100 protein-coding genes, 2 pseudogenes and 1 riboswitch (2 of these 103 only partly in view) are annotated in these 115343 nt (G+C 49.6%); of the genes and pseudogenes, 24 read left to right on the forward strand and 78 right to left on the reverse strand.

The window, feature by feature from the left end; all coding sequences use genetic code 11:
* From EDM52_RS05470 to EDM52_RS05505, 8 genes are all read right to left on the reverse strand, one after another.
* Positions 1-53, reverse strand: the beginning of a protein-coding gene (locus EDM52_RS05470) for a EutN/CcmL family microcompartment protein (RefSeq protein ID WP_122908019.1). It extends 235 nt beyond the left edge of the window; only the first 53 of its 288 coding nucleotides appear in the window; the start codon lies at positions 51-53; its stop codon lies beyond the left edge, outside the window.
* Positions 54-57: 4 nt separating this feature from the next.
* A complete protein-coding gene (locus EDM52_RS05475; RefSeq protein ID WP_122908131.1) occupies positions 58-876 on the reverse strand; it encodes a hypothetical protein in 819 nt (272 codons plus the stop codon).
* A gap of 14 nt (positions 877-890) precedes the next feature.
* Entirely contained in the window at positions 891-1670 is a 780-nt protein-coding gene (gene pduL / locus EDM52_RS05480) for a phosphate propanoyltransferase (protein ID WP_122908020.1), read from the reverse strand.
* Between the two features lie 6 nt (positions 1671-1676).
* Positions 1677-1964 (reverse strand): ethanolamine utilization microcompartment protein EutM, encoded by a 288-nt coding sequence (eutM, locus tag EDM52_RS05485; protein WP_005827515.1) that lies wholly within the window; start codon positions 1962-1964, stop codon positions 1677-1679.
* 54 nt (positions 1965-2018) lie between these two features.
* Complete coding sequence (locus EDM52_RS05490; RefSeq protein WP_122908021.1) at positions 2019-3506, reverse strand: acetaldehyde dehydrogenase (acetylating); 1488 nt, start codon at positions 3504-3506, stop codon at positions 2019-2021.
* The gene (locus EDM52_RS05495; RefSeq protein ID WP_122908022.1) at positions 3503-3904 is read right to left on the reverse strand and encodes a BMC domain-containing protein; all 402 of its coding nucleotides are present in this window, start codon (positions 3902-3904) and stop codon (positions 3503-3505) included. Before EDM52_RS05495 ends, EDM52_RS05490 begins: the two co-directional genes overlap by 4 nt.
* Before the next feature lie 27 nt (positions 3905-3931).
* Positions 3932-4582, reverse strand: coding sequence for an ethanolamine utilization microcompartment protein EutL (gene eutL, locus EDM52_RS05500; RefSeq protein WP_122908023.1), 651 nt, complete (start codon positions 4580-4582; stop codon positions 3932-3934).
* Between the two features lie 217 nt (positions 4583-4799).
* Positions 4800-5696: a LysR family transcriptional regulator gene (locus EDM52_RS05505; RefSeq protein ID WP_122908024.1), complete on the reverse strand. Its 897-nt coding sequence runs from the start codon at positions 5694-5696 to the stop codon at positions 4800-4802.
* A gap of 236 nt (positions 5697-5932) precedes the next feature.
* Here EDM52_RS05505 and EDM52_RS05510 point away from each other — a divergent pair, with 236 nt between their 5' ends.
* On the forward strand, positions 5933-6901 hold the full coding sequence (locus tag EDM52_RS05510) for a YeiH family protein (protein WP_245996556.1): 969 nt from the start codon (positions 5933-5935) through the stop codon (positions 6899-6901).
* Positions 6902-6972: 71 nt separating this feature from the next.
* Here the strand turns inward: EDM52_RS05510 and EDM52_RS05515 are convergent, their stop codons facing one another.
* The 17 genes from EDM52_RS05515 to EDM52_RS05595 form a co-directional block, all read right to left on the reverse strand.
* Entirely contained in the window at positions 6973-7230 is a 258-nt protein-coding gene (locus EDM52_RS05515; protein ID WP_122908026.1) for an HPr family phosphocarrier protein, read from the reverse strand.
* Between the two features lie 12 nt (positions 7231-7242).
* The gene (gene ptsP / locus EDM52_RS05520; RefSeq protein WP_122908027.1) at positions 7243-8970 is read right to left on the reverse strand and encodes a phosphoenolpyruvate--protein phosphotransferase; all 1728 of its coding nucleotides are present in this window, start codon (positions 8968-8970) and stop codon (positions 7243-7245) included.
* 37 nt (positions 8971-9007) lie between these two features.
* Complete coding sequence (locus EDM52_RS05525; protein WP_122908028.1) at positions 9008-10150, reverse strand: mannitol-1-phosphate 5-dehydrogenase; 1143 nt, start codon at positions 10148-10150, stop codon at positions 9008-9010.
* Positions 10151-10153: 3 nt separating this feature from the next.
* Complete coding sequence (locus EDM52_RS05530; RefSeq protein WP_122908029.1) at positions 10154-10588, reverse strand: PTS mannitol transporter subunit IIA; 435 nt, start codon at positions 10586-10588, stop codon at positions 10154-10156.
* Positions 10585-12690, reverse strand: coding sequence for a BglG family transcription antiterminator (locus tag EDM52_RS05535; protein WP_122908030.1), 2106 nt, complete (start codon positions 12688-12690; stop codon positions 10585-10587). The genes EDM52_RS05530 and EDM52_RS05535 overlap by 4 nt, the downstream gene beginning before the upstream one ends.
* A 58-nt stretch (positions 12691-12748) precedes the next feature.
* Positions 12749-14170 carry a PTS mannitol transporter subunit IIBC gene (locus EDM52_RS05540; protein ID WP_122908031.1) on the reverse strand — a complete coding sequence of 474 codons (1422 nt, stop codon included), beginning with the start codon at positions 14168-14170 and terminating at the stop codon, positions 12749-12751.
* Between the two features lie 203 nt (positions 14171-14373).
* Positions 14374-15903 carry a degradosome RNA helicase CshA gene (gene cshA, locus EDM52_RS05545; protein ID WP_122908032.1) on the reverse strand — a complete coding sequence of 510 codons (1530 nt, stop codon included), beginning with the start codon at positions 15901-15903 and terminating at the stop codon, positions 14374-14376.
* Positions 15904-16125: 222 nt separating this feature from the next.
* The gene (locus EDM52_RS05550) at positions 16126-17754 is read right to left on the reverse strand and encodes a formate--tetrahydrofolate ligase (RefSeq protein WP_122908033.1); all 1629 of its coding nucleotides are present in this window, start codon (positions 17752-17754) and stop codon (positions 16126-16128) included.
* A gap of 153 nt (positions 17755-17907) precedes the next feature.
* Complete coding sequence (locus EDM52_RS05555; protein ID WP_122908034.1) at positions 17908-19269, reverse strand: FAD-binding oxidoreductase; 1362 nt, start codon at positions 19267-19269, stop codon at positions 17908-17910.
* An 18-nt stretch (positions 19270-19287) separates the two neighbouring features.
* On the reverse strand, positions 19288-20562 hold the full coding sequence (locus tag EDM52_RS05560) for a TRAP transporter large permease (RefSeq protein WP_122908035.1): 1275 nt from the start codon (positions 20560-20562) through the stop codon (positions 19288-19290).
* A 7-nt stretch (positions 20563-20569) separates the two neighbouring features.
* Positions 20570-21037, reverse strand: coding sequence for a TRAP transporter small permease (locus EDM52_RS05565; RefSeq protein ID WP_183184843.1), 468 nt, complete (start codon positions 21035-21037; stop codon positions 20570-20572).
* Positions 21038-21099: 62 nt separating this feature from the next.
* The gene (locus EDM52_RS05570; protein WP_122908036.1) at positions 21100-22158 is read right to left on the reverse strand and encodes a TRAP transporter substrate-binding protein; all 1059 of its coding nucleotides are present in this window, start codon (positions 22156-22158) and stop codon (positions 21100-21102) included.
* A 68-nt stretch (positions 22159-22226) separates the two neighbouring features.
* The gene (locus EDM52_RS05575; RefSeq protein ID WP_122908037.1) at positions 22227-22997 is read right to left on the reverse strand and encodes an SDR family oxidoreductase; all 771 of its coding nucleotides are present in this window, start codon (positions 22995-22997) and stop codon (positions 22227-22229) included.
* Positions 22994-24418 (reverse strand): aldehyde dehydrogenase family protein, encoded by a 1425-nt coding sequence (locus EDM52_RS05580; protein WP_122908038.1) that lies wholly within the window; start codon positions 24416-24418, stop codon positions 22994-22996. Before EDM52_RS05580 ends, EDM52_RS05575 begins: the two co-directional genes overlap by 4 nt.
* Positions 24419-24526: 108 nt before the next feature.
* Positions 24527-25603, reverse strand: coding sequence for a tartrate dehydrogenase (locus EDM52_RS05585; RefSeq protein WP_122908039.1), 1077 nt, complete (start codon positions 25601-25603; stop codon positions 24527-24529).
* A 272-nt stretch (positions 25604-25875) separates the two neighbouring features.
* Positions 25876-27753, reverse strand: coding sequence for a sigma-54 interaction domain-containing protein (locus tag EDM52_RS05590; protein WP_122908040.1), 1878 nt, complete (start codon positions 27751-27753; stop codon positions 25876-25878).
* Positions 27750-29480: a sigma-54-dependent Fis family transcriptional regulator gene (locus EDM52_RS05595; protein ID WP_122908041.1), complete on the reverse strand. Its 1731-nt coding sequence runs from the start codon at positions 29478-29480 to the stop codon at positions 27750-27752. Before EDM52_RS05595 ends, EDM52_RS05590 begins: the two co-directional genes overlap by 4 nt.
* A gap of 259 nt (positions 29481-29739) precedes the next feature.
* On the opposite strand from EDM52_RS05595, the gene adh reads away from it, so the two are divergent.
* The gene (gene adh / locus EDM52_RS05600) at positions 29740-31260 is read left to right on the forward strand and encodes an aldehyde dehydrogenase (RefSeq protein ID WP_122908042.1); all 1521 of its coding nucleotides are present in this window, start codon (positions 29740-29742) and stop codon (positions 31258-31260) included.
* Between the two features lie 3 nt (positions 31261-31263).
* Positions 31264-31605, forward strand: a complete 342-nt coding sequence (locus tag EDM52_RS05605) for a DUF779 domain-containing protein (RefSeq protein WP_122908043.1) — start codon at positions 31264-31266, stop codon at positions 31603-31605.
* Positions 31606-31682: 77 nt separating this feature from the next.
* On the opposite strand, the gene EDM52_RS05610 is transcribed toward EDM52_RS05605, so the two are convergent.
* Entirely contained in the window at positions 31683-33023 is a 1341-nt protein-coding gene (locus EDM52_RS05610) for a DEAD/DEAH box helicase (protein ID WP_420866955.1), read from the reverse strand.
* 54 nt (positions 33024-33077) lie between these two features.
* Entirely contained in the window at positions 33078-33701 is a 624-nt protein-coding gene (locus EDM52_RS05615; protein ID WP_122908133.1) for a class I SAM-dependent methyltransferase, read from the reverse strand.
* A 164-nt stretch (positions 33702-33865) separates the two neighbouring features.
* Between EDM52_RS05615 and EDM52_RS05620 the strand changes: the two genes are divergently transcribed.
* Together EDM52_RS05620 and EDM52_RS05625 are read left to right on the forward strand one after the other, a co-directional pair.
* Entirely contained in the window at positions 33866-34558 is a 693-nt protein-coding gene (locus EDM52_RS05620) for a response regulator transcription factor (protein WP_122908045.1), read from the forward strand.
* Positions 34559-34595: 37 nt separating this feature from the next.
* On the forward strand, positions 34596-36782 hold the full coding sequence (locus EDM52_RS05625; RefSeq protein WP_245996544.1) for a sensor histidine kinase: 2187 nt from the start codon (positions 34596-34598) through the stop codon (positions 36780-36782).
* Between the two features lie 82 nt (positions 36783-36864).
* Here the strand turns inward: EDM52_RS05625 and EDM52_RS05630 are convergent, their stop codons facing one another.
* The 4 genes and pseudogenes from EDM52_RS05630 to EDM52_RS25090 all read right to left on the reverse strand — a co-directional run bounded on the left by EDM52_RS05630 (position 36865) and on the right by EDM52_RS25090 (position 38499).
* The gene (locus EDM52_RS05630) at positions 36865-37128 is read right to left on the reverse strand and encodes an HPr family phosphocarrier protein (RefSeq protein WP_122908047.1); all 264 of its coding nucleotides are present in this window, start codon (positions 37126-37128) and stop codon (positions 36865-36867) included.
* A gap of 41 nt (positions 37129-37169) precedes the next feature.
* Positions 37170-37550: pseudogene (locus tag EDM52_RS05635) on the reverse strand (family 4 glycosyl hydrolase); the annotation flags it as partial.
* Positions 37551-37713: 163 nt separating this feature from the next.
* Positions 37714-38247, reverse strand: a pseudogene (locus EDM52_RS25085) (sigma 54-interacting transcriptional regulator); the annotation flags it as partial.
* 57 nt (positions 38248-38304) lie between these two features.
* The gene (locus EDM52_RS25090) at positions 38305-38499 is read right to left on the reverse strand and encodes a helix-turn-helix domain-containing protein (RefSeq protein ID WP_245996545.1); all 195 of its coding nucleotides are present in this window, start codon (positions 38497-38499) and stop codon (positions 38305-38307) included.
* A gap of 133 nt (positions 38500-38632) precedes the next feature.
* On the opposite strand from EDM52_RS25090, the gene EDM52_RS05645 reads away from it, so the two are divergent.
* The 4 genes from EDM52_RS05645 to lplT all read left to right on the forward strand — a co-directional run bounded on the left by EDM52_RS05645 (position 38633) and on the right by lplT (position 44156).
* On the forward strand, positions 38633-40003 hold the full coding sequence (locus EDM52_RS05645; protein ID WP_122908048.1) for a sensor histidine kinase: 1371 nt from the start codon (positions 38633-38635) through the stop codon (positions 40001-40003).
* Between the two features lie 30 nt (positions 40004-40033).
* The gene (locus EDM52_RS05650; RefSeq protein ID WP_122908049.1) at positions 40034-40672 is read left to right on the forward strand and encodes a response regulator; all 639 of its coding nucleotides are present in this window, start codon (positions 40034-40036) and stop codon (positions 40670-40672) included.
* 161 nt (positions 40673-40833) lie between these two features.
* Positions 40834-42948, forward strand: coding sequence for an AMP-binding protein (locus EDM52_RS05655; protein ID WP_122908050.1), 2115 nt, complete (start codon positions 40834-40836; stop codon positions 42946-42948).
* The gene (gene lplT / locus EDM52_RS05660; RefSeq protein ID WP_122908051.1) at positions 42945-44156 is read left to right on the forward strand and encodes a lysophospholipid transporter LplT; all 1212 of its coding nucleotides are present in this window, start codon (positions 42945-42947) and stop codon (positions 44154-44156) included. The genes EDM52_RS05655 and lplT overlap by 4 nt, the downstream gene beginning before the upstream one ends.
* A gap of 461 nt (positions 44157-44617) precedes the next feature.
* Here lplT and recQ read toward each other — a convergent pair whose 3' ends face one another.
* The 11 genes from recQ to EDM52_RS05725 form a co-directional block, all read right to left on the reverse strand.
* On the reverse strand, positions 44618-46408 hold the full coding sequence (recQ, locus tag EDM52_RS05670) for a DNA helicase RecQ (protein ID WP_122908134.1): 1791 nt from the start codon (positions 46406-46408) through the stop codon (positions 44618-44620).
* A gap of 140 nt (positions 46409-46548) precedes the next feature.
* Entirely contained in the window at positions 46549-47937 is a 1389-nt protein-coding gene (gene fumC / locus EDM52_RS05675) for a class II fumarate hydratase (protein WP_122908052.1), read from the reverse strand.
* 129 nt (positions 47938-48066) lie between these two features.
* Positions 48067-48744, reverse strand: a complete 678-nt coding sequence (locus EDM52_RS05680) for an MgtC/SapB family protein (protein WP_122908053.1) — start codon at positions 48742-48744, stop codon at positions 48067-48069.
* Positions 48745-48944: 200 nt separating this feature from the next.
* Positions 48945-50303: an MATE family efflux transporter gene (locus EDM52_RS05685; protein ID WP_122908054.1), complete on the reverse strand. Its 1359-nt coding sequence runs from the start codon at positions 50301-50303 to the stop codon at positions 48945-48947.
* A gap of 160 nt (positions 50304-50463) precedes the next feature.
* Positions 50464-52173 carry an adenine deaminase C-terminal domain-containing protein gene (locus EDM52_RS05690; protein WP_122908055.1) on the reverse strand — a complete coding sequence of 570 codons (1710 nt, stop codon included), beginning with the start codon at positions 52171-52173 and terminating at the stop codon, positions 50464-50466.
* Positions 52174-52191: 18 nt separating this feature from the next.
* Complete coding sequence (locus EDM52_RS05695) at positions 52192-53253, reverse strand: ABC transporter ATP-binding protein (RefSeq protein ID WP_122908056.1); 1062 nt, start codon at positions 53251-53253, stop codon at positions 52192-52194.
* A gap of 36 nt (positions 53254-53289) precedes the next feature.
* Positions 53290-54078 (reverse strand): ABC transporter permease, encoded by a 789-nt coding sequence (locus tag EDM52_RS05700; RefSeq protein ID WP_122908057.1) that lies wholly within the window; start codon positions 54076-54078, stop codon positions 53290-53292.
* A 6-nt stretch (positions 54079-54084) separates the two neighbouring features.
* Entirely contained in the window at positions 54085-54906 is an 822-nt protein-coding gene (locus tag EDM52_RS05705; protein ID WP_122908058.1) for an ABC transporter permease, read from the reverse strand.
* A gap of 26 nt (positions 54907-54932) precedes the next feature.
* Entirely contained in the window at positions 54933-55862 is a 930-nt protein-coding gene (locus EDM52_RS05710) for a nucleoside hydrolase (RefSeq protein WP_122908059.1), read from the reverse strand.
* 81 nt (positions 55863-55943) lie between these two features.
* A complete protein-coding gene (locus EDM52_RS05715; protein WP_122908060.1) occupies positions 55944-57026 on the reverse strand; it encodes an ABC transporter substrate-binding protein in 1083 nt (360 codons plus the stop codon).
* Between the two features lie 278 nt (positions 57027-57304).
* A complete protein-coding gene (locus tag EDM52_RS05725) occupies positions 57305-57658 on the reverse strand; it encodes a DUF2294 domain-containing protein (RefSeq protein WP_122908062.1) in 354 nt (117 codons plus the stop codon).
* Positions 57659-57887: 229 nt separating this feature from the next.
* Positions 57888-57991, forward strand: a riboswitch (SAM riboswitch).
* A 142-nt stretch (positions 57992-58133) separates the two neighbouring features.
* Between EDM52_RS05725 and EDM52_RS05730 the strand changes: the two genes are divergently transcribed.
* The 6 genes from EDM52_RS05730 to EDM52_RS05755 all read left to right on the forward strand — a co-directional run bounded on the left by EDM52_RS05730 (position 58134) and on the right by EDM52_RS05755 (position 62424).
* Positions 58134-58952: a MetQ/NlpA family ABC transporter substrate-binding protein gene (locus EDM52_RS05730; RefSeq protein ID WP_122908063.1), complete on the forward strand. Its 819-nt coding sequence runs from the start codon at positions 58134-58136 to the stop codon at positions 58950-58952.
* Positions 58953-58986: 34 nt separating this feature from the next.
* On the forward strand, positions 58987-60024 hold the full coding sequence (locus EDM52_RS05735; RefSeq protein ID WP_122908064.1) for a methionine ABC transporter ATP-binding protein: 1038 nt from the start codon (positions 58987-58989) through the stop codon (positions 60022-60024).
* Positions 60024-60686: a methionine ABC transporter permease gene (locus tag EDM52_RS05740; RefSeq protein WP_122908065.1), complete on the forward strand. Its 663-nt coding sequence runs from the start codon at positions 60024-60026 to the stop codon at positions 60684-60686. The genes EDM52_RS05735 and EDM52_RS05740 overlap by 1 nt, the downstream gene beginning before the upstream one ends.
* Before the next feature lie 73 nt (positions 60687-60759).
* On the forward strand, positions 60760-61557 hold the full coding sequence (locus EDM52_RS05745) for an FAD-binding oxidoreductase (protein ID WP_122908066.1): 798 nt from the start codon (positions 60760-60762) through the stop codon (positions 61555-61557).
* 118 nt (positions 61558-61675) lie between these two features.
* A complete protein-coding gene (locus EDM52_RS05750) occupies positions 61676-62134 on the forward strand; it encodes a hypothetical protein (protein ID WP_122908067.1) in 459 nt (152 codons plus the stop codon).
* On the forward strand, positions 62122-62424 hold the full coding sequence (locus EDM52_RS05755) for a YxcD family protein (protein ID WP_122908068.1): 303 nt from the start codon (positions 62122-62124) through the stop codon (positions 62422-62424). Before EDM52_RS05750 ends, EDM52_RS05755 begins: the two co-directional genes overlap by 13 nt.
* A 102-nt stretch (positions 62425-62526) precedes the next feature.
* On the opposite strand, the gene EDM52_RS05760 is transcribed toward EDM52_RS05755, so the two are convergent.
* The 8 genes from EDM52_RS05760 to EDM52_RS05795 all read right to left on the reverse strand — a co-directional run bounded on the left by EDM52_RS05760 (position 62527) and on the right by EDM52_RS05795 (position 70757).
* Positions 62527-63162: an ABC transporter ATP-binding protein gene (locus tag EDM52_RS05760; protein WP_122908069.1), complete on the reverse strand. Its 636-nt coding sequence runs from the start codon at positions 63160-63162 to the stop codon at positions 62527-62529.
* The gene (locus EDM52_RS05765) at positions 63159-64811 is read right to left on the reverse strand and encodes an ABC transporter permease (protein ID WP_122908070.1); all 1653 of its coding nucleotides are present in this window, start codon (positions 64809-64811) and stop codon (positions 63159-63161) included. Before EDM52_RS05765 ends, EDM52_RS05760 begins: the two co-directional genes overlap by 4 nt.
* On the reverse strand, positions 64812-65903 hold the full coding sequence (locus tag EDM52_RS05770; protein WP_122908071.1) for a Fe(3+) ABC transporter substrate-binding protein: 1092 nt from the start codon (positions 65901-65903) through the stop codon (positions 64812-64814). It abuts the gene before it with no gap.
* A 139-nt stretch (positions 65904-66042) separates the two neighbouring features.
* Positions 66043-67038: a siderophore ABC transporter substrate-binding protein gene (locus EDM52_RS05775; protein WP_122908072.1), complete on the reverse strand. Its 996-nt coding sequence runs from the start codon at positions 67036-67038 to the stop codon at positions 66043-66045.
* 111 nt (positions 67039-67149) lie between these two features.
* Positions 67150-67908, reverse strand: coding sequence for an iron ABC transporter ATP-binding protein (locus EDM52_RS05780; RefSeq protein ID WP_122908073.1), 759 nt, complete (start codon positions 67906-67908; stop codon positions 67150-67152).
* Positions 67905-68846: an iron chelate uptake ABC transporter family permease subunit gene (locus EDM52_RS05785; RefSeq protein ID WP_122908074.1), complete on the reverse strand. Its 942-nt coding sequence runs from the start codon at positions 68844-68846 to the stop codon at positions 67905-67907. The genes EDM52_RS05780 and EDM52_RS05785 overlap by 4 nt, the downstream gene beginning before the upstream one ends.
* Positions 68843-69796: an ABC transporter permease gene (locus tag EDM52_RS05790; protein WP_122908075.1), complete on the reverse strand. Its 954-nt coding sequence runs from the start codon at positions 69794-69796 to the stop codon at positions 68843-68845. The genes EDM52_RS05785 and EDM52_RS05790 overlap by 4 nt, the downstream gene beginning before the upstream one ends.
* 214 nt (positions 69797-70010) lie before the next feature.
* Complete coding sequence (locus EDM52_RS05795; RefSeq protein ID WP_122908076.1) at positions 70011-70757, reverse strand: DUF4097 family beta strand repeat-containing protein; 747 nt, start codon at positions 70755-70757, stop codon at positions 70011-70013.
* Positions 70758-70759: 2 nt separating this feature from the next.
* Between EDM52_RS05795 and EDM52_RS24330 the strand changes: the two genes are divergently transcribed.
* Positions 70760-70966, forward strand: a complete 207-nt coding sequence (locus tag EDM52_RS24330; RefSeq protein ID WP_148038727.1) for a hypothetical protein — start codon at positions 70760-70762, stop codon at positions 70964-70966.
* Here EDM52_RS24330 and EDM52_RS05800 read toward each other — a convergent pair.
* The 7 genes from EDM52_RS05800 to EDM52_RS05830 are packed head-to-tail and all read right to left on the reverse strand — an operon-like array spanning position 70963 to position 84168.
* Positions 70963-73407, reverse strand: coding sequence for a GAP1-N2 domain-containing protein (locus EDM52_RS05800; RefSeq protein WP_122908077.1), 2445 nt, complete (start codon positions 73405-73407; stop codon positions 70963-70965). The genes EDM52_RS24330 and EDM52_RS05800 overlap by 4 nt on opposite strands.
* Positions 73407-74672, reverse strand: a complete 1266-nt coding sequence (locus EDM52_RS05805) for a TRAFAC clade GTPase domain-containing protein (RefSeq protein WP_122908078.1) — start codon at positions 74670-74672, stop codon at positions 73407-73409. Before EDM52_RS05805 ends, EDM52_RS05800 begins: the two co-directional genes overlap by 1 nt.
* 10 nt (positions 74673-74682) lie before the next feature.
* On the reverse strand, positions 74683-75318 hold the full coding sequence (locus tag EDM52_RS05810) for a beta-mannanase (RefSeq protein WP_122908079.1): 636 nt from the start codon (positions 75316-75318) through the stop codon (positions 74683-74685).
* A gap of 19 nt (positions 75319-75337) precedes the next feature.
* A complete protein-coding gene (locus tag EDM52_RS05815) occupies positions 75338-76624 on the reverse strand; it encodes a vWA domain-containing protein (RefSeq protein WP_122908080.1) in 1287 nt (428 codons plus the stop codon).
* Positions 76605-78956, reverse strand: a complete 2352-nt coding sequence (locus EDM52_RS05820) for a hypothetical protein (protein WP_122908081.1) — start codon at positions 78954-78956, stop codon at positions 76605-76607. Before EDM52_RS05820 ends, EDM52_RS05815 begins: the two co-directional genes overlap by 20 nt.
* 42 nt (positions 78957-78998) lie before the next feature.
* Positions 78999-82364 carry a tubulin-like doman-containing protein gene (locus tag EDM52_RS05825; RefSeq protein WP_122908082.1) on the reverse strand — a complete coding sequence of 1122 codons (3366 nt, stop codon included), beginning with the start codon at positions 82362-82364 and terminating at the stop codon, positions 78999-79001.
* Positions 82365-82377: 13 nt separating this feature from the next.
* Positions 82378-84168 carry a vWA domain-containing protein gene (locus EDM52_RS05830; RefSeq protein ID WP_122908083.1) on the reverse strand — a complete coding sequence of 597 codons (1791 nt, stop codon included), beginning with the start codon at positions 84166-84168 and terminating at the stop codon, positions 82378-82380.
* A 203-nt stretch (positions 84169-84371) separates the two neighbouring features.
* Between EDM52_RS05830 and EDM52_RS24510 the strand changes: the two genes are divergently transcribed.
* From EDM52_RS24510 to EDM52_RS05845, 4 genes are all read left to right on the forward strand, one after another.
* Positions 84372-84521: a hypothetical protein gene (locus tag EDM52_RS24510; protein ID WP_183184845.1), complete on the forward strand. Its 150-nt coding sequence runs from the start codon at positions 84372-84374 to the stop codon at positions 84519-84521.
* Positions 84518-85453: a hypothetical protein gene (locus EDM52_RS05835; protein WP_122908084.1), complete on the forward strand. Its 936-nt coding sequence runs from the start codon at positions 84518-84520 to the stop codon at positions 85451-85453. The genes EDM52_RS24510 and EDM52_RS05835 overlap by 4 nt, the downstream gene beginning before the upstream one ends.
* A 14-nt stretch (positions 85454-85467) precedes the next feature.
* Positions 85468-87282, forward strand: a complete 1815-nt coding sequence (locus tag EDM52_RS05840) for an SH3 domain-containing protein (RefSeq protein WP_122908085.1) — start codon at positions 85468-85470, stop codon at positions 87280-87282.
* Between the two features lie 93 nt (positions 87283-87375).
* Positions 87376-88980, forward strand: a complete 1605-nt coding sequence (locus tag EDM52_RS05845; RefSeq protein WP_122908086.1) for a family 10 glycosylhydrolase — start codon at positions 87376-87378, stop codon at positions 88978-88980.
* A 74-nt stretch (positions 88981-89054) separates the two neighbouring features.
* Here the strand turns inward: EDM52_RS05845 and EDM52_RS05850 are convergent, their stop codons facing one another.
* Together EDM52_RS05850 and EDM52_RS05855 are read right to left on the reverse strand one after the other, a co-directional pair.
* On the reverse strand, positions 89055-90281 hold the full coding sequence (locus EDM52_RS05850) for an RNA polymerase sigma factor (protein ID WP_245996548.1): 1227 nt from the start codon (positions 90279-90281) through the stop codon (positions 89055-89057).
* Between the two features lie 115 nt (positions 90282-90396).
* Positions 90397-91536 carry a nitric oxide synthase oxygenase gene (locus tag EDM52_RS05855; RefSeq protein WP_122908136.1) on the reverse strand — a complete coding sequence of 380 codons (1140 nt, stop codon included), beginning with the start codon at positions 91534-91536 and terminating at the stop codon, positions 90397-90399.
* Between the two features lie 235 nt (positions 91537-91771).
* Here EDM52_RS05855 and EDM52_RS24515 point away from each other — a divergent pair, with 235 nt between their 5' ends.
* Entirely contained in the window at positions 91772-91939 is a 168-nt protein-coding gene (locus EDM52_RS24515; protein WP_183184847.1) for a hypothetical protein, read from the forward strand.
* A 52-nt stretch (positions 91940-91991) separates the two neighbouring features.
* Here the strand turns inward: EDM52_RS24515 and EDM52_RS05860 are convergent, their stop codons facing one another.
* The 16 genes from EDM52_RS05860 to EDM52_RS05935 all read right to left on the reverse strand — a co-directional run bounded on the left by EDM52_RS05860 (position 91992) and on the right by EDM52_RS05935 (position 110379).
* Complete coding sequence (locus EDM52_RS05860) at positions 91992-92237, reverse strand: hypothetical protein (protein ID WP_148038728.1); 246 nt, start codon at positions 92235-92237, stop codon at positions 91992-91994.
* Complete coding sequence (locus tag EDM52_RS05865; RefSeq protein WP_183184851.1) at positions 92210-92704, reverse strand: MATE family efflux transporter; 495 nt, start codon at positions 92702-92704, stop codon at positions 92210-92212. Before EDM52_RS05865 ends, EDM52_RS05860 begins: the two co-directional genes overlap by 28 nt.
* Before the next feature lie 364 nt (positions 92705-93068).
* Positions 93069-93860 (reverse strand): ABC transporter permease, encoded by a 792-nt coding sequence (locus tag EDM52_RS05870; RefSeq protein WP_122908089.1) that lies wholly within the window; start codon positions 93858-93860, stop codon positions 93069-93071.
* 4 nt (positions 93861-93864) lie between these two features.
* A complete protein-coding gene (locus tag EDM52_RS05875; protein WP_122908090.1) occupies positions 93865-94638 on the reverse strand; it encodes an ABC transporter ATP-binding protein in 774 nt (257 codons plus the stop codon).
* A 12-nt stretch (positions 94639-94650) separates the two neighbouring features.
* Entirely contained in the window at positions 94651-95709 is a 1059-nt protein-coding gene (locus EDM52_RS05880; protein WP_122908091.1) for an ABC transporter substrate-binding protein, read from the reverse strand.
* 95 nt (positions 95710-95804) lie between these two features.
* Entirely contained in the window at positions 95805-96305 is a 501-nt protein-coding gene (locus tag EDM52_RS05885) for a DinB family protein (protein ID WP_122908092.1), read from the reverse strand.
* 252 nt (positions 96306-96557) lie between these two features.
* Positions 96558-97343 (reverse strand): ABC transporter ATP-binding protein, encoded by a 786-nt coding sequence (locus EDM52_RS05890; RefSeq protein WP_122908093.1) that lies wholly within the window; start codon positions 97341-97343, stop codon positions 96558-96560.
* Position 97344: 1 nt separating this feature from the next.
* A complete protein-coding gene (locus tag EDM52_RS05895; protein ID WP_122908094.1) occupies positions 97345-98142 on the reverse strand; it encodes an ABC transporter permease in 798 nt (265 codons plus the stop codon).
* Positions 98143-98210: 68 nt separating this feature from the next.
* Positions 98211-99245, reverse strand: a complete 1035-nt coding sequence (locus EDM52_RS05900) for an ABC transporter substrate-binding protein (RefSeq protein WP_122908095.1) — start codon at positions 99243-99245, stop codon at positions 98211-98213.
* An 11-nt stretch (positions 99246-99256) separates the two neighbouring features.
* Entirely contained in the window at positions 99257-100369 is a 1113-nt protein-coding gene (gene hisC / locus EDM52_RS05905; protein ID WP_122908096.1) for a histidinol-phosphate transaminase, read from the reverse strand.
* The gene (locus EDM52_RS05910) at positions 100366-101460 is read right to left on the reverse strand and encodes an iron-containing alcohol dehydrogenase family protein (RefSeq protein ID WP_122908097.1); all 1095 of its coding nucleotides are present in this window, start codon (positions 101458-101460) and stop codon (positions 100366-100368) included. The genes hisC and EDM52_RS05910 overlap by 4 nt, the downstream gene beginning before the upstream one ends.
* Before the next feature lie 265 nt (positions 101461-101725).
* Complete coding sequence (locus EDM52_RS05915; protein WP_122908098.1) at positions 101726-106300, reverse strand: immunoglobulin-like domain-containing protein; 4575 nt, start codon at positions 106298-106300, stop codon at positions 101726-101728.
* Between the two features lie 229 nt (positions 106301-106529).
* Positions 106530-107177 carry a response regulator transcription factor gene (locus EDM52_RS05920; protein ID WP_122908099.1) on the reverse strand — a complete coding sequence of 216 codons (648 nt, stop codon included), beginning with the start codon at positions 107175-107177 and terminating at the stop codon, positions 106530-106532.
* Between the two features lie 7 nt (positions 107178-107184).
* A complete protein-coding gene (locus tag EDM52_RS05925) occupies positions 107185-108501 on the reverse strand; it encodes an ATP-binding protein (RefSeq protein WP_183184853.1) in 1317 nt (438 codons plus the stop codon).
* A 241-nt stretch (positions 108502-108742) separates the two neighbouring features.
* Positions 108743-109294: a phosphoribosyltransferase family protein gene (locus EDM52_RS05930; protein WP_122908101.1), complete on the reverse strand. Its 552-nt coding sequence runs from the start codon at positions 109292-109294 to the stop codon at positions 108743-108745.
* A 23-nt stretch (positions 109295-109317) separates the two neighbouring features.
* Positions 109318-110379 (reverse strand): SulP family inorganic anion transporter, encoded by a 1062-nt coding sequence (locus EDM52_RS05935; RefSeq protein WP_122908102.1) that lies wholly within the window; start codon positions 110377-110379, stop codon positions 109318-109320.
* Between the two features lie 296 nt (positions 110380-110675).
* Here EDM52_RS05935 and EDM52_RS05940 point away from each other — a divergent pair, with 296 nt between their 5' ends.
* Positions 110676-111197 carry a Crp/Fnr family transcriptional regulator gene (locus EDM52_RS05940; protein ID WP_122908103.1) on the forward strand — a complete coding sequence of 174 codons (522 nt, stop codon included), beginning with the start codon at positions 110676-110678 and terminating at the stop codon, positions 111195-111197.
* Position 111198: 1 nt separating this feature from the next.
* Here EDM52_RS05940 and hmpA read toward each other — a convergent pair whose 3' ends face one another.
* From hmpA to EDM52_RS05955, 3 genes are all read right to left on the reverse strand, one after another.
* Positions 111199-112413, reverse strand: coding sequence for an NO-inducible flavohemoprotein (hmpA, locus tag EDM52_RS05945; protein ID WP_122908104.1), 1215 nt, complete (start codon positions 112411-112413; stop codon positions 111199-111201).
* Positions 112414-112557: 144 nt separating this feature from the next.
* The gene (locus EDM52_RS05950; protein WP_122908105.1) at positions 112558-113115 is read right to left on the reverse strand and encodes a hypothetical protein; all 558 of its coding nucleotides are present in this window, start codon (positions 113113-113115) and stop codon (positions 112558-112560) included.
* A gap of 12 nt (positions 113116-113127) precedes the next feature.
* The gene (locus EDM52_RS05955) at positions 113128-114177 is read right to left on the reverse strand and encodes an NAD(P)/FAD-dependent oxidoreductase (RefSeq protein WP_122908137.1); all 1050 of its coding nucleotides are present in this window, start codon (positions 114175-114177) and stop codon (positions 113128-113130) included.
* A 141-nt stretch (positions 114178-114318) separates the two neighbouring features.
* On the opposite strand from EDM52_RS05955, the gene EDM52_RS05960 reads away from it, so the two are divergent.
* Positions 114319-115110, forward strand: a complete 792-nt coding sequence (locus EDM52_RS05960; RefSeq protein ID WP_122908106.1) for an ABC transporter ATP-binding protein — start codon at positions 114319-114321, stop codon at positions 115108-115110.
* Between the two features lie 3 nt (positions 115111-115113).
* Positions 115114-115343: the 5' portion of an iron-hydroxamate ABC transporter substrate-binding protein gene (locus EDM52_RS05965; protein WP_122908107.1), read on the forward strand. It continues 694 nt past the right edge of the window; only the first 230 of its 924 coding nucleotides appear in the window; its start codon is at positions 115114-115116; its stop codon lies off the right edge, out of view.

A 115343-nucleotide genomic window follows, 5' to 3' on the forward strand; every position in this document is an offset into this window, starting at 1 on the left:
CCCGCTTCCTTTTGCGTGGCCCAGACACTGCCGATCACTTTTCCCAGAAACATGCGATCACCCTTTTCCCAGATAGCGGATCGTAACGCCGCGCTCGCGCATGGTATCAAGTGCCAACGGTGAGACAATCGTTCCTTTCCTCACCTGCAGGGTCGTGTCTCGAAGCTGAGGCTGGGACCGGATCCAGTCCGCAGTCAGCAGCTTTCCTGCAAACGTGTCCTCCAGCTCGCCACCCCAAGTCTGAACGGCATCTTTATTTACCGATGGCGTATCCGGCTGCTTTCCTTTCAGCTTGACGATGACGCGTTCGGCCAATCGCTTTTGCTCGATGAACTCCACTCCCAGTTCCTTCATCTGCTCGACATGGCCTTGAAAAATCCTTTCGTAGGCAGGTGGCAGGGTAAGTGTTTGGAGTGTGCGGCGATCGGCTCTTTTCAAGCCGGGCGAATCGGAGCCGACCACGACGAATTTACCCGTGACCAGGGCTGCAAATACGATCTCTGCTTTGATTGTGCCTTTCAACCCTGTAGCGATGCGTGCCGCATTGTCGAGATCGATCTCGGGTATGACAATACCCGCATACTGCTCGGGAACTTCGATGGGGGCTGGGGCATACTCATCTGCGGCAATGATTTTCCCGGCTCCCCCGCACTCGATTTTATGCATGCCCAGCCAAGAGGAGGTCTCCCCGTCCAAAAAGAGCAGATCGTGACAAATCCCGTGCTTTTTCAGCTGAATGAAGTGATCTGCATACGCTTCATGTGCCTGGCTGTCACAAAAGACATACAGGATGCGCGGTGCCTTTTGCTGCTCTTCCTGCGTGAGGGATTGCAAAATCTCCTTGGTTATGGCTTCTATCATCTCTCTCATGTTGATCTGCATCTCGTGCATCACCTCCGATAGTCGGAGTAAAACTGGCCGTTTTTCCCGATCACCTTCACCCGGTCACCCGTTTTTACATTGGCTGCGTTGCCCTCATCCAGATCGACGTGAAAATCAAGGGCATAGCGCTTGTCGACGCGAACGACGACATCCGGATAAAGAATCGGCCGGTCTGTTTGAGTCTCCAAAATCAGCGTGTCCCCATCCTGCACCTGAAATTGCTGGGTATCCTGCGGGGACATGTGGACATGGCGCTTGGCTACGATGACGCCTTTCTCCAACACGACGGTCCCTCTGCCTGTCACCAGCACCAAGCCAGGTGTCCCTTCGATATCCCCCGACATGCGAAGGGGAGCTGCCACTCCAAGCACGAAGCCGTCTGTGCGCGAAATCTCCACCTGGGTATCTTGGCGAGCTGGACCAAGAATTCGTACACCGTGAATGCTTCCTTTTGGTCCCACCAGTGTGACCGTCTCCTCGCAAGCAAACTGTCCGGGCTGGGAGAGCTCGCGCATCGGAGTCAGCTGATGGTTCTTTCCAAAAAGTCTTTCCACGTGCTCAGGGGACAGATGGACATGGCGATTGGACACGCCAAGCGGGATTTCTTGTGCTGCCTGGGCTGCCTGATTGCTGGCTGCCTGGTCATCGAACGCTTTCACTGGGATTCCTCTCCCCTTCAAGAAGTCTGCTGCTGCCGGAGTCAATCTGTCTCCCTTTCCCAAAAGAAAAGGCGTGGGTATGCCGGATTTGTGCATGGCTCGCAAAGCGGACTCTGTGATCAATGACATCGGGCTTTATCCTTCTAGCTTCGGCAGAATCAGCTCAATATCGCCGTGAGGACGCGGAATCACGTGCACCGATACCAATTCGCCCACCTTTTCCGCAGCAGCCGCTCCTGCATCCGTCGACGCCTTCACCGCTCCCACATCACCACGTACCATGACGGTGACCAGACCTCCGCCTACGTGCACCTTGCCGATCAGCTTGACATTGGCCGCCTTGACCATCGCGTCTGCCGCTTCTACGGCCCCAACCAATCCTTTTGTTTCTACCATTCCAAGTGCGGACATTTCTCCTGCCATTTTCTCTTCCTCCTTTTAGCGGTCCAACCAGACTTACCTGGTTGCCATCGTTCTTCACTTCATCTCGGCGAGAACCGATTGAATAATGCTTTTGATTTCATCTCGGTTGATCGAGATGTTCATCCCGGAAAGAGCCTGCACGACGGCTTCCTGCGCCGAATCGACTTCACCCTTTCCCCTTTGCGATTCCGGCATTTCCCGAATGCCAAACGCAACTCGCTTGATGTTGAAAAGATGCGCGGGGCCGATATTGTCGGAGGTAATGTTGTTGCCAAGCGCCCCACAGCCAAGAGTCAGCGAAGGCAGGATGCCTGTCGTTGCTCCAATTCCTCCGAACGTCGTACCAGTATTGACCGCAATCCTGGAAGCAGGCATGGCTTTGCCATATGCTTCGATCACCGATTGATCCTGTGCATGAATGCCTGCCGTGTGCCCCAGGCCACCCAGCTCCAGCAGCTCCCGACAAAGCCCAAAACCTGCCTGTGTGTCCTGAGCGGTGTACATGGCAAGAATGGGGGCCAGCTTCTCGACAGAAAACGGGAAGGCTTTGCCCACCTTGGTTTCCTCACCGATCAGGACACGTGTCTGGGGAGAGATCGTGATGCCTGCCATCTCTGCGATCTTATGCGGTGAGCGCCCCACGAGGCTGGCGTTGAGCGAACCGTTGACCAAGATGACTGCTGCCACTTTTTCTTTTTCGCGTTCATCGAGAAAATAGGCTCCCTCATGCTTGAGCGCATCCACCCACTGGAGCTTGATGCTCTCGTCGACGATCATAGCCTGCTCCGACGCGCAGATCGTTCCGTAATCAAAGGTCTTGCTCTGGACCAATTGTTTCGCTGCCTGGCTCAAATCCGCGCTCTGGTGGATATAGACAGGGACGTTACCCGGTCCTACGCCGTACGCTGGCTTGCCAGAGCTATAGGCTGCCTTGACCATCTGCGTTCCACCCGTTGCCAGAATCAGATCGGTCAGCTTGTGCTTCATGAGTTCCTGTGTCGCCTGCAAGGTGGGGGTACGGATACAGTGGATCAAGCCTTCCGGCGCCCCTGCCTTCACAGCGGCCTGCACCATCAGGTTGGTCGCTTCCCATGTACACGTTGCGGCGGATGGATGTGGGCTGATGATGATCGCATTCCCTGCTTTTACGGCAATCAACGCCTTGAACATAGCAGTTGACGTCGGATTGGTAGACGGGACGATTCCCGCGATGATGCCTACAGGATGCGCTACCTCCCATACCTTGTTTTCCTCGTCTCTGCGTATGATTCCGACCGTTCTTTGGTCTTTCATCGCTTCGTATACATCCCTGGCAGCAAACAGATTCTTTGCTTTTTTATCTGCCACGTTGCCAAAACCTGTTTCCTCTACGGCCAATGCAGCCAGTCTTTCAGCAGCTTCCATACCTGCCACAGACATCGCCTCTACGATGGCGTCTATCTGTTCCTGGCTGTAGGTAGCAACCTTTTTTTGCGCGTCCCGGGCTTGTGCGAGAGCTGTGCGCACTTCCTGAATCGAAGAAAGATCCGCATCCAGCGTCATGGTGCCAGCTCACCCCCCTCGTCCTTTGGCTGCGCTGTTTCCTGGTGATCCCGGTCACTCTTTTTCGCTGCCGCTTTTGTTTTGGCCCGCGGGCTTTCCTCCTTGGAAGGCGGATTTGCCAGCTGCCTGATCATTTTCGGCACCTGTTCATCCGGCCGAGGAATGACGTGCGAGTGAAGCAATCGCCCAACCCGGCGCGCCGCTTCCGATCCAGCCTCTACGGCTGCTTGCACGGAAGACACATCCCCGATCACGTAAACGGTCACGATTCCCGCATCTACTCCCTCATACGTCACGACCCGGACATCCGCTGCCTTGGCGGCGGCATCAGCGGCAGCGACCAGAGCAGGCAGACCCAGCGTTTCGATCATGCCGAGTGCGTAGGCTTGAACGCTCATATCGTTATCCTCCTGCTACTCTCTTCTCTATCGTTTGACCGGCTGCCGCGCCACGCTTCTCACCGCTTCGGCAAAAGCCTCTGCAGCCGCTGTGCAGGCCGATTGGCTTCCTGTCAGCAAGCCACCACCGAAGTTGGTCTCCGTGGGCGGACCGTAGAATTGCACCATTTTTACATCTGCTGCCTTCAGTGCTGCATCGATGCCGCACATGGCTTCCAAAGGCGGCGCAATCAGATAGGCCAATGGTTCCCCCTCTGGAATGGACGCCATCCCGGACAAATAACTCCCCGTCCGCGAGACGACGTGGGCGTAATAAGCATGTGTACCCTCTTCGTTCAATGCGTAAAAACACGCTCCGCCCTCCATAAACGAAATCGCTGCATCCAGACCGCTCTGCACCTCCGATGGCGTCGCTCCTCCAATGATTCCGATGAATTCGCCTGACAGCGGACCGGAAGCATGGCCTGAGCCAGCGTAAAACGATTTGGCATACACCACTTCTACAGCCGCCTTTTTCGTCGCCTCATCAATTGCCGTGTACCCGACATCGTCGATCGTCGAGGTTAAAAGACCCAAGCTTCGTATGTGCGAAGGCAGATTCAGCTTTTCTGCGAATTGTGGGTCCACGTTCGGAATCAGTCTTACGGCAAGCGGTGTTGCGCGAATTGGTTTTTCCATACCTGTCACGCTCCTTTCCAACCGACTTTTCTTTGTGTTTCAGCGCAAAATTTACATAACAAAAAAGGCGCCAAAACAACAGGGAGCAACCCTCTTGTTCCTGGCACCTTTGCCTTTTACTTGTTCACTTGTTGGATAAATGTTCGTATATTCTGTCATTTAATCCGTGTCTCTACTGTATGACAAGGAAACGGAAAATGCAAGCGTTTTCGCAGAATCATCCCTCTTCAGGCAAACTCTTTTGCTTGCGCAGCAGCTCAAGAAAAAGCTCCAACGCTTTCGTGTGAAACGAATGGGACTGCGTGACCAGCGAAAATTTCCGCATCACAGGTGTTCCAGCTAGATTCAGGGTGCTAAGCGTACCTAGTTTCCGTTCTTTGCGAATCGCCCAAAAGGAGATTAGACTGATACCCAGCCCAGCTTCCACCGATTCCTTGATGATCTGGGTACTGCCGAATTCCATGCGTTTTCTTGGCACGATCTGCAAATCACGGAACATTTTTTCCGCTGCTTCCCTGGTGCCAGAGCCTTCTTCACGCACAATCCAGGTTTCTTCCGCCAGTTCCTCCCTGCTGACCTCCTTTTGGTGAGCCAATCGATGATCCGGTGAGACGATCATGTACATCCGGTCATCTGCAAAAGGCTCCATTTCCAACTTATCCCCTGCATATTCACTCTCGACGATCCCGACATCCAGCTCGCGTGTAGCTACCTGTGCTGAAATGACGCGCGAATTGTGGATCGTGATGGTCGGTGTAATCAGCGGATACAGCTCGCGCAACCTGGCAATTACATGCGGCAGTACGTATTCCCCGTATGTGTAACTGGCCCCAATCGTCAAGTGGCCGCTCGGCGTATGCATCAAATCATGCACCAGGTTCTGCATGTGTTCGTACAGGCCCAGGATTTCTTTGCCATGGTGATAGACGATTTCACCAGCCTTGTTCAAGCGGACGAATTTGTTGCTGCGCTCCAACAGCTTGCAGCCAAGCGTCTGCTCCAGCGATTTGATATATTGGCTCACCGCTGGCTGCGTCATGTGCAGCTCTTCTGCTGCGCGGGAAAAATTTTGACGCTCTGCTACCGTAATCAGCACGCGCAATTGTTGCTCCATCTGTCTATCCCTCCGCTTCTCCTCACTATTATGCGCAATTACTTATCATCATTATAGCAATGATTTATTTTCCTTATACAAGTGAATCCCGTATGCTGAGAGTGTAGAACTTGAGGAGGACTGATAGTATGGGCATTCAACCCCATCGAAACAGCAAGCTTGCTGTAGATAACCAGGCAACATCTACCACCACGGTACCTGCCCCGGCAAGAAATCAGGCTTCTCTTCCTTTGTGGATGGGAGGCATTGCTTTTACATTCCTGGTAGCCTTATTGGGCTACGGATTGTCCAAGGTTCCTTTCTTTGACCGTGTCGGCCCGATGGCTTGCGCGATTTTTATCGCTGTCGCCTATCGACAGCTTTTCGGATACCCGGAGGCTCTACGAACCGGGATTCAATTCTCCGCCAAGCAGTTGCTTCGCACAGCCATTATTCTATATGGATTAAAGCTGAATATTGAGGTCATTTTCTCCGAAGGACTTGGACTGCTTGTATACGACGCTGGAGTCATCGTATTTTCCATTCTCCTCACGCTGCTGATCGCCAAATGGCTGAAAGCCGAACCCAAGCTCTCTCTGCTGGTCGGTGTCGGGACAGGCGTATGTGGCGCTGCTGCTATTGCTGCCGTGTCACCCATCGTAAGGGCAAAAGACGATGAGACAGCGATCAGTGTAGGGATGATTGCGCTCATGGGCACGTTGTTCGCGGTGATGTATACCATCCTCCTGCCGTTTTTGCCTGCCACAGCGGTCGAGTACGGGATTTGGTCCGGGTTGAGTCTGCACGAGCTGGCGCATGTCGCATTGGCTGCCGCACCTGCTGGAGAGGACGCCTTGGCGATGGCTTTGCTAGCCAAGCTGGGACGTGTATTGCTGCTGGTTCCGCTCTGTCTGGTGCTGCTATTGATCATGAAGCGAAAAGGCAAAGCGGATGGTGATCGCCATACCAAAATCGCCTTTCCCTGGTTCCTGCTCGGTTTCCTCTTCATGAGCTTGTTCGGCAGCTACGTTCTGGGTACCCACATCCCTGTGAACGAAGCCTTTCACTCGACTACAGCGACCGTCACCACTTTTATTCTGGCAATGGCCATGGTAGGACTGGGTCTGAACATTCATCTGCGCGATCTGCGTAAAGCATCTCGTCCGTTAATCGCCATGACCGTAACTTCCGTTTTGCTATCACTGTTGACGTTTTTATTGATATAACCAAAAACAGCCCTTGCACGGAGCAATCACACCGTGCAAGGGCTGCTTTTTTTATCTTGCTCTATGCGTGCCTACTCGTCCTCCAACAGCATTTTCTCCAACGCCGCCAAAGCTTCCACTTCATCTGATCCATCCGCGATCAACGTAATTTCGTCGCCTTTGGCAATCGCGGAGGCCATGACGCCCATAATGCTTTTGCCGTTGACGTTTTTATCGTTTTTCACCAGCTTGATCTCACTGGTAAAGCTGGTTGCCATTTTCACGAAGCTGGCAGCAGGTCTCGCATGAAGACCATGTGACAGCCCGATGACGATTTTCTTTTCTACCATCTGAAGTACCTCCTAGTTGTCAGTTTTTGCTAGCTGGGTTTTCACAAAATCCTCCACCTGTTGCGAGGTGCTCATCGACAGGATCTGTTCCGTATCCTTCGCCTTTTCATCACGGCTCATTCTGCTGATCAGCTGGCGAGCAGGCAATATGCTGCTGGCACTCATGCTGAATTCGTCCAGTCCCATCCCCAACAAAATCGGGATCGCTACGAGATCGCCGGCCATTTCTCCGCACATCCCTACCCATTTTCCTTTGGCATGTGCCGCCTCAATCACTTGACGAATCAGGCGCAGTACGGCTGGGTGATACGGCTGGTACAGGTACGCAACCCGTTCATTCATGCGATCTGCTGCCAGGGTATACTGGATGAGATCATTGGTGCCGATACTGAAAAAATCCACTTCATTTGCAAACATATCCGCCATCATCGCGGCAGCCGGGATTTCAACCATGATCCCCACTTCGAATGGCTGTGTGAATACAAAGCCTTCGTCCTGCATGCTTTGCTTCTCTTCCTCCAGGACAGCTTTTGCCTGTCTGAATTCCTCCAGCGTTGCGATCATCGGGAACATGATCTTCAGGTTGCCGTGTACACTGGCTCGCAGCAGGGCGCGCAGCTGCGTTCGGAACAGATCCTGATTGTCCAGACACAATCTGATTGCCCGAAATCCCAGGAATGGATTCATTTCTTCCGGCAAGTCCAAGTAAGGGAGATGTTTGTCGCCACCGATATCAAGTGTGCGGATGACGACCGGCTTTCCATCCATTTGTTCCAGCACTTGCTTGTACGCTTGGAACTGCTCCTCTTCAGTCGGCAATTCGTCTCGCCCCATATACAGAAACTCGGTGCGGAAAAGCCCGACTCCTTCAGCCCCATTGGCCAGCACGTCATCCAAATCCAGCGGACTTCCGATGTTGGCTGCCAGCTCCACATGATGGCCGTCTCTACTCATCGTCTTTGTCCCCACGAGCTGTGCCCATTCCTCTTTTTGCTTGTCGTATAGGATTTGCTGCTCCTGATAGGCGGCAATCTCTTTTTCGCTCGGATCGATGATCACGATTCCCTCGTGCCCGTCCACGATCAGGGTTACACCAGCCTGTGCCTCACGCGTCATGTCACGCGTGCCTACGACAGCGGGAATTCCCATCGACCGTGCCATGATGGCAGAGTGCGACGTGCGTCCGCCGATATCCGTGACAAAGCCTTTTACAAAGCGTCGATCCAATTGAGCTGTATCCGACGGAGTCAAATCCTTGGCCACAATAATCACTTCATCCTGCAATTGGCTGGGCACAGACAGCTCTACACCCATCAAGTGTGAGAGAACGCGCTTCGTCACATCCCGAATATCCGCTGCACGCTCTCTCATGTATTCATTATCCATCTGCTCGAACAGGCTGATAAAGCTTTGCGCAACCTCATGCATGGCATGCTCTGCATTGACTTTCTCCTGCTCGATCTTGGCCTGTACCGTATCGACCAATTCCGGGTCTTCGAGGACCATCAGATGCGCTCTGAAAATATCCGCATGCTCTGTCCCCAGCTCCTGCTCGACACGCTCACTGATATCCAGCAGATCCTCTTTCGCTTTCTCCAGAGCTTCCCGAAAACGACTCGTTTCAGCGCCGGTATCTTCGACCAAGACGGACTGAATGTGCAAATCCGAATTGTCCAGTAGCAGCGCTTTGCCGATCACAATCCCCGCTGAAGCTTTCACACCCGTAATTTTTCGTGACATCTGACTCCCACCTTTCCCTATCTATACCTTGCATCCTTTATAGAGACGCTGCGTGTCTGAGTATGATCGCCTCAAGCGGATGTCCTTCCGGTATGTTTGTATGCTTGTGCAACGCCTGCTTCAACCCTGACTGTTGAATATCCTGCTGGATGCTTACAGCTTCCGGATCTTCTCGGTCATCGAACCGCAGTGCTGCAGCAATAGCCAAGCCCAGGTATTCCGGTACAATTCCTTTTTCCACGCATTGCATCGCTGGCCCTACCAGCCGATCATTCGGGGAAAGCTTGCGGATCGGGCTGCGTCCTACTCGAGTCACCCGGTCAGCCAGCATGGGGTTGGTGAATCGCTCCAGAATTTTCTCCCTGTACTTGTCTTGCGTGTCTTTGTCAAAGCCATGCTTTTGCTCCAGCAAGGCTCCCGTTTCTTCCAAGGCTCCACGTACGGCTTTCAAAATGGAATCATCCTTTATCGACTCATGGATGGTAGCAATCCCCTTCTGATAACCCAGATAAGCGATGACAGCATGACCTGTATTGACGGTATACAGCTTTCTCTCAATATATGGCCAGATGCTATCTACATACGTAACGCCTTCGATCTGCGGCAAATCCCCGATCACTTGAGATTGATCCACGACCCATTCAAAAAAAGGCTCTACTGTCACGAGTAGCTTATCTTCATGCTGTTGCAAGGGTACGATGCGATCCACGGCAGCATTGGGAAAACCGATCAGCTGGTCTGCCCTGCTCTGATCCTCTTCGTCCAAAAAGCGAAACACATGCTGCTTCAGGTGCTCGCTTCCGCCAATCATGTTTTCACAGGCAATCACGTTTAAGGTACATTGGTTTCCTTTTATTCGCCGGGAAATACCCTGCGCTATGGCCGCCGCAATGTGGGGGAGCACATGTGGCCCCACTGCTGTTGTAACCAGGTCAGCGCCTGCGATCGCGTCAGCTACAGCACTTTCATCGCGACCGTCTATTGCCGTAACACCCTCCACGGTTGTCAACGGAGCGCCTTCCATCGCCAGTTGAACCTGATACGTCTGCCTGGACTGCAGCTCCTCGACCAGCTCCTGATTCACATCGACAAACACGACCTCGTAGCCTGCCTGGTGCAGGAGCAGCCCAATAAAGCCGCGCCCGATATTTCCGGCTCCAAAATGTACGGCCTTTTTCATGGCTTACAACCCCTTTTCAAACAGGGCCAAGATTTCATCCGCAGTCTTCGCTTGTGCAGCCTGCTTGACGTTTTCTTCCTCCGAGCAAATGATGGCAATCTCCGACAGGACCTCCAGGTGTTCATCCCCGACTGCTGCGATCCCGAACAGAAGATACGCTGTATTTCCCTCGCCAAAATCAACCCCATCCGGAACCTGCACGACGGAAATTCCCGTGGACTTGATTTCTTGCTTGGATTCGTTGGTTCCGTGTGGAATTGCTACACCACTGCCGATATAGGTAGTCGCCAGCTCTTCCCGTTCCTGCATTTTTGCGACATACTCCGCTGTTACGTGACCTGCCTTCACCAGCAATTCACCAGCCAGACGGATCGCTTCCTGTTTATCTTTTGGCTTTGCTTGCAGCATGATTTTTTCTTTCGTCAGTATTTGTGTCATCTCTTTCTCTCCAATCCTGTCTTTTTCAGGCAAAAGGCAAATAATCCTTCTGCCAGATACTCTGCAATTCGTTGCTGTTCCTCTGTTTCCAGGACTGCTTGCATCTCTTCCTCAATCAGCATCGAGCTGATCTCACTCAATACTTCCAGCCCTTCCTTGCCCACGTCATGGGGGCCCAGAAGCAGTAATATCATCCGAACAGACATCTCCTGCTCATCCATCGACTTCAAGTGAATCGGCTCACGCAAAAGGTGGATCGTAAAGGAGGTCTTGTTCACCTCTTCATACTTGCCGTGGAACAAAGCCATTGAAGTGCCGGGAATCCCTAAACCTCCAAGCTTTTCTCGCTGCAGCAGCTTCTCCACCACCGCTTCTTCCTGCTGAATGATTCCACTGAATCTGAGCTCTGTACATATCTGCAGCATGAGCTCCTCGATGTTCTGGCCTTCATTGGCCCAGGTTCGTATCTGCAGACCGTCCACCAGTTCGACTGCATAGCTGGTGTACCGTTGCGTATCACGCAGTCGCTTGAGCGGCTGTTCAATGGTAGCTGGCGTTATCATTTCTTTTTGAACCGACAGCATTTTTCCCTTCTGATGCAAATGCACCTTGATCTTTTGAATATCATCCGGTGGCAGCAAGGGGCTGACGACAACATATTCCAGCGTATTTATTGGTAACGGGATCGTCGAGATAATCACATCGTACTCGCTCTTGGGGATGCGCCCCACATCGAATACAGACAGATTTTGCAAACTGACGATCTCCGGAAAATCCTTTTTTAATCGCGTCGCCAAAATTTTGGAGGACCCGATACCGCTTGAGCAGACCACCAGTGCCCGATAACGCTGCTGTTCCTGCTTTGAGCGCTCTACCGCTGCCCCGATATGCATGACCAGATAACCCACTTCCTCATCTGGCACGACCAGGTCAGGGAACAATTGGCTACATGCCTCACGCGTTACCGCAAACAGCTCTGGGTAATTGCTCTTGATCTGATTCAGGATCGGATTGCGTATCTCCAATTTGGATTTCAGTCGATAGAGCGCAGGCTCTAAGTGTGTGAGCAGCCCGTGGAAAAGGGAATTGTCATCCCTGAGTGATACACCCAACCGCTCTTCACAAAACTGAATCAGCCGCTGCGTCATATCCATCAGCTCTGCATTCACTGGCCAGAGCCATTCATCCTGGGAGTTCCGCAGCTTGGCCCCTCGCAAATGCATCGTGATGTACCCGATCTCTGCGGTAGGCATCTCGATTTGAAATAACTGCTCCATCTGTTTCATGATTTTTTGGGCAACCTGATATTCCATTGTTTGCGACAATTCCATGAGCGTCGTTTCGTCAAAAAGAATGTTTTCTCCTTTTTCCACACGCTCCACCGTCAGCGCAAGATGAGTAACCAGCCCAATATATGCGCTATCGGCAAGGGGATAAGGTAAATCGTGCTCCAGCAGCTTTAAAGCATTTTCAACCTTGATCAGCTTTTCCTTGTTGATCAGCTCCAACAGTCGCTCTGTCAAGGAATCGGCATCACGCATGGACTTATGCTGAATGTTGTCCTTGATGATCCCAATCAGTTCGTGATCGTCCAGGTGGTCGGCAATCAAGCGGCTGATCGCCCTTCTTTTCGCTGACTCTGAACCTAAAAGCTCAACCCCATACCCTCTTTTGCGCAACAGGGAAAGCTCCACCGAAGCCAGCTTGCTTTCCAGCTCATCCAGGTCATGACTGATCGTAGCTTTCGTCACCTTGAGATCGATGGCGAGCGAGATCAGCTTGACGGGCTCTGTAGCTTCGAGGAGTGAACAGAGAATCATCACATGCCGTTCCTCCGCCGTAAACTCCGTTGTTGCCTGCTGCAGGACCGCGATACGCAGCTGTTGCTTTTGCTCATCGGTACCCAGCAGTTCCACTCCAGAACCTGCTTTGCGCACTAATTCCAGCCCATTCTGATGAAACAACGCTTCCAAGCTATCCAGTTCACGGAGAATCGTTCGTGCACTTACTTTGATTTGAGCGGCAATGCCACCTACAGTCCAACCCTTCGGCTCTTGCAGTAACAGCTCAATAATCGCCCTTTGCCGCGAAGATACACTCACTTTTCCATCCCCCTAGTAGAAAGAAGGATAACGCTAGCTCTCACTAGCGTTATTTCCTTTATACGAGACGTTTGACCAATTTGTCGTACTCGGGACTGTTCAGGAAGTTTTCGATGGAAATATGCTCTGCTGCAGGTGCTTTGACCTGGGCCCGACTCGTGAGCGATTTGTGGGTAATGATGATATCCGCATCATCTGGAATATCGTTGATTGCTGTATTGATGACGGTGATGTCATCCAGACCGGCCTCTTTGAATTTTTTTCGCAGAGTTGCCGCACCCATCGCACTGGATCCCATGCCTGCATCGCAGGAAAATACCACTTTTTTGACTTCTGAAGCTATGGTCACTGTACTCTCTTCCATTTTCGCAGCGGCTACTTGATTTCCTTTTAATTCCTTCATTTTTTCTGTAGCCTGCTCCAATTCGTCATCATTGGATTGACTGCTCATTTTCAATAATGCTGCCGCGATCAGGAAGGAAACAACGGTAGCTCCAACCACACCCGCCAGCACCGGAAGCAATCCACCACGCGGCGCCATCGCACTCAGGGCGAAAATACTACCCGGAGACGGTGGTGCCACCAGACCTGCTCCCAGAAGAGTGAAGATGAATACCCCCGCCATACCGCCACCAATTACAGCCAGAATCAGACGCGGATTCATCAAGATATATGGGAAGTAAATCTCATGGATTCCACCGAAGAAGTGAATGATTACTGCCCCAGGAGCAGATTGCTTGGCGTTGCCTCTTCCAACCAGCCAATACGCCAATAGTATCCCCAAACCAGGCCCTGGATTGGTCTCCAGCAGGAAAAAGATTGACTGCCCTGCTTTTGCCGCCTCGTCCAGACCGATCGGGCTCAAGATTCCGTGGTTGATTGCATTGTTCAAGAACAGGATCTTGGCTGGTTCGATCAGGATGTTTGCGAATGGCAACAGACCCAAATTCACAATACCTTGCACCCCAGCGGCCAACAGATTGCTCAATGCCTCTACCACCGGACCGATCGAGCTAAACGCCAGAAGCGTCAGGATACCGCCTACAATACCGGCCGAAAAATTGTTGACCAGCATCTCAAAGCCGGTGCGAATTTTCCCATCCAGCATCTGGTCGACCTTTTTCATGCACCATCCGCCGAGTGGGCCCATAATCATCGCGCCTAAGAACATCGGGATGTCAGCCCCTACGACTACACCCATCGTAGCAACCGCCCCTACGACACCCCCGCGGACATCATGGATCATTTTACCGCCTGTATAACCAATCAAAAGCGGAAGCAGATAGGTAATCATCGGTCCTACGAGCTTAGCCAGGTCTTCGTTCGGCAGCCAGCCTGTTGGGATAAATAAGGCAGTGATGAGTCCCCACGCGATAAAAGCACCGATATTTGGCATAACCATCGCGCTTAAAAAACGTCCAAACTTTTGTACTCTGACCCGAATTCCTCCTGATGACTCGTTATTTGTGACCATCTCCATACTGAACCCTCCTTTACCTGTTGATCGATTGATGACAAAACTAAACTATTCGTTTATCTACCTAGAATATAAAGCGTTTACATTTGCATCTCAACAAATTCAAAGCGCTACTTTGTCGCCAGCAATGTTGACAAAATTGAATTGAAAATACAAAAAGCCGATGCATCCTGCTTTGCATCGGCTTTGTATCGCTATTTTTTCTCTTACCGTTGTTTATTATACGTTCTGCCGCTGGACTCCCCAGAGCGTGGACGAGATTCACCGCTTTTTGGACGATACTCGCCACTGCGCGGGCGATATTCGCCACCGCCACGATACTCCCCTCCGCCGGAACGAGGACGGAATGGACGTTTTCCACCGAAACCGCTGCCTTGACCACCTTTACCTTTTGGCGGGAATTTTTTCTTGCTCACACGCAAAGGCGATTCTTCAGTCAGGTGAACAGGGGTTGTATTCGGCTCTTTCGTCAGCATCTTGAGGGCAGCAGATACCAGTGTTACGGAGTCCACATCCTCCAGCAGCTGTTCAGCCAGCGTTTTGTATTCAGCCAGATTGTCTCTTCCGCTCGCTTCCAGCAGCTTTTCTACAGCCATACGCTGCTGTCCTTCCAACGCCTCGTTCATGCTTGGAACGGAACGACGCTCCATTCGGCGATTGGTAGCACGCTCGATCAGACGCAAATGGTCGATTTCACGCGGTGTCACAAAGGTAATGGATTGACCGGTTTTCCCTGCACGCCCCGTTCTTCCGATCCGGTGTACGTAGCTCTCCGAGTCCTGTGGGATGTCGAAGTTGAATACATGCGTCACGCCGCTGATATCCAATCCACGAGCAGCCACGTCAGTCGCTACCAGGACTTCAATCGTACCTTCTTTAAACTTGCGCAGTACACTGTCCCGCTTCGCCTGGTTCAGGTCTCCGTGGATGCCTTCTGCGCCATAGCCGCGCTTGGTCAGTGCCTCGGACAACTCATCTACTCTGCGCTTGGTTCTGCCAAAGACAATAGCCAACTCCGGAGAATGGATATCCAACAAGCGGCACAGTACATCAAACTTCTGCTTCTCTGCCACTTCCATATACTGCTGCTCAATATTCGGTACGGTCACTTCTTTTGCCTTTACCGAGATCATGGTTGGATCATTCATGAATTGCTGAGCAATTTCCTGGATCGCGCGCGGCATGGTCGCTGAGAACAGCAGAGTTTGACGCTGATCTGGTACTTCTTGCAGGATTTCCTTGATATCGTCAATGAAACCCATGTTCAGCATTTCATCTGCTTCATCCAGCACGACGATTTCAATCGCATCGAGACGAATCGTTCTTCTTCTCATATGGTCCATAAAACGACCTGGTGTAGCCACGATAATTTGTGGACGTTTTTTCAACGCCTTGATCTGACGTGTAATGTCCTGACCGCCATAGATTGGCAAGGCAGAGATATTTTTGAACTGCGCAATCTTGTTGATCTCTTCGGCAACCTGCACAGCCAATTCACGTGTCGGGGTCAAAACAACCCCTTGGATGTTTCCGCTTTGCTCGTCGAGACGCTCTACGAGTGGAATACCAAAGGCAGCCGTTTTTCCTGTTCCTGTTTGCGCTTGACCGATCAGGTCTTTCCCTTGCAACGCTACAGGTACGGTTTGTACCTGGATCGCGGTCGCCTCTTCAAAACCCATGCTGCCCAGCGCCCGTACGATAGAGTGATGTAATCCAAAATCATAAAAAGTAGTCAATGCTTTTCAGTCTCCTTTTTTTCAAACCTTCTTCTATAAAATTCTCACTAAAAAAGGGCACTATTCCTTACGATCCGGAACATGCCCTTTATCCCTGATTGTACGTAGCACCCTAGAAAGAACACAACCGTAATCGTACCATGCCTTTACGTAAAAAGCAATGAATGATAAGAAAAAGAAACCGCTCTTCCATGAAAAGCGGCTTTTTCCCACTATTTTCTATTAAGACAGGCCGTTAATTTGCCCTTTTGAGTCCACATACAGCGATTCCGCTGCCGGTTTCTTCGGCAAACCTGGCATGGTCATCAAGCTGCCGGTCAACACAACAATAAATCCAGCTCCCGCAGAGAGGCGAATCTCACTGACCGAGATCGTAAAGTTGGTCGGAGCCCCCAAAACATCTGCCCGATCCGTAAAGGAATACGGCGTTTTGGCCATGCACACCGGAAGATGCGACAGGCCCATTTCCTCTACTTTTCGCAGTGTTTTTAACGCTGCAGGCGCATACACCACATCGGAGCCGCGGTAAATTTCCCGGACGATCGTCTCCACTTTTGTTTGGATCGATTGCTCTTCGTTATACAGGAAATGGAATTCGGAGGACTGCTCAGCAGCACGCGCTACTTTTTCAGCCAGGTCTACGCCACCGGCTCCACCATGTTCCCAAACACTGGACAAGGATGCCTCTACCCCAAGCTCCCGGCAAAGCTCGAATACCGTATCTATCTCTGCCTGGGCATCGGTAATAAAGTGATTGACAGCCACCACAGCAGGCACGCCGAACTTGCGAATGTTTTCAATATGACGCTTCACGTTCTCAAAGCCGCGCTTCACGGCTTGCAGATCTTCCGCTTGCAGATCCGCCACTTTGACTCCACCGTTGAATTTCAAGGCGCGAACGGAAATGACGACAACCGCCGCTGACGGTGTGAGACCTGCTTTTCGACATTTGATATTGAAAAACTTCTCTGCGCCCAGATCGGCTCCAAATCCAGCCTCAGTCACGACATAATCAGCCAGCTTCAGTGCTGTTTTGGTCGCTACCACACTGCTGCAGCCATGTGCGATATTGGCAAAAGGCCCCCCGTGAATCAGCACAGGTGTCCCCTCAATCGTCTGTACCAAGTTGGGCTTGATTGCGTCCTTCAACAGCACGCACATCGCCTCTACTGCCTGAATATCATTCGCACGAACGGGTTGATCATCCTGATCGTAGCCGACAATGATCTGGTTCAATCTCTCGCGCAGATCGTCTATATTTTCACTCAGGCACAAAATAGCCATGATTTCGGATGCGGTCGTAATCATAAAACCGTCTTCACGTGTCATGCCGTTTCCATCGCCCAGTCCCACCACAATATTGCGTAGTGCCCGGTCATTCATATCCATAGCGCGCTTCCAGACGATTTTTTTCGTGTTGATGCGCAGCGCGTTGCCGTGATGAATGTGATTGTCCACCATTGCAGCCAACAGATTGTGTGCCGAAGTAATCGCATGAATATCTCCCGTAAAATGCAGGTTGATTTCGTCTGCGGGAAGAATTTGCGCTTTTCCGCTTCCTGTAGCTCCGCCTTTTATTCCCATACACGGTCCAAGAGATGGTTCCCTCAAAGCAGCCACAGTCTTTTTCCCAATCAGATTGAGAGACTGGGACAACCCAATCGTGGTCAAGGTCTTCCCTGCACCTGCCGGATTCGGGTTCATCGCCGTAACCAGGATCAATTTGCCATCCGGCCGATCCTTGATGTCATCCCATAGCTCAGCCGCCAATTTTGCCTTATATTTACCGTATTGCTCCAGATGTTCCTCTGAAATCCCTACCTGCCTGGCAATCTCGACAATCGGTTTCATCAGTATCCCCCTGCATTTCGTGAAATTGGCATACAACCTTCTACATTCCACAAACGATAGGATAACTCCTTTCATTTCATGCTTTTCATCAGGAAATGAACAAAACAACCTTCCACTGCTGGCATGCAGCTCGGAAGGTTGTCCTGTCTATGTTTATTCAAAGATTTTTCCAGGATTCAAAATGCCATTCGGGTCCAATACTTGTTTGAACGACTTCATCACGTCCAGAGACTCTCCATGCTCGGCCCTCTGATATTTGGCTTTCCCTACACCAACTCCATGCTCGCCTGTGCAGGTGCCGCCGCGTTGCAGTGCGTATTCGACCAGGTGTGCGTTCAGCTTGTCTGCGCGGGCAACCTCTTCTTTGTCGTCCAAGTCGATCATGAGGATCACATGGTAGTTTCCGTCCCCAACGTGACCGAGTACAGCTCCGTCCAATCCCGAACGATCAATGGATTCACGAGCATCTACGACTGCACCTGCCAGCTCTGAAAAGGGCACGCATACATCAGTGACCATCATTTTTTTACCGGGAGATTTGTGCACGAACGCGTAAGCCAGGTTATGACGCGCATCCCAGAGCTGAGCGCGTGCCTTGGAATCCGTCTCGAACAAGAATTGCGTGCAGCCATGCTCTCCTGCGATGCCTTGAGCAAATTCGATGTCATGCTGCAGGCTTTGCTCGCTTCCGTGGAATTCGATAAACAGCGTTGGGCTTTCCGGATAATCCGTTTCCTTAAACAGATTCACCTGACGGATAGAACGTTCGTCGACCAGTTCGATACGCGCTACTGGAATACCGGCTGAAAGAATGTCCACCACTGTGTTCACGGCATCCTGAACGGTAGGAAAGCTCGCACGCGCGGCCATTGTAGCCTCAGGAATCCCGTATACGCGCAATGTCAGTTCTGTGAAAGCACCCAATGTACCTTCTGATCCGACAAACAAGCCTGTCAAATGGTAGCCGGACGAAGACTTGGCGACCATGCTTCCCGTATGAATGATGCGTCCATCTGCCAATACCACTTCCAGATCGCGTACGTTGTCACGCATCACACCGTAGCGTACAGAAGTCGTTCCACTGGCATTGGTCGCTGCCATCCCGCCAACAGTAGCATCTGCACCCGGATCGACAGAGAAAAACAAACCGTGCTTTTTTAATTCCTTGTTCAGTTGCGTACGTGTCACACCTGGCTGGACCCGAACCAAAAAGTCTTGGGGGCGAACTTCCAGCACCTGATTCATCAGGGAGAAGTCCATGCTGATCCCGCCGTTGTATGGAATGACATGCCCTTCCAAACTAGTTCCCAAACCAAACGGTGTGACTGCAATCTTCTTCTCGTTGGCTAGCTTCATGATCTGGCTGACTTCTTCAGCGTCTTGCGGAAATACGACTACCTCTGGCAAGCGTGGTGCGTGATAGGATTCATCATGACTATGATGCTCCAGAACGGTTGGATTGGTCGTTACTCGCTCACTACCCAGTAGCCCTACCAATTCTTCAATATAGCTCACTTGAGATACTCCCCTTCGTTACTTACTCAGATTAACCAAGAACATGCTGATTTCTGGTATATAGGTGATCAACAACAGGTCAATGATCATGATAACTAGGAATGGAATCACTGCACGCTCGATCGCCGCATTCGGCAACTGTGAAATTTTCCCTGCTACCAGGAGGTTGATTCCCACCGGTGGCGTCAACATTCCAATCGCGGAGTTCACAACCATGATGACCCCGAAAAGGACTGGATCGATACCCAATGCCAGAATGATTGGCAGCAGGATCGGCGTCAACAGAATGATGATGACAGACGTTTCCATAAAAGTACCCATGATCAACAGGAAGATATTAATGACCAACAGGGTAATAATTGTGCTATCTGTAATCCCCAGCATGAATTGAGCGATTTCCTGAGGAATATTTTCCCTGGTTAATAGGAATCCAAACGAGTTGGCAGTCGCAATAATGAGCATGATAGCAGCAGTCAAGCTGGCAGAACTGGTAAAAACGGATCCCAAATCCTTCCACTTGATCTCCCGATAAACAAACAGACCGACAACCAAACCATATACGACCGCAACTACAGCCGCTTCCGTTGAAGTGAAGATTCCTCCATAGATGCCGCCCAGAATGATGACTGGCATCATGATTGCAAGAATCGCATCCTTAAACGCTTTCCAAATTTCTCCGGCAGAATATTTTTTTCCTCCGCCCCAGCCTTGCTTCTTGCTTACAATAATTGCGTAAATCACAAGCGAGATGGCGACGAGAATTCCCGGACCAATCCCTGCAATAAACAAATCATTGATGGATGTGCTCGCTGCCACACCGTACAAGACTAGTGGCACACTCGGTGGAATCATGACACCAATGGTTCCGCCTGCTGCATGCAGAGCAGCCGAAAAACGCACATCGTAGCCTTTTTTCACCATATGCGGAATCAGAATTCCGCCGACAGCTGCTGTCGTAGCCGCCGAAGAACCTGAAATAGCTGCAAAAAATGTACAACCAATGACGGCAACAATCGCTAAACCACCCGGTAGATTACCCACGATTGTATTGGCAAAAGTAATCAATCTGGCTGAAATTCCGCCCGTCTCCATCAGTTTTCCAGCCAACAGGAAGAATGGAATAGCCATCAGTGGAAATGAATCTGTACCGTTAAACATTTTCTGGATCACGACAAGTAAAGGGATGTTCCCCTCAATGACAAAAGCTGCAACTACAGACAAACCGAGTGCAATGGCGATTGGCACATTAATAATCAGGAGAACCAGCAGTGTTAAAAAAAGTATCGTTCCCACAGTGCTTTCACTCCTTCCCGGTGATGTCTTTCCATGTCACATGGAGAACATTCATAATAAGCAAAACTCCGCTGATCGGTATCACCATGTAGACATATCCCATGGGAACGAGCAAGCTAGGCGAGGTCTGTGTCATGCTTCTGACTGACAGGAGATACCCCTGATAAATCATTACGGCAAAAAAAAGTATGGAGAGCAGTGCAGCCACCGATAAAACAATTTTGTTTGCCATTGGAGACAAAAATTTCTGAATATATTCGGTTCCAATATGCGCTTTAATTGACATCGCATAGGCGGAGCCGAGAAACGTCAACCATACGAGCAAGTACCTGGCCAACTCCTCCGTCCAAGCCAGAGGCTGATCCAGGAAAAACCGGAACAGTACTTGAAGGAAGACAGCGACAACCATCACACCCATGATGGTATTGACAAAGTAGCGAGTGATGCTGTTAATGATAGAAACAATCTTGCCCACACGAGTCCTCCTTTCTCAGGGTAAGAGGGAGAAAAGCAGACTGCCTTTCTCCCCTCCGCCAATTATTTCGTATTCAAAATCTCATTGAGCAGATCTTGGTCGATTTGTCCTGCGAATTTCTCATATACAGGCTTCATCGCGTCACGGAATGCTTGCTTGTCTACGTCTTCTGTGATCGTCATGCCATTGTCTTTCAACACTTGCAAAGACTCTTCTTCCATTTTGATCATCAGCTCGCGCTCTTCTTTCCCAGCGACTTTTGCTTCTTCAGCCAGCAGCGTTTGTACATCTGCAGGCAGCTTGTCCCATACTGGTTTACTGAACAGGATCATGGCTGCGGAGTAAACGTGACCTGTCAAAGACATTTGCGTTTGCTTCGAATCGTACAGCTTGTATGTGTTTGCAACGATCGCAGGGTTTTCCTGTCCATCAACAACACCTTGCTGCAAGGCTGTCAGAGCCTCTGTCCATGCCATCGGAGTTGGTTTTGCACCCAATGCTTCAAAGGCTGCCAAGTGAATTTGGTTCTCTTGTGTACGCAGCTTCATGCCTTGGAGATCAGCTGGTGTTTTGACGACTTTGGAGCCGTTGGTTACGTGGCGGAAGCCGTTTTCAGCCCAGGCCAGACCTATGATATTCGCGCTTTCGATGTCTTTCAGGATATCTTGACCCACTTTGCCGTCCAGCACTTTGTACGCATGGTCGCGGCTTTCAAACAGGAATGGAAGGTCGAGCACGCCCAGCTTCGGATAGAAGTTGGTTACTGGCGCTGTCGACGTGATCACCATGTCTACAGTTCCCAGCGTAAGTCCTTCTGTCAATTCCCGTTCAGCACCCAATTGGCTTAGTGGATAAACTTCGATTTTGACCTTGCCTTGCGACTTTTCTTCTACTCTTTTTGCCATGTCTTTCAAGGATACGTGGTAAGGATGGTCCTCTGTCAAAGAGTGACCTGCTTTAAACACAAAGCTTTGACCATCGCCGCTTGGTGCTGCCGACTCCGCCGGAGCTTGTCCAGCAGGCTGAGCAGCTTGCTGGCCGCCGCCCCCTCCACACGCTGTCAACAACAAAGATACGGACATCAGGCTCGATAATACGAACCCCCACTTTTTACGCATCATTCTCTCTTTACCCCCTAAATGGTTTTGTTTGTGTTTTTCTATATAGGTTTGTAAATTTGAAACCGACGTTAGATACCTCTTCCGCCATCCACATTCATGACTTCGCCCGTTACGATTTTGGACAGATCAGAAGCCAGATACAGAGCGGCTTGGGCAATATCTTCCGGTTGGATCAGCTTGCCCAACGGCACACTGTCGATAAAGATCTCTTTTTTCCCAGCCTCCACTGTCTCAGCATCTCCGCTGATGAACTTGCCCAGCATAGGCGTTTCCGCCGGGCCAGGGTTGATCACGTTGACGCGGATTTGGTCTGTAGCCAATTCCAGAGCCAGTGCTTTACTGAGCATAACCGCTGCACCCTTGGAAGCACAATACGCATTCAGTCCTGGACGGGCACGGATGGAAGCGATCGAAGCGATATTAATTATGCTGCCTCGTTTTGCAGCCTTCATATGCGGTACTGTATGTCTGGTAGTCAGGAAAATGGATTTGGTATTAACGGACATGATTTTGTCCCACATATCCAAAGTCAATTCTTCAATCGGGGTAAACGCCTGTGGCACACCTGCGCAATTGACCAGGACATCGACGGATCCAAAAACGGACATGGTTTCCGCTACCATCGCGGCAACGCTCTCATCATTGGCTACATCGGTTTGCACAGCATGAGCTTTACCCTCAGGCAGCTCTTGCGCTACTCCCTTCGCAGCCTCCTTGTTCAAATCGGCAAGGACGACATTCGCGCCTTCTTGTGCAAATAGTTTGGCAATTGCTTTCCCCATTCCAGATGCGGCACCCGTAACAATCGCTGTTTTTCCCTCTAATAGATGTCTGCTCATAGATTGATCACCACCATGCGTTCTTCTGTCATCTCTTCGACGGCATAACGAGGTCCTTCCTTGCCAAGACCACTATTTTTAACTCCACCATACGGCATGACATCGTTTCGATAGGTGGAAACGTCGTTAATCACTACGCCCCCGTACTCTAACACGCGTGCTGCCTTCATCGCAATATTTAAATCACGAGTGAAAATTCCTGCTTGCAAACCATACTCCGAATCATTGGCTTGTTCAAACGCTTCATCCAGATCGCTGTATGGAATGATGGTAACAACTGGAGCAAATACCTCCCGGCACACCACCTTCATTTCGGGCTTGGTATCTACCAGGACTGCTGGGTAGAACAGGGCTCCTTCGCGCTTCACAGGCATCAGGGACTTGGCGCCCTGGCTGATCGCCTCTTGTACCCATTCTTCTGTACGCGCTGCTTCTTTTTCGCTGATCATTGGTCCTACATCGGTATCCGGATCTTCCGGATTGCCTACCTTCAACTGCTTCACTTCGGAAACATACAGATCGGTAAACTCCTGAACCACAGACTCGTGGACGTAGATGCGTTGAACCGCGATACACGCCTGACCTGCGTTATGGAAGCTGCGTGCTGCTGTTTGACGGGCAGCCAGTGTCAGATCTGCATCCAGATGCACGATGTTTGGAGAGTTGTTGCCAAGCTCCAGGGCGACAGGGCGCATGCCGCTGCGTTCCTTGATATGACGGCCCACTTCACCCGAACCAGTAAAGGTGTACATCGCAATTTTTGGTTCGTCCAGCAGCCATTCGCCTACTTGGCTTCCTGCGCCAGTGACGATATTGATATGTCCCTTTGGCAATCCTGCCTCTTCCAGAATCGCTACCAGCAAATACGTCGCGATCGGCGTTACGGTGGCAGGCTTCACCACGATTGTATTTCCTGCAGCGATAGCCGGGGCGATCTTGTGGGTGCTAAGCAATAGCGGGTAGTTGAAAGGCGTAATAGCGCCAATGACTCCCTTCGGTACACGAATGGTAAAACCCAGTCTATTTTCAGATCCTTCTGTCGATTGCAGCGGCACCATTTCTCCATGGATTCTCTTCGCTTCCTCAGCGGACAAGAGCAGGGTGTTGATCGTGCGATCCAGCTCGTTCATGGCATCCTTGCGCGTTTTGCCGACTTCGCGAATCAGGGAAAGCTCCATTTCATCTCGACGCGCTTCCATCAGTTCAGAAGCCTTCAACAAGATTTTGTAGCGCTGGAAGGGTGTCAACGTATCCTGCTTAAACTGCTTATGCGCCGCTTCTACTGCTGTGGATACGTGATGTTGTTCCGCCTTTGCGATGTGAGCGATGGTCTCGCCGGTAAACTTGTGAAAAACGGGAATGTAATTTTCTGTCTTGACCCATTCTCCATCGATGTACAAATCATAGATTTTAGCGTCCATACTCCTACTCCTCCTTGTTCTTACATGGCCGATTCTGCCTGTATCATCATGGGGACCGCCAAGACGTTTGCGGTCGCCCACTCATGATCCCTAGTAGATGGTATGCTCCTAGCGAGTTGCTTTGTAGATCTGGCTGACGATTTCGTCTCCCAGTTCTTTCGTTGTTGCTTTTCCTCCAAGGTCAGGAGTTTGTACCTTGCCGTCGATCAGAACTTGCTCGATGGAATCCAGAATGACTTTTCCGATCTCCGGAAGGCCCAGGTGGTCCATCATCATGCTCAGACTCCAGATTTGTGCGATCGGATTGGCAATTCCCTTGCCTGCGATGTCTGGTGCGGAGCCATGAATCGGCTCGAACATGGACGGGAATTCTCTTTCAGGATTGATATTGGCAGAAGGCGCCAGACCAAGTCCACCCACAACGGCTGCTCCCAGGTCTGTCAAAATGTCGCCGAACAGGTTGCTCGCCACGACAACATCAAACTCTTCTGGGCGTGTAATAAAATAGGCAGCCAAGGCATCGATATGGTACAGATTTGTTTCGATCCCTGCGTGTTCACGTCCCACTTCCTTGACGATTTCATCCCAGAAAGGCATGGAGTGGTTAATTCCATTGGATTTGGTTGCCGCAGTCAGTCGCTTTTTCGGTCTTTTCTCTGCCAGATTGTAAGCGTACTTGATGATTCGCTCGGTACCATATCGGGTAAAGACGTTGTTCTGTACAGCCATCTCGAACGGAGTGCCTTGATGCATCCGACCGCCCATGTTGGAGTACTCACCCTCTGTATTTTCCCGAACGACTACGAAATCAAGATCGTCGTGACCCTTGTAGCGCAATGGACTTTCCAGGCCACGAAGAAGTTTGACTGGTCTTAAGTTGACATACTGTTGAAAGGCTCTGCGAATCGGAAGAATCAATTCCCAAACTGATATATGATCGGGTACGCCCGGAGCACCGATAGCACCCAGCAAGATCAGATCGTAATCTTTCAGCACGTCCAAACCATTTTCCGGCATCATTCTGCCGTTCTTCAGATAGTACTCGCAGTTCCACGGCTTCTCATCGCAAGCAAAGCGGATACCTCCGTGACTTTCCTCTATTGCTTTGAGCACCTTCAGCCCTTCATTCATAACCTCGGGACCGATTCCGTCTCCTGGTATCACTGCGATTGAATAATGTAGCAATCGACTCCCCCCAATAATCACCGAAATATTTAGACAATTCACCCTAAATATCTTGCATGTTCCGTGCCAAAAAGAAAGAATCGTGTCGAAAGCTAAAAACGCTTTCCATTCAACTAAATGAAAAAACGGATAAAAGGGCCAAACTAAACAAATGAAACAAAGTGTTGCAACAAATCGTTGCAACACTTTGTCGAATAGTACGATCTTATAAACGCAAAGTGCCGCGTTCATGAATTCTGGAACGCATATTCCTATAGAGAAATCGGTAGCATTCATTCGATCTGATACTGTTTCATCTTTCGCCACAGCGTAGTGCGATCCATCCCCAATGCTTTGGCTGCCACTGTCCGATTGTGTTTGGCCTTTTCCAAAGCATCCCTGATCTTCGAAGCCTCCTGGTTCATCTCTTCCGTAAACCGCGGAATCAAACTCCCGTAATATTCATCATCGGTTCTCGAAATTCTTTTCTTGCCTTGAAATAACCATGCCACATCTTCCACATGTACCATTCCATCCCTTGATAGCAGCACCATGCGTTCGACCACATTACGCAGCTCCCGTACATTTCCCGGCCAATGATGTTGCTGGAACAACAGGTAGATCTCCGTATCCAGCGTGACTATTTTTTGCTCATGCTGTTCATTCATTTCCTGGATCATGCTGTCGATGAGCGCCGGTATATCGTCCAGACGCTCGCGCAGCGAAGGTACCTCCAGCTTGAGCATATTGATCCGGTAGTAGAGGTCGGAGCGAAATTGCCCCTTCTCGATTTCCCTTTCCAGATTGCGATTGGTAGCTACGATGATACGAACATCTACCGGAATGACACGCTCTCCACCTACACGTCGAACCCGCCGTTCCTGCAGCACCCTGAGTAAATGCACCTGAATCCGTAAGGTCATCTCCCCGATTTCATCCAGAAATAGCGTTCCGCCGTGAGCCAATTCAAACAACCCCGGCTTGCCGCCCTTTTTCGCTCCGGTAAATGCGCCTTCTTCGTACCCAAAAAGCTCGCTTTCCAAAAGGCTCTCCGGCAATGCTGCACAGTTGACGGCGAGAAACGGCCCCAATGCCCGTCCGCTTTCCAGATGAATGCCTTGGGCAAACAATTCCTTCCCCGTCCCCGACTCGCCTGTAATTAATACCGTCGCATTGCTTTTGGCAAAAAGAGCTGCGTGCTGCTTGGTTTCCCGGATCTGCGCAGAGGTGCCAATAATATTTTCCAGCCGATATCTTGCTTCCAGACCGCTCTCATGCAATTTTTTACGCAGAGACATCTCCATCTTCTGAATATCGCTGATCTCCTTGAAATTGGAGACCGCACCCACGACCTGATCCTTCACGATCACCGGAATGCGGTTGATGACAATCGAGCGATCCAATACCGTCGCCACGTCCCCAAGCTCCTGCCGCCCCGTTTTGAGGACACGCAGCATATCCGAATGAGGGATGTAATCCGTGATCGGCCTTCCCAGCACATCCCCGGAAAGTCCCAGCAGCATTTTCGCTTGCTCATTGACCAGTGTAATCCGGCTCTGGCGATCTACCGCAATAACAGCATCGTGCAAGGAATCGACTACTGCTCCCATGAGCAATTTTTCTCTCAGCCGATCACGAGTGAATGGAACCAGAGAAACAGCCTGTTGCACAGCTCGTCTGATCGTGGAAAGCGACGGCTCCACCAGATGCCATTCCCCGTGTGGCGGCTTGGATCGGCGTATACTGGTATCCCACACGGGGGCGAGATAGGTAAATGGCTCTTCTGCTCCTCGCAGATTGACATTCTCTGTGGCATGAAAAAGGCATGGGCAGCCTACCGTATCCGGTTCTAGCTCGAATTCCTTCTCCAGCCAGCTCTTTTCATTTTCCGAAGCGCACACGACGATTTGCTCCACGGTCTTTCCCGCTTCCCGCAAGCTGTCGACTTTATCCTTGATGTCATTCAGATCGATGGACAAAGTAACCACAGGAAGCGAGAGGGACGCCATCTCTTCCGCATACGGCTCAGAGGTAATGACCACGAATGGCGTCATCATATGGTCCAGAATCGATCGGATCGAGTAAAAGTACACGACAGGATGTTCTTCCGTATCCAGCAGAGCAGCAATTTTACTCTCCACCGTTTTATCTAGTCTATATAAAGCGATCATAGCTCCTCCCAGGTAGCAGGCAAAGAAATGCGGTACTCAGCCATTTTTCGATAAAGTGTATTGCGCCCGATCTGAAGCAGCTTGGCTGCCTGACTTACATTGCCTCCCGTTGCGCGAATCGCTCGTCTGATGGCCTCCTTCTCCGTTTCCTTTAGCGAGGGCAGCGCATCCTCTGATTCCAAAACGTCCCTGACTTCGTCCAGCCCCTCCAATTGGATGTGGTCAGCCTCGATATCCTCGCCGTCCGCCAAAAAAGCCGCCTGGATCAGCACACCTTGTAGCTCCCGTACATTGCCTGGCCAGGAATGAGACACAAGCAACGCCTGTGCTTCCCTGGAAATGGACGGAGCGACACCCTCAGGAGAAAGCTGCTGCAAGAGGTGCCGGGCAAGCTCGGGAATATCGGTTCGACTGCGCAGAGGCGGCAATTGAATCATGACGCCCTTGAGCCGGTAGTACAGGTCTGCACGAAAACGTCCTGCCCTGATTTCCTCAGGCAAATTCCGATGTGTAGCGGCAATCACCCTCGCGTAGATCGGTCTGGACTGATTGCTTCCGACTGGTGTCACGACCTTTTCCTGCAAGACGCGCAATAGTGCAGCCTGAGAGCGAAGCGACATGTCCCCGATCTCATCGAGAAAAATCGTCCCTCTCTTCGCCGCCTCAAACTTGCCGATCCTTCCTTCACGTTGCGCCCCGGTAAAAGAACCGCCTTCATAACCAAATAATTCGCTCTCAATCAAATTTTCCGGAATCGAGCTGCAATTTACCGCAATAAATGGCTCTTGCGCTCGCGGACCTGTTTCATGGATCATCTGAGCAAACAGCTCTTTGCCCGTTCCACTCTCCCCCAAAAGCAGCACCGGAAAATCGACGCGAGCTGCTTTTTGCCCGAGCATTTTTGCTTGCAAGAATCGCGGGCATGTTCCGGCAAGACGAGGAAAAGGCTTCAGCAGGGCGGGTGAAGCGGAAGGCCATATCCGCTTTCGCTTATCCTGTATCGTGTTTTCCATACCTGCATCCATCTGCTCTATGACCCGGCCCATTACTTCAGAACCCAGCTGCCTTTTCGCCGATTCATTCATTCCTACGATGCGGTCATCGCGATCCAGTCCGATCAGCGGCAACGATCGTTGGGTCCGAGAGTCAGCCTGCGGCAACGTCACGATGCGATCGGCTTCTGCCGACAGAAAGTGATTTTGCAGCGCTTCGGCAACCATGCAGACAAGCGTCAGAGAGAGTGGATGATTGTATTCTTTTCTCGTACTGATATTTACGACACCCAGAAGTTCACCTGCAGTAGAAAAAATCGGTGACGCTGAGCATGTCAAAAACTGATTTTCCAAAAAGTAATGCTGTTCTCCCTGCACATGAACGGGCTGCTTTTCGATCAAAGCCGTTCCGATCGCATTGGTTCCCTTGTGCCCCTCTTTCCAATTCGCCCCGATCTGCAGCTGTACTTTTTGCGCCTGATTGGCAAACGTCGGATCACCCACTGTATGGATAATGTTTCCGTGTCGGTCAGCGAGCAGGGCGATGTGTTCCGTGTGCAATAAGAAGGGCTCCAATCTTCCAAACAACGGAAGACTTCTGCGAATCAGGAGGTGATTTTCTTGAATGATTTCTTTGATTCGATTCATGGATATGATTTGATCATGTGCATTCTCTGTGGCTTTGAGGTTCGATTCTTGGCAGCGCTTCCATGACTGCAAAACAATCGTCGACAATTCCCTTCCCTCCCACTAGAAAACTTGGCTGCGTCAAGCTATGTGCGGAGCCTTCGTTGCACTATCATTCTCCTCCAGTATACCATGATTCTCTCGTCTGGCATTGTTCCACTATAGAACGCAAACTGTTCCATTATGATACATATTTTTTGTGCGTGTTTTTGAAAACGTTGTCATACCTTGCTCGTTTCAGGTGGCATGGGATTTGCTGAATGAAGAGATCGTACCGTACATGAGATAGATGTGAGGAGGCGTTCGCATGATCTATGCACAACCCGGCCAAGCCGGATCCAAAGTAACCTTCAAAAATCGCTACGACAATTACATCGGGGGCAAATGGGTTCCACCTGTCAAAGGAGAGTACTTTGAAAATGTGACCCCAGTGACTGGCAAGGTATTTTGCGAGGTGGCTCGGTCCACAGCCGACGATATCGAACTGGCTCTGGACGCCGCACATGAAGCCAAGACTGCTTGGGGGAGGACTTCGGTAACGGAGCGCTCCAATATCCTGCTGAAAATTGCGGATCGGATCGAAGCAAATCTGGAGACTCTGGCTGTTGCCGAAACATGGGACAACGGAAAGCCGGTCCGTGAGACGCTCGCTGCTGATTTGCCACTGGCGATCGATCACTTCCGCTATTTTGCCGGCAGCATTCGCGCACAAGAAGGAACCCTCAGTGAAATCGACAACGGAACGGTCGCGTACCATTTCCATGAGCCGCTTGGCGTAGTCGGGCAGATCATTCCGTGGAACTTCCCACTGTTGATGGCTACTTGGAAGCTGGCACCTGCTCTGGCTGCAGGCAATTGCGTCGTCCTGAAGCCAGCTGAACAAACTCCTGCATCCATTCTCGTGTTGATGGAGCTGATCGGCGATCTGCTTCCTCCAGGCGTAGTGAACGTCGTCAATGGCTTTGGCCTGGAAGCAGGCAAACCGCTAGCCTCCAGCAACCGTATCGCCAAAATTGCCTTCACGGGTGAAACGACGACCGGTCGCCTCATCATGCAATACGCTTCTCAAAACATCATCCCTGTCACGCTGGAGCTGGGCGGCAAGTCCCCGAACATCTTCTTCCCCGATGTATTCGCCAAAGACGATGCTTTTCTGGACAAAGCACTGGAAGGCTTTGTGTTGTTCGCTCTCAACCAAGGCGAAGTGTGCACATGCCCATCCCGCGCCCTGATTCACGAAAGCATCTACGAACCATTCATGGAGCGCGCTCTGCAACGGGTTTCGGCCATCAAGCAGGGCAATCCACTGGATACGGATACCATGATTGGAGCGCAGGCATCGCTGGAGCAGATAGAAAAAATCCTTTCCTACCTCGACATCGGCAAGCAAGAAGGAGCAGACTGCCTGATCGGAGGAGCATCCGCGCAATTGGGCGGAGATCTGGAAGGAGGGTACTACATCCAGCCTACTGTATTCAAAGGGCACAACAAAATGCGCATTTTCCAGGAAGAAATCTTTGGTCCAGTCGTGGCAGTAACAACCTTTAAGGATACCGAAGAAGCTCTTTCCATCGCGAACGACACTCTCTATGGTCTCGGATCGGGTGTATGGACCCGCGATATGAATACAGCCTATCGCATGGGTCGTGAAATCCAGGCAGGACGCGTATGGACCAACTGCTATCACGCTTACCCTGCTCACGCAGCGTTCGGCGGCTACAAGAGCTCAGGGATCGGCCGCGAAAACCATAAAATGATGCTCTCTCATTATCAACAAACCAAAAACCTCTTGGTCAGCTACAGCGACCAGGCACTTGGATTCTTTTAAATCATGAATGCAGCGGAAAAAGTGCTCGCGACGGATGCAGCCTTGCAACTGATTGAGCGGCTCCAGGCAAAGCACGGCAAGCTGATGTTCCACCAATCCGGCGGCTGCTGTGATGGCAGCTCCCCCATGTGTTACCCGCTCGGTGAATTTCTCGTCGGCGAGCAGGACGTTCTGTTAGGCGAAATTGGAGGGTGCCCGTTTTACATGGGCAAGGCGCAGTACGAATACTGGAAGCACACCCAATTGATCATCGACGTGGTAAAAGGGCGAGGCGGCATGTTTTCGCTCGAAGGCCCCGAGGGGGTTCGCTTTCTGACCCGTTCACGCTTGTTTCCTGACTCCTAATCCTGTTAGAACGCAAAGAAAAGCGAAAAGACCGTCTCAGCCTGTTTACAGGTCCGAGCGGTCTTTTTCTACTCCGTTTAAGATCGGGTACGTTTCCTCGCTTGGCGTTGATTCGTATTTCGACTGTCTTGCTTGTTGGCATTGCGTGAACTGCTGGCATTTCGGCCGGAGCTACTCGCATTTCGTTCGCCCCCATCACTACGTCTGCCGCGTTCCACCGGCTTGCCTTTGCTTCTTCCAGCCTGCTCTGCTTTGGCTCCCCTATACTCCCGTGTGTCACGGCTTTTCTGCTCTTGCTTGGGCTTCGCCGGTGCCGCCGTTTCCATGCGTTTTCTTTCAAGAGATAGGCGTATGCCTGCCTCGATCGCTTCCAGGTGCATACGGTCTTTAGGCGCGACCAGTGTAATCGCAACTCCTTGTTCTCCTGCCCGGCCCGTACGGCCGATCCGATGAATATAGCTCTCCACATCTTGCGGAATATCGTAGTTAAATACGTGAGTGACACCCTCCACATCGAGCCCCCGCGCCGCTACATCAGTCGCGACCAGCAGCTGAATCCTCGCTTCCCGAAAACGCTTCATCACGTCCTCACGCTTGGCCTGCGACAAATCTCCGTGGAGCTCGTCTGAAAGATAGCCATACCCCTGCAAGGCGGTGTTCAACGTATTGGCTCTGCGCTTCGTCCTGCAAAAAATGACTGCCATAAATGGCCGCTGCTGATCGATCAGATCACGCAGGGTGGACTGCTTGGCACGGTCTGTCGTCTCTACTGCGATTTGACGGATATCCTTCAGCGTAACCTGCTTGCTCTGTACACGCACATCTTCCGGCTTCTGCATGAAACGCTTCGCCAGTGAACGCACCTGGTCCGGCATCGTAGCAGAGAATAGCATCGTTTGCCGATCTACAGAGGTTGCTTTGATGATCTCCTCCACCTCCGGCAGAAAACCCATGTGCAGCATCTGATCCGCTTCGTCCAGCACCAGCATCGACACCGTCGACAGCTCGATCGTCCCTCGTCGCATATGATCGAGCAAGCGGCCTGGCGTCGCGATCACGATCTGTTTCTTGCCTTCCAGCTTTCTCATTTGCCGTTCTACATCCTGCCCTCCATAGACCGCCAGCACGTGAATGTCGTCCAGCTTGGCCAACAGCTTTTTGGCCTCCGTCGTGATCTGCAAAGCCAGCTCGCGCGTCGGAGTCAAGATCAGAGCCTGCACATGCATTGCCAGCGGATCTGCCTTTTCCAGAATCGGCAGCAGGAAGGCAAGCGTCTTTCCAGTCCCTGTCTGAGCCTGCGCCACCACATCCTTTCCCGCCAGAAGCAGCGGAATAGCTTTTTCCTGTACTGGCGTTGAATCCGTAATCCCATTTGCTTTTAATGTATCATGTAAGGGTAAACCAATTCCTAGTGACAAAAAAGTAGCCAGAACGTCTCCTCCTCTATTGGAAGTTTTTTCTCGTTGTTTTCGTTATTTTGTGCATACAGCCACACCGATAAAATAGCGTACGCCATCTCGTGGCTTTTCAAAAGTAACACCACGCTGGTAGTAGATCTCCGTCTCCCGGAAACGAACAAACAGCTCCTCAAATTCAGCAGGTGTCAATTGATGCACGTGAAAGGGTTCGCTTGTCGGCATTCCACGCCCTCTTCCAAAGGGGCTGGACAAGATTAGCATGCCGCCCGGCTTCAGCATCTGGTACAGGTTGTCCATAAAGCGTTGATCATCCGCTACGTGTTCGATCGTCTCAAAGCTCAGGATTGTATCGAACATGCCCAGCTTTTCCGGCAGATCTGGGTCTAGCGCATCCTCTTTTTGATAGATGATTTTCTGATGATTGTATTCGCGATTAGCATAATAGATCGTATCATCGTCGTTATCGACGGCGATTAGTTCGGTCAGTTCGCGCTTTCGCTCCTTAGCTACCATATGGCTGCCATAGCCTGTGCCGCATGCAATATCTAGCACTCTCCCTTTGATGTAGGGTGTGGCAAAATAATAGCGGGCGATATGTTCCAGCAGCATGCCGTTTGTCGGTTTGAGCTGCTTGGGAATAATCCGTTCCCCTGTCCATTCGAGCATCTGAATCACCATTTTCATTCGTATCCTCATCACATCTTACCTTATTCCACGAACAGATGAAAATCGTTATGGAGATGGACAGGCAGGATTCTTAAGAAATTTGTAATCATTTTCACCACTATTTTGTAAAAGCTGATCGGTAAGATAAAACCATAATCGATTGGGTGGGAGGTACCATGAAAAGCTATCAAGTCCTCGTCGTGGATGACGAGCCAGATATCCGGGATGCGATTGAGATCTACCTGAAAAACGAGTCACTCACCGTCTTCAAGGCAGGTGATGGTGTGGAAGCTCTCTCCATCCTCGAGCAAGAAGACATCCATTTGATCATTCTCGACATCATGATGCCGAAAATGGATGGCATTACTGCGACATTCAAGATCAGGCAGGAGAAAAATATTCCAATCATCATGCTCTCTGCCAAATCAGAGGACACAGACAAGATCCTCGGATTGAATATCGGAGCCGATGATTATGTCACCAAGCCTTTTCATCCTTTGGAACTGGTAGCGCGGGTAAAATCCCAGCTGCGTCGTTACACGAACCTGGGCCATTACAAGGAGAATCAGGATGAAGTCAACGTCCGGGGACTGACCTTGAACAAACACACCAAAACCGTCTCCGTCGATGGCAATGAAGTGCGCTTGACTGCTACTGAGTACAAGATCCTGGAGCTATTGATGAGTCATACAGGCCGGGTATTTTCCATCGAGGAAATCTATGAACGAGTCTGGAAGGAGCCGTATATGAACGCAGAAAATACGGTCGCCGTCCACGTTCGACGGATTCGCGAAAAGATCGAAATCAACCCGAGAGAACCAAAATATTTGAAAGTGGTGTGGGGAATTGGATATAAAATCGAAAAGTAAGCGTTACATAGCGCTCGCACTGCTCGCCTTCGTCCTGGTGACGACGATCATTGCGCTTGTCGTAGCCGATATTTACGACGACCGGCGATATTTGGATAAAGACTACTTCCTCAACCAAAACAGCTATCAAATCACCGAAGAGCTGGCGATCTTTGCGAAACTGTTAAAGGATGTACATGTTGACCACGCTGCCTATGCTGACAAAACACCTCAGCAGAAAGTCGATGGGGACCTGCTTGATGACCTCTCGATGGAACGCGATCAGAAGCTAAACCAGCTAGAGGAAAACCTCAGCGCACAATACAACACAAGAATTGAAGAAGCACGCGCAGCAGGCAACGACAGTCAGGCAGCCCTGCTTACAACCGAAAGAGAAAACAAGCGAACCAACGCGGTGAAACAGATCCAGGCAGAATATGACGCAAAGGTAAAAGAAATTGCTTCCGCCAAAGACAAAAAAGTCGAAGATCTGAAATTCAACTTACTCTTAAGAGATGGCACTTTTAAATACGCTATACAAGATAAGAAGAACAACAAGGTTTACACCAATCTGGATTACGAGCCCACAGAAGCCGAAATCAGACAAAACGCACTCATCTCCGTACAGCTTCCGCAGCGCAAAGGAGAAAGAAGCTGGGGACTGTCGCGTTTTTTTCAGGAAAATCAGTGGGAGGGGATCATCTATATCCCTCGAGTAGCTGAAAGCTATTCGCCCGCTTTCGCCCGCTCAGAAGCATCCAGTGAAGCTGTCATTGATGGCTATTATCATCGAATCATCGATGACGCTACTTACTATCAGTCCATTCGCGAAAGACTGCTGAAGGAAATCGGCCTACTGATGATATGCCTCATCGGAGCTGTTGTGCTGTTCCGTTATTTGAAACAAAATCAGGCGCTCGAACATCCTCTCGTCGCGAAAAGCCAATCACTCTTACGACGCATCCCATTAGATGTCCGGTTGCTATCCTTATTGCCTGCAGGAGTCATTTATCTGGTCTTCACGTTTGAAACCAATTTTTTCTGGTTGCCTATCGGCTTCGATCATTTTTCTACACTGGCTCTGCTGACACCATTGACCGCCTATTTCCTGCTTTATGTGGTAGAAGCCTGGAGCATCTATAAAAATCCGGAGTCTCTTTCCCAACAATGGCAAAACAGTCTGTATATGAAGGTTTTCTCCCTGCTGCGAGATAGCTTTGCAGATCGGGGAATGTTTTTCAAACTGGTCATCTTGCTGGGATTGACCATCGGAATGTGTGTGAGTGCCGGTGTCGGATTGCTTGCGCTTATGAAAAGCGAACCCATCTTCCTTTTCCTTGCGTTTCTGTACTCGGTATTCTACGTCATGTTCGTGCTGCCCTACATCCTCCGACGTACAGCTCTGTTAAATCGAATTACGCGCGGTGTTGAACAGATGTCCGCAGGCAATTTCGACGTGGTGATCGATGCAGGGAAGACCAAGGGCAAACTGGCGAATACAGCCCACGCGCTGAACAATCTCAAGCAGAGTGTCAAACAATCCCTGGATGATCAGATGAAAAGCGAGCGACTGAAGTCCGAGTTGATTACCAATGTGTCCCACGACTTGAAAACGCCACTCACCTCTATCATCAATTACGTCGATTTGTTAAAGCGTGAAGACTTATCGACGGAAGATCGCAGCAATTATCTGAATGTGCTGGAGCGAAAAACAGACAGATTGAAGGTCTTGATTGACGATTTGTTTGAAGCAGCCAAGATGGCAAGCGGCTCCGTGGAGCTGAATATTGAACAGGTTAACGTCGCAGCCCTGCTGAGGCAAACGCTAGCCGAATGCGATGACAAAATCGAGCAATCCTCGCTTACCTTCCGCGTCAACATCGAGCAGAACAAGATTTATGCTCCGCTGGATGGCAAGAAAACCTGGCGCGTCTTTGAAAACCTGATCAGCAATGCACTCAAATATTCCTTACCCAACACCAGAGTGCACGTCGATTTGATCGAGCTTCCGGATAAAGTGCAGCTGACCATCAAGAACGTATCCGCTTACGAGATCAACTTTGATGCCGATGAACTGTTTGAGCGATTCAAACGAGCTGATGAATCCCGCAACACAGAAGGCTCCGGCCTTGGTCTAGCGATTGCCAAAAGCATTGTCGAGCTACAGGGTGGCAACCTTTCTATCGACATTGACGGTGACTATTTCAAGGTGATCGTTGTCTTCCACAAATTCAAGCCAGCATGATGAATGAAAGAAAGCCAATCGACCGGGCAGTCCTTCCCGACGATTGGCTTTTCCTTTTACCTGATTGCGATTCGCGACCAGTCTATACGGCAAAATCTCGTTGAAACAGCTCCCGGATGCCGTCAGCAGCTTCCTGTTCATCCGAGCCCTCGATTTCAAAAGTGACCTCATCCCCAGTCTTGGCACCCAATGCCATGACGTTTAAGATGCTTTTGCCATTGGCCTGCTTGTTCTGGTAGAGAATTTTCACAGTGGAACCGTACTGATTCAGCTTGTTTACCAATACAGACGCCGGGCGAGCATGTAGTCCACCACTCACGTTTACGATCTCTGTAAAACGGATCATCCCATCTCTCCCTTTTCCACGCGTTGATTAACGGTCAAAGCTTAAGTGACAGGTTTGAAAAACTGTGGCAGATGCTCCTTGTGAGCCTCCAGCATTTCATCCAGTAACTGTTTGGCTATCGCATCCGATGGTACGAGTGGATTGATCGTCATCGCAAGGAGCGCCAGATGATAGTCACCTGTGACCGCAGCTTCCGCGGCTACCCGTTCAAACGATTTGATTTGCTGTACTAGTCCGCGAACCGCGACAGGCAAATCCCCTACCGCCATCGGGATCGGTCCTTCCTTGGTGATTACGCAGTTCACCTCTACGGCAGAATCGTCCGGAATACTGGCAATCGCGCCATTGTTGCGGACGTTGACTGGCTGGATGTCCCGCTTGTCGTTGTATACTTGCACACGTGAGCTGGATATCCGTACGCAATTGTCCGATGTTATTGGGGCAGTGATAGGCTAAAAAGGCGTGAATGGCGCTGGCTGAAATCTGAATCTCACGCCCCAATCGAAACGCTTCTTCGCGGAAAAAATCAATCACGATGTTGTATCTCTCTTCGATTCCGCGCTCAGCCAGGGAAGGCAGCTTGATAATCATCGGAATCCGCCGGATGAACGTCTTGAGCAGGCTGGATTCCGGGTTTTCCGTTGTCGCCGAAATGATTTGCACCTGCGCCGTGCGCTCTACCTCTGTTTCGCCAACCCTCCGGAAGGTAGCCTTGTCCATGAAAGTAAAAAAAATCTCCTGCCCCTCTGCCGGCAGACGATGAACCTCATCGAGAAACAGGATGCCTCCATCCGCCTTTTCCACCAATCCTCTGCGATCATTCTCAGCACCGGTATACGCCCCTTTTTTCACACCAAACAACTGACTGATCAGAAGCTGTGGATTATTGGCATAGTCGGCACAATTAAAGACGACGAACGGCGCTTCTGGACTCAATCTGCCTGTATCGACAGCAAACTCGTGAATCCAGTTTGCAAACACCGATTTCCCTACACCGGTTTCCCCCAAGATCAGGCAGTGCATGCCGCGTGGCGGATACAGCACAGCCGCCTTTGCCTGTTCGATCTGCGTCCGCAAGCTTTTATTCGACTTGGCCAAACGGTCCAGCGCCGTTTCCACTTGATACAGCGAATCGTCCTTTTGCTTTACATAAAAAAGAGTAGGCCTGCCTATGATTTATTCAACCTTATCCTCTTTCCATAGCTGATTGAGATCATTGCTTACATTTGCTCGGGCCAATCCCATCATTTTGGCCAGGTCGCTGGCACTCACCTTGTTTTGAGAGCCCAATTCCATCAGCTTTTGATAAATCAGGTCAATCCGTTTCATACCATCACCTGCCGCTCCAGACGTGTTGGTTTTGATTTCCATATCAAACAGGAAAAACCTTCCTTTTTTTCGAGACCTTTATTTATTTTCTGACCCTTGCCTGCTCCTACGGTATAATGAAATGACAAGACACTGTTTATGTCTTGCATCGAAGAGACAGGGGACTGTTAGCGCCATGCTGGTTTTCGTTTTGTTTACCATCTGGGCATTGGGATTTTTCGTATTGTTCACCGACCCTCGCCACACCGCTATTCGCTGGGCAAGTGCGACAGCCTTCGTGGGAGGCGGCGGATTTTTATCGGGTGTGATCGATGAATACGTGCTCGTCATCTGGGCCGATACCTTCGCTCAGCATCCTGACTGGCTCCAAGCACTTACTTTTTTGAGCAGACTCGCTTCTTTCGTCTGCCAGGTGGGATTGCCTTACACCTTTTTGATGTTTGCCGTCCATTCCAGCGACTCGCTCTCTCGTAAAGTCAAAAGAATCACGCAGTATTTCGCGCTGATTCCACCGCTGATCATGCTGGTGATTACGCCGCTCTATCCAGTACTGTCCTTTAATTACTGGATCATGGTGGCGTGGGTCATTCCGTACTTTTTGGCAGCCTGTTCCATTCTCATTATTCTGTACAGGCAGGAAAAAGACCCACTCGTCAAAAAAAATCGTTTTTACACCAATCTGTTGATCATCGTCCCGCTCTTTTTTGTCTTTACATTCATCTATGTCATGCGCATCCAAAATGACTACGAAGCTTGGCGCTACAATACATTTGTCGTGGCGATCCAGTTCATTTTCATCGTCGCCGTCAGTCTCAAATACGGCTTTCTCGGCGTTCGGCTTCGCGTGGAAAAAAAGCGTCTGGACAGCACGCTTCGTGCTATGACCTCTGGTGCGCAAATCGTCAACCATACGATTAAAAACGAAGTAGGCAAAATCGCGCTCTACGCCGACCGGATGCACGCCTACGCAGAGAAAACCAATCAGTCTGATCTGAAAGAAGACACACAGGTATTGATAGAATCGTCCCAGCACATCCTCAACATGGTAGGGCGCATCCAGGAGCAGCTGCGCGAGGTGGTCCTACGCGAGGACCAAGTCTTTCCGAGCCAGATCATTACGCAGGTCATGCATACCCTGCAGCCTTATACAGAGAAAAACCGGATAGAGGTCAGCTTGGAGCTGCAGGAAGAAGTGCTATTGGTATGCGACCCCGTCCAGCTGCGGGAAGTCCTCACCAATCTGGGCATGAACGCGATCGAAGCGATGAAAGCTGGGGGTATCCTCCAAGTGCAGATGTTCCTTTCCAAGAAGCATCTCGTCATCGCCATCACCGATACCGGCACTGGCATCAGCAAGGAAAATCTCCCGCATGTGCTGGACCCCTTTTTCTCGACGAAGAGGACCGGGCACAACTTCGGTCTGGGGCTCTCCTACTGCTATCATGTCATGCAAAAGCACCAAGGGCTGCTGGAGCTTTCCAGCGAACCCGGAAAAGGAACGACCGTCTTTCTGCTGTTCCCGAAAAAACGCATCGTCCACGAATAAATCGTTTTCGAAAGGAGGCTTGGCACTCTTATGGACCCCATCCGTGTATTCCTCGTAGAAGACGACCCTGTCTGGCGCAAAGGCCTGGTCGATTATCTGAATAACAAGCCTGACCTCACCGTCATCGGAGAAGCAGGCACCAAGGAAGAGGCTCTGGAACGTTTCACACCGGCTGACACCGACGTTGTGTTGATGGATATCAACCTGACGGAAAACAATCTCGACGGCATCGAGACCGCCATCGCTTTCATCCAGCTGCAACCGGAATGTAAAATCATCATGCTTACCTCCTTGACCGATGAACAGGTGATAGTCGAGTCCTTTTCGGCTGGCGCCGTCAACTACATCAGCAAGTCCAGCTTCAAGGAAATTCCCGATGCGATCCGCGCTGCCCATGCCAAGCAATCCGCTATCCATCCCACGGCTGCCGCGGCCCTGCGCAGTGAATTTTTACGCCTGAAAAACGATGAGTACCAAAAGCTGCTCTCTCCTGCAGAAAAGGACATCCTGCAGCTCATCCATCAGGGACAAACGCAAACCCAAATCGAACAATCTCTTCATATCACCAAACGCACGATCAAAAACCACATCAACCGCATCCTCAAAAAAATGGGCGTCAAAACGAGCAAGGAAGCCGCAGCCAAAGCAAGCCAGCGCAAGCTATTCTAAATCGCTTTGGCGCGGCTTTCCGCGACCCCCTCCTCTGCTCGTCTTTACATTTCGACCAGGACTTATGATCAGGTACCAATAAAAGTTGGTACTTTTTTATATCCCCCCACTCTTTACAATGAGAGCTAAGCAATTATCCTTTTTGTAAAGGTGTGGTATACATGTTTTTGATTCACGCCCTTTTAAAAACTATCTTGGTGCTATGGTTCCGCCCTCGCATGCAAGGTCTTGAAAAATTGGATCTCTCCAAACCATCACTGATTACACCTAACCACGTATCTCTCTTGGATGCGGTCCTGCTCTCCTTTTACTTGCCGAAAAACGCGACCTTCGTCGTCAACACAGAGATCGCCAAAAAGTTCGCCTTTTTCCTTCGTTTCCGCAAGCACATCACGATTGATCCGCTCAATCCATACTCGATTCGCCAAATGCTGCGGATCTTGAAAAAAGGAGAAACCTTGGTGATTTTCCCAGAAGGTCGCATCACGACTACGGGCGGCTTGATGAAAATTTACAGTGGTGTCGGTTATCTCGCGATGCGCACTGGCGTACCCGTCTATCCGGTCATCATCCAAGGTCTGCAGCGCTCCATTTTCTCTTACTTAAAAGGCAAGCTGCGCCTGCAATGGTTCCCGGAAGTGACGATCACCATCAGCAATCCCTATACCATCGAACACGATAAAACACGGTCGATGCGTGAACAAAAAGCATCCGCCAGCGATCTGGTTTTACGTACCATGCAAAACGAGCTGTTCCAAAGTCAAATGAAGCCAAACGTCAACCTGTTCGATGAAGTCCTGCGCGCCTCGCAAATCAACGGCGCCAAAATGGAAATCGCAAAAGATCTCACTGCTGCCGTCAACTACCGGACTTTGCTGGTCGGCAGCTACTTGCTCGGCAACAAGCTCCGTCCATCGCTTTTGGGTCAATCAACGGTCGGACTGTTCCTGCCCAACTCTGTCGGTCACCTGATCACGTTGCTGTCCTTGTTCCGCATCGGCAAAACACCTGCGATTCTGAACTTTTCCTTGGGTGTCCGCCCTTTGCTGGACTGCTGCGAAACTGCTGGGATCCAAACGATTCTGACTTCCCGCGTATTTATCGAAAAAGGGAAGCTGGACCACATCATCGCCGGACTGGAAGACAGCATGAAAATCGTCTACCTGGAAGATTTGAAAGCATCTGCCACCGCTTTTGACAAAGTGGCCGCCCTGTTCCGCTTCCTGACCAAACAACCTGCACAGACCGGCAACAACGAGCTGATACTGTTCACCTCAGGCAGCGAAAGCAAACCAAAAGGCGTGGTGCTGACACATACCAACCTGTTTGCAAATATTCAACAGGTGACCAGCGTGATTGACATCACTTCACGTGACAAGTTCTTTAATGCACTGCCGATGTTTCACAGCTTTGGCCTGACAGCAGGTACGCTCTTGCCAGTCGTCAAAGGAGTTCCGGTCTACCTGTATCCGAGTCCGCTACATTACAAAGCCATTTCCGAGCTGGTCTACGATCAGAACGCGACGATCCTGTTCGGCACCTCTACCTTTATGGCTGGATACGGTCGGATGGCACATCCGTACAATTTCTATTCACTGCGCTACGTCTTCGCTGGTGCTGAAAAACTAAAAGACGATGTCCGTCAAATGTGGATGGAGAAATTCGGAGTACGTATCTTTGAAGGCTACGGCGCTACCGAGACCTCTCCCATCCTGTCACTCAACACGCCTCTTTCCAACAAGCAGGGTACGGTAGGCCGCCTGTTGCCTGGCATGTCGTATCGACTGGACGCTGTCGAAGGAATCGAGCAAGGTGGACAGCTGCTTGTCAAAGGCCCCAATGTCATGAAAGGGTACATGATCCACGGGAAAGGCTTCCTGCCCGCAGAAGAATGGTATCAGACCGGCGACCTGGTGGAAACAGACGCAGAAGGCTTCCTGACCATCAAATCCCGCCTGAAGCGCTTCGCTAAGATCGGCGGGGAAATGGTCTCCCTCAACCTGATCGAGGAGCTGGCCATGCAGTGCTTCGGCCACTCGGGATTTGCCGCCATCACGGTCAATGACCCACGCAAAGGGGAGCGCGTCCTGCTCTATTCCACTGACGAAAGAGCAGAGCTAAGCCCGCTTCGTGCCTATATCCAGCAACGTCAGTTTTCACCGTTACTCGTCCCTGCAACCATTCGTCATACCAAGTCCCTGCCGCTCCTGGGCAGCGGAAAAACAGATTACGTCAGCCTCAAGCAATGGGCTGAGCGTGGAGGCGATGCATCATGAAGACGCGATTACAGCCCTTGCAGGCTTTGTATTTCACACAGTTCCTATCCGCCTTTGCCGACAACATGATCTTGTTCGTGATCGCGAACCTGCTGCGGGAGAATGGCTTTTCTCCCGCCATGCTCGCGCTCGTCTCGATCTCATTCTTTCTCCCTTATATTTTTCTCGCTCCGCTGGTGGGGCCATTTGCCGACAAGCATCCTAAATCGCTCGTACTCGTAATCGGCAACTTGATCAAAGCTCTCGGTGTCCTGCTGCTGTTCGTGATCGATCAATCCAGCATCCTGCTGCTGATGCTCTGCTACTTCACGGTAGGTGTGGGAGCAGTCGTATACTCCCCAGCCAAATACGGAATCTTACCGGAGCTGACGAAGAACGAGGATGAGCTGTTTCATGCGAATGCACGAATCGAAGCGTATACGATTATCGCGATTCTGACCGGGATTGGCGGGGGTGGTGCAATTGCTTCCATGACGCACCCGCTCCTGTCCTCTGGCATCTGTCTCGCGCTGTACCTGCTGTCATTGTTCATGACGTTCTTCATCCCACGCATGCACGGAAATGCTGCGATTCGCTACGGTACGGAAGCTCGTCGTTTCTTCCTTGACTTTCAAGCTTTGATGAAAAGACCGGATACGAACTTTGCCCTCGTCGGAACGGGCGCCTTCTGGATGAGTTCAGCTGTCTTGCGTGTCGCGGTGCTTGCCTGGATTCCCGCAGCACTCGCGATCGATCCGCAGCACTTTTCGGTTTCATTGATCCTGGCGACTACCTCGATCGGCATTATCGCGGGAGCATTTTTGGCTCCCAAGCTCATACCGCTGCACCAATTTACACGCTCCATCATCTATGGCTTTGGCATGTTCCTGGTGATTGTCCTGTTTCCTTGGATTCACGTCACGTTTTTCGCGATCTGTCTCTTGCTGCTGGTAGGCTTTATGGGCGGGGTCTTCATCATTCCGATGAATACGATCTTGCAGGAGGAAGGAAAGAAGATGGTGGGCTCCGGGAAAACCATCGCCATTCAGAACTTTATCGAAAACTTCTTGATGGCAGTAGGTTCCGGAATCTACTACCTGTTTACCTACATGAGTAATTCGATCTCCGGAGCTATCGTCTTCCAAGGCTTGATCCTGTTGGTCTTTCTGGCTTACCTGGCGAAAAAAAACCAACAGATTCGGACTCAGGGGAGAACTTTTTTGAGATGAACATTCTCAGGCCATATGAGTGCGAAACAAAATGTTCAATAGCAAAAGGACAGTCTCGGCAACAAGCCTAGCTGTCCTTTTGTACTTTGTTTACAATCGTTGATTCCTAGATATCTTCTCGAACACTTCTATTACTTCGGCAGCAGTAGGGACATTGAGCACATTCTCCTCGATGAATTCTTTCACCTGCGGATCTGTGCTGGTCATCAGCAGGTGAGCAGCGGCTTCTCCATCGTAGGGCTAAAAAGTCTCGATGTTCTCGGTTTAACTGTTTGGCGACCCACTCCGTCTTTTCACGTCCCTTCGCTGACATTTCAGAACGAAGTGGCTTCTCGTCGAAAGCGAGGACGACTTCGCGATCACAGTTCCCACGTATGAATTGGACCGGATATTGCGTTTTAAGCTGGATGAGGCGCTTTGCAATTTCATCATTGTCCCCCCTTTTTCCCAGTTTACTTCTGTCAGCCACCTGACTTTACACCTTTTTGTGCCTCGTAGACTTGCAGGCAGTCCAGGAAGGGTTGACCGTATTTATCAAACTTGGCTTCCCCGACTCCCTTGATTTGCAGCATTTCTTTCTTATCCTTCGGGCATAAGCTGCTCATCTCACGCAGGGTGCTATCATGGAAAATAACATAGGGCGGCACACCCTCACGCTGCGAGATCTCCTTGCGCAGGCTGCGTAGACGCTCGAACAAGTCGTCGTCTTCTGTCTGCTGCACGGGACGAATCACGATTTTTTGCCAGACCTGCTCCTCTCCGCGCAGAACGGGCAAGGCCTTTTCCCCCAGCTTGAGCACCGGGTACTGGCTCTCTGTCACCTGCAGGTAGCCTTCTGCGATCAAGAGCTGGATCAAATCGACGATCTCTTTTTCCTTGTACTCTTTCATCAAGCCGTAGGTAGGCAGTTGATCAAAGGAAAATTGGGTCACTTTTTTATTTTTGGAGCCTTTCAGCACTTGAGCTACCAGAGCAGCACCGAAACGCTCCTTCATGCGCTTGACGCAGGAAAAGATTTTTTGTGCCTCCACCGTGATGTCGGCAAGCTCACGCTGATCGGTGCAGTTGCCGCAACGGCCGCATTCAGCTGCTGAGGTCTCGCCAAAATAATGAACGATGTACTGCTGCAAGCAGCGTGGGGTGCGGCAGTAATCAATCATGGCGTACAGCTTCTTGTACTCGTGCTCCTTCCGCTCATCGGAGAGCGTGTTTTGCTCAATGAAGAAGGTCTGTGTCTGGATGTCCTGCGGCTGGAATAATAGGACACACTCGCTCGGCTCGCCGTCCCGTCCTGCACGCCCTGCCTCCTGGTAGTACGCCTCCAGATTTTTCGGCATGTTGTAATGGATCACGTAGCGGACGTTGGACTTGTCGATTCCCATTCCAAAGGCATTGGTGGCAATCATCGTGCGCACGTCATCGAACAGAAATGCCTCCTGGTTCTCTGCGCGTTCTTCTTCTGTCAGTCCTGCGTGATATTTGGTCACAGAAAATCCGCGCTTGTTCAAATCAGCATGGAGCGCATCCACGTCTTTTCTCGTGGCCGCATAAATGATCCCGGCTTGCTGACCGTTGGAACGTATATACTCCTGAATGAAATCGCGGCGGTTCTCTCCCCTGCGCACGGACAGATTCAGATTGTCTCGACCAAAGCCTGTGATGAAGATCTGTTCGCCCTCCAAGGACAGCTGTCGTTGAATATCGGACGTAACTTCCGGTGTAGCCGTCGCTGTCAGTGCTACGACTACAGGGCGCTGGGGCAGCGAGTCCAGAAAGCGGGCAATCTCCAAATAGCTCGGTCGGAAATCATGCCCCCACTGGGAGACGCAGTGCGCTTCATCCACGGCCACAAAAGAGATCGGTACATCCTGGATCAACGATTGGAAGGAATCGGATTCCAGCCGCTCGGGCGCAATGTAGATCAGCTTGTACTCGCCGCGAGCGGCTTGCTGCATTCTCTCCCTAACCTCGCTGTATGTTAGCGAGCTGTTGATCTGTGTAGCAGGAATCCCCATGCTGACCAATACGTCTACTTGATCCTTCATCAGCGAGATCAGAGGTGAGACGACGATCGTCACACCTTCGAACAGCATCGCTGGAACCTGATAGCAGATCGACTTCCCGCCGCCTGTCGGCATAATACCTACGGTGTCGTGGCCTTCCAGCAGGCTCGTGATGATTTTTTTTTGCCCCTCCCGAAACGTCGGGTAGCCAAAATATTTCTGCAATACTTCTTCTGCTCTATGCAACAAGAGAATTCCCCTTCTCTTACTTTTTTCATCATCTACCTCTATTAGTGTACTTGTCTTCTTGAGGACAAAACAAGGGTTCGCAAAAAAACCGATCGCACAAAGCTGCACGATCGGTCATTCTTCTCCTTATTGGCTTGTGATTACTCTTTGGGGTGAATCATCTGCTCTGGGCGAACGATCTGGTCAAATTGTTCCTCCGTCAGCAGATTACTTTTGATCGCGGCTTCTTTTAGCGTCAAACCTTCCTTGTGGGCAAGCTTGGCGATCGCCGCGGCATTTTCATAGCCGATGTGAGGATTCAGCGCTGTAACGAGCATCAGGGAGTTTTTCAGGTTGCGCTCGATGACGATCTGATTGGGCTCGATTCCGACTGCGCAGTTGTCCGTAAACGAATGCATGGTATCTGCCAGCAGTCGAGTGGATTGCAAGAAGTTGTAGATAATGACCGGCTTAAATACATTCAACTCAAAATTTCCCTGGCTGGCGGCAAAGCCAATCGCCGCATCATTGCCCATCACCTGGCAGGCTACCATCGTCATGGCTTCACTCTGTGTCGGGTTTACTTTACCTGGCATGATCGAGCTGCCCGGCTCATTGGCAGGGATTGAGATCTCACCGATACCGGAGCGCGGTCCACTCGCGAGCCACCTGACGTCATTGGCAATTTTCATCAGATCTGCCGCCAATGCCTTCAGCGCACCGTGAACATGCACCAGCTCGTCGTGGCTGGTCAACGCATGGAATTTGTTCGTCGCCGTTTGAAAGGGCTTGCCCAGCTGCTGTGTTATCTCGGCAGCGACCATTTCTCCAAAACGGGGATGTGCGTTGATTCCCGTCCCGACTGCGGTTCCGCCAATCGCCAGCTCGCGGAGGTACTGCGCGCTTTCCAGGATCATGCGTCCGCTCTTATCCAGCATGTGAACCCACCCGCTCACCTCCTGGCCGAGTGTCAACGGCGTAGCATCCTGCAAATGGGTCCTGCCGATCTTGATGATGTTCATGAATTCGCTGCTCTTTTGCTCCAAGGTGGTTTTTAACCGGGCAAGTGCGGGAAGCACCTGATCCTCGACGGCAACGAGAGCGGCTAGATGCATCGCAGTAGGGAAGGTATCGTTAGAGCTTTGCGATTTGTTCACATCGTCATTCGCGTGAATGCGCACGGCGCTTCCGCTTTGCTCCAGCATGGAGTTGGCGCGGTGAGCGATCACCTCATTTACGTTCATATTGGACTGGGTGCCGCTTCCCGTCTGCCAGACGACGAGCGGGAAATGGTCGTCCCACTGACCTGCAATGACTTCATCGGCAGCAGCCACGATCACTCTTGCCTTCTCATCGTCCAGCTTGCCCAGCTTGTGATTAGCCAAAGCCGCGCTTTTTTTCAACACGCCAAACATGCGGACGACCTCAAGCGGCATCTTCTCGGTTCCGATGCGAAAATTCTGCAAGCTGCGCTGGGTTTGCGCCCCCCACCACGCACTTGCGGGAACCTGGATCTCGCCCAAGGTATCCCTTTCGATTCTGTAATCCATCACGCTTCCTCCTTTTTTACGGGACCACGCATCTGAAAGACTCACCTCATTATCATGCCCAGTTATTGTATGAAAAAAGACCGATGCACCATTCACTTTTGGCTACAATCGGTCTTTGGTCTTTCCTGTTTATCTGCTCTCCACTTCTACTGAAACGACGTGATCCACATGCTTCAAGGAACTGTATATATCTGTGGTATACGTATCATCCGAGGCAGCAATCATCATTTCCAGCTTCTTCTGTCCGTTATCCACATCTTTTACCTTCACTCTTTTCACTTGCATGTGGAGGTGTTTAATCTGCCTGAAGACATCGTCCAGATCGCCATTGCCCTGCACGATGATCTTGATCGACAAATCGCGTTGGCGCAAGGAGCTCGGACCAATCCATTTCAGAATGAAAGGAAACAGGTTGATCGCCAGGATGATAAGGGCTGTTGCCGTCACCGCTTCAAAGTAAAAACCTGCTCCAACTGCAATTCCCAGCCCGGAAGCTGCCCAAACCATCGAAGCTGTCGTCAAGCCGGAAATCACATCATTGCTTCTGCGCAGAATCACACCTGCACCGAGAAAACCTACCCCACTCACAATCTGTGCTGCCAGACGCATCGCATCCATATTGGTTACTCCAGGTACGGAGAACTTCGGCACGGATTGAATCGAGACAATCGTGATCAAGCAGCTGGCTACGGATATCACCATACTCGTCTTGACACCAAGCGGCTTATGCTTGAGCTGTCTGTCTACGCCAATTAATAATCCAAGAAAAAGTGCAATACCTAGCTTCAATAAAAAATCATACGACATTCATAGTTCCCCCTTCCCTACATTCCATGTCAGATATTCTTCCATAATTCCATTAATGAAAGTATATACGTTCTAACTAAAAATTAGGAGTGAAATTTCTCTTATTTTCCCCAACTCTTGCATCCAGCCTCCCGTTTTTTCTTACAGAAAAACGGAAAATCCCTTGCATCGGGATTTTCCGCCAGTCCTTCATACCATCCTTATGAATGTGCTTCGGTAATCATTCGCTTTTGCAGCCGCAGCAGACGTCCGAACAAAAAGACAGCTCCGGCAGCCAAGCCCGTAATGAGTCCAATCCAGTAGCCATACGCCATAAAGGAGGTGTATTGGGCCAACACGTATCCCAGCGGAAGCCCAATGACCCAATAGGATACCAACGCAACGACAAAAGGTACGGTCACATCCTTGTACCCCCGCAGTACCCCCTGAATCGGCGCCGCAACAGCATCCGAAATCAGGAACAGAATCGAATACATCAAGAACGTTTGCGTGAGCCGCAGCACTTCCTTATCCGTCGTATAGAACCCTGCTACCTGTTCGTTATACACATACAGAACCACCGCGAACAACAGCGCCAGCAACAGTGCGCTGCCGATACCCAGATAGCTGTACTGTTTGGCGTCCTTGTAACGCTTCGCCCCCACCTCGAACCCGACCAGAATCGTCAAGGCCATCGAGATACTCATCGGCACCATGTAGATAAACGAAGCAAAGTTGATCGCAGCCTGATGCGCCGCAATCGTGATCGTGCTGTATTCGCTCATGAGCAGTGTGACAGCAGCAAAAATACTCACTTCAAAAAAGATCGAGAAGCCGATGGGCAAGCCCAGCTTGAGCAGCTCTCTGCCCGCGCTCAAGGAAATGCGGTATAACTCGGTAAACAGACCGAACTCCACAAATGGCTGCACACGTTTCACAACGTACAGACTGATCAATAAAATACACCAAAAGGTGATCGCCGTTGCATAACCGGCACCTACTCCTCCCAATCGCGGAAAACCAAATTTCCCGAAAATGAGGACGTAGTTCATCACGACATTGATGGGCAAGGAAATGAGCGTAATGACCATGGTGACCCGAGTATGTCCTAGTGCATCAATAAAGCAACGGAAAACCGTATAGAGAAACAAAGGAATGATTCCAAATGACAAGGCGACGAGGTAATCGAATGCAATCTGGCGAACATCCGGTTCAAGTCCCATCATGTTCAGAACCGGGTTCAGAACCAAAGCTCCGAGCAGGATCACCGCCACCGCGATGACCACTGCCATGTACATGGCCTGCATCACCGTAAACGGCACCTGTTTTTTGTTGTCTGCCCCCACCATTTGGGCAATCATTGGCATCACTGCCATCAAAATCCCTGTCAGACCTGCCTGGACGGGTGCCCATAGACTCGATCCAATCGCAACTCCAGCCAAATCGATCGGGCTGGCGTGGCCTGACATGATCGTATCAAAAAAAGTCATGGAGAATAGCGCTAGCTGTGAAATCAAAATAGGCAGCAACACCGTTAGAAACTGACGCCACTTTCCAGATAAAGAATAGGTTTCAACCATTGTTTATACGTCCTAACCAGGGAAGGCAATCCCAATATTTAAGTTACGATTATAGCAAAGTGCCTACCTCTCATCAACAGAAACATCCAAACAGACGAAACCGTCAGGCGATAGTCCCTGACGGCTTCTTGAGTGGCGCGCTATTTACATTCCTCTACATTTACATCAGCAGCAAAGGAACGACTTTTCCAGCATTGACGTCAATCAAGCCCAGATCCGTAATTTTTAATGCTGGACTTACCGGCAAGGAATGCGTACTGATCGACATGATCGGATTGTAGTGCTTGTATCCCAGTTCTTCCATCGCCCGGCGCAGCTGTTCAACTTCCTTCGCTGTTTTTTCCAGTGGCTCTTCCGTCAGGATTCCTCCTACCGGCAAATGCAAACGAGCCTTCATCTGTCCGTCCTCCACGACACAAAAACCACCCTGCATGCCAATCACTTCGTTGGCAGCCAGCATCATATCCCTCGGATTGTGACCGACTACGAGCAAGTTATGATTATCGTGAGAGTAGCTGGTCGCGATGGCTCCCCGCTTGATCGTATCGCCGCTGATCAGACCGTACCCGCGGTTGCCATTTATCCCGTAGCGCTCAAAAACAGCGATCAGGCCGTAGGGACTCTCCTCCCAGCACAGCTGCCCTTCCCGCGTCTCGACAATCCCGCGGTGATCCTCGGTAAAGGTGGAGCCGTCCTGTACCAGCATCACGCGGCACGGATAGCGGTTGTCCGGCACATCCATCTGAACAGAAAAGTCTGCTTCTGTCAGCGGATTCAGCTGAACGCTTTGATAAAAATGAGCAGGAAATTGTTTTTCTTTGGTCACTTGGATGTATTCTTCGGCAGCATCATACGCCTTTTTCCCGTTCTTATAGACACAGTCAATCGTAAACGCCTGCAGATCGGACAATAGCAGGAAATCAGCCAGCTTGCCCGGCGCGACCGCACCTCGGTCACTCATCTTCATCCGGCGTGCCGGCGTAAACGTACTAGCGTAGATCGCCTGTTCAGGCGTCATTCCCATCTGAATTGCTTTTTTTACGATATGATTTAAATGACCACGCTTGAACAGCGAATCCGTCATGACATCATCGGTCACAAAACAAAAATGCTCGGATACTTCATGCCCAATCAGGTATTCCACCACTTCAGGCGTCATGGATTTTTCCTGAATCTCAATAAACATGCCCGCTCCGATCCTTGCTTCCAGACCCTCCACCGTCTGGTGCGTATGGTCGGAATTGACCCCGGCATAAAGAATCTGGTGCAACTCCAGATCGAGCAGTTTTGGAACGTGTCCCTCAATGACGAGGTCCGGGTAATTTTTACGCAAGTAATCCAGGATCTGATTGGTCTTGCAATTCGGGTCCGAGATCACGTCCACGTAGTTCATGATCTCGCCCATGCAGATGATTTCTTCCGAACGCAGCAACTCCTCGATATCGGCGACCTCCACAGTCCCTCCGGTCGTTTCCATCGAGGTGGCTGGCACCGAACTGGGGATCGCGTACTTCATGTCGACGACGCAATCACGGCTCGCACGAATCATTTCCTTGATTCCCTCGATCCCGAACACATTAGCCATCTCATGCGGCTCAGGGACGATCGTGGTCACCCCATTTTGAATCAAGCCGTATGAAAAGGTCTCCGGCGTCACCATCGTACTCTCAATATGCAAATGAATATCGACCAGTCCAGGGACCAGATAACGCCCCTCGCCTGCCAGGATATCCGCCGCTTCAAATGTATCGGTACCACGCTGACCAATGTAGAGAAATCTGCCGTCCAGCACGGCTACATTTCCTGCTATAAACTTCTTGAAATAGCTGTTATAGACATGAACATTCTCAATCAGCAAGTCCACTTTCATGTTCAAACACTCCTGTCGTTAGTCCACCAGCACCATTTTGTCTTTCGGGAAAAGCAGATTGACTGCCTGTCCACTTTTATAAGGAGTCTCCATTTCCTGATTGACTGTAAAATCGCCAAGATCGGTCTCCACTACGTATTGATAGCTCCGACCCAAGAACGTACTGATCTTCACTTTGCCTGCCAGACGATTTTCGCTTTGACTCGCTTCGGCCTCTGTCGTCACGATCAGGTCATCCGGACGCATCGCGCATTTTTTCGCTCCCGGATTGGTAGTTCCAGGATTATGAGCCGCGCTAAAGGAATGGTTGCCAACTCGCAGCCCGATTTCACCATTTTGTTCGGTGCGCTCACCAAAGGATATAAAGTTGTTGAAACCAATAAAACGCGCAATAAACTCGGTCTTGGGGTATTTAAAGATCGTCGCCGGATCATCCAGCTGCTCGATGACACCCTTGTTCATGATCGCCACTTGATCCGAAATGGAGAAGCACTCCTCCTGGTCGTGCGACACATATACCGTAGTAATCCCCAGTTCTTGCTGAATGCGGCGAATCTCCACACGCATGTTGACCCGCAGATTGGCATCCAGGTTGCTCAAAGGCTCGTCGAACAACAACAGATCAGGCTGAATGACGAGAGCACGGGCAATTGCCACCCGCTGTCTTTGACCGCCGGACAATTCCTTGGGGAAGCGCTTCTCAAAGCCACCGAGACTGACCACGTCCAGGATGTTCCGCACGCGCGTTTTCACTTCGGACTCGCTCACTTTTCGCAAACGAAGGCCAAACGCAACATTATCGTACACAGACATATGCGGAAACAAGGCGTAGCTTTGAAAGACGAATCCAAAATTGCGCTTGTTCACCGGTACTCGTGTGTAATCTTTTCCATCAAACAAAAATTTGCCGTCCTTCGCTTCCAGAAATCCCGCGATCAGGCGAAGAGTGGTCGTCTTCCCGCAGCCGCTCGGACCGAGCAACGAAATCAACTGGCCCTTTTCAATATTCAAGTGGAAGTTTTCTAAAATGTATTGATTGTCGTAGGCAACCGATACGTTTTCCAGCGTGAGCAATGCCATGTTTTGATGCCTCCGTTACCGTTTAGTAAAACTACTTTATCGTTTTGTAAAGTAGGAAAGACCCATCAGACGTTCGATGACAAACATGAAGATCGCCGTAATGATCATAAGCAGAACAGAAAGTGCGGCAATCGTCGGATCGAAGTTGTTTTCCACGTAGGTAAGCATCTGGATCGGCAGCGTACTGACCCCTGGACCTGTCATAAAGACAGAGATGTCCACATTATTGAACGACTCCAGAAAAGCGATCAGAATGGCTGCAATGATCCCCGAACGGATATTGGGCAGTACCACTTTGAAAAAGGTTTCGATACGTCCGGCTCCAAGACTGAGAGCTGCTTCTTCGATAGCGAAGTCAAAGTTGGACAGGCTGGACGCCACGACCCGAATAATAAAAGGAAGCATGATGACGGTATGTCCGATCAACAGCCCCGCGTAAATAGGCAGGTTGTAGGTAATAATCACGTACTTGAGCATCGCAAAGCCCATGACGATGCCGGGAATCAGGACAGGTGAAATGAAGATGGCATTCAGCGCTCCCTTTCCCTTGAACTGAAAACGGCTTAGCGCATAGGCAGCTGGAACACCCAGCAGCAAAGCAAGCAGATTGCCCGCCAACGAAACAAACATAGACGTACCAAACGTTTTCATGAACATCTTCACTTCAAAAATGTTCTCGTACCAGCGCCAGGAGAAGCCCTCCGGCGGAAACCTCAAGACGGTTCCAGGTTCAAACGAAGTAAAGGAAATGATGATGAGCGGCCCTAGCAAAAACACGAACACGAGAAGTGTAAACAGGGCCAACCCGTAATTTTTCTCCTGCATACCCTTCTACCCCTTCGGATTTAATTTCTTTGCTATTTTGTTCATCAGGCCAATCACCACAAAGGTAATCACAATCATAATCGTAGCGATCACGGAAGCCATGTGCCAATCGTTCAGCGTAATCGCATTCTGGTAGAGGAACGTCGAGATGACGCCTTGCTTGCCGCCCAGCAGGGCAGGTGTCGTATAAGCTGTCAGGCTGCCGACGAAGACGAGAATGCTGCCGATAATCAGCCCTGGCATGCTCAAGGGCAATATCACCTGTCGAAATGCTGTGAATTTGGAAGCACCCAGGCTTTCTGCTGCTTTCAGCAGATCAGGATCGATGTTTTCCATCACCCCTACCAAGGTGATGATAATCAGTGGTAAAAACAGGTGAATCATCCCGATCATCATAGCGGTCGGGGTATACAATATCTCCAAAGGCTTTTCAATCAACCCGATCGACAATAGGGAGCTGTTGAGGAGCCCTTTCTTTCCAAGAATAATCATCCAGCTGAAGGACCGAACGACCGAGCTGGTCAGCAGAGGGAAGATCGCCAATGCCAGCAAAATGCCTTTTTTACGAGGTCCCAGCTTGGAAATATAATAGGATGCCGGAAAACCGAGCAGAATGCACACAATCGTTGTTACGAAGCTGACACGCAAGGTCGTCCACACGATTTTCAAATTGTACGGATCCGTAAGAAAGGTTAGGTAACCTTGTACAGTAAAGCTGCCTTCCTGAAAAAAAGTAGAGGCAATCGTCATTACAATAGGAATGACCAGAAACAACGTCAAAAACACTACGCCTGGCAATAACAATACATACAAGCCCTTATTCTTCATCGCTTTAACTCCTGTTCCCGGTATCGTCAGGCTTTCAGCACACGGATAAACTGCTCAAAAAATGCGGGAGCATCCACATCCAGACAAACCTGCATGTTCGGCTCTTTCATCAAGCGATTCTGGAAATCGCATACGGTTTGCCCATCACACAACTCACTTCTCGTCTCTATATCCACATACAGCTTTCGTGTGGTCACCAATTCCGGGGACATGGCCACCGCGACCGCCAAAGGATCATGCAGGGCGCAGGCTCGCACACCGTTTCTTTGAAAATAGCGCTGCGTATACTCGGAGGTGCTCTGCTTCACATATTCAGCCATCGGGGTATCGCCCAGCTCCTGTATATACGCTTCGTTTAGTAGCACTTTTCGCGTCACGTCCAAACCGACGAGCGTCAACGAAGGAAAACCGGCGTGAAAGACGATCTTGGCAGCCTCCGGGTCCACGTACATGTTGTATTCAGCTGTCGGGGTGACATTGCCGTGTTCCTTCACAACTCCCCCCATGAAGATCACTTCCTTGACCTGATCGACCAGTTCAGGATATTGACTTACAGCCAAAGCCAGATTGGTCAAAGGACCAGTCATAATCAAAGTCACTTCGCCCGGATGCTTTTTTACCTGTTCAATCATAAAATCAGGCCCAAAACCTTCCTTCACCTCGGTGCGCACCTGTACATCGCGAAGAGCTCCACCCAAGCCATCTTCGCCGTGAATCCGGTGCTCAAAGTAAACATGGCGCAAGAGGGGGCGAGATGCTCCGCGAACGACAGGAATCTCCTGTTCCACTTGCAAAAAGTCGAGGATTTTGCAGGTATTTTCCGTAGCTTTGGACAAGGAAACATTGCCATTGACTGTCGTAATGCCCAGCAAGTTGAAGCGACCACTTTTGACGGCTAGCATGATGCCCAACGCATCGTCTACTCCGGTGTCCACATCCAATACGATTTTTTTCATACGTCAACCCCCTGCTCCATTCTGATCTAAAAAAACAAGGGTATATTCAACTCGAAATACCCTTGTCCTGTTCATCCGTGCCTATTGGATAATTTCACGGTTCCAACGGTCAATCCAAGCTTTGGACTGTTCGTTGACAGCTTTCATGTCTAGCTTGCGCAACTTGCTGATCGTTTCTTCTCCGTAGGTAATGCCTTTTGCTTCTTCTTCAGTCAGAGTCAGCGTCGTGTTTACAGGTGAGTCGACTTTTGCTTTCGCAGCTTTCTCTTGTACTTCCTTGCTCAGTTGGTAGTTGATGAAGTCTTCAGCCAGTTGTTTGTTTTTGCTGCCTTTGACGATATTGACGGTATTCATGACCGCGTAGCCGCCTTCTTCAGGAGAAACGAATTTCGCTTCTGGAACAGCTGCCTGGATATCCTTGAAGTACATTTCCATGATCGGTCCTACTGCGATCTCTTCCTGGCTGAACATGTTCACGTACTCAGAGGTTTTATCGTAGTATTTGACAACTCCGCTGTTGATTTCTTTCATTTTGGCAAATGCTTGGTCTTCGTTGAATGTCGCGCTGCCTGAAACTTGCGATGCAGCATCCAGAATCATCGGACCAGTGGTCGAAGTGATGTTCGGCAGAGTCAGCTTGCCAGTCAAATCAGCACTCCACAGATCTTTCCAAGATTTGATCTCGGATTGAATCAGGTTGGGATTGTACGCGATACCGAATTGACCGATGGTATAAGCCGGTCCGTACTCTTCTCCGAGTGGGGCTTTGGCAATATCATAGACTTCATTCAAGTTCGGAATACGGCTGCGATCGATCGTTTCGAACAGCCCGTCATCGATCCCTTGCTGCGCGTAGTAGTCCGATAGATAGATCAGGTCGACAGCAGAGTTGCCTTGGCGAATTTTGTTCAGGCGTTCTGCGTTGTTTCCGATTTCCAAGACAATTTCCACGTTGTGTTCTTTTTCGAATGGCTCATATACTTCTTTGCGGAAGAAGTCTTCAGAAAAACCCCATGTCGAGATCACCAGCTTTGCAGGGGCGCCTTTTGGAGCTTCACCAGCAGCATTTCCCTCTGGCTGTTGAGCTTGATCTGCACTGCCACAGCCGGCCAGCGCGAGAGAAAGCGCGGATACAGAGAGCAAAGAAGTAAATAATTTTTTCATGTAAAAGTCCTCCATTCAAACCTATCTCTTTATTGTTTGTTCCATGAACCCCTTACTTTACTTTCTCCAAAGAACCGATGATCTTTTCCCGCATCACTCCCTTCAATAAGGAAAAATAAGGAAATAAACAAAAGAAAAGCACCCTTGAATAGAATAATTTCTTCTAAACAAGAGCACTTTTCTTCGTAAACGAAAGAATTGTACGTCTGTTTCATCCCGACCGGGTCTTCCCTTAAGATAAATCAAAAGAAAAAATCCCAGATAGGAATGTTGACTATTTATTTTTCGGTGGAATCCGACAAGATCACATTGGTAAAGGCCCACTGTGTAGTAGCGTCATAATCACGCAATACCGCTTCCAGCTGCAGACCCATTTCTTCTTCCAAACGTTCCCGCAGTCTTTTCTTATAGAGAAGCGACATCCGAAAATCTACTTCCAGCTTTAGTGCAGGAGCCTCGCCTTCGAGCGCATCGGATCTTGGAGAACGTCGGTGCTTGGCTTGAAAAGTAATCAGGCTTTTCTCAATCGAAACCCTTAGTGAAGTTGTCCCAAAACCGAACAACTCTTTGGCTATCTCATTATAGATGTGAGACAGTTTCTTTCTACTCTCGTTATTGTCCTGTATGGTCATAACATCACCTGCAAGCGTAATTGTCAGGCTTTTTTACTCCCCCATTATACATATGATCATAGTCGTTTTCAAGTTCAATATTCGTAATTTGCTCATTTTCTTGATAAATATGCTCCACTTCGTACGACTTTACTTACTTACAAAAAGTGTTTGACAGATATAAATAAGAACTATATAATCCAACTATCCAAGTAAGAATTAGTGTCAATTTAACTTCATATGTAATCATCTCTTATAGAGAGAGGTAGAGGGACTGGCCCAATGAAACCTCGGCAACCTATCCAATTGGATATGGTGCCAATTCCAGCGGAGATATTTTCCGGAAGATAAGAGAGGTATAAGCGACTTTTATTCGTGTTGCATGATAACCTCTTCTTTCGGGAAGAGGTTTTTTTGATTGCTAGACACACTTGGTCATGGGCTTCAATTTTTTAAACATATAGAATTTAACAGAAAAAAAGGGGAGAAATTTACTATGAAAAAGACCGGATTTTTGCTTACATCCTTGTTGCTTGCAGCTTCCTTGTTGACCGCTTGCGGAGCCAAACAAGAAGCAGCACCAGCAGCCGCTGAACAGACTAAAGTGAAGGTAGGCGTAACCGCTGGACCGCACGAAGAGATCATGAACAAAGTCAAGGAAGTTGCCCAAACAAAAGGCTTGGAAGTAGAGGTTGTCGTATTCAATGACTACGTGCAGCCAAACCAATCCTTGGATAAAGGTGCTCTGGATGCGAACAGCTTCCAAACCATTCCGTTTCTCGATAAATTCAATGCTGACCACAAGACAAAAATCGTCGTCGTAGACAAAACGGTTACATTCCCAATGGGTCTCTACTCCACCAAGCATAAAAACGTAGCTGATGTACCTGAAGGTGGAGTTGTTGGTATTCAAAATGATCCAACAAACCGCGCCCGTGCATTGCTGCTATATGAAGCAGCAGGATTGATCAAACTAAAAGAAGGCGTAGGAAACGAAGCTACTCCTCTGGATATCATTGAAAATCCGAAAAAATTGGAGTTTAAAGAACTGGAAGCTGCTTTCCTGGCACGCTCCCTGAACAACGTAGAGCTCGCAAGTATCAATACCAACTTCGCGATGTCTGCTGGCTACTCTCCAAAAAAAGATTCGATTTTCTCCGAGACATCTGATTCTCCTTATGTTAATGTCATTGCAGTGAATGAATCGAATAAAGACAACCCTGCTATCAAAAAACTAGTAGAAGCATATCGTTCGGAAGAAGTGAAGAAATTTATCGACGAACACTTTGATGGAGCCGTCCTCCCGTCCTGGTAAGGCAGGAAATTTGCACAGCAAGGAGACTGGATAGATGATTCAGCTTACAGAGATCCATAAGACGTACAAGGTCGGAAACAAACAGGTTGAAGCCTTGAAAGGCGTGTCACTGAACGTAGAGAAAGGTCAAATTTTCGGAGTGATCGGATTTAGCGGAGCTGGGAAAAGTACCCTGCTCCGTACGATCAACTTGCTCGAAAAGCCAACTAGCGGCTCAGTAGTCGTCAACGGTCAGGATATGCTGTCGCTGAAGGAAAAAGAGCTTCGACAGGCACGCAAGAAGATCGGGATTATCTTTCAGCACTTCAACCTTCTCTCTTCCTATAATGTATTTGACAACGTAGCCGAGATTTTGCGCATGAACAAGGTACCGAAAGATGTCATTAAGAAGAAGGTTGAGGATCTGCTGAGACTCGTCGGCCTGGAGGATAAGGCTCATTCCTATCCCTCTCAATTGTCTGGCGGCCAAAAGCAGCGTGTCGGGATTGCCCGTGCGCTCGCGACTGATCCGGAGATTTTGCTTTGCGACGAAGCCACATCTGCTCTTGATCCACAGACCACCGAGTCGATTCTGGATCTCTTGCTGGACATCAATCGCAAGTTCAATCTGACTATTGTCCTGATCACACACGAGATGCAGGTCATCAAAAAGATCTGCGACCAAGTCGCCATCATGGAAAATGGTCAAGTTATTGAGCAGGGCTCCGTTCTGGATATTTTCAGCAACCCACAAGCACAGACTACCCGCAATTTCATCAAAACGATTTTTGATGATGAGGTACCGACTGAAATCTTGTCCAACATCAAGCAAAGCGGTCCTGCCGCGGAAATTCTCCGTGTAGCTTTTCGCGGGGATGCAGCCTTGGATCCCGTCCTGGGTCATCTGTCGGCTCGCTTCCCGGTTACGACCAATCTCTTGTACGGATCGATTACGTCTATCAAAGGTACAGCACTTGGTATTTTACTGTTGCACATTTCCGGAGATGAACAGGCTGTGCAAGACGGCATCAAATTTTTGCGCGAATCCGTCTACAGAGTGGATATCGTGACACGAGAGGAGGCAGTTCACTAATGGACCGATTAGTCGAGATGATTCCATTATTCACCAGATCCCTGGAAGAAACCGTGATCATGGTGGGTGTTTCCTTGTTCATCGCTACCGTGATCGGGATTCCGTTAGGCGTCCTGCTCGTGATCACACAAGGCAATCACCTTTTTCCAAACAAAACCCTTTTTCACATCCTGAATGCCATTATCAACGTCCTTCGTTCGCTGCCGTTCATTATCCTGATGGTCGCGATCATTCCGTTTACCGAGCTGGTTGTCGGCACCTCCATCGGGATTGAAGGGGCCATCGTACCCCTGATTGTGTACACGGCACCGTACATTGCTCGTCTGATGGAAACAGCGCTGCTGGAAGTAGATCGCGGTGTCATCGAAGCGTATCAGGCGATGGGTGCTTCCCGCTCCCAGATCATCTTCCGCATCATGCTGCGTGAAGCCAGACCCGGTATCGTCCTGTGCTTGACCATCGCTACCATCGGTCTGATCGGAGCGACTGCAATGGCGGGTGCTGTAGGTGCGGGTGGTCTCGGTGACCTGGCCCTGCGATACGGCTACCAGCAATGGGATATCGAAGTCATGCTCATTACTGTCGTCATCCTCGTTGTTCTGGTTCAGCTGATCCAATCGCTTGGGAACTGGGCAGCAAAAAAATTGAAGAAAAGCGTGTAAATGAACGAACCTCTAACCTTGTTAGGGGTTCTTGTGCGTAACAAGTCCGAACACGATGTAGGGAGGTTTTTCCATGAACATATCCGCTGAGCGTCTGCTTGCAGATTTAAAAGCCATCACTGCGGAAGACCGCGCTACAGCCAACGAAACGATGCTGCACCAACACAGCAAGGACGAATCTCATCACACTCCCGTCTTGCCCGATGTTGTCGTCTTTCCAGCTTCTGCACAGGAAGTGTCCGCCATCCTTGCGTACGCAAACGAACACGCCATTCCTGTAGTTCCCTTTGGGGCTGGCTCGAGTCTGGAGGGAAATAGCATTCCCCTGCAAGGGGGCATTTCCCTTGATTTTCAGCATATGAATCAGATTGTGGAGGTTCGTCCCGATGATTTCCTCGTCCGTGTTCAGCCTGGAGTGACCCGCACACAGCTGAATCAGGCTTTGAAAAAGCATGGTCTCTTCTTTCCTGTAGACCCCGGTGCAGACGCGACGATTGGCGGCATGGCAGCGACCAACGCCAGCGGTACGACCAGTGTCCGCTATGGCATCATGCGCAGTCAGGTGCGCGATCTGGAGGTCGTCATGGCAGACGGCAGTCTGGTTCATACAGGAGGCTTGTCCGCAAAATCCTCGTCAGGCTATCACCTCACCAGTCTGTTCGTCGGTTCAGAGGGGACGCTCGGCGTATTTACGGAAATCACGCTCAAAGTGTACGGCATTCCCGAAACCGTCACGGGCGAGCACGGGATCGGCATCGGCAAAAAGAAATACCTCGCCAAGGAGCATGCGGATTCGCTGCCACTCATGAAGCTGATCAAGCAGCAATTCGATCCCAAAAACATTCTAAATCCAGGGAAAATACTGGACTAAGCAAGCTCTTTTCCCTGTGGATTCCTGCTTCGTTCACGAAATGTATCATTGTCACAGCCCAAGATATTAGTGTACACTTATAAATAAGCTTTATAATCAGAGAGGAGCTACTCAAACGATGAAAAAACTCGTTATGCTACTGGTTGCCTTCATGCTCGTTCTCGCTCCTGCTGGATATCAATACGATCTGGCAGATGCGAAAGGCTACAAGTCCGGAAAAAAATCCTTTAACTCCAACACGACTTCACCTACAAATACGCAAACTCCAGGCACTCCGAATTCCGGTGTGAATTCGCCTACTAATAAAGCTACAACCCCAACCAACGCACCTGCTGCTGCATCGACTACCAAATCCGGCGGCTTCATGGGCGGAGGCTTCATGAAAGGTCTCATGCTGGGTGGTTTGGCAGGTATGCTGTTTGGCGGCTTGTTTGGCGACATGGGCGCTCTCGGTGCGATCTTCGGTTTCCTGATCAACATGCTGGCGATCGTCGCTGTCATCGTCTTGATCCGCAAGATCTTTGTTTATTTCAAAACACAACGTGAGAAACGGGAAGCGAACGCATGGAAAAGATAACCTTCTCTGAACAATTGCTGATTAACGCCATCTGCATGCATGTGGCGAGCAAAAAACAGATTCAACCACAGGAAGTCGAGGTTGAACTGATGTGGGATGAGGAATACGGTTTTTCCGCAGAGGTATCCTCACTGGGCAGACAACAAATCTTCATCGAGGTCAACCTGATTGAAGCAATCCGCTACTATCTACAGACACAGATGCAGCGCAATCCTTACACAGCTGGGATTGAACTCGTCCTGGATGAAGAAGAAGGCATTCAAGCTTTTGTAACATACCAAGGTCAATAAACACAGGGGCTGACCCTCAAGTTGATTTCTCTACTTGAGGGTCAGCCCCTTCAACTGTTTCCAACCTCTATGAAACCCTATATGAGCGTACGCCACCATCGTTTACAAGGTGATTTCACTGTTACAAATCGCCTTTACATCCTGATAATCATGGGTCACGAGCAAACAAGTCATCTTTGCCTTTCTCAGGATAGCACTGAGCTCATCTCGGATGCTGCTCCTTAATTCTGTATCCAGATTACTGAAAGGCTCATCCATCAATAAGAGAGACGGCTTGGGGGCGAGTGCACGAGCAAGAGCCACACGTTGCTGCTGTCCACCACTCAACTCGTGAGGATAGCGCTTCCTGAACTCTTGTAGCTGCACAAGCTCGATCATCTCGTCGAGTCGCGCTTTGCGTTCTGTTCTCGACATGCGATGCAAACCAAACTCAATGTTTTTTTCGACGTTCAGATGTGGAAACAACGCATAGTCCTGGAAGACCATGCCCACTCCACGATCTTCCGGCGCAACAAAGGTTTGTCCATCCACGACTACCTGGTCAGCAATCGAGATCATGCCACGATCCGGTGTCCCTAGACCGGCAATTAAACGAAGCAACGTGCTTTTCCCACTTCCACTTGGGCCGAGTATTCCCACAATCTCTCCCTGATCAATCGAAAAGGTAACCTTATTCAAAATAGGCGGCTGCTTGCTTGTATAGGTATAGGAAACCTCTTGTATGTTTACAAAGCTCATTTTTCCATCTTCTTTCCTAATTGATGAAATAGAAGCACAGAAATGACGCTGACAGTAATGATAAACAAGGAAGGAATGGCAGCTTCGATCACGCGCTCGTCACTAGCATACTGATAGGTCTTGGTAGACAGCGTCTCAAAGTTAAACGGTCGAAGCAACAGTGCCATCGGTAGTTCCTTTATGATCTCCACGAAGGTGAGAATGGTCCCGCCCATAAGCGCACCTTTGATCAAGAAGAGATCCACTTTAAAAAAGGTTCGGGTAATGCCGTAGCCAAGCGTGCGAGAAGCGTGCGTATAAACCATCCCTACCTTTTCAAAGCCTGCTTCTACTGCATTGTAGCCGGTAGCCATAAATCGGACAACATAAGCGACAATCAGCATGACCAGTGACATGCTCAACAGCAGGGGGGCATCCTCATAACCGAAGAGGAGATAGACAAACTCCATTCTTTCGTCCAGTGCAATAAAAAACGTAAGCACACCAATTGCAATGATAGCACCGGGAAGAGAATAACCAGACACCATGAGTTTGGATAAGACTGTGCCGAACCGGTTTGGTTGCAGACGAGCCACGTTGGCTACTACCACAGCAAGAAACATAATCATACCGGTAGCAATGGCAGCAACGAATAAGGTATTGATCGTCAACTCGAAAAAGGCAACCGTTAAGACATCCTCATACGTCCAGTATGACCAGACAATCAATTGAATAACAGGAATCAGAAAAGAACAGGCAAATACAGCCCCACAAAAGAACAGAGCAGCAAAAGAAGAGAATCCTTTGAGCCGCTTTGGAACAAGTTGACTCGACTTGCTGGTAGAGGCGCTATACTTGCGGTTATACCGAAGCATTCTCTCGATCAGGAACAATCCCAGCACTCCTGCCATCATCCATGCGGACAATCTGAGTGCGGTATCTACATCGTACATGCCAAACCACGTCTGAAAAATAGCAGTAGAAATGGTTTGGATTCCAAAGTAACTGGTTACGCCATAATCACTTATAACCTCAAAAATGACTAGCATCAAACTGCCAATAATAGCAGGTTGTGAAATTGGCAAGACAATCCGGAAAAAGATTGAGACTGGTTTTCGGCCGAGCAAGATCGCATTTTCCACATAAGATCCACTTTGTCGCTCAAGAAAGGAGCGGGTAAGCATGTAGACGTAAGGATACAGGAACAGCGTGAAAATAAAAACAGCTCCGGGAAAGGACATAATATCAAACCACTTTTGGTCAGGCGTAAACCCGAATGTGGAGCGCAGCGCAGTTTGTACAACTCCCGTATAGCTGAGCATAGCACTGTATGTATAAGCGGCGATATACGGCGGAATCGAGAGCGGTAATACAAGTGCCCAGTGAAAAAAACGCTTCAATGGAAAATCGTAAGCCGCAATCAGCCACGCCAGTGTCACACCGATCATGACCGTGAGGATTCCCGTAAAAAGCATAAGCCCTACGGATTGCAGGATATAATTCGTCAGCATGTACTGCTTGATGTGCTCCCAGTTTTCATTGGGTTCTGCAAACAAGGAAACAAATATAGAGAAAACGGGCAGCAGAATGACTGCTACCCCGATCAGGCTGATGAACAACCAGCCATTTGTATTCATTTTGATATTGCGCAGCAAGGTTTTGAAAACCATTTATTTCCATCCTACTTTGTTCAGGATCTCGATTGCCTTTTTATTGTGCACGCCCAGCTTGGCAAAGTCAATTTCTTGCGCCTTAAATTCTCCGAATGTATTCAGAATCTCCGGCTTTTCTGCCTTTTCATTTACCGGGTATTCAAAGTTTTGCTTCGACATGATCGACTGCGCTTCCTCAGAGGTCAAATACTCAATCAGTTTAACCGCGTTCTCTTTGTTCTTGCTGTGCTTGGTCAAACCAACCCCGCTAATGTTGAGATGCGTACCCGTAGTTTCCTGGTTTGGAAAGAAGACGCCGATTTTCTCACTCGCCTTTACCTCTTCCGGGTCTTTGGAATTCATCATTTGGCCCACATAATACGTATTCATGATGGCTACATCACCCACTCCGGCAGCGATCGCTTTCGCCTGGTCACGATCTCCGCCTTCAGGGTCACGGCTCATGTTGGCCACAATTCCCTTTGCCCATTCTTCTGTCTTCTCTTCACCATTGAGCTCTATCAAGGATGCGACCAGCGATTGGTTATACATGCTGCTGGAAGAACGGACCAACACTTTTCCCTTCCATTGATCGTTAGCCAGGTCCTCATAGGTAGAGAGCTGCTCTGGCTTTACACGTTCTTTCGAGTAGGCGATAATTCTGGCACGCGTAGATAATCCGATCCATTGGTTATCTTTATCACGGTATTTCTCGGCTACTTGCGCATTCACGAGATCAGACTGCACGGGCTGCAGGACGTCGCTTTCCTTGGCGTTGTTCAAGACACCGCCGTCCACTGTAATAAACAAGTCGGCTGGAGAGTTCTTTCCTTCACGCTTCAATCGTTCAATCAACTCTTCTGCCTTGCCTTTTACCACATTTACCTTGATGCCCGTAGCATCGGTAAAGTTTTTATAGAGCACATCATCCACTTCATAATGTCTAGCGGTATAAATATTGACTTCCTGATCTTTGGCTGGTGCAGTGGCATTCGCATTTTCCTTTTGTGCCGGCTGCCCTTGTTCCTGTGATCCAGCCCCGCATCCAGCAAGTAGACTAGTCGCTAAGAATGCTGCAAAAATTTTAGAGAAAACAGTGTGACGCTTCATCGTATATATCCTCCCCGATCTAACATGAAAACAATTCTCATTATCAATGAATAAAATCATACACACTTTTCAGCGTAATGTCAATCTATATTGATTTCTTCAACATGATTGCAACTATGAAAATCTTCTACGTGAAAGACTACCATTTCACGTTGTTCAATACTTCGTTTGCCATTTGTGCAGTGGATTCCAGTCCGCCACCGGAGAGGTACCAGTAGTTCGCATCGAGGTAAACGATGTTTCCATCTTTAAACGCTTTCGTGTTTTTCACCAGGTCGTTCTCAATCAGCTGCTTAGCGGTAGAAGCAGCACCTTCGTTGATTACACCACGGTCTACTACGAACAGATAGTCAGGGTTTTTCTCCATGATATATTCGTTGGAAACGCTTTGTCCGTGAGTCGTTACTTCAATTTTATCGTCAGCTGCCGCGAAGCCAAACACTTCATGCAAGATACCAAAACGGGATCCTGGACCGTAAGCACTGATTTTTCCTTCGTTCGTCAGGACGATCAGGGCTTTCTTGTCTGCTGCAGCACTCGTTTTCTCTTTCAACTGTTTGATGCTCTCATCGATTTTAGCCAATTCTGCATCTACTTCTGCTTCTTTACCAAAGATAGTTCCCAGTGTTTTCATGTTTTCAGTGAAAGAAGGCATGTAGTTTTGCGTATCTACACCCAGGAAGATGGTAGGCGCAATTTTGTTCAATTCTTCATAAGCCTCTTGCTGTCTTCCGGAAATCAGGATAACGTCCGGTTTCATCGCATTGATTTTCTCGAAATCAGGCTCTTTCAGACTGCCTGCATTTTTATATTTTGCATCTTCGTATTTTTTCAGATATGGCGGAATGTTCGCTTGCGCTACACCCGTTACTTCAACACCCAGTTTGTCCAGGGAATCCAATACACCAAAGTCAAACACAACAACGGTTTGAGAGTTCTTTTTCAGTTTTGCTTCACCCAGTTTGTGTTTGATTGTAATTTCCTCAGATTCAACTGCTGGAGCTGTAGCATTTGCACTAGTTGCCGGAGCTTCGCTATTGTTTGCTGGTGCAGGCGCTGTCGTTGCAGATCCGCAAGCAGCGGTAAATACAGCCAACAGGCCCGTCATGAGCAGCATGGATAATTTTTTCTTCACTTCTATCACCTCTATAAAATAGTTGGTACTTATTTAAAATTATTGATGGAAATAGAGCGCGCGCTTGCCAGACCTCCACCATAATAATTTTACGAACAGGGAGCAGATTGCTTACGCGTAATACACGCAGATTTTATTCTGATCGATGTCCTCGATCTGAATATCCATGTCATAGACACTTTTCAAAATGTGCGAGTTGATGATCCTGTCTGTCTCGCCTTCCTCCACTACCTTGCCATCCTTCAGAGCGACAATGTAGTCCGAGTAGCAAGAGGCAAAGTTGATATCATGAATGACGATAATCACAGTCTTGCCCAGCTCATCGACCAGTCTTCGCAGCACCTTCATGATCTGAACGGAGTGCTTCATATCCAGATTGTTCAGCGGCTCATCCAAGAGTATGTACTCTGTGTTTTGAGCAATAACCATCGCGATATAGGCCCGTTGTTTTTGACCGCCACTCAATTGATCCAGAAACTTGTGCTGGATATCCTCGAGCTCCATGTAGCGAATCGCTTCATCTACATGCTTCCAGTCTTCTTGGGTCAGGTTTCCTTGTGAATAAGGGAAGCGCCCAAAGCTTACGAGCTCGCGAATCGTCAAACGAATCGTGATGTGATTGGACTGCTTCAGGATGGAGATCTTCTTGGCCAAGTCCTGACTCTTGGACTTGCTGATATCCTGACCCTCCAGCAAAATTTCTCCCTGATCCTTCGTGAGCAGTCGGCTGATCATGGACAGCAAGGTACTTTTCCCCGCTCCATTGGGCCCGATAAAGGACGTGATTTTGCCCTTCGAAATCTTCAGGGAAACATCCTCGACGACATATTTGTTGCTGTAGCGTTTCGAGACATTTTTTACTTCTATCATGATTTATTCTCCTTTAGCAGAAGATAAATGAAGTAAACTCCACCGATAAAGTTGACGATGACACTGATCGTAGTCGAGAACGTAAATACTCTTTCGACGATCAGCAATCCGCCCACCAAGGCGATAATGCTGACCAGTGAGGCACCCATGAGCAAATGCTTGTGCCGGTAGGTCTTCATAAACTGATAAGCGACGTTGGCTACGAGCAGTCCCAGGAAAGTAATCGGTCCAACCAGTGCAGTCGCGATCGATACGAGGATCGCGATCACAATCAACAGCCGCTTTACCACATAATCGTAATCTACACCCAAATTGATTGCCTCATCCCTGCCCAATGAAAGGACATCGAGATACTTGAGAAAAGGTCTGAGGTAGAAACCGATGGCGATGACCAGACCGCAGCTGATGATCAGCAGGTCGGTATTCACATTGTTAAAGCTGGCAAACATGCGGTCCTGCACAATCATAAATTCATTTGGATCAATCAGCACTTGCAGGAAGGACGAAAGACTGTTGAACAAGGTGCCGAAGATCAAGCCAATCAATAGAAGGAAGTAGATGTTTCTTCCCTCTCGTTTGAACAGCAATTTATACAAAAGAGTGGCGAACAAAACCATCAAACCGACGGAAATGATAAAGTTGATATTTTTGTCCATCGCTGTGCGACTTGCAGATCCTAGCACGAAGATGACGAAGGTCTGGATAAACATATAGAGGGAATCCAAACCGATGATGCTCGGCGTTAAAATCCGGTTGTTCGTAATCGTTTGAAAAATGACAGTGGAGATGGCGATTACACTACCTGTTAAGATAATGGCCAGGATTTTCTTAAAGCGTCTTGGCAGGACATAATCCCAGTTGCCACCCGCATCGATCATCATAAATATGGCTATCAACACAACGGATATGAGCGCTAGTACCCCAATTTTTGCTTTCATCGTTCATATGCCCTTCTTCTCATGAGTAAGAAAATGAAAATTCCGCTGCCGATGACGCCTACCATCAAGCCAATCGAGATTTCGTACGGGAAAATGATCAGACGCCCCAAGATATCGCAGGCCAGTACAAAGACTGCTCCCAGCAAGGCAGTATGCGCCAAGCTTTTCTTCAGGTTATCACCCAGGTACAGCGTCACGATGTTCGGGATAATCAATCCCAAAAACGGAATAGTTCCCACTGTAAGAATGACCACAGAGGTTATCATCGCCACGATCGTCAAGCCGACATTCACAACTTGCTTATAATTCAGGCCAAGGTTAATGGAGAACTCTTCGCCCATTCCAGCAATCGTAAACTTGTTGGCAAACAAATACGCAATGATGACGAGCGGGATACTAATGTATAGAAGCTCGTAGCTGCCTTTCAGGATGGAGGAGAAATCTCCATGCAGCCACGCGCCAATATTTTGTAGCAAATCGTACTTGTAAGCGAAGAACGTCGTGATCGAACCAACGATATTACCAAACATCAATCCGACCAACGGAATAAAGATGGTGTCCTTGAACTTCACGCGATCCAGGATCTTCATGAAGATAATGGTACCGAGCAAGGCAAAGGCGAAAGCGACAACCAGCCTGAGCAATGGTGGCGCATCCGTAAATATCAGCATGGCAATCAAAATACCGAACCGCGCAGAGTCCTCTGTCCCTGCTGTCGTCGGAGAAACAAATTTGTTTCGCGTGAGCTGCTGCATGATCAGACCCGCGATACTCATGCTGATCCCTGCGATAATGATGCTGATCAATCGAGGGATTCGGCTGATCCACAAAATTTGCGTGGATTCTTCAGTCAAATCAAACAAATCGAGTGGCGAAATGTCCTTAACCCCGATAAACAATGAAACAAATGATAATGCGATGAGCAATACAACCAGATATCTTATCTTCATAAGCGTTTCCTCGGAATCAAGGTGAATTTTGGATAGAGTCTCAGTGATAAAGATACTCGTTATCAATAATATCGATATTCATTCTCAATTAAAGGTCTTACAGTAGTTATATTAGCATTTTCGAATAGCATGTTAAAGTCTTTTTTATATTCCAGCCAAAATCTTTATGAACAACCGATTAAAGCCGCCACCTCATCGAGGCAGCGGCCTTTTCTCACTGTTCGGTCCAGGACCCTTTGATATTTTTGACTGCTTTATCTCCAGACCCCTTCTCTTCAAGCGTTACGTTCCCATCGACACCATCAATGATAAGATCCCCGCTATCATCCCAGATCGTGAGGTCACCTGTATGATTGTTGATGTGAATATTACCTGATTGATCTTGAAGCTGCATATCCCCACTTGTATTTTTCAGTTTCATATCGCCCGACTCGTCGTTGATCAGCTTGATGTTGCTTGCATTGGTCACTTGTAAGTCTCCTGACTGATCATGCGCCTCCAATTCCCCGGATACATTTGAAATCTTCAAATCTCCGGAATCATCGTGCACGACCAAAGGGCCTTCTAAATCCTTGATCTCGGTATCGCCTGAACCATCCTTGACCATCATGCTCATTGCGGCAGGCACCGTGACTGTCAGGCTCACCTCAAGACTTCTGAGCCCAAATCCCGCCGTATCGTCCAGCACAAGCTTTGCTGTATTGCCTTCCTGTTCCAGCGTAAAGAGGATATCTTCCTCGCTTACATTTTGGCTTCTCTTGATAGTGGCTTTTGCCTGAATGGAGCTGGCTTCCTTGTCACCAATGATAGTCAACTCCCCGAAGCCGGTCTCCACCTCCAAGCTTTCAATCGCAGAGGCAGGCAGCTCCAATTCCCTATGCTCTTTTACTCTATCGAATTGACATCCTGATGCCAGAACGGCTCCTGCAAGCAGCATGCACAACCATCCCATTGCCTTCATTTTTGATTCATTCTCCCCCGAACGTAGTGGATGTATCTCCCTGTCACTATCGTAGCATCGACCAGTACGGGAGAAATCAGCCGCTCGAGGTGTTTCTAAGTCCGTCTGCAGTTGGAGATCATCGGCTGATTCGTTATGGATTGTTTGGCTCAGTCACCGGTTCTTGCGTCTGGTCTGGCGGAGAATTCTCACTCACCGGAACCAGCTAAACAGGTTCAATCTGTGGATCGAGCAAGAGCTTGTACACCGGAACCACCTCAATTGGCTGTGGTGGTCTGACTGGCACTGTTTGTCCATCACCCTCAGCAGGTTGCGGCTGAGTGGACGGCAGCGGATCAGGCTGCAAGAGCAGGTAACCGCTAACAGCACCAGCGGCAACCAGCAGGATCAATCCCGAGACAATCGTGCCTTTACTGCGAAAAAATTTGACCAAAGGATGCGTCGTCTCGCTGCGCACTTCGTCCAGCATGTTGCGGAAGTCTGCATTGCGAATCGCATACCAGCGTTTGCGCCATTCTTTGCTACGCAGCCGGCTCCCTTTGTCTTCCCGGAAAAACGACTTGAGCGCACCCCTGAATGGTGGTTCCATATACTTTCCTTCAAAAAACATCCGTTGTGTCATCGCCCACTGGAGGAACGATAGCAGCGCTTCATCCCCGCCCTTTTGATGCACGAATGCGATCATTTCCCCATAGCGGAAGCTGGTGCGCTCAAGGTCCCCTGCGTTGTAGAAAACAAGAGCAACCTTGGAAAAGCTCTCTTCCCCAAGGAGACTGTCCAGCATGTTCTGAAGCAGTCTCTGCTGGTTTTCGATATCACGCGCATCCCACTTGCGGAAAAACTCCTCCGGCCGCGGTGTCGTCGTCAGCTCTTCCAACGAAGCCAGATTCATCATCATGTCCAGCTTGTTGCGGCCTTCCAGGTCGAGTCCGTAAAAAAAGGTCTGCGGCTTCTCTTCCAGAAGAGACAAAACCGTATCAAAGCCTTGTTTGGACAGCGAAGTCAACTCGATGCGCTTCAGCAAGGCCTTGTCCACTTCGTCCACCAATTCCTCCGCATAGCTGGGTGAACCGGCAAACGTCGCGAAAAAGTGATGAATATGTAACACCGCATCCAGCTTGTTTCGTTCCTCTGCCAACAGATTGAGCAGCTTGGGTATAGTCGTGGATGCGAAGAAGGCATGTCGGATGGCTTGTGGTGCATTTTTTGCCCAGAACTCAATCTCCTTGAGCATCTGGGGAATATCCGCAACTGCCTTCAGTCTCTCCGTGAGATAGTCTTCAAACAACGGCTTCACAATGAGCTTGATGGCAAACACATTGCGCATCAGGGAGCCAAACAGATCACGCTGGCTGCTTAAAAACTTGTACACATCGGAAACGTATCCATCCTTGTGTGCGTTCTTTCCCTTCAACAGTACGTCGATCAAATATTGAATCGTCTCCGCCTTCGCGACATCATTGCGTGCGACATCATAAGAATCGATCATTTGCTTGACCACTTCCAGCTCCGGCCATTTCTGTTGTGCCAGTGCTTGGGACTCTGCTTGGAACAGCTTGCCCATCAGGTCGTACAAGCGGTTCTTCTGGATAAGTCCTGTCTGCCGCAGATAGCTGTTCAACAACTGCCAGATTGCCGTACGATTCCGTTCATAGACCGACATGCGTCCCTGTTCAATCAGGTAAAGCGCACACAGCTCGTAGTAAGTCACCAGGTTCAGAGCGACAGAACGCTCAGCCCCCTGCAACACTTCCTCGCAAAACGCGTGAAATGAAGCGAGTATCCGCGAATCCTGCAAAAACTCCCAAACGAAGTCGAGGTATTCATGTCTGCCTTCGGTCAATTCCGTGTTCAGCGAGCGCTGGTTGGCAAGGTCAAACAGAAAATCCTTGTCTCCTTGACCGTTTCCCGGTCGGATGCTGCCTTTTTCCACAAACATGAGATGGATATGCTTTTTGCTCTGCGGTTCGTTGCTGTAGGTGAGAAACCCAAAATGCCTGCGCATCTCATAAGGCAGGCAGCTATAGATGATTTCCAACAACTGACTCGCCTGTCTGCTAGCCTCGGCCATTTCCCCTGGCAAGCTGATGAAAACCTTCTTCTTCCCTGACAGGGACATCATGACGGCATGCAGCAATTGCTTGAACAAAGGCTCATCAATCCCAAGCCCCTGCAGAAGCTTTTTGTTGTCTAGCTGCTTGCTCGCTGTATAAGGAATGGCCTCCAGCGCAGGAAGATCCTTGCTCGCTGCATCATCGACCTGCTGCTGAAAGGATTGAACGCTGAAGATACGGGCTGGTTCCTTGATGAACACATCGCTTGCTTCAGCAGGAATCACGTAGTTATGGCTAAAGAACGTATTGCGCTGTCCGGTAAAATCGGCACCGACAAACACGCTCTGCCCGAGCACCAGCTCTCCAGATTCCGCGCGAAAGCAAACCAATGCTTTGGGATATTGCGACAAGTCTGTCTCTGCTCGTTCCTGCAGTTGGCGAGGAGCATGGTACACACAAAACGGATGCAAGGTCTTCTTGATAAATTGGTTGTCCAGCCCAGGTGTTCTGGCGACGGTATCATAGCCTTCATTGGCCCGAAAGATCCCTTGTCGCCCACGGGTGTAATACTGCTGCAAAATGAGCGGCCGACTCACTATCGCTCCCTCCCCTCGATGTAGTCAAGCTGATGCAGAAGCCAGATGAACGGCTCATCTACGCGTACAGGTGTGACAACCCCGCTCACCTTCTGGTTGACCGGATTGCTGCCCAGAGCCGATACGGCAAAATAGGCCACATTGGTAAAGTAAACCTCCAGTGCGTCCTTGAACGGGCGGTCTACCTTTTCGATGAAACGACTGACCTCACCGTTAATATTTTCGAACTCCGAGGTGTTCAGATACTGCTGGTGAACAAAGTTGCGGAAAATATTGCTGTTTGGCTGGATATAGGTGCCTTCCTCTTCCTTGATCGCATGCAGCATATCGCTTTTCGTAAGTACAACTGCGGTCGGAATGTTGGTTTTGCTCTGTTCCTGATAGCCAATAAAATTCTCAAACAGGGTAATGACCACCTCACGCGGCTCATCGTATCGAGCTGTGAATTCACCCGGTTCATCGCCCGCATGCAGCAGGAAGCGGTCGCGAATGGTCTTGATCTGCAACGGATCGACAAGAAAAAGGATACCTGATGAATTCTTCACGTGTGCCGCGTAAATCTCCAGGTATTCCCTGTCCACCATTCCCTCGCCGGCTACGTCGAAGAAGACGAGAATCAACGGAGCCTGCTCGCTGTCTTTAAATACAAACTGAAAAATAAAAGGCTCCTGCCGCTGTTCTTTCTGCGTAGAATCGAGCAGCTGACCACGTTCAAACAGCGGCGCTTCGTACTGCTCGCGAAACTTGCGGCTGATCTGGGCATTCAGTGGCATGCACGCCGCGTTGAAATGATTGGCGGTCGTATTCTGCAAGGTATGGATGAGCGAGGTCATGTATACCGACTTGCCCACCTGGGAAGCACCGACGATCGAAATGATGTTGCTCGGCGCCTTGCCTGCCGTAATAGGCAGCTCGTTGTGGCAATTTGGGCAAAGTCTGCGCTTGGACACGACTCCGTAGCGATCCGTGACCCCGACCAGCACCTGATCCACGTAGATGTGATTTTCTTCCGGAATCGATTCCGGGTCGATCACGGCTTCCAGCTCTTCGATCGCATCCAGGCCAAATTTGTCCCGGTACGCATTGAGCACATGATCTTCCTGCAGCGCGTAAACCTCGTCATCCGGACGATCATGTGTGGCCCGGAAAACCACTTGGTCAGGCTCGAACTTGGAAAAGCAAAACGGACATACAATATCGTAAAAAGGAAGTCTTTCCTTGATCGGCTGTTTCTTCTCAAACATGCTTTTCAGAAACGTAAACATGTTGCCCCTCCTATTCGGGAATCAGTTCGTAGCGTTCCCCGTATTTTTTGCCGTCCGTAAAAAAGAGACGGATAACATCCTTCTTTTTGACCTCGATTTCTGGCAACAGATTCACACCCGGTTCAATATCGCGAATAAACGCGTACTGTGTGCCATCATCCTTGTGAATGGGAGGGGAACCTTCTTTTTTCACGTAGCAAAGGACGTCCTTCGGTACAGGAATCTCTGAAAATATGCGAATTTGCAAGGAATCATAGGAGCTGAACCACTTTTTATTGCGGATTAGCGAGTACGTAATCTTCGCTTTTCCTGTGCTTACGTGGATCACATGCGAATCCGTACTTGGCACCAACAAGACCGGCTTCCCTTTCTCCAGACGGCACGGGAAAATGCGATACGTGTATTGGCCGATTCCCTCGCTCTTTTCCCGCAACCCTTTGTGTACCTTGTACTCCTCGCGCGTGTACAGCTTCCATTGTTTTTCGTCGACCTGCTCGATATCGAATGGCGCGTCCTTCGTCGTTTTGTGCACGTATACACATGGCACGTCTTCCGCCCAATGCCAGTTGAGAACATACTCATCTCCCTGGCGATGGCACACGACATCTTTTATCAGCACATCTGTAATCATTTCCCGATCAATCATGAGACATCATGCTCCCACTCTACAGATCAAAACGCTTGCTGTTTTGTTTTCCGGCATCTCCAGAACGAACCGGCAGTGCCTTGCTGCGTGATAGTCGCGCTTGAAAAGACGACGAGCCTTGATTGACCGCTACGGGGATGAGAAGCGTAAAGAGCGCAACCACCACAGCCATTAGCAGTGTTGCCAGAAGACGAAGCAGCATTTCTGGCCAATCCCCTGACGAAAATCCGGATTCAAGCACCAGACCCGCGAGCAACCCGGAAATGGCTCCGCCGACAATAAAGCTCTTTGCCAGATGCCGATTGTCAAAAATCAGGCCCAATGCCAGCCCCATCAGCGTGCCGATGATGACCATGCTCAAGACTCGCAAGCTCGCGTACAAGGCGCTGCTCTCAGTCGCATCACTGCGATCGGAAACGAGTGTGCGCTCCTGACGCGTCAGCTCGATGATCTGTCCAAATACACCAGTGATCTGGTCAGCGTGCTCGACATCGAAATAGCTGCCGCCTGTATTAGCAGAAATTTGTTTCAGCAGATTGGTTCCTTCTGCATCCACAGCGCTCATGCCCACGGTATGAATGACGATATTGGCTTGTTTAAAAGGGGCAAGGGCGCTTTCCAGATCAACACGGCTGTATCCATCCGACATCAGTACAATCGTACTGTGATTCCATTTTTGCGAGGTTTGAAGATGTTCCAGCGCTGTCCGCAAAGCCTCTTCGATATTCGTTCCGCCGCTCGTTCCAGCCTGCTGCAGCAGCTTTTGGACAACCTCGTCCTTCACAGTCTGCGAATCCAGCTGAATCAGTGGTTGGACGACTTCCGAACGGTCGTTGAAGGAGATGACCGCTACATTTGTCCCCTGCTCCATCTTTTGCACCATGTCGCCTGCTGCCGGGAACAACTGGTTGTTCGGGTCAGAACGCTTCATGCTGCCGGAGGTATCCAGAAGCATGACGATGTTATCCGAACCACTCGTGGTTTGAAACGTAGCCCCATAAGCAAACTGCAGGAGCATAGCCACTACGCCAATCATGAGAAACGTGCTGGGTACGAGCATTTTCCAGGATGCTCCGACGTAGCGCTGCTTCCAGCCCTGCCCATTGAGCCTGGGCGAAACCATCTCCGCCACCAGGCACATCAGCCCTACAAAGAATGCGTATTGTCCAAAATAAAGTCCCATTAACAGCCAAGTCGGCCATTCCCCTGAAAAATTCGCAAGCAGGATTTCTCCTACCGCATAACCGATGCCCCCACCCACCAGACTGCACAATACCATGAGCAGATTAATCTTTCTTTGTCTCATGACGATTCATCCTTTCCTCGGCGGCGAATGAAAAGCCGTTGTCCTGATAAGAGGTGTGGTACTTCTTGTTGTTGCGATAATACATGAGATCCTCCATCCCAAATCCGCCCATCAGGTTCAGCTTTTCGATACCGCTTTTTCGATCCTCGTGGATGCATCCTTGCTTGTAGGATCGATTTCCCTCGTCCAGATGAAGAACGAACTGGACGAAGTCGTTGCTGGTGTCAGCAAACAGGTATTTTTCCTCGTATCTGTGCTTTTGCAGGAAATGAAAAACTTCGATGTGGACCGCTGCCCGCTCTTCCAAAGCAAAAGCAAGGTCGCGGAACAGATCGTCGCGCGTCAGCACAGCGCGATTTTCATACGCCGCCGCTACATTGGCCCTCGCCAGCAAATCGGCGTCAAACGGAAGCGCAAAGGCCGGTCGAGGCAGGATCTCCGTACGACAAAACCGGCAGAGCCGCTCGATCAATCCAGCTACTCCGTTGTACAGCTGGAGCGAATCCGTGCCAATGTACCGGGACTCCAGATAAAAGTCTGCCCCGCGCTGTGTCTCCATCGCCCCAATCGCCTCACGCACCAGTGATCCGTAATAGTCCTCGATGTTCTTGCCCAGATAATCGGCTGCTTCCCGAATGCTTCGCTGTGCATGCTCACGCAGCTGCTTTTGCAGCTCCTCCAGCTGCTCGATCTGACGCCCGATCTGGCGATGAATCTCTCCTACCTGTCTCTCCCGCTCCTGCAGGATGCGCAGGATGATTTCCCCCTCCAGAATTTCCAGCTTCTTGCCGTAAAGCAGGTCAAAGAGGTGCCGGACAAAAGCTCTGACTCGCTCCTTGTCTCGGGTGAAAAGACCGCCCACTCGAATCTCCTGGCGGTCTACGCGTTGTTGATAGATTTCCTCCAGCTCTGCTCGGGCAAGCTCCAATTCACGGCTTGTTTCCCGAATACCCACGCGAAGCTCGTTCAGGAGATGCCCTACGCTGCTTTGTTCAGAGGTAATCTGATACGCGGCGTAGAGACCATAGCGCGGATCACCGACGATTTCCTCCTGGATAATCGAAGCGAGACTTTCCTCTCTGAGCAAATCTTCCAGACGCTGATAGACGGGACGAACCAGATTGGTCTCGAAAAAGGACTGACTGCTTCCTTCAAACAAAGCCTGCTCGGCTTCGCGCAGGGTCATGGGGGCAAGCTCCTTGTAGCTGACACCCGAGGTCATCAATCCACCCATTTCATCACGCTTGCTCTCATCCGGAAACACCAATCGAATCTGCCTTTGCAGATCGTGGGACATCAAGCCGAGCCGTTCCCGCACGCTCGACTTGTCAGGGATCGCACCCTGCTTGAGACGTTCCCGATAGGTGTCATAAACCGCTGACAGTACCGTCAAGGCAATGGCGTGAGTAGGTCGCTTGACTTTGGACAAGCCTGCGGAAGCAAAGGTAGCTTCCTCCCGACTGCCCGTCATGTTGCGGACAAATTGTACCTTGCTAAAGCTGTCGCTGCTGTTTACTTCTGCTCCTTTGTTTTGCAACAAGACCAGGTGGCTGATCAACTCGTAGTTCTCCCGCATCCCTGCTTCGAGAAACATGCCATGCTCGTTTTTGTCGCTAAGCAAATACACGAGAGAAAAAAGAGGAGCGCGATCATGCTCCACAGGCAGCTTGACCAGGTCGCTTGTCACCAATAGATCAGCGTGATAGCTGTAATCTCGCTGCTGATAGCGGTTCAACTCTTCCAGGAAGCTGACGCCCAGTGCGGCAGAAAATCCAAATTCCTCGCCTCCTCGCTCCTGCAGCAAAACGTATAAATCCATCGATACGTTCTTGAACAGCTCCGCCAGATAGCTTTTCAGCACCAGGGTCAATTCAGGCAAAAGGACGTTGGCCGGATCATCCGCACGAGTCACGACAGCTAAGTTTACCTGCTGAAAGGAAGTAAACTGTTTACCCATCTCAGCCACTCGGACACTCGCTTGTTTCATGGTTTTGTTCAGTTCCATCAGGATGGATTCATCCCGTGCAAAGTATTCATACAAGGAGCTTCGCATCTTGCGTTTATCCGAATCCGGCCCGGGGAGTCGAAACCCATGCAACAATGGATGCTCCCACGTCTCCTTCTCATAGGCGTGGATGTACAGCACCGCTTCGCTGTTATGCCATTTTTGTTCGTTCATCAGGCAGACAGCTTGCAGGGCATCCAGACTTTTATCCCCCAGGAAGAGAAAAAGCACGGGGTTTTGAATGTTTCGCTGCCCAATGCCGTTATCCAGTTGTCTCTCCATATCGGTCACGTATTCGGTTGCGAACTGATCCAGCAATTCCCTCATGCTTCTTCCCGCCATTTCATCTAAAGTGCAAGTGTGCTTGTGTTATTGCAAAGTTTTGCGCATGTCGTTTACTTTTGACCAAACCTTCTTGTAAAACTCGTACATCTCTTCCCCGTTTACGTATTCATCCCTGTCGTATTCCAGCTCGCTTTTTACCGATTGGAAGGAAGCCGCGATCTCCTCCAGACGCTGGACCAGCATTTGCGTATCTTCTGCAGATGTCATCTGATCACTGCGCTTGGCCGCCTTGCGCTGCAACGTCGCCAGCTTTTTGCTGTCCAGACTGCGGAACTGCTGGTACACCACGTACTCGACATGCTTGTTGACTTTCATCAGGTTGAGCAGCGGCTCCCAAGCTTCTTCTTCCTCATCCCGGTCATAGACGAACAAAGCGCCTTTTTTGCTGATCGTATTCGTGTAGAGCGCTTCGATGTAGCGGGTAAGCAATTCTTCTTCCCCTTGCATCGCGTCTATGATTTGCTCCAGCTCCTGGATCTTCATCTCGATAGCTTCGTATTTTCGCACCTCGATTTGAACGAGGCGGATCAATTCCGGATAGCGAATCAGGTTCTCCTTGGCCATCTCTTCATGGATGCTACCAAAAATATCGCGTTGGAAGTCGCGCTCCAGACCATCCTTCATGTATCCCCTCAGCTCTGCCAACAGGCGCTTGAGCTCGCCCGGGCTCATTTTGGAGGTATCCATCGCTGGAACTTCATACGGCTTGGTTACGATGCATTCATAACGGCTGCTTGTTTTGCTGTCCTCGCCTTTGGAACGGATGCTGCCAAAGCGCATAGCCTTGTCAAACAGACGGCGCACTTCTGCGTTATACGCCTTGATCCGGTCGTTCTGATACGTATCGCCCCACGATTTTTCCGGAATCGGCGACGGCAGGTAAGCCCAGTTGTTCTTCTCTGTCTGTACGAGGTGGCGGCCAATCCCTTCCCGATCCAAAATCGTACGCTCGTAACTTTCCTCGTAGACCTTCAGTGGTGTATAGACGAAGAGCGGAATACCATTTTTCGTATTCAGCCAGAAAATGCGGTTTTTGACCTCGCTCTCCTTCACCGTGAAACGAGAGCCGCTTATCGCAGTGTCCTGGTAGTTGCGAATCCCTTTTAAAATCGATGGAGCTTTCAATGGCACGGACACAAAGCCCCAGGATGGGAAGTGCATATTGCCGAGATTGTTGCTCAAGTGGAAGACCGGAATCGCTTCTTCATCCAGCTTGCTGGCAATCTTGCGCTCGACGATACGGTCCAGCGTCTCTTCCTGCCCGTATTTGATCACCAAGAACTCTTCCATCGATTTGGTGATCAGCTCGCCGAATTTATCCGAGAGGAAATCGGAGATGGAGCTGACGATATCGAGCTCTTGCTCCTTCACCCATTGATCGGAGTGCTTCAACAGATCGCTGGTGAAGTCGCGGATCAGGTCGTCTGCGTCCTTTTGCTCCAGAATGTTGCCGATCACTTTGGCGACATCCGGCACACTGACGATGTTCCAGTAGTACGTCTTGTTGCCTGTGCGATCCATCTCTTCCTCGGCGTTGACCAAGATGTCGCCGTTTTTGTCAAAGATCTGGTTCAGGGCATTCAGGACTTCGGTAAAGACGCTGTAGATCCGATTGTTTTCTTCATTCAATACACGATGCAGCTCTTCGTAGAACTCGATCATCTGCTCCAGCTTTTCCTGGTCTGCCAACAGCTGGTATTCGTTGATCTTCGCTTCGATATAGATGTTTTTCTTCTTTTCCTTGGAAATAAAGGCACTGCGGGCATCGCCCAGCTTTTCGATGGCGTTTTCGCGCGCACCTTCGATCTCTCGCGGGAAGCTCTCCAGATTGGCCTTGATGCTCTCCACGTAAGACAGGATCATTTTCAGCAGGCAAAAGCCTTTATCCGAGTGGATCAGACGCGATGCGTAAAACGGTCCTTGCTGTGGATGCAGGAAGACACGGGTCATCATCTCACGGAATGTCTCGATCAATTCGCCCGGGGTCTGCTTCTTGCACTTGATGTATTCCTCGCGTGCTTTTGCCAGGTAACCCTGCTCCAGCTCGTGATCGATGCTGACCACCTGCTGGCTGATCACATTGCTGTAGTTCAAACGTTCGCTGTTCTCAAAGCCTGGCAACGGTTCTGGAACGCGCGACTCAAATTTGCGCGCAATCGAGTCGATGTCGATACCCAGCTTGCGTGCGAATTTCTCCGCATCCTCCTGAGTAGGGGCAACCGCGAACATTTTCTCCATCTTCTTAAACAGGCGATATGCCAGATACGTCGTCATTTCTTCAATCGGCAGCACCGCAGAGGAGGCTCCGATCACGTTGTACTGATAATTGGCCGCATACGCTTTTGGCATTTGGTTGATGTTGGTGCGGATATTGCTGATGTAGTCGTGAATCGCGAACTCTTCGCCGGAGCGCTTTTCCTCGCTCGCCATGAAGTTCGTGATGTTCTCTGCCGTCACGTTCATGCAGTAATCGTAAGCATTCTCCAACGCTTTGCCTTCCAGATTGGTCGCCGAGATCAGGTGGCACAGGTTGAATGGCGGCATCGGCGATTGCACATTCAGCACATTGCCGTACTGCTGCTTGAAGCGCTCCATACGTTCGTCAGCGTTCATCCAGTAATCCAGCTCTTTGAGTGCCGCATAGCCGTTTTTCATGATGTAGTCGCGAGTATGGGAGCTCAGGCTCTTATTGGACAGGTTCACATCCGGCGTGAACAGATAGCCCAGCATGTTGACCTTGTCTACGCCGCCACTGCCGAAGTCGCGCTCCAGAATTCCGCGTACGATATACGAAATATCCAGGAAGCAGCCGCTGCCCGTACCGCCGGAAAGTCCGCTCAGCAGAAACACAGTCAGCTTTTTATTGGTGCCCTCGGTGAGCATTTTAATCTTTTTCTCGATCGTTTGAACGACCTGCGTGATTTTGGTAAACAGAAGCAAGCGGCCTGCCTGACGCACACCCGACGCTCCGCTGATCCCATCTGTAATCGTCAGCTCCGGAGACAGCCAATCGGTGATGTACGGCTCCAGGATACTGCGGTTTTGCAAAACCCCGCCGATCTCCGGGTTGGAGAGCAGGACGAATTCCGTGACCGGATCAAGCCCGATGCCCTTGTATTTTTTGTTGCGGTCATGTTCATTGGTTTCAAAGGCGATGAATTCGATATTGTCCGGCTTTTCCTTGCGTTTTTTAGATAGAGAGTCCACCGGCAGCTTAAAGCGGCGGTTTACCTGATATTTCAAGCGAAGCAAAGCATCGATCCCCGTTCCACCCAAACCGATTACGAGCATCGGATTGTCGATGGTGTCTACACGAATCTTGTCACTGACGATGCCTCCGCCCAATGATACGTCCAATTGCTGAATATGTTCTCTTACGACTGCTTTCATATTAGATCCACCCCTAGACGATGTAGTCTACAAAAACGGATTTGTTCACGCTCGACAGCGAAATCTTGATTCTGTCGTTTTTCTTCAATTCCTTGCCTTTGCTGACATCCAGCACCCTTCCACCCTTTTCGATGCGGCAGGAGGAGCGATTTTCGATGATCAGCGTATCGTTTTTCCCTGGCAGGAACACCACTTTGTCGGTTTCCTGGAATTCTGGTGCCAGCTGCAGGAGCTGGTGAAGCTTCACTTTTCCTTTAAATGCGTTCAGCTTCTTGTATTGCGGGTTGGATTTATCCCCTGTGTCCTCATCTACAATCTCGATGGCAATCTGTCCGATGAACCCCTTGTTCGCTTTGCGCCAAATGGAGAGCAGATAGAGAGCCAGCGCGACCAGTAAGATCACAATGAGTGCGATGATGACGACAGTGAGCCAAGGGAACGGTTCCTCTGTCGCTGCCGAATCCCCGGCTGGCGGCGGTGTCGGCGTAGTTGCCCCACCGGCAGCGGATGAGGCATCGACAGTCACTGGCGGTGTTTCGCGATAAAAGCTGGTATCCTCAGCCTTGATTCTGATTTCGTATTTGTGGTCGGCTGGAATCGTAAAGCTGCCTTCAAAACCGCTACCCGTGTTCGTGATTTCCACTTCGCTCGTCTTTTGATCGGTAAGGTCGTTGATCAGCAGCGTCGCCTTCATCTGGTTGTACAGCTCTGGGCTCGCGACCTTTTGTCCGTTGCTGGCGAGTGCGGCTTTGACAGGAATGACGTCCCCGGCTTTAAATGCGTTACTCGCGATCGGCTCCATCTCTAATTGCAGATCATAGTTGAATATCATGTTGATGTCGATCTTGTCCTGCGGTACCCCTTTTACCTGCAGATTCCACTCACCCTGCTGCGGCTTGACGATTTTGATCATCGAATACGCACTGGAACGGGAGAAGCGAACCTGATCGGACGGAATATGTATCTCCTTGCCCGAAGGATCAAACAATTTTACTTCAACCGATTTTTGCGACATGATCGAAATATTGGCTTCCATCACATTGGCGTTCGGAATGGGAATCGCCACGTCCTGGATCTGGCCGTTGGACGTAAAGTTCGTGATCGGAACCACCTTTAGCTTCAGATGGTTGGCAAAAATTTCGCTCAATATTTGCGGCAGATTGTCTGCTGTGCTCGTCTCGAAGAATTTTCCGTTCGTCTCCTTGGCGATTTGCTCCAGCGTCGTGCGATTCAATTGTCCGTCAGCGTTGAGTCCAATCGTGTAGATCGGGTACCCCTTGCTTTTCGCTTGCTGAATGGAGTCTTGCAAATCCTGGTCTGACATCGCTTGTGTACGGTTGGATGCTTCATTCAGGTAGTTGTTTCCGTCTGCCAAAAGAACGATGATCGGGGAGTTGGCGCGATCACGTCCGGCATCCAGAATTTTCACTGCTTCCTTTACCCCGACTGAGATATCGGTGTAAGCCCCTTTTTGCAGGCTGTCGATAAACGCTTTGATTTCGTTCTTGTCTTGCTCGGAATTGACCTGAATCATGGCCTTTTCCCGTTCAATTTTATCCGTATAAGAGATAATTCCGATTTTGTTCGCCTGTATCGACGTCATGTCGACGAACATTTTCATCGCTTCGTTGCTTACTTTGTTTTTATCACTCTGGCTCATGGAGTTGCTGACGTCTACGACCAATACAGCATCCATATTACTTCCACTGGTCCCGGCAAAAACCAGGTTCGCGCCTGTCATTACAGAACCCAGCAGAAGCGCCACACATAACAGATTTCGAACCAGCTTACTGAGTCGGATCATCTGTGAACCCCTCCACTGTTTTTTCTTTGACCTCTCTTGCCAATTGTTGAGAATCGTTGCAAATAAAGGAGCATTATGACAATATTACCACTATATTGAGGAGCCCTAGTAGAAAAAAAGCTATTTTTACCTCCCTATTACGTATTACGATACGGGTAGGCCTTTTGTTGCAAAATTCGACAAGAACTTGATGGAGGAAATTTATGCTAACCTACTTTCTTCTGTCCGCAGCTGTGCTGCTACTGGTTTTTCGCTTGCTGAAGCTATTGAAATGGAAGCGTCAAAATCCCTCCGAACAACAGATTGATCAGCATCTTCACGATCTGTTGAACAGGAAGAAGGAACTACCATGAAGAAACGAATCGGCGTCCAATTTCGCAAAACGCATAAAACCGCACACGTCTTCGAACGTTTGAAAGCCTGCAGGCACTGCCACACCTACCACGTGCTCTGGGAGACAGAATGCAGCGTTTGCGGGCGAGAGTATCAGCCCGTTCGCGAGATTTCAGCCAAAGTAACCAGACGCTACGTGCAGACCCGCTTCCTGTTGCTCGCGCTTTTTGTTTGTCTGGCGATTCTTAGCGCAGACACACTGCTGCAGATTGGTGTTGCCATTGGCGGAGGCATCGTTTTATCCGCGCTCTTTTTTGTCTTGCAAAAAAAATACGGAATCTATGAAAAAAATCGGGACTTCCTCCGTTATTTGACGCAAGAGACCGAGAACATCAAGAAATCCTTGCTGAAGCAGCAGGAGGAAATCGGTGCCGATGTAAAGGCGGAGCGCTTCAAGGACGCTTATGAAAAGATTCGGGAAGTGAGCCACTTCCTGCATTCCGATACGATCAAAATCCGCAAAATCATGTATTTGAACCACTTCATTCTGCGTAAAGACATGGAGCTGGAGCTGGATTCTCTCATTCCCTCCACCTACGATAAGGATTTCGTCGAGTATTTGCGCGAAGTGATCAAAGTAAAGCCCGAGCTGGTCAAACGATCCGTGCTCACCTACGTCAGTCGTTACAAAAGCCGAATCCTTCTGCATGAAAACGGAGAACAGCTGATCGGCCAGGTAGCAGGAGCTGCCCTGAGGATGAGTGCTTATGCGGAAGAGTTCCAGGACCTCATCATCGAATTCATCGACTATTTGCCACGGGAGCGCCTGCTTCGTCTCGCCAGGATGGTGAGCAATCATCGCCAGCCAGGCTGGGAGCGCTTGGAGGAGGCTACCAAAAGGCGAATTGAGACGCACTACTCCTTTGATCCCGACTTCAATAGCGTTTTGTGAAGGAGGTTCTTGCTATGAAAATCATCTCTCCCTATCAAAAGTCGCTGTGGGTCCGAAATCTTCTTCTCGTGCTCGTCGCCATTGCTCTGATCGGTGTTTCCGTCAAAATCGTGCAGAGCTATCAAAAATCGTTGCTGATGGCGCAGGCCAAGGACCATTACGAGTCTCAAAACCTGTTGTTGGCTGAGGAAACCTATGCAAAGGCAAGTGAGATTTCTGCCATTCATTATGAAGAAGAACCGTGGAGTGCCCTGTTGTCCCGACTAACTCCCGTACGGCTGGAGCTAGAATCCCTGGCTCGGGATGTACAATTCGCTATTCAACAGAACGATCCGGATCAAGCTCAGGCAGCCTACCAAAGCTATCAATCCTTAAAACAACAAGCGGCAAAGGACGACAATCAGGTTGCTTCCTTTTTCCATCAGATCGCTCAGCGCCTTGCCATTGAAAATCAACTCGGTCAGTACTATCAGCAAGCGATGAAAGACGCCAAGGGGCAGCTGCAAGCCAATCTGGACCAGAAACAGTATAAAAATCATTCGTTTATCCATACGCTGGCGACAATCCCAGACGAATATTACGGGGGCAAAGATAAAAAAGAGGCGGAGCTGGAAGCACTCTTCCTGCGCTACGAGCGAACCAAGCTGCGTGATTTGTCTGCTGACGGTACGTTTTTCGAGGTCATCACAAGCTTTGCGAACAGCCGCAGCGAATATGCCAAGGCGAACTTTCCTACGGATTGGCTAATCACCCTGCTTGAACGATATGCCAAAGAGGAGATCAATCAGACCATCCGCCAGCAGGACCTGGGTGAATTCGTCAGTCGCGCGAAAGCTTACCTGGAGCTGAAAAGCTTCCTCCCTTCCCAATCGGAAGTGGTGGAAATGATCGAAAAGCATCTGAAAGAGCAATTTCGCAAGGCCGAACAATATGTAAAAACGAACCATTTTGAAAAAGCAATCGAGCTGTTCCAAGAGTTAAGCCGCCTGGAGGATATCACCGAGCAGCTGTCTGAACTGGAGCAGCGCTGGACTTCCTATGATCCTGGACGATTGCTGCAGGCTCAATTTCCAGACAAGGCGCTCCAAACACTCATGACTGGCAAGGAGCTATGGGGAGCGCAAGCATATGCCATCGGATGGGATGAAACCGACGGACATCTCTACATGGCGGCGAGTATGGAGGACGGCTCCACGATCAAGCTGGATCAAGCTCTGTCGCTAGATCGTCAATCTGTCATTTTCTCGCTGTCGGAGATGCTTGGCTCCAAAGAAAATCCTGTCCTCGTCGCGGAATCTGCGGGTAAAGAGCGCGCCTACTCCTATCTCGGCCTTGTTCCCGACCTGTCCAGAGCGACTTTCGTCAAGCGCTGGCAATTGGAAGCAGATGGCTGGGAAGCGCAAAGCACCGACCAGATCCTTGTGAAAAACCCGGTCGGTGAGGGGGAGCGTGAAATCGCGCACTTCGTACTGAAGGATTCAGGACTCGAGTACAAGGAAAAATGGGCGGATTACCTGGTGGATTCGGATGAAACGCAAGAGGAAACAAGCGAACAGGAAAAAGGGCCGACTGAACAAACCGAAACTGACCAGATACCAGACACCCCTGCTGCCAGCGAAAAGCCCGCTGATATTCCTGCCGACATCCCTGCCAACATCCCTAGCGGGCGCACGTTTGATGTATACGCAGGACCAGGCGAAGAACATGCCATGATCGGTCAGGTAATCGAAGGAAGCTATCAAGTCATCTCCAGTCAGAGCGGCTGGCAGCTGATTCATTACGGAGGATCTGAAGGCTGGATCCGCGCTTTGCCTCCGAATAGCCAATAATCTCCCAAGCTCGCGAAACAAAGCGCTATAATAAACGTCTAACGCTTATTAAGAGTTTTAGCGCAAAACTAACGTGTTGGAGGATTCACACAAATGAAATGGCGGAAGTGGTTAACCTTTTTACTGTTGTTCGTGCTTTGTGTTTCGGCTATTGGCGCCCCAGCACAGGCACAAAGCTCTCCTGTGATCAGCATCTTCTTAGATGGACAACAGGTACATAGCGATGTCTCCCCGTACATTATTCCAAAGGTGAACGTAACGATGGTTCCCCTGCGGGTAATCAGTGAAAGCCTGGGGGCGGAAGTCTACTGGGATGGACAGTCCCAAACCGCTACCATCATCAAGGATGATACCGTGCTCTCCATGACTATGAATCAAAAATTCGCATGGGTAAACAACGGTCAAATGCCGCTGGATGCTTCTGTAGAAAACAGAGCGGGCAGAACGATGGTTCCGCTTCGTTTTGTCTCGGAACAGCTCGGCTTGCAGGTAAACTGGAATCAGTCCACTCGCACGATTACCTTGTTGACTGGCGATGTCGCAGTGCAGCAGCCTGAACCCATTCCTCAGGATGTGATCACCCAGCCACAGCCTCATAACCCGAGCACACTGAGAGGCGTATGGGTGTCCACCGTGTACAATCTCGACTGGCCTTCTGCCGGTTCTTATGGGAATCAAGAAAAACAAAAGCAGGAATACGTGAAAATGCTCGACGAACTGCAGGATATGGGTATGAATGCCGTCTTTGTACAGGTGCGACCTGCCGGCGATGCCCTGTATCCATCCAGTCTCGTTCCCTGGAGCAAATACCTGACTGGAACACAAGGAAAAGACCCGGGATATGACCCGGTTGCTTTCATGATTGAGGAGACCCACAGACGCGGCATGCAGTTCCACGCCTGGTTCAACCCGTTCCGTGCAACGACAGAAGCCAAAACCGACATACTAGCAGCCAACAGCGTGGTGAAAAAGTATCCGCAGTGGATCGTCAATTCCAGCAACAAGCTGTACATCAATCCGGGTATTCCGGAAGCGCGTCAACACATTATTGCCACCATTATGGAGGTTGTGAATCGTTACGATATTGACGGCGTTCATCTGGACGATTACTTCTATCCGTCCAATGGCACCTTTCCTGACGATGCGACCTTTGGTGCCTACGGCAACGGCTTCACGAACAAAGCCGAATGGCGCCGCTACAATATCAATCAGTTCGTACAGCAGCTGGATCAGTCGATCAAGAGCGTGAAGCCACAGGTTCAGTTCGGCATCAGTCCGTTCGGCGTATGGCGCAACATCGCCAACGATTCGACCGGATCGGATACCAAAGCGGGAGTCACCGCCTACGACCACATGCATGCGGACGTACGCACCTGGATTCAGCATGGCTGGATCGATTACGTGACACCGCAACTCTATTGGAGCCTGTCTTTTGCTCCAGCCCAGTACGACAAGCTCGTGACCTGGTGGTCCAATGAAGTACGCGGCACGGATGTCACCCTGTACATCGGACATGCCCCGTACAAGCTGGGTACCAATGAAGCAGGCTGGCAAAATGCGCAGGAGATCATCAACCAGCTGAATTACAACACCTTGCATCCGGAAGTAAAAGGAAGCATCTTCTTCAGCGCCAAGGATTTGCGCAAAAATCCACTCGGCTTGATTCAAGAGCTTCGCAGCTACTACTTGACTCGTTAGGAACAGTAAGAAAAGCCCCGCCACCTGAGAGCAGAGAACAGCTCACTCTGCATCGGGTTTGCGGGGCTTATTCGTTATTTGCTCGTCAGGAACTCTTTCATCATCTTCCTAGCTGCTTCAACATCCCATTTGGGTGATTGGGTAGAAATTCGGTACTCCAGCTTGGCTCCCGTATGCTCTGTCACCCACACGATATCTTTCAGCACAGTCTCCCTCATCGGCTGCTCTGCATAGAGGGCTTCGATCTGGTCGACAACCACTTTCTCCGTTCTTCTTTGATCCTGATTAACGTAATAAACCGTATTATCCGCTACACCCTCGATATTGGTGATGGCTACCCGTATCGATTCTTCTCCTGCCGTGTACGTGACCGTGATATGGCTCAGCTGATCCGTCCACTGCAAGGGCTGCTGCACAAAATCCTGATCGGTCGCTTCCGCCAGCTTATACAGCTCTTCTTTGTCGTAATCACGATCTACCTCATACTCTACACTTCCAGCGGCAAACGCAAACCCGCCCGGAAGCTCCTGGGGGATCTCAAATTGTCCACCAACCTCCTGTTGCATGTCTTCCAGCTTGTTAAATTCAAACGGCTTTATAATCGTTTCGACGCTTTTCTTTGGATTATGCTCCTTGATGTAGACGGCTGCCACTGTTCCAGGAGCTATTTGCTCTTCGACTTCTGCCCTTTTTTGCATAAAGGCCAGCATCGTACCATCCGGGTCTTGGATGATCGTGTTCGGTGCTTCTGTTGCATCCTTTTCCTGATAAATGACCTCGCCCTGTTCATTTTTCAATTGAAAGTACTCGACAGCGGCATAGGCCGTAGTAACACTAGCGAGCAAACCGACTGTTTCTGCATGCTTCGCCCCTCCCTTCTCTTGAGGAGAATACGCGTATCTGAATATGGCTGCTGTGCGTTCGAATTTTTTGCGCAGGCTGGCCGCATTCTTGTTCATGATGAGGGCTATTTCTTCGTACGTTTTTTCTTCTACTCCTCGCAGGATCAGCAGGGTGCGTTCCTCCACCGAGAGTGTTGTCATGGCTAGGTATACCGGCTCGCTAAAATACACGTCCTCAATATGCTGATCAATCTGAGACTCCCCTCGTTCCGCACCTTGCAGGAAGGGAAGCAGCCGACTCCACTTTCTTTTGCGAATCAGGTCCATACAATGGTTAAAGGCAATTTTGTAGAGCCAGGCCGCAAATGGTATCATTCGATTGTATTTTTTAAGATTGCGATAAGCCTTGATGAAGACTTCCTGTGCAGCATCCTCTGCTTCCATCGCTTTGCTGTCCACGCTCTCCCTCCTTTCAACTGGTATAACGTTGCAGGGTATCCTATATGTGACAAAATCCAAGAAAAAAGAAAATGCCCTGCGTAGAGGGCATTTCTCAGGTGAAGGTAATCATCATTTACTGTTCATGCATAGGGCAAGTCAGCCCCTTTACATGACTTGGACATGCCGCAGTACCAGGCTTGTCCTGATAAAAAAAGTTGGGCGATTCCATACGGTTGTCATAGGCACTGTGGAAAATATGCGTAGCTGCAGGCGAGATAGGTGGGATCAACCATGTCCAATCTCCAGTCATTTCCCTGCCCTCATTCTTTTCCCGCTGCTCAAAGCGCTGGAACTGCTGACTCGCTGTATGGTGATCGACAATCGACACGCCAGCCTCTTTGAAAGAGTGGAGAACCGCGATATTCAGCTCGATCAGCGCCTTGTCCTTCCACAGCGTGATTTCCCGACTGGTGTCCAGCCCCATGATCTCGGCCATTTTGGGCAGCATGTTGTAACGATCCTGATCGGCCAGATTTCTAGCACCGATCTCGGTTCCCATGTACCAGCCGTTGAACGGGGCTGCCAAATAATCGATACCGCCAATCTCCAATCGCATGTCAGAGACGACCGGGACCCCGTACCATTTCAAATGCAGATCAGAAAACGCCGGATATTCCGGGTGCCGCAGCATGACCTCCAAGACCAATTGCTTGGGGATATCAAAATAACGCGGTGTTTTCTCTCCCATTTGCAAAACCAGCGGCAAGATATCAAAACGCGTCCGCTCCCCTTGCCAGCCCAGCTTCTCGCAAAGTCGGGTAAACTCGATCGATACAGGGTCTCCCAGCACCCCACACTCTGTCTCATAGCCCGCATACCGGATCAATTGATGGTTCCAAATGCGCGGGCGGGGTCCTTCCCCTGCCGCAGGCGCAAAGATGGTGATAGAAGGTCGTATTTTCCCGTCATTGGTCGCGTACTCGATGTGGCGAAACAGCGCTTGTGCCATCTCCTCTTCACTTTTCACATGGCGTTCGTCAAACACCTGCAGCGACTCCCAAAAAAGGCGGCCGATACACCGATTGCTGTTGCGCCACGCCATTTTCGCCCCGTGTCTGAGTTCTTCTTCTGTATGAACATAAAAGCCCTTTGCGGCAAAGGACTTTCTGATTTCTTGCAGTCGCCCTTCTGTCTCTTGTGGCGTTTTGCCCAGTTCCATGTAGCAGGTGTGAATAAAGCGCTCTGCCGCTTCCATTCGTTGTTGATTGTTCATCCTACCCTCTTTTCCCGCTTTGCCTCCTTGAGAAGGCTTCACAGCGGATTCCATTCCTATCACGCATCCTCCTCATTATAAGTTTCCAACTATGCAAATACCAATCACCTACGCCTTTCTTCACAGTTCTGTCAGAAAAGAAAAGGGTGAAATTGATAATTATTATCAATAGATTTGCGCGAAAAATACCGGGACGAGCACATTCTCGGCCCTCATGCCGCAATAGTACCCTGCATTGCGATCATGGTATGGTACATACCAAGCGATCGCAAGGGAGATCGCACATGTCATCGTTTACGCCTTGAATCGCGAGGGCATCATCGGCGACACCCAGCCCAACATCTCACGGTTTTGGGATGAGCTCGGGGGGCAAGTCGATCTTGCCTTCGAAGCTATGAAGTGACGATCATCTATACGAGAAGACCCGGAGCTTAAGCACTCTGGGTCTTTATGATTTATTGAAGCAGCGCCTGCAACGTTTTCTTTTTCCAGTAAAAGCGGTAATAAATAGACTGGGCTAAGAAGTTCACCAGAAAAGCGACGGGATACGTCACCCACACTCCTTGGATGCCGAGCTCTGTAAAATGAGACAACGAGTAAGCCACCGGCACCTGGATCAACCAAATACACGAAATCGTGAATATCGTGGGCCACATGACCGTACCCGACGCTCTCATCGTCGCTGAAATCGCCTGTGCCATATCCCGGTCTTGGTCGCATACCGAATCTGAGCCGTTTTCTGAGAGCCGATAAACTGCGCCACGAACACAGAAATGGCAATGGAAATGCTCATCGCAGGAATTTGCACATAGCTTGCGATCTGGTTGACGATTCCGTAGGCTGCTGTCGCATTCGACCCGTACTCATTGACGAACGTGATCACCGCTATCTCTGACATCGCGAGGGACACCATGCTGATGCTTGTGGGAATGGCTAGTCGAAGCAATGTCTTTAATATCTCGCCATTTAGCCTGCAATGCTTCAACACCATGCGATCCACCTTTAGGACATGATTCCTTTGGTACAAATACCTGAGTAAGAATACGCATGTAAAAATACCGGATACTACGGGTGCATATGCGGCTCCATACAACCCGAAGGCAGGTACGCCGCCCCATCCAAAAATGAAGACAGGCAGCAGGAGCATATTGAGGATCGTATTGATCAACAAAAAGTAGAAAGGCGTTTTTGAATCACTGGGGCTGTGATGCTCATCCCCACTACTTTCCATTCCTTTGTCACCACTTCACATGCCAGGTGCATTTTTTCCGTTTCCATAGATACCTCCCACATCGAATCGTAGCTACTGACCTCTCTATCTTAATGGAAAATAGTGGATATCCTCAATTCTTTTTCATTAGAAAACTTGGCTACGCCAAGCTTTTGGCGGAGCCTTAGTTGCACTTATACTATCTTCCGCTAATCTTTTTAGCGCTTTAGCGCACTTAAACTTTCCGATAGTACAAAAAAAGCGAGAAAATCAGCCCGACCTTCGGCTTCTTTTCTCGCTTACAGTTGCTGCTATGGATTGTTTACTTCCAAGGAACCAGCTTGCGTTCCAGCCACTGGAGCACACGGTTAAACGTCAAGCCGAGCAGAGAGAGTACCAGTACCCCGACCATCAGCTTAGTGGTAATCATCAGGTTTCCGTAATGCAGCACCATCGAGCCAATCCCCTGTTGCGCGGCGATCATCTCGGCGGAGACCAAGAGGAGCAGGGAAGTCCCTGCTGACAGCTTCAATCCAGCAAAGATCATCGGCAAGGAAGCTGGCAGGATAACCTTGCGAATGACGTTGAAATGATTGGAGCCAAACGTCACTGCCGCCTTGATCAGCATCGGGTCTACGTTTTTCACGCCAGAGAACGTATTGATTACGACCGGGAAGAATACCCCCAGCGCAATGATCGCGATCTTCGGCATTTCACCGATACCCAGCCATAGGATAATCAGCGGCAGAAGAGCGATTTTCGGGATCGGATAGATCGAATAGACGATCGGCGTCAGGATGGCATCAGTCCATCTGGAGAAGCCGAGAATCAGTCCGAAAAGAATCCCTACACTCGCACCGATGACATATCCCCCACCGATTCGGTAGAGACTGGCGACCAAGTCCTCGTACAATTCACCGCTTACGAGCATTTCCCAGCCCGCAGCCAGAATCGCGGTCGGTGCCGGCAAAAACAGCGGAGGTACAATATTCAGTCGACATACGATTTCCCACAGCACCAAAAGTACGGTAATGCCCAGCACAGCGGCATAGCTCGGGATTTTCGTTTCCAAAAAAGCAACACGGTTGGTTATGATTTGTTTTTGCTCTGGCATTTTCTTATCCCTCCCTCGACGCTTCCTGGGCATCGTGGCGAATGAGCTGCCAGATTTCATCGACATACTGCTCAAAGCGCATGCGGTATTCGTCTTTATCCCGTCCGATTTTCGGCAAATCAATGTGGATGATGCTTTTTACCTGGCCAGGATGACGCGAGAGAACGATGACACGGTCAGCCAGGTAGACAGCCTCCTGGATGTTGTGCGTCACATAGAGCGTGCTCAAGCGCGTCCGATCCCAAATCGTGAGCAATTCTTCCTGCATGATCGTCCGCGTCTGAGCGTCCAGCGCGGAAAAAGGCTCGTCCATCAGCAGCAGATCAGGCTCGATCGCCAAGGCCCTGGCAATCCCGGCACGCTGCCGCATCCCGCCTGAAAGCTGCTTGGGATAGGCATTTTCAAAGCCGCTCAAGCCGACCATATCGATGTAGTGCTTGCCTTTTTCCTGCTGCTCCTGCTTGCTAGCTCCGCTTTCCTCCAGCCCGTAAATCACATTTTCATACACCGTACGCCACGGAAACAAAGCGATCTCCTGAAAAACGATCCCCAGATTCGGCTTTTTGCTGCCCGTCCCTTCGAAATAGACAGAGCCGTTGCTCGGCGACATCAATCCACCGACGATGTTCAAAAGGGTAGACTTTCCGCATCCGCTAGGTCCCACCAAGACGACAAACTCTTGCTTCTCAATGGCAAAGTTGATATTTTGTAATGCCGTCACTTCTCTTTTTTTCGCGTCCACAAACGTCTTGTCTACATTCTCGATGACGATTCTCATACGGTCACTTCCCTAATTTTTCAATGCATCTTCCAGCAATTGCGTGTTCACGATATCAGACGTGTCGATGACTTTATCGATCAGCTTCTCTTTTGCATACCACTCCACCTGAGTCTTGATGTCGGACTCGAGCAGTTTACCATCGCGGTCCATGTACGGCATTCCCTTTTTGATCATGTCCGCTTCCTGGTCTGTATACTTCGCGATGATGTTGACGACTTCATCGTAGTTTTCACCTGGAACGATCTTGCCATCTACTTTGTTCAATACTGCATCATAGTAGTATTGCGTGGCTTTGGCATACGCCTTGAGGAAACGCTGTGCCGCATCCTTGTTTTCCGCAAATTTAGGTGAGAAGAAGATACCGGAAGTCTGGTACTCCATTTCGTCCCCTACTTGTGCAATCACTTTGCCGTAGCCTTCTTCTACTACAGTCGAAATGTTTGGTTCATTCAGCAGCACGGCGTCAACTTGCTTGCTTTTCAATGCTTCCATCAAACCCTTGATGTTATTAAGTGGGATCAGTTCGATATCCTGCAAGGTCAAACCGTGTTTTTCCAGCAATTTACCTGCCATATAGTGATAGGTAGAACCGGTTTGCGTGATTCCCAGCTTTTTCCCCTTTAACTCTTCAATGCTTTTAAGAGGTGAATCGCTTGGGTACAACAAAGCTGAAGAAGAATAGCCAGCCTGCTCTCTTCCCTTATCCGCTACGATCACAAGCTTTTGTCCGCCTGCTACCATGTTGTACAAGCTTGCTGTAATACCTGTAGCACCCACGTCTACGCTACCTGCAGCAGTAGCCACAGCGATAGGCTGAGCCGCATCGAACCACTTGGCCTTGGCATCAATACCTTCTTCTTGGAAAAAGCCTTTTTCAATACCAATAAACAACGGAGCCGAGCTGGTCAGCTTCAGCATCCCAATCTCCAACGATACTGCTTCTGCAGCTTGTCCCTGTTCTGGTTGCGGCTGTTCGGCCGAGCTACCTCCCTCTGTCTTGCCACAGCCGGCAAGTGCAAGAGCGAGAACCAGGAAAGAGCTCAAAGCAAGCTTTACTGATTTCTTCATTTCTCTCTACCTCCTAGGTGTAACGTACTCACCTTTTTATTTTTTTAATCATAATAACAAAAAATCACGTATTTTTCGACAAAATTGTTAATAGGTCAATGATTCCATTGGAGTAATCTCTCCTCGCCTTCCTGCAACAGCTTCGCCATATAGACGATTTGACCCGTGTGGTAGGAATAATGAGCGGTTGTATGGTAAACCAGCTCCATGAGTGGTCGACTGTAGGAAGCGATGCCCGAATCCGGCGGATAACAGATATGTACTTCCCTCTCAAAATCTTCTGCTGTAAGTCCTTGCAGCTCGCTTCTCGTCTGCTCACGAACCTCTTTTAACCATTCCAACAACCCTGCCGCCGTATGACCTCCCTCTGCCAAGAATTCAGCGGATCGTTCACGTATAAACGGTTTCCTCCCGATCCCACTCACCATGTTTTGATACTCATTTCCTGCCAGGTGCAGGATCAGGTTGCCGATACTATTCGTACTTCCTCTCAGCTTTCTCCAGATCATTTCTTCTGGCAGACGATTCACTGCCTTTTCGATACGCTCCAGCTCCGTGTCCAATAGATGCAATGTCTGTTTGAAAAAAGGGTGCATGGCTCGCACATCCTCTCTGATATTTTGGTTTCTAACGGTAAACCTAAAACCCATCATAGATCAAAAATACTTTTAAATAAATGTGAAACCGTTAAACGCTCCAGCCTGACCGGCCACGCAGAAATTGCCATGTTTCTTCCCTAGGATCTTGCTTCTTGCCTCCAGTCTTACCAGCCGCAGATCGAGCAAAGCATCCAATTCATACAAAAAGCTTCACTATCTTAAGAAAAGGATAGTGAAGCTTTTTTGCTCTTACGGTTTTACCGCCTTCAGGCTCTCTTCGCGGATCAGATCCAGCAATTCGAGCTTAAGCGCTAAAAACTCTTCGCTGCTCTTGTTGTGATAGTCGCGTGGACGAGCCAGTGGCACCTTGATATTCTTCTTCAGACGTCCAGGTCTGGCTGTCATCACATAGATCGAGTCGCCCAGGAAAATCGATTCTTCCACGTCGTGCGTGATGAAGAGAATCGTTTTCTTCGATTCCTCCCACACCTTCAGCAGAATCTCCTGCATGATTGCCCGTGTCTGCGCGTCGAGGGCTCCAAACGGCTCATCCATCAGCAGGATTTCCGGCTCGTTGGCGAGCGCACGTGCAATGGCTACACGCTGCTTCATCCCACCCGACAATTGGATCGGGTAATGCTTGTCAAAGCCTTTCAATCCGATCAGATCGAGGTAATGCTGGGCGATCTCGTCCTGCTGCTTTTTCGGTACGCCTTTCAGATCCAGGCCAAACGTGATGTTGTCCTTCACGGTCAGCCACGGATACAGCGTGTAGGATTGAAACACCATGCCACGATCAGGTCCAGGCCCATGAATTTCTTTGCCATCCAAATACACATGTCCGGACGTCGGTTCTTCGAGTCCTGCCACTACACGCAGAATCGTGGACTTCCCGCAGCCCGAAGGCCCCAGAATGGTGACAAATTCGCCTTCCTGCACACTGAAGGAAGTCTGGTCCAAAGCGGTCACGTTGCCGCTCTTGGTCGAAAATACCTTGCCTACATTATCAATGACGAGTTTTGGCGTCGTTGTCATCTTATGATCCTTCCTTTCTCATCCAGGAGAAAGATGCACGATAAATGGCTTTGAAAATAATGTCCATGATCAATCCCAACAAACCAATGATCAAGATACCGACGATGATCTTGTCAGGCTTGAGGAAACGGGAAGCCTGCATAATCATGTAGCCCAATCCTTCTGATGCCCCTACCAGCTCGGCTACGACCAGATAGGTCCACGCCCAGCCAAATGTGATACGCAGCGTGTCCACGATGCCCGGCATCGAAGCAGGCAGGATCACGCGTCTGAACAATTGCAGCTTCTTGGCACCCAGAGTGTAGGATACCTCGATCAGTTCATTCTGTACGTTTTTCGTCACGTCCATCGTCATCAGGGTGAGCTGAAAAAAGGTACCGAAGAAAATAACCGCCATCTTCTCAGCCTCGCCCAGCCCGATCCACAAGATAAACAATGGAATAAACGCGGAAGCTGGCATGTAGCGAATAAAACCGATGATCGGTTCAAACGCCCCTTCCATGATGCGCAGTGTTCCCATCAGCATCCCGAGCGGAACACCGATCAATGCAGCCAAGACAAATCCAGACAAGACACGGGAGAAGCTTATCCCGATATCACCGAGGATTTCACCGCTTTGAAACATGGAAACGCCTGTTTTCACAACCTGATCAGGTGCCGGCAGGAACAGCGCGTTCACAAATCCACCGTACGAAAGCACAGACCAGACGAGTAATAGCAAGAGAAACGTAGCAATCCCCGCCCCGGAGTACAACGGTTTGGCGATCTCCTTCTTCGGGGTAAAGACATTCTTCCACATCTGTCATCCCTCATTTTTTGCATGGATAGTAGTTACATGAGAAAAGGAGGCCCTAATGGGGCACTCCTCTACAGTCCAACAACAAACGTCGGATTCAGTACATCTTCCACTTTAGGAGCATTATCGATCAGCTTTTGTTCAACATAGAAGTCAATTGCATTTTGGGTAGATTGATAAATTTGGCCTTGCTTGTCAGCAGTACCAAAGAGCTCCTTGTTCTCTTCCTTGTGCAGGAATTTCAAGCCTGGAACTGTGCCAGTGAACTCTGCCAAATCAATTTTCAGTCCTTTTGCCATGATCTCGTTGGACTCATCACCGTTTTGCTTCCAGTAATCCATTGCTTCGGCCATAGCAGCTACGAAAGCTTTTACGTCATCAGGGCGTTTTTCTACAACATCCTTGTGGAAACCAACCGTGTCCACGATGATACCAGGCAAGTCTTTGGTCGTAACCAGAATTCCACCGTCAGCTTGTGAAGCCTTGGACAGCCAAGGTTCCCATGTTACCGCTGCATCTACTTGACCTGCTACGAAAGCAGCACCCGCATCCCCAGCAGACATTTGCACCATTTCTACATCTTTATCCGTCAAGCCGGCTTGTTTCAGCGCAGTCAGCAGCAGCAAGTGGCTGGTAGATCCCTGTTCAAATGCAACTTTCTTGCCTTTCAAATCAGCAGCAGACGCGATCTCTTTCTTGGCAATGATTCCATCTCCGCCATAAGAGTCATCCAGGAGCCATACCACTTGCATCGGTACACCGGATGCAGCCAGCGTTACCTGAACGTCCAATGCTGTCGCCATACCATCTACCTGACCACCAGCCAGCGCAGCTTTACGCTCTGCCAGACCTTCGATGGTCGACAATTCTACATTCACACCGTGTTTTTCAAAGAATCCTTTTTCCTTTGCCAGGAACAGAGGGCCATAGCCTGTCCAGGTCGGCAGTGTTACCTTGAGCGGAGTTTTCGCAGCATCACCAGCTGGTGCTGCCTGATTCGAACCCTCTGCTGGCTGGCTTGGTGCAGTTCCCGCATTACCAGAACCACAGCCTACCAAACCGATACTAAGCAGTGCAGATAGCATCAAAAACTTGAACTTCTTCAATGTACTTCCCCCTAAGCTGTTTCTATAATGTCTTTCATTGCTGCTACAAAAGCCTGCATTTCATGTGGCTGACCGATGGAGATGCGCAAGGATGTCGTGAGCCCATAACCGGAAAGGTTGCGAACGACCACGCCACGCTCTGCCAATTGATCAAACATGAATTTGCTGTCTTTGCCTGTGTCTACACAAACAAAGTTGGTGTTGCTTGGCAAATAGTTCATGCCAAGCTCTTCAAACAACTCCACAATCAGTTCTTTGCCGACTTGATTGATTCTTCTCGACTCGGCTACATGCTGCTCGTCATCCAGACTCGCCAGAGCACCAGCTTGAGCGATGCTGTTCACATTGAAAGGCGGTCTGACATGGTTGATCGCATCGACGACATCGGCATGTCCAATCCCAAAACCGATCCGTGCAGCTGCCAAAGAGTAGATCTTGGAGAACGTGCGAATGACAAACACATTCTTAAACTGCTTGACGAACTCTACAGAAGTGCGATATTCCGGATCAACAGCATACTCGTGGTACGCCTCATCAATGACTACCAGCACATGCTCTGGCACACGAGCCAGGAAAGCACGAAGCTCATCCGCAGGGATCACGGTACCCGTAGGATTGTTAGGATTGCACAAGAAGATGGTTTTGGTAGCTGGTGTGATGAGATCAAGGATCGCATCCAAATCTACGCCCAAATCTTCTTTCATGGGAGAAAATACGGGTTTTGCCCCCATCAGATGAGTCGAAGCCAGGTACTGAACGAAGGAGACGACTGGAATAATCACTTCGTCTTCTGGCTCCAGGAAGGTTTGCGCGACCAGGATGATCATCTCGTCAGCACCGTTGGACAAAATGACGTTATCAGGTTGGACTCCTTCCTTTTCCGCGATGCGGTTTAGGACAGCCTCACCGTTAGAGCTCGGATACAGGTTCAGCTGCAGTAGGGCCTTTTGCATAGCTTCTACAGCCTTTGGAGAAGGGCCGAGCGGATTTTCATTGAAGCTCAGCTTGTACACCTGATCTTTGCCCAATGCCTGCTTCATCTCTTCTACAGGCAGATCAGCCAGCTGACAAACGTAAGGCATCAAGTTTGGGTAAACCTTGCGTACCATATTGTCCAGTTTCATTGCTGCTTCACCTTCCTTCCGATTTGGTCGGCTCCCTGCACCGCATGGATCACCATGTCAGGTGTAACGGCGAAAGGCATGTTCGCCATATCCTCGATATCGACCGTTACGTCACCGAGACGCTTCCAGTCATCTGCGGACAGGTCTTTAATCGCCATGTCTTCCAGCGTATACGGCAGCTCGACTTTTTGATAGAACGCGATCAGCTCGCGAATTTCTTCTTCACTCTTGCCTTCGAGCACCAGCTGAGACAAGATGCCAAAGGCAACAATCTCTCCGTGATACGTGTCATGCACTTCCGGGAAGATCGTCAATCCCGAATAGATCGCATGCGCTGCAGCCGTCCGGCAATCATCTCCACCGTATCCGCTGACACTTCCGCTGATCAGGATAATGCTATCGATGACATCGTTGACGGACTGGTCCACTTTCCCCTGCTTGATCGTCTCGATCGCTGATGGACCTTTTTCCAACAAGAGATGATAGAGTTCATTGGCCAGCTTCACGGCACTTCTGTTCAATGCAGTGGGTTGGCTCTTCTTCACGGATGCAGAGGACTCAAACCACTTGGCCAATGTATCGCCAATCCCTGCGACCAAAAAGCGATATGATGCTTTCGCGATCACATCCGAATCTACCAGGACCAGGCTAGGGGCCTTGGAACGATGGCTGATCTCGGTAAACGTGCCTTCGTCATCGTACATGATGGCAATCGGTGTCGCCGCAGCACAAGTGGCAGCAATCGTCGGAATCGCGAGGACGGGCAGCTTTTCAGCGAAAGCGACGGCTTTGACCGTATCGATCGCCTTGCCTCCGCCTACTGCTACGATCACTTGCGGCTTTTTATCCTGCACGATCTGGCTTAGCCGCTCTACCTGCGTCCAAGAGCACTCTCCACCATACCACTCGAAACCTTTATTCTCTATTTTGTATGCATCCAGAGACTTCTTGACCTGCATCTCGACAACCGACAAGGCCCTTTTGCCGCCGATAAACAAGGCGCTGTCGCCGAACTCTTTTATATAGGAACCGACTTCTTCCAATAATCCTGCTTCACGAACATACTTTGCCGGGCCTGGGATCGTATACATGCTGACATCTCCCTGTGGTTTTATTCAATCTCTCGTATGAATATACAACGATATAATATAATATTATTTTGTAAATTGTTTGTCAACTATAAATAGAAACAAAGGTGTTTTTGATCTGCATTTTATATTCTTTTATTTTAGTTTATTATTTTCTTTTTGAGAACTAGACGAGATGAATTTTTTATGCTGACAAGCTGGTAAATCGAGTCAACGATTAAAAAAACTCCTGGCCCTGGTTTTTAGTACAGGATCAGGAGTTTTCACCTTATTTTCGTACCGTAATTCGAATCTTGACTTCTTTTCCCGCGTAAGAAGCCTTTATCGTTGTCGTGCCTGCTGAGCCCCCCGTGATCACACCATCCTCTACTTGCACGATCTCCGGGTCTTCCACACTCCATTCCACTTCCTCGGTCACGTCTTCCTTGTAGCTTCCTTCATAGACCGCCGTAATGATCGTCGAAACGGATTGCTCTGCCCGAAGAGTCAGGCTGGCACGATTCGCCCTCAGTTGCTGCGGCTTCTTTTCTTCCACCACGAGGACACTGGCCTTCACCGTTTTGCCTCCGTACTTAGCTGTCAGCACTGCTCTTCCCTTTTTCAGTGGAACCAGTACGCCTTCTTTGTCCACCTCTACAATGTCTGGTGTACTCGTTGACCAGCGTACCCGTTCTGTGACGTCTTCTTCTCGCTTATTGCTAAAAACAGCTTGAATCCTCAGGGTTTGTTCCTCTTCCATCTCCAGTACGACCTGTTTTACCGATGCGGACAAGGATTTGACGGTTACTTCGGAGATGACAACAGGAATCGTAAGCTCTTCTCCCTGATAGCGTACGATCAGGTCCGTTTCACCTTCTGCTTTGGCTGAAGTCACACGACCAGCCGTTACCTTCGCCAGCTTGCTGTCGATGCTATACGTAGTGTTTTTGTCTTTCGTAATGTCCTTTCTCCTGCCATTTTCCATGAGATATACCTTGAAGCTTGCGGTTCGACTTGGTTTGATCAGGAGCATGGATTCAGAAGCTTCTAGGATTGGGGAATCCGCCTCCTTCTTCTCCACTGTGACCGTCACTGTAGCTTCTGATCCCCGATAACGGACAATAACCTGAGCTTCCCCCGCTTTTTTGCCAGCAGTAATCCGTCCCTGTTTCACCGTAACCAGATCCTGTTCGAGGTCATAGCTGGTATCCTTGTTTTTCGTGATGTCTTTTCGTCCTTTTCCTTCTACCGCATAGACCTTGAAGGCTTTGCTCTCACCTGGGCTTAATCGGATGGTAGCAGGAGACACTTCGAGCCGCAGCTTTTCTGCCCCCTCCTTCACGACTGTGACTTCGCTGCTCGTCGTTTTGCTGCCATCTTGAGTCGTGACCGTGATCGTGGCTCGCCCTGTTTGTTTCGCGATAAGGCTGCCATTTTCATCCACCACCACAACGCCTGTGTCACTACTGCTCCAGCTCACGGCCTGATTGGTCGCGTTGGACGGTGTGATCGCCGCATGCAAAGTCACGGGCTCTCCTCCAAGGGTGAGCGTCAAGGCTGGCGGTGTGAGCGTAACGGATGTGACAGGAACCACAACAGGAGGCAGCGGCGTAACAGGGCGGTTCATCACACGTACCGTACGGGTCACCGGAGCAGCCTGATTGCCTGCCCAGTCCTCTGCATCGTATTGGAGAGTGTACGTATCCAGTTTGCTGGTGTCGACAGTCCCTGTGACAACAGGTGTCAAGCCAGTCACGATATTGTCAGTAATCGTCACACCAGGATCCTGGAAGACACTCCCCCGGTACAGGTTCATTGTAGCTGCTCCATGAAGGGTGATGGTTGGAGCGATTCTATCGATGCGCACCTCGGCTTCTGCTATTTCGCTGACATTTTGCAAAGCATCCGTCTGCCTCGCGTATAGTTTCGTTTGATTCTCGTCATGAATGCTGAAAGGACTAACGTATGCCGACCATACCTGACCATCCAGGCTGTATTCCAGTAATGCGTCCGCTTCTCCGCTCATCGTTACCTCTACATCACCTTTCGTCCAACCGGGTGGGTCGAGCGAAATCGTCGGTTCGAGCAGTGCACCTTCGCGAACCACTTTTACGGTTCGCGTCACAGGGTTAGCCTGGTTGCCTGCATGATCTACTGCCTGATAAGTAAGGGTATAGTCTCCCAGTCTGCTGATATCGACTGTACCCGACTTGGAAAGCATCGGACTTGGATCAAGAGCATCAGAAACCTGTACACCTGGATCAATAAAAGGATCTCCTTTGTGTATGCTCATCTGTAAATCGCCATTTAACGTAATCACGGGAGCCGTTTTATCGATACGCACCTGTACTTCCGCTTCCTCGCTGACACTTTGTGTGGCATCTCCCTGTCTGACGTATACGGAATAGCTCCCCACTGCCGTCATGACAATGGAATTCGGATTGGCAACATCAGGATTAGGCAACCAATTCTGACCATCCGTACTATATTCCAGCTTCGCGCCTTCTTTCCGATTCGTTGCCGTTATCGTCACATCCTGATTGGTCCAGTTCGTGTGGCTCAACGTGAGGACAGGTTTGGGCAGACTGGAGATCGTCACCGTGTACGTCTTTACGGTACCATCCTTTGCCGTCACCTGGATTTGGATCTCATTTTCTCCATTACCCAATTGCAGCGCGTGCTCAGCTCCACTGACGAAGGAAGGCAACACGTTACCGTTGATTCTGATCTCCCCAGCCGCCAAAAGATCTTTCAGGGTTGGGGTAATCTTTACTTCGCTCGCGCCAAGGTTCACAAATGCATGATAGTTTGTCACTGCACCGGAAAACTTAGGGATTAATTCCAAAGCTTTATTGTCCGCCTCTAAATTCAAGCTGTTCAATCGAGCCTCGTTATCCTGGTATTCATACGCCCCCATGTCGATACCCTCTCCGACAAAACGTGGATTGTTATCCCTATCTGTGAGGATGGCGGACAGATCCGGTGTGGAGCCAGCATCAAAATACACCGTACTGCCTAAATTGATAGCGGGGGAATCTTTACCCAGTCGATAATTGCCTTGAGCAGAATCAATAAACTCAGGATCACTATTAAATAGATTTCCGGTCCCCCCATTGCCATTGTTCGGCTGTGAATGACCTATCAGCGAATGGGAGAATTGAATAGAACCATTGTTACCATAATAGATATCGTCATTCTCATTCCCCCATACGATGCTGTTTCGAAAAGAAGCAGAAGTAGAATGCTGAATGAAAATGCCACTTCCAGAAGCATCCGCCTCATTCCCGCTAATGGTGACGTTGGTTAACGCAGGATTGCTGCTAAAATTATAAATCCCACCACCGGACACATTTGCGTGATTTCCGCTAATCTCCGAATTCGTCATGATATTGGTACCGCCGTTCGTATAAATCCCGCCGCCAGAGCTACCTGCGGTATTTCCTTTTACTTCCGCGCCGGAGATTTTTGGGCTTGCACCATAGTTAACGATTCCACCTCCGTCATTAGTAGCTTCATTCTCGCTAATCTTTACGTTGGTCATGATATCGTTACTGTAATAATTATAGATTCCACCACCGTTATTTGCCTGATTCTTTATGATTTCTACATTGGTGAGGGTAGAATTGCTGCCGGTGCCGAAACGCACCCCGCCACCATTTCTTGCCGCCGTGTTCTCACTGATCGTCACATCAATAAAAACGCCGCCTTCTGATGAATGATACACACCCCCACCATCAGTACCAGCCTTATTCCCGATAATCTCCACATCCGTCAATGTAGAATTGCTTCTGTCGTTATTGATTCCGCCACCGCTTCCGGCCACAGCTTCGTTCTCTATAATCTTCACATTCGTAAACACAGCATGGCTACCTTGGGTGTTATGCACGCCACCGCTAGAATTTTTAGAGTTATTCCCCTTTATTTCGATTTTGGTGAGTATAGGGCTACTTTCAAAATTGTACAAGCCGCCACCAAACACACCTGCTTCATTCTCGCTGATCTCCATGTCCTCTAAAGTAGGACTGCTTCTATAATTATTGATGCCGCCGCCATTACCCCCTGCTTTATTCTTGCTGATCTTCACTTGGGTCAACGTAGGACTGCTGTTATCTCCGTTATACATTCCACCGCCAGATTGAGCTTTATTTTCTTTAATCTCTCCACCTATAAGCTCAGGACTACTATTATTAGAGTTTGCAATACCGCCACCCTGTCGTTTTGCTATATTATCAAAGAACGTTACGTCTTGAAGCGTAGGACTACTTTGATAGTTATACATTCCTCCACCGTCTTGATCGTACACGTAGTAGCCAGAAGCATTCCCACCGGTCACCGTTACCCCATCCAGCTTTGCGGACTGATCTACGTATCGGTTATGGAAAATATGGTAGGCATTGTCGGAAGGATCACCTACAACCCCAATATCACCGCTAAGAGTAGTTGTATAATCGGTCAAATTACGTTCTGTCCCAATTCCTGAAAAACCACCGTAAATCTCCACGCCGTTTTTCATCTGAAATGTCTTTGTGCGTGATGGATTAATATCACCAGAGTAGGATTCTTTGGTCGGATAATACGTCCCTTTTGCGATCCGAATTTTATCTCCCGATCGTGCGGATTCCAGGGCTTTCTGTAACGTAGCGTAAGCATCATCCCAACTTGTTCCGCTATTCTCGTCTTTTCCCCCGTCCTCCAACATCTTCACATAATAAGTGGCTCCTCCAGCTCCTGCAGCCATTGCCCCAGACATGGGCAACATCTGGACAAAACCGATCAACAAGGCCAGAGTCAGCATCCAGAACCGCTTCATCCTTTGATTTACCCAACCTCTTTCTCTCTCGCCTGTTTGCCACTCGTTCTTCATTGTCTCCCCCTTTTAAGCGAACATTTTGGGCTCCAAACTCGCTTATTATGTCGTGTAAAAAGCCTGGCCAGAATCATTTGGTATCGAGAATATCACGCACCTCTTGTCAACAGGAAGTAGACAGTTTTTTGTCTACCACTGATGAAAGTAAGAAAACCGTCTCATGCTTGCCAATTGCAAGCAAAAAGGCGGTTCTCTGTATATACGAACTTTCTTTGACTATTGAAATTCATTCTTTTCCATCACGATCTCTCTCAAGCAGCCCCCACTTTCGGCATTTATTTGCCAACTCGCTGCTAGAATGCTCCCAGTTGAACTTCTTCATGATTCTGCCCACATGCTTTTTCACTGCTGCGAGGCTCACATGGAACTCCTTCGAGATTTGGACTTGTGTCTTTCCCTCGTAAATCATCAAAAGCAGTTGTCGATCTCCTTCACTTAGCAGGCTATTCTTTTTCTCATAGACCATCCTTCTCAAGCGGTCGCCATACTTGGATCTCTGGTTGCGCATGGCCGCGGAGATCACTTCGGGTAGCCTCTCAAATTCATCCTTATACAGAAAATCATAAGCCCCGTTCATAAAGGCTTCATAAAAAATTTCATCGCTGTCGTCCAGTGAACTCAACATAATGACTTTGACATCAGGATACAGAACTGAAATATCAAGCGTGGCATCAAGTCCCGTAGCTTTGTGGTCGCCAAGCAGGATATCCATGACGACAATATCAGCTGGAGCGTTTTTAAGCATGACAAAGCACTCTTCCATGCTAGATACACAAGCGTAAAGCTCTATTTTCTCATGTCCGAAGAAAAAGCTATGAAGTCCTTCTCTCCAATCCGGATCGTCTTCCACATAGAGAACCTTTATTTTAGTCATCGTTTTCTCAACCTTTTGATTGGAATGTGAGGACAATAATCGTACCTTTGTTAGGTGTACTGCTGACCTCTATTTTGCCTTTATGGGCTTCCATTACCTTCTTCACCTGATACATGCCGAGCCCAAAGTGTTCACCGCTCCGATGCTTCGTGGAATAAAAAGGTTCAAAAATATTTTGCAATTGTATGTTATTCATTCCGCGTCCGGTGTCACGAATGGTAAGCACTACCTTGTTGGTTCTCCTTTCAAGGGTCACGAAGAGAGAGCCGTTTTCCCGCATCGCCTCCACTGCGTTGTTGCAAATATTCTGCAGGCATTCAGTCATGTACATTTTGTCGATGAATAAGAAAATGGGTTCATACTCCTTCACGACGCGAATATTCGGGAGGGCTTCTACAGTTTCTAATACTTCGTCCAAAATAACAGAGAGATCATGCTCCTCTTTCTTAGGCACCAGTTTGTCATTCATAGCACGAGATATTTTGGACATCATTGTCATCATGGATTCGTGTGTATTCAATAAATTTTCAACGTAAACATTCATTTTATCGTATTGTCCCATATGTACATGTTTCTGGATGTTCAATGCGTTCAATTTAATCTTGCCAATCGAATTTTTTAAAGAATGGTGAATGATTCCGGTCCCTACATGAACGGTATGAATCGATTTCCTTCTGACGCCCAAAAAAGCATCTCGCAAATAGAAGACCGTGATGAGCAATACACTCGTGATACAGATATACGGGATGAATGTCATCAGTTGATCGCTTACAGGAGAAGAAGAAAAATGATAGATATTTAATGCGATCAGCGGAACAAGAAAGACAGTCGCAATCGAAGCATGATTGATTCGTTCCTTGAAATGGCTCGCCTGTATGATGGGACGAACAGCTAGAAAAGCTGTGAAGCATACATAGCAGAGGCCCCATACGGCTACAAATCCGTTATCGACTCGGTTCGCCATCAAATCTGTCTGGAAGAACAAGGTGATGACTGGCGGAATGCTTGCGAGGATTGGAATCCATTTTTGATAAGTAAACAAGCCGTTATAGATCAGATAAAATAGCAACATTCCATAATAAGGGAACGTGTTGATGACCGCATTCAGTAGTGCCGTGGCGATGACCGATGAACGGATAACAGTCACATTCAGCGCCCGGTCGATTGTATAAGGCACCCATCCCTTTTCCAGGAATATCTGCAATCCACCCAAACCTGCACACAGGATCACCAAAGACGCCCAAAAAATCAAGCGATTCCCTCGATGGTTCACCCATAAATAGACGCTTAAAGATGTCAAACCGATAAACATTAGAAAAAACATGAAGAAGAACATGGATACCCGCCTTTATCCGAGTTGATCGATATGTAAAGTATACATGTTCAGTTGACAATAATATATAGAGGCGAATGACAGGCGTTCTAGCAGGTTCACATCTCTATTTATAGTAATTTTCTTTGCACAATCCCATAAGTAGACATTTTCATGTCTACCCAGACTACCTCTACGCCATACGAAAAATCCCCCTTTTTCCTTGAAAAGGGGGACCCGTACATTCTTCCTTTTATTTCTTTTCGTATGGAAACAATGGCAGTTCTTGCAGGAACAAAATATCCTCCCGCTCCACTGCACTGCCCTCTGCAAGAATCGCTGCTCTCGCCACGACATGACCGCCAGCCTTGTTGACCAATTCTTCGATCGCTAGCAAGGATTTTCCGGTACTGATCACATCATCAATAATAGCGACGCGTTTTCCTGCGATTTCCTTGGCGTCGGCACCATCCAGGCAGAGAATTTGTGTTTTCTGCGTGGTGATGGATACTACCTCGTTGATCAATGGAGAATCCATATAAGGCTTGGTGCTTTTACGAGCGACGTAGTATTTCTTCATCTGTAACAGACGCGAAACCTCGTGAATCAGCGGTATGCCCTTTGCTTCAGCCGTGATCAATACATCCACCTCAGGAAGCTTGTCCGCCAACAGAGGGGCCGCCGCCGTCACCAGTTCTGTATCTCCCAGGATGACAAAGCTTGCAATGCTGAGGTCTTCCGCAATTTGAATGATCGGCAATTGACGAGTAACACCTGCTACTTCCAATGTATAGGTCTTTTCCATGAGACTCCCTCCACTTTCTTCTATTACATGCCGAATAGGCTAATCAACGCTCTCATCAACAAACCAGCCAGCATACCGAAGAACGGATCAGAAATTGCTGTAACTACCATGGTCATTCCGCCTACGAGGCTGGAAGAAGGGTCCGTGCCAGTCAGGGCCGCCATCGCATTGCCTGGAGCCGTCACGATCGCACCCAGTACAAACAGGAATCCAGCGATCGACTCGCTTGGAATGTAGCGGCCGATTTTGGGCAGCAGTCCCGCGATCAGGATTGCAGCCATGATGATCATCATCAGTACGCCGGATGCTACCGGGTTAGGCGCTCCTGATGTAGCAGAAATAATCGCTTCTACAGGGGCACCACCAAACAGGGCAGATACCATGTCAGCCACGCTGCTAATCACTGTCAGGGTATCAATATTTACATCGGTATTGGCAATTTTCCCATTGATCTCACCGAACGCGATATTGGCACCGATGTTGAGACAAACCATTGCCATCGCACCGCGCCAGATAGCCGTTTTAAAAGATAGCTTTTGCAGCTTGAAGCGATCGTTTTCCAGCGGCTTGATTGCTGTGTCTTGCTTCAGAAGTCTGGATACCAAGCTGGACAGTACAACAGAAATCGTGACCGTGTAGACCAAATCTTTTGTTATGAAATAGGTAAGCAAACCGCTCGCCATTGATGTCAAACCAACAGACATGTTATTGCGTGCCATGTCCCAAGATACTTTTGCCAGCATGATCCCCACACCGGCCATCATGCCATTGGTAATAACAGGGCCTATGAAATCCACGATTTTCTCCAGCATACCGAACAAACCGATGACGGTCATGATCGCTCCGCCGAGGAAGACCATCGAAATCCGATCCCTCATGTTTTTCCCCATCGCTCCGGCCACAGCAATCGTCTCAGCCTGATAGGAGACAACCGCCACAGACCCGGTCATCGCATTCCCTGCAGCCCCTACCAAAAAAGCCAAGGCTGTCGGGACGGAAGCAAAACCGAGCGACAGAGCAAGCAAGCCCTGCGGCAAACCGTTGAGCACAACGGAAAGTGCCGCGACAATATCTTTCCATTCCATTCCTCTCGTACTCCTTTTTCTTTATCTTGATGATCATTTCGAATGAATACAACTAAAACTATCACAATATACGATCGTCTTCAATGATAATCATATTATTATTCGTGTTTTATACCTTGTATTTTGTTTAAACACCCTTAAGGTTCGTAAATGAAGCGATTTATCCGAATGTTATCAGGAGATCCTGTATAAAATTGGAAAGGGACCATCCCACTTGGATGATCCCTTTCCTGCTATAATCTGTGTGAACAAATATGAGCGAATCCATTTTTGGCTCGCTACTCTTGGAGGCCGCAATGATTTTACATAAAGGTGAAACGCTTTTCCGTCAGGGAGAATCCGGGCCGCTCTATCATCTGAAAAGTGGCTTGCTGAAAATTCTGCGTGTCCACGCAGACGGAAGCACGATCTTGGTCAATATCATCGTTCCTGACGAGATCATACCCCATCACTCTCTCATCAGTCCCAATCCGTACTACGGAACGGCAGTAGCCCTTGTTACCTGCGAGATTGAGGTGTTGCCCGAACGGGAATGGTACCAGGAGCTTCAGCAACATCCGCAGAAATGTCTTGCCCTAGCCAAGCAGCTGCAAGATAAGCTGCGCATGATGCAGCAGCGAATCGACCAGCTCACCCAGGTCACTCCCGCGGAAAAGCTGCGGAAGCTTCAGATCTGGTTCGAAGCCTATATAGCATCGACTCCTTTGACAGACGTGCTAACCCAAGACGAGATTGGTCAATTCATCGGCCTCAGAAGAGAGACTGTCAACCGCTTGCTGCGAGCACAAGCCACCACTGAAAAAAATCTCACTTCATAGCTTACAAGCTAGCCGCCGGACCGAAAAATTCAACATGAATATCCGAATCGGCTACCCCGCATTGCTTCAGAAGCGTATTCATCGCTCTCATAAAATCTACTGGACCACAAACATAGAAGCTGGCATTCGGGGTCGCAAGCATCTCTTTCAACCAAGGAAGCTCGATATGACCGGCTTTATGATAAGCCTTCGATTCTACGTCACGCTCAGTCGGCTGACTGTAGCACCAGTAAACGGATAGCTGTCTGTGCTTGTCAGCCAACTCTTCTACCTGTGATTTCAACGCATGAACCTGGCTGTTCTGCGCAGCATGGATGAAAGTGGCTGGCCTGTTCGGCTGTCTCTCCACTACGGTCTGAAGCATACTGATCAAAGGCGTTTGCCCCACTCCACCACTCAAAAATACGATGGGACGAGTCTCTTCACTGTCGAGGACAAAGTCTCCAGCTGGCGCTGAAAGCCACAGCACATCGTCTGCCTGGATCTGTTCATGCAGATAGTTCGAGACTTTACCGGCAGGTCGACCCTCTTCCTCGTCCACTCGTTTTACAGAAATCCGGTAATATGGCTTCCCTGGAGAGTCAGACAAGCTGTACTGACGAATATGAACGTTCTTCTCTCCCGGAATCTCCATCTTCACACTCACATACTGCCCCGGCTCATAAGCAGCAATTGCATTTCCGTCTTGTGGAACGAGATAAAAAGAAGTGATCACGTCGCTTTCCTGTTCTTTCTTCGCCACACGGAATGCTCGGAAGCCTGCCCAGCCGCCTTGCTGCCGCTCTGCTTTCTCGTACATTTCGGCCTCTACACTGATGAATGCGTCCGCGATCACCCCGTAAGCTTCCGCCCATGCCTGCAAAATCTCGTCTGTTGCTGCGTTTCCTAATACATCCTTGATCGCTGCAAGCAGGTTTTCCCCGACAATCGGATAATGCTCAGGCAAGATTCCCAGACTGCGGTGCTTGTGCCCGATCTGCTTGACGACAGGTAGAATCGTCTCCAGCTGATCGATATGCTTCGCCGCTGCGTAGACAGCGTTTGCCAACGCATGCTGCTGCCTTCCTTGCTTCTGATTCGCGTGGTTAAAAATATTCAACAGCTCCGGATGCTTCGTAAAAAGCATTTGATAGAAACGCTTTGTGATAGCAGTACCGTGCACTTCCAGCACTGGAACGGTAGATTTGATGATCTCGATGGTTTTTGGACTTAACATGCGACCTTCCCCCTCGTTTGTTTGACTGTTCTTAATTCAAGTATAGGAAAGGAAAAATGTCGCTACTGTGATTGGAATCACACGAAAACGAAACGATTTGTGAAAGTGAAGGAAGGCCCCTCGCGATGAAGGGCCTTCCTCTCTTTATCCACCAACAGCCGCCAGCCAGCGCTCCGCTTCTTTCGTCAGCCCAGCCCAATCACTCGCTGCGATCAAATCATTGCGCAGCAAGGCACTGCCCGCTCCGACAGCATGTGCACCGGCATCCAAATATTCTTTCGCCGTCTCCAGCGTGATCCCGCCCGTACACATGATTGGAATATGCGCCAGCGGTCCTTTTACGTCCTTGATGAACGAAGGACCCAATACTGATGCTAAGTTTTGCTGCAATTTGAGGATGGATTCGGACGCCCGATTAATCTCGGGGATTCTTTCCTCCAGCTCCACAATCTTCTGAGCCTTGTCATGCAGATCTGGCAGCTTCTGTTCCAGCTCCAGAACCTTCTGACCGGCAGCCTCGATCTCAGGCAGCTTGCTTTCCAAGTCATAAATGCCGCTTTGGATTTTGCGAATGGTCGGCAGCTGCTCTTCGATCTGAATTCCGATCTCCGCCAGCTTCGTCAACAAGGCCTGACTCACTGCTTCTGTAAAATTTTCGTTGATCTCTTTGGCAATCGTTGTAGCCCCAGCGTGCCTGAGCATCCCAGCTGTCTGTTATCTGATCATTTGCTTGATAATTTCCCGGTTGCGCTGTTTAAAAACCTCATTATGGGAGGACACCATTCCGGTTTTGCTCGCATCAGGCTGGATGTATTGCTTGGCTTTGTTTACGGCATTGGCTGCATCCTGAAAGGCACCTGCGATCAAATTCACCTTCCCGTCATGCGAGAGGATATCACCGGCAGCGTAAAGACCCGGAATCGATGATTCGCTGCTTGCATTACCAGCTATGTAGTACTGCTCCGCCATTTCAATATTCAATTCGCTATTTTGCAGCAAAGTCGTATCGCGTTCGTACCCGTGGCTGATGATGACCTCATCAATCGGCAAATACGAAACCTCTCCTGTATCATGATGGGTCAATTCTACTCGTTCAATCCGTTCATGATCTGCACTTGCGATCAATTTTGTAATCGACGTCTTAAAAAAGCACTGAACAGAGCTTTTCATCAATTGTGATACCTGCGCCTCGTGACCCGTCATCGCTTCTTTTCGATAGGTTAGGTAAACTTGCTTCGCGATCGGCTCCAATTCATTGGCCCAGTCCAGCGCCGCATTTCCTCCACCTGAAATCATAATGGTTTTGTCTTTAAACTGTTTGAGCGATTTCACCGTGTAATTCAAATTGGAGACCTCGAAACGATCCGCACCCTCAATCTCCAGCTTTTGAGGCTTTAAGATTCCGCTGCCAATCGCTACGATCACGGTTTTGGAAAAATGCTGCTCGCCGGACTCCGTATGTAGCACAAATATCCCTTCTTCATTGCGTGTGATCGAGGTAACTTTTTCATTCAGGACCACCTTTGGGTGAAAGGTAAGTCCCTGCTCCACCAGCTGTTCAATTAATTTCGCACCTGGGACCGGCGTCAGACCCCCAACGTCCCATATCATTTTTTCGGGATAGACGTGAATCTTGCCGCCCAAATGAGGTTGGAATTCGATCAGCTTTGTTTTCAATTCTCGTAGTCCGCTATAAAAAGTAGAATAAAGCCCCGCCGGACCCCCTCCAATAACTGTAACATCATACAAATCCTGATAATCCACATTGGTCACTCCCTAACCTTCTTTTTCCGATCAATAACAGTTGACAACCAACTATGGCATTTCTTATATTGATTACAATAACGAAATTGATAATCATTATCAAATTTTATCTTATCCTTTTCTACATACGGAGGTCAAATCATGGCTCGCCTCTATACGAATGACTTGAGTATTGGCTACGGTGAACAGCTCATTGTCAAGGAGCTCAGCATCAAAATCCCGGACAAGAAAATTACCACCATCATCGGCTCCAATGGCTGCGGCAAATCTACGCTGCTGAAAGCCATTACGCGGATTATTGCACCGCAATCAGGCACCGTCATTTTGGATGGAGAAAACATTTCCAAGGAAAACACGAAATTACTGGCTAAAAAAATGGCGATTCTACCCCAAACACCCGAGAGTGCAAGCGGACTGACAGTAGGCGAACTCGTATCCTACGGCCGCTTTCCCTATCAAAATGGCTTTGGGCGTTTAACCAAGCGGGATTATGAAGCCATTGACTGGGCACTGGAAGTCACCGGGACCATCGACTACAAGTATCGGCCCGTAGATGCCCTGTCAGGCGGGCAGCGCCAACGAGTCTGGATCGCGATGGCTGTAGCCCAGGAAACCGATATTATTTTTCTGGATGAACCCACGACCTATTTGGATATGGCGCACCAGCTGGAAGTCCTGGAGCTTTTGCAAAGGCTGAATACCGAACAGGGACGTACGGTTGTCATGGTGCTGCACGACTTAAACCAGGCAGCCCGTTTTGCCGACTATATCATCGCACTAAAAGACGGAGAGATCGTAAAAGCCGGCAATTGTGAAGAAGTGATCCATTACGACGTTCTGAAGAAGGTCTTTCATATCGATGCAGAAATCGGACGTGATCCTCGCACCAACAAGCCGATGTGCGTCACCTATAACCTGATCAAAGGAGAATAGAAAATGAAGAAAGTACTGTTCCCACTCCTGCTTGTTCTTGCGCTTCTCGTCAGTGCCTGCGGAAGCGGATCACCAGAGAAAGCAGCAGAAAACCCAGCCTCCGACGAAAAACAATCAGACACGATTACCTACCAATCGGAAAATGGCCCGATCGAGGTTCCAGCCCATCCGCAGCGAGTGATTGTTCTTTCATCTTTCACTGGAAACATCATGGCTCTGGAGGTCCCGCTGGT

The organism is Brevibacillus invocatus (assembly GCF_003710915.1).
In the GTDB taxonomy this organism is placed as follows: Bacteria; Bacillota; Bacilli; order Brevibacillales; family Brevibacillaceae; genus Brevibacillus; species Brevibacillus invocatus.

What these genes read in the sequence shown, in the direction of transcription:
- EDM52_RS05620 (WP_122908045.1), top strand. Translation starts at nt 33,866, where the DNA reads ATGAAAAGCTATCAAGTCCTCGTCGTGGATGACGAGCCAGATATCCGG.
- EDM52_RS05685 (WP_122908054.1), bottom strand. Translation starts at nt 50,303, where the DNA reads ATGGTTGAAACCTATTCTTTATCTGGAAAGTGGCGTCAGTTTCTAACG.
- EDM52_RS05910 (WP_122908097.1), bottom strand. Translation starts at nt 101,460, where the DNA reads ATGTATACGATCCCAGGCCCGGCAAAGTATGTTCGTGAAGCAGGATTA.
- EDM52_RS05825 (WP_122908082.1), bottom strand. Translation starts at nt 82,364, where the DNA reads ATGAAAGCAGTCGTAAGAGAACATATTCAGCAATTGGACGTATCATTG.
- EDM52_RS05815 (WP_122908080.1), bottom strand. Translation starts at nt 76,624, where the DNA reads ATGAGACAAAGAAAGATTAATCTGCTCATGGTATTGTGCAGTCTGGTG.
- EDM52_RS05885 (WP_122908092.1), bottom strand. Translation starts at nt 96,305, where the DNA reads ATGCACCCTTTTTTCAAACAGACATTGCATCTATTGGACACGGAGCTG.
- ptsP (WP_122908027.1), bottom strand. Translation starts at nt 8,970, where the DNA reads ATGTCACGAAAAATTACGGGTGTGAAAGCTTCAGCGGGGATTGTGATC.
- EDM52_RS05780 (WP_122908073.1), bottom strand. Translation starts at nt 67,908, where the DNA reads ATGATAGAAGTAAAAAATGTCTCGAAACGCTACAGCAACAAATATGTC.
- EDM52_RS05785 (WP_122908074.1), bottom strand. Translation starts at nt 68,846, where the DNA reads ATGAAAGCAAAAATTGGGGTACTAGCGCTCATATCCGTTGTGTTGATA.
- EDM52_RS05840 (WP_122908085.1), top strand. Translation starts at nt 85,468, where the DNA reads ATGAAAATCATCTCTCCCTATCAAAAGTCGCTGTGGGTCCGAAATCTT.
- EDM52_RS05575 (WP_122908037.1), bottom strand. Translation starts at nt 22,997, where the DNA reads ATGAGCAGACATCTATTAGAGGGAAAAACAGCGATTGTTACGGGTGCC.
- hmpA (WP_122908104.1), bottom strand. Translation starts at nt 112,413, where the DNA reads ATGTTAAGTCCAAAAACCATCGAGATCATCAAATCTACCGTTCCAGTG.
- EDM52_RS05680 (WP_122908053.1), bottom strand. Translation starts at nt 48,744, where the DNA reads ATGTCGTATGATTTTTTATTGAAGCTAGGTATTGCACTTTTTCTTGGA.
- EDM52_RS05755 (WP_122908068.1), top strand. Translation starts at nt 62,122, where the DNA reads ATGGAAAAGATAACCTTCTCTGAACAATTGCTGATTAACGCCATCTGC.
- EDM52_RS05740 (WP_122908065.1), top strand. Translation starts at nt 60,024, where the DNA reads ATGGACCGATTAGTCGAGATGATTCCATTATTCACCAGATCCCTGGAA.
- EDM52_RS24510 (WP_183184845.1), top strand. Translation starts at nt 84,372, where the DNA reads ATGCTAACCTACTTTCTTCTGTCCGCAGCTGTGCTGCTACTGGTTTTT.
- EDM52_RS05550 (WP_122908033.1), bottom strand. Translation starts at nt 17,754, where the DNA reads ATGAAACCGATTGTCGAGATTGCCAGGCAGGTAGGGATTTCAGAGGAA.
- EDM52_RS05810 (WP_122908079.1), bottom strand. Translation starts at nt 75,318, where the DNA reads ATGATTGATCGGGAAATGATTACAGATGTGCTGATAAAAGATGTCGTG.
- EDM52_RS05930 (WP_122908101.1), bottom strand. Translation starts at nt 109,294, where the DNA reads ATGGAAAAGACCTATACATTGGAAGTAGCAGGTGTTACTCGTCAATTG.
- EDM52_RS25090 (WP_245996545.1), bottom strand. Translation starts at nt 38,499, where the DNA reads ATGGAAATCAAAACCAACACGTCTGGAGCGGCAGGTGATGGTATGAAA.
- EDM52_RS05530 (WP_122908029.1), bottom strand. Translation starts at nt 10,588, where the DNA reads ATGACACAAATACTGACGAAAGAAAAAATCATGCTGCAAGCAAAGCCA.
- adh (WP_122908042.1), top strand. Translation starts at nt 29,740, where the DNA reads ATGATCTATGCACAACCCGGCCAAGCCGGATCCAAAGTAACCTTCAAA.
- EDM52_RS05875 (WP_122908090.1), bottom strand. Translation starts at nt 94,638, where the DNA reads ATGAGAATCGTCATCGAGAATGTAGACAAGACGTTTGTGGACGCGAAA.
- EDM52_RS05845 (WP_122908086.1), top strand. Translation starts at nt 87,376, where the DNA reads ATGAAATGGCGGAAGTGGTTAACCTTTTTACTGTTGTTCGTGCTTTGT.
- EDM52_RS05895 (WP_122908094.1), bottom strand. Translation starts at nt 98,142, where the DNA reads ATGTGGAAGAATGTCTTTACCCCGAAGAAGGAGATCGCCAAACCGTTG.
- EDM52_RS05505 (WP_122908024.1), bottom strand. Translation starts at nt 5,696, where the DNA reads ATGGAGCAACAATTGCGCGTGCTGATTACGGTAGCAGAGCGTCAAAAT.
- EDM52_RS05870 (WP_122908089.1), bottom strand. Translation starts at nt 93,860, where the DNA reads ATGCCAGAGCAAAAACAAATCATAACCAACCGTGTTGCTTTTTTGGAA.
- EDM52_RS05700 (WP_122908057.1), bottom strand. Translation starts at nt 54,078, where the DNA reads ATGCAGGAGAAAAATTACGGGTTGGCCCTGTTTACACTTCTCGTGTTC.
- EDM52_RS05915 (WP_122908098.1), bottom strand. Translation starts at nt 106,300, where the DNA reads ATGAAGAACGAGTGGCAAACAGGCGAGAGAGAAAGAGGTTGGGTAAAT.
- EDM52_RS05950 (WP_122908105.1), bottom strand. Translation starts at nt 113,115, where the DNA reads ATGCTCAGGCACGCTGGGGCTACAACGATTGCCAAAGAGATCAACGAA.
- EDM52_RS05645 (WP_122908048.1), top strand. Translation starts at nt 38,633, where the DNA reads ATGCTGGTTTTCGTTTTGTTTACCATCTGGGCATTGGGATTTTTCGTA.
- EDM52_RS05790 (WP_122908075.1), bottom strand. Translation starts at nt 69,796, where the DNA reads ATGAAGATAAGATATCTGGTTGTATTGCTCATCGCATTATCATTTGTT.
- EDM52_RS05880 (WP_122908091.1), bottom strand. Translation starts at nt 95,709, where the DNA reads ATGAAGAAATCAGTAAAGCTTGCTTTGAGCTCTTTCCTGGTTCTCGCT.
- EDM52_RS05830 (WP_122908083.1), bottom strand. Translation starts at nt 84,168, where the DNA reads ATGATCCGACTCAGTAAGCTGGTTCGAAATCTGTTATGTGTGGCGCTT.
- EDM52_RS05770 (WP_122908071.1), bottom strand. Translation starts at nt 65,903, where the DNA reads ATGAAGCGTCACACTGTTTTCTCTAAAATTTTTGCAGCATTCTTAGCG.
- EDM52_RS05605 (WP_122908043.1), top strand. Translation starts at nt 31,264, where the DNA reads ATGAATGCAGCGGAAAAAGTGCTCGCGACGGATGCAGCCTTGCAACTG.
- EDM52_RS05580 (WP_122908038.1), bottom strand. Translation starts at nt 24,418, where the DNA reads ATGGACGCTAAAATCTATGATTTGTACATCGATGGAGAATGGGTCAAG.
- eutM (WP_005827515.1), bottom strand. Translation starts at nt 1,964, where the DNA reads ATGGCAGGAGAAATGTCCGCACTTGGAATGGTAGAAACAAAAGGATTG.
- EDM52_RS05925 (WP_183184853.1), bottom strand. Translation starts at nt 108,501, where the DNA reads ATGTTTTTTCTAATGTTTATCGGTTTGACATCTTTAAGCGTCTATTTA.
- EDM52_RS05835 (WP_122908084.1), top strand. Translation starts at nt 84,518, where the DNA reads ATGAAGAAACGAATCGGCGTCCAATTTCGCAAAACGCATAAAACCGCA.
- EDM52_RS05820 (WP_122908081.1), bottom strand. Translation starts at nt 78,956, where the DNA reads ATGAGGGAATTGCTGGATCAGTTCGCAACCGAATACGTGACCGATATG.
- EDM52_RS05795 (WP_122908076.1), bottom strand. Translation starts at nt 70,757, where the DNA reads ATGAAGGCAATGGGATGGTTGTGCATGCTGCTTGCAGGAGCCGTTCTG.
- EDM52_RS05730 (WP_122908063.1), top strand. Translation starts at nt 58,134, where the DNA reads ATGAAAAAGACCGGATTTTTGCTTACATCCTTGTTGCTTGCAGCTTCC.
- EDM52_RS05760 (WP_122908069.1), bottom strand. Translation starts at nt 63,162, where the DNA reads ATGAGCTTTGTAAACATACAAGAGGTTTCCTATACCTATACAAGCAAG.
- EDM52_RS05960 (WP_122908106.1), top strand. Translation starts at nt 114,319, where the DNA reads ATGGCTCGCCTCTATACGAATGACTTGAGTATTGGCTACGGTGAACAG.
- EDM52_RS05715 (WP_122908060.1), bottom strand. Translation starts at nt 57,026, where the DNA reads ATGAAAAAATTATTTACTTCTTTGCTCTCTGTATCCGCGCTTTCTCTC.
- EDM52_RS05690 (WP_122908055.1), bottom strand. Translation starts at nt 52,173, where the DNA reads ATGAAAGTGGACTTGCTGATTGAGAATGTTCATGTCTATAACAGCTAT.
- EDM52_RS05710 (WP_122908059.1), bottom strand. Translation starts at nt 55,862, where the DNA reads ATGAAAAAAATCGTATTGGATGTGGACACCGGAGTAGACGATGCGTTG.
- EDM52_RS05515 (WP_122908026.1), bottom strand. Translation starts at nt 7,230, where the DNA reads ATGGTAGAAAAGAAAATCGTCATCGGGCTGTCACATGGTCTTCATGCG.
- EDM52_RS05860 (WP_148038728.1), bottom strand. Translation starts at nt 92,237, where the DNA reads ATGGCACAGGCGATTTCAGCGACGATGAGAGCGTCGGGTACGGTCATG.
- EDM52_RS05655 (WP_122908050.1), top strand. Translation starts at nt 40,834, where the DNA reads ATGTTTTTGATTCACGCCCTTTTAAAAACTATCTTGGTGCTATGGTTC.
- EDM52_RS05540 (WP_122908031.1), bottom strand. Translation starts at nt 14,170, where the DNA reads ATGGAGATGGTCACAAATAACGAGTCATCAGGAGGAATTCGGGTCAGA.
- EDM52_RS05805 (WP_122908078.1), bottom strand. Translation starts at nt 74,672, where the DNA reads ATGTTTACGTTTCTGAAAAGCATGTTTGAGAAGAAACAGCCGATCAAG.
- EDM52_RS05490 (WP_122908021.1), bottom strand. Translation starts at nt 3,506, where the DNA reads ATGACGCTGGATGCGGATCTTTCTTCGATTCAGGAAGTGCGCACAGCT.
- EDM52_RS05735 (WP_122908064.1), top strand. Translation starts at nt 58,987, where the DNA reads ATGATTCAGCTTACAGAGATCCATAAGACGTACAAGGTCGGAAACAAA.
- EDM52_RS05920 (WP_122908099.1), bottom strand. Translation starts at nt 107,177, where the DNA reads ATGACTAAAATAAAGGTTCTCTATGTGGAAGACGATCCGGATTGGAGA.
- EDM52_RS05765 (WP_122908070.1), bottom strand. Translation starts at nt 64,811, where the DNA reads ATGGTTTTCAAAACCTTGCTGCGCAATATCAAAATGAATACAAATGGC.
- fumC (WP_122908052.1), bottom strand. Translation starts at nt 47,937, where the DNA reads ATGGATTACAGAATCGAAAGGGATACCTTGGGCGAGATCCAGGTTCCC.
- EDM52_RS05570 (WP_122908036.1), bottom strand. Translation starts at nt 22,158, where the DNA reads ATGATGCGTAAAAAGTGGGGGTTCGTATTATCGAGCCTGATGTCCGTA.
- EDM52_RS05650 (WP_122908049.1), top strand. Translation starts at nt 40,034, where the DNA reads ATGGACCCCATCCGTGTATTCCTCGTAGAAGACGACCCTGTCTGGCGC.
- pduL (WP_122908020.1), bottom strand. Translation starts at nt 1,670, where the DNA reads ATGTCATTGATCACAGAGTCCGCTTTGCGAGCCATGCACAAATCCGGC.
- EDM52_RS05705 (WP_122908058.1), bottom strand. Translation starts at nt 54,906, where the DNA reads ATGAAGAATAAGGGCTTGTATGTATTGTTATTGCCAGGCGTAGTGTTT.
- EDM52_RS05855 (WP_122908136.1), bottom strand. Translation starts at nt 91,536, where the DNA reads ATGAACAATCAACAACGAATGGAAGCGGCAGAGCGCTTTATTCACACC.
- EDM52_RS05495 (WP_122908022.1), bottom strand. Translation starts at nt 3,904, where the DNA reads ATGAGCGTTCAAGCCTACGCACTCGGCATGATCGAAACGCTGGGTCTG.
- EDM52_RS05510 (WP_245996556.1), top strand. Translation starts at nt 5,933, where the DNA reads ATGGGAGGCATTGCTTTTACATTCCTGGTAGCCTTATTGGGCTACGGA.
- EDM52_RS05725 (WP_122908062.1), bottom strand. Translation starts at nt 57,658, where the DNA reads ATGACCATACAGGACAATAACGAGAGTAGAAAGAAACTGTCTCACATC.
- EDM52_RS05750 (WP_122908067.1), top strand. Translation starts at nt 61,676, where the DNA reads ATGAAAAAACTCGTTATGCTACTGGTTGCCTTCATGCTCGTTCTCGCT.
- EDM52_RS05525 (WP_122908028.1), bottom strand. Translation starts at nt 10,150, where the DNA reads ATGAAAAAGGCCGTACATTTTGGAGCCGGAAATATCGGGCGCGGCTTT.
- lplT (WP_122908051.1), top strand. Translation starts at nt 42,945, where the DNA reads ATGAAGACGCGATTACAGCCCTTGCAGGCTTTGTATTTCACACAGTTC.
- EDM52_RS05745 (WP_122908066.1), top strand. Translation starts at nt 60,760, where the DNA reads ATGAACATATCCGCTGAGCGTCTGCTTGCAGATTTAAAAGCCATCACT.
- EDM52_RS05590 (WP_122908040.1), bottom strand. Translation starts at nt 27,753, where the DNA reads ATGATCGCTTTATATAGACTAGATAAAACGGTGGAGAGTAAAATTGCT.
- hisC (WP_122908096.1), bottom strand. Translation starts at nt 100,369, where the DNA reads ATGAAACTGGACAATATGGTACGCAAGGTTTACCCAAACTTGATGCCT.
- EDM52_RS05630 (WP_122908047.1), bottom strand. Translation starts at nt 37,128, where the DNA reads ATGATCCGTTTTACAGAGATCGTAAACGTGAGTGGTGGACTACATGCT.
- EDM52_RS05615 (WP_122908133.1), bottom strand. Translation starts at nt 33,701, where the DNA reads ATGGTGATTCAGATGCTCGAATGGACAGGGGAACGGATTATTCCCAAG.
- EDM52_RS05695 (WP_122908056.1), bottom strand. Translation starts at nt 53,253, where the DNA reads ATGGCATTGCTCACGCTGGAAAACGTATCGGTTGCCTACGACAATCAA.
- EDM52_RS05890 (WP_122908093.1), bottom strand. Translation starts at nt 97,343, where the DNA reads ATGACAACGACGCCAAAACTCGTCATTGATAATGTAGGCAAGGTATTT.
- EDM52_RS05935 (WP_122908102.1), bottom strand. Translation starts at nt 110,379, where the DNA reads ATGGAATGGAAAGATATTGTCGCGGCACTTTCCGTTGTGCTCAACGGT.
- eutL (WP_122908023.1), bottom strand. Translation starts at nt 4,582, where the DNA reads ATGGAAAAACCAATTCGCGCAACACCGCTTGCCGTAAGACTGATTCCG.
- EDM52_RS05940 (WP_122908103.1), top strand. Translation starts at nt 110,676, where the DNA reads ATGATTTTACATAAAGGTGAAACGCTTTTCCGTCAGGGAGAATCCGGG.